The following is a 115,343-nucleotide window of genomic DNA, read 5'->3' as shown; positions in this document are numbered from 1 at the left end:
ATGTAATTTAAATTAAAAATGGAAATCGTTTTTGATTTTTATTAAATCCTGGATAGTCTTAAAAGTGTTGAATGAAAACTATGCAGCGATCGTCCGTTTACCCCAGGGGAACGATCGGAATACATAATGAGGATCAGCACAATGACACAACAGGCAACAACGGCGGATGAACTGGCATTTACCGAACCTTTTACCGGGCAGGAGCAGCAGATCTTAACGGCTGAAGCCGTTGAATTTCTCAGTGAACTGGTGACGCGCTTTACGCCGAAGCGCAATAAACTGCTGGCTGCGCGCATTCAGCAACAGCAGGATATCGATAACGGAAAGTTGCCTGATTTTATTTCGGAAACTGCTTCCATTCGTAATGGTGACTGGAAAATCCGCGGTATCCCGGAAGACTTACAGGATCGCCGCGTAGAGATCACCGGCCCGGTTGAACGCAAAATGGTGATTAACGCCCTGAACGCCAACGTAAAAGTCTTTATGGCTGATTTCGAAGATTCGCTGGCGCCGGACTGGAACAAAGTGATTGATGGGCAAATCAACCTGCGCGATGCCGTGAACGGCACCATCAGCTACACCAATGAAGCCGGGAAAATCTACCAGTTGAAACCCAATCCCGCGCTGCTGATTTGCCGCGTGCGCGGCCTGCATTTACCGGAGAAACACGTTACCTGGCGCGGTGAAGCCATTCCGGGCAGCTTGTTTGATTTCGCGCTCTACTTCTTCCACAACTACAAAGCGTTGCTGGAGAAAGGCAGCGGCCCTTACTTCTACCTGCCGAAAACCCAGGCCTGGCAGGAAGCGGCCTGGTGGAGTGAAGTCTTCAGCTATGCGGAAGATCGCTTTGACCTGCCGCGCGGTACCATCAAAGCCACTCTGTTGATTGAAACGCTGCCCGCCGTCTTCCAGATGGATGAAATCCTGCACGCGCTGCGCGATCACATTGTCGGCCTGAACTGTGGCCGCTGGGATTACATCTTCAGCTACATTAAAACCCTGAAAAACCACCCGGACCGCGTGTTGCCTGACCGCCAGGTGGTGACGATGGACAAACCGTTCCTCAGCGCATATTCACGCCTGCTGATTAAAAACTGCCACAAACGCGGCGCGTTCGCGATGGGCGGCATGGCGGCGTTTATCCCGAGCAAAGACGCCGAGCGAAATACGCAGGTGCTCAACAAAGTCAAAGCGGATAAATCGCTGGAAGCCAATAACGGCCACGACGGCACATGGGTGGCGCATCCGGGGCTGGCGGACACCGCGATGGCGGTCTTCAACGATGTGCTCGGCGAGCATAAAAATCAGTTATTCGTGACCCGCAGCGACGACGCGCCGATCACCGCCGAACAACTGCTGGCCCCCTGTGACGGTGAACGTACCGAAGAGGGCATGCGCGCCAATATTCGCGTCGCGGTGCAGTACATCGAAGCGTGGATCTCCGGCAACGGCTGCGTCCCTATCTACGGCCTGATGGAAGATGCGGCGACGGCGGAAATCTCGCGTACCTCCATCTGGCAGTGGATCCATCATGAGAAAACCCTGAGCAACGGCAAAGCCGTCACCAAAGCGCTGTTCCGCCAGATGCTGGCCGAAGAGTTGTTGGTGATTCAGGAAGAGCTGGGCGAGCACCGCTTCAGCAGCGGGCGCTTCGACGACGCCGCGCGTCTGATGGAGCAGATCACCACTTCCGACGACCTTATAGACTTCCTGACTCTGCCAGGCTACCGCCTGTTAGCGTAAATCACCACATAACAATATGGAGCATCTGCATATGAAAACCCGTACACAACAAATTGAAGAATTACAGAAAGAGTGGACTCAACCGCGCTGGGAAGGCATTCGTCGCCCCTACAGCGCCGAGGAAGTGGTGAAATTACGCGGCTCGGTTAACCCGGAGTGCACGCTGGCGCAACTGGGCGCGGCGAAAATGTGGCGACTGCTGCACGGCGAATCGAAGAAAGGCTACGTTAACAGCCTCGGCGCGTTGACCGGCGGCCAGGCGTTGCAGCAGGCGAAAGCGGGTATTGAAGCTATCTATCTTTCCGGCTGGCAGGTCGCGGCTGACGCCAACCTGGCATCAAGCATGTATCCGGATCAATCCCTCTATCCTGCGAACTCGGTGCCTGCGGTGGTCGATCGGATCAACAACACCTTCCGCCGCGCGGATCAGATCCAGTGGGCATCCGGTATCGAACCGAACGATCCGCGTTATACCGATTATTTCCTGCCGATCGTTGCCGATGCGGAAGCCGGTTTCGGTGGCGTGCTGAATGCCTATGAACTGATGAAATCGATGATTGAGGCCGGTGCAGCGGCCGTTCACTTCGAAGATCAGCTCGCGTCGGTGAAGAAGTGCGGTCATATGGGCGGAAAAGTGCTGGTTCCGACGCAGGAAGCCATTCAGAAACTGGTTGCAGCGCGCCTGGCGGCCGATGTGATGGGCGTGCCGACGCTGGTCATTGCGCGTACGGATGCGGATGCGGCGGATCTGATCACCTCTGATTGCGATGCTTACGATAGCGAATTCATCACCGGCGAGCGCACCAGTGAAGGCTTCTTCCGTACCCGGGCGGGTATCGAGCAGGCGATTAGCCGTGGCCTGGCATATGCGCCGTATGCAGACCTGGTGTGGTGTGAAACCTCAACGCCGGATCTCGACCTTGCGCGCCGTTTTGCCGAGGCGGTCCACGCTAAATATCCGGGCAAACTGCTGGCCTACAACTGCTCGCCGTCGTTCAACTGGCAGAAAAATCTGGACGATAAAACCATCGCCAGCTTCCAGCAACAACTGTCGGATATGGGCTACAAATACCAGTTCATCACCCTGGCGGGCATTCACAGCATGTGGTTCAACATGTTCGACCTGGCGCGCTCTTACGCGCAAGGTGAAGGCATGAAGCATTATGTTGAAAAAGTGCAGCAGCCTGAATTTGAAGCGGGGAAAGACGGTTACACCTTCGTTTCTCATCAGCAGGAAGTAGGGACGGGCTACTTCGATAAAGTGACGACCATTATTCAGGGCGGCGCTTCCTCGGTAACTGCGTTGACCGGCTCAACGGAAGAGTCACAGTTCTGATCCAGATGCCCGGTGGCGCGTCGCTTACCGGGCCTACACCGTTTCGTATGCCGGATAAGCGTCAGCGCCATCCGGCATACCGCGCTCCGGATGAGGTCGATTATGCCGCGTGGCCTGGAATTACTGATTGCCCAAACTATTTTGCAAGGCTTTGACGCCCAATACGGGCGTTTTCTGGAAGTGACCTCCGGCGCGCAGCAGCGCTTTGAACAGGCCGACTGGCACGCTGTGCAGAAGGCGATGAAAAGCCGTATTCACCTTTATGATCACCACGTCGGCCTGGTGGTGGAGCAGTTGCGCTGCATTACCGATGGTAAAGGCGCGGATGCTGAATTTTTATTGCGTGTAAAGGATCATTACACCGCGCTTCTCCCCGATTACCCTCGCTTCGAAATCGCGGAGAGCTTTTTTAACTCGGTCTACTGCCGGTTATTTGATCACCGCTCGCTCACACCGGAGCGGCTTTTTATTTTTAGCTCACAGCCGGAGCGCCGTTTCCGCACCATTCCACGCCCGCTGGCGAAGGATTTCTTTCCTGAACATGGCTGGGGGCTGCTGCTCAATCGCCTGCTGACTGACCTGCCGCTACGCCTGCCGTGGCAGAATAAACAGCGTGATATCAACTACATCATTGCGCATCTGAGTGAAAACTTCGGCCAGGCGATACTTCAACAATCGCACCTGCAGGTGGCGAACGAACTGTTTTATCGCAATAAAGCGGCATGGCTGGTGGGCAAGCTGGTGACGCCTGCCGCCACGTTGCCCTTTTTAGTACCCATTCACCGCACGGATGAAGGGGAACTGTTTGTTGATACCTGTCTGACCACCGCGACGGAAGCGAGCATTGTCTTTGGCTTCGCCCGCTCCTATTTCATGGTTTATGCGCCACTGCCTGCGGCGATGGTGGAGTGGTTGCGCGAGATTCTGCCCGGCAAATCCACTGCGGAACTGTATATGGCGATTGGTTGCCAGAAGCATGCAAAAACAGAGAGTTACCGCGAATATCTGCACTATATCGCCAGCACCGATGAGCAGTTTATTGAGGCGCCGGGCATTCGAGGCATGGTGATGCTGGTGTTTACGCTGCCAGGTTACGATCGCGTCTTCAAGGTCATCAAAGACAAATTTGCTCCGCAAAAAGAGATGAATGCCGCGCACGTTCGCGCCTGCTATCAACTGGTTAAAGAGCACGATCGCGTCGGGCGGATGGCCGACACCCAGGAGTTCGAAAACTTTGTGCTGGAGAAACGGCAAATCTCGCCTGCGCTGATGGCGCTATTGCAGCAGGAAGCGCCGGAGAAAATCACCGAACAGGGCGAGCACATTGTTATCCGACATCTCTACATCGAACGGCGCATGGTGCCGCTCAATATCTGGCTGGAGCAATCCGAGGGCCAGCAGTTGCGCGACGCGATTGAAGAGTACGGCAACGCCATTCGCCAGCTCGCCGCCGCCAATATTTTCCCCGGCGATATGCTGTTTAAAAACTTCGGCGTCACGCGTCATGGCCGCGTGGTGTTCTATGATTACGATGAAATTTGCTATATGACCGAAGTGAATTTCCGCGATATCCCGCCCCCGCGCTACCCGGAAGACGAGCTGGCCAGCGAACCCTGGTACAGCGTCTCGCCGGGCGATGTCTTCCCGGAGGAGTTTCGCCACTGGCTCTGCGCCGACCCGCGTATCGGCCCGCTGTTTGAAGAGATGCACGCCGACTTGTTCAGCGCCGGCTACTGGCGTGGCCTACAGACGCGCATTAAAAATGGTCATGTGGAGGATGTTTACGCCTACCGTCGTCGCCAGCGTTTCAGCGTGCGTTATGAAACCGATCGTAGGCTGGATAAGGCGCTTGCGCCGCCATCTGGCGTTGTGCCCCGATCAGCCTGATGGTGCTTTGCTTATCAGGCCTGTAAGGGTTCTACAATATATTGAATTAGCGAGATTTTGTAGGCCGGACAAGGCGTTTACGCCGCATCCGGCAAGAACAACGCGCACGTTGTCAGCCATCTGGAATACCCCATCAGCGATGGGGCATTTTTGTTATCGAATCCCACCATACGCCAGCGTCACTTCCTTCGCCGCCTTGATCACCATCGCACCAAACTCCGTTACCCGGTCGTCGGTAATGCGTGAAATCGGCCCGGAAATGGAGATTGCCGCAAACGGCTCGCGGTGCTCGTCATAAATGCAGGACGCCACGCAGCGCAGCCCCAGCGCGTGTTCTTCATCATCAAAGGAATAGCCGCGCTTGCGCGTTTGAGCAAGGTCTTCTTTTAAATGCACCGGCGATACCAGCGTCGCATGGGTATAGGCGTGCAGCCCTTTGCGGTGCAGTAATCCGGTAACTTGTTCTTCGCTCAGTTGCGATAAGAACGCCTTGCCCGCGCCGGAGGCGTGCATTGGCAGTTTGCCGCCAATGGGCGCAGACATGCGCATTAACTGCGTGCACTGAACCTGATCGATAATAATGGCCTGATGGTCGCTTTGATCCAGCACCGCCAGATTGACCGTCTCGCCGGAGTCTTCCATCAGTTTGCGCAGAATAGGGTGGACAATCGCCAGCAGGTTGCGGCTCTGTAAAAAGCTGCTGCCGACGATAAACGCATGCGCGCCCACCGCCCAGTGCCCCAGCTCGCCCACCTGGCGGACGAAACCCTGCTGCTGCATGGTGGTCAGTAAACGGTGAGTGGTGGAATTGGGCAGCCCGGCCTGCTGGGCGAGTTCGGTCAGCGCAACGCTACCGTTTGATTCGGCAATCCATTCCAGTAATTTCAGCCCGCGCGTTAAAGACTGAACCTGGCCACTCTGCACAGCGGTGGCTGCGGCGGGTTTTCTTCCGCGCTTTGCGGGAACGGTGGCAACCATGGCGAACTCCTGTTTCTGTATCGTGGAAATCATTTTCGTTTTATTTGATTATAATGCAATCACCAGACTTACTGATCCGATGAGTCATGGTGAACTTGTCTCATGTAGCGCGTTGTTCTCTTTTCCACCATCAGGGTTTATGCCAGTATGGTCTATTGCCGTTTTTTTCTCTGGGTTTGGTTGAGCGTGGTCGGGAGTGCGTGTGAGCAGCAAAGTTGAACAATTACGTCAGCAGTTAAATGATCGAATTCTGGTTCTGGACGGGGGCATGGGCACCATGATCCAGAGCTATCGCCTGAGCGAAGCGGATTTTCGCGGCGCGCGTTTTGCCGACTGGCCGTGCGACCTCAAAGGTAACAACGACCTGCTGGTGTTGAGCAAGCCGGAGGTGATCTCCGCCATTCATGATGCCTACTTCGACGCGGGCGCGGATATCATTGAAACCAACACCTTTAACTCCACGACCATCGCCATGGCGGATTACCAGATGGAATCCCTGTCGGCGGAAATCAACTTCGCTGCCGCCAAACTGGCGCGCGCCTGCGCCGATGAGTGGACCGCACGCACGCCGGAAAAACCGCGCTACGTGGCTGGCGTTCTTGGCCCCACCAACCGCACGGCGTCCATCTCACCGGACGTCAACGACCCGGCATTCCGCAATATCACCTTTGATGGGCTGGTGGCCGCATACCGGGAATCGACGAAAGCGCTGGTGGAAGGCGGCGCGGACCTGATCCTGATTGAAACCGTCTTCGACACTCTCAACGCCAAAGCGGCGATTTTTGCGGTAAAAGAAGAGTTTGAAGCGCTGGGCGTTGACCTGCCGATCATGATTTCCGGCACCATCACCGATGCTTCCGGGCGTACGCTCTCCGGGCAAACTACGGAAGCGTTTTATAACTCCCTGCGCCACGCTGAAGCGCTGACCTTTGGCCTGAACTGTGCACTGGGGCCGGATGAATTGCGCCAGTACGTACAGGAACTGTCGCGCATTGCGGAATGCTACGTCACCGCGCACCCCAACGCCGGGCTGCCAAACGCCTTTGGTGAATACGATCTCGATGCCGACACGATGGCAAAACAGATCCGTGAATGGGCGGAAGCGGGCTTTCTGAATATTGTCGGCGGTTGCTGTGGCACCACGCCGGAACACATTGCCGCGATGAGCCGCGCCGTTGCCGGGCTGCCGCCGCGCAAGCTGCCTGAACTGCCCGTCGCCTGCCGCCTGTCTGGCCTGGAGCCGCTGAACATTGGCGACGACAGCCTGTTTGTGAACGTGGGGGAACGCACCAACGTCACCGGTTCCGCTAAGTTCAAGCGCCTGATTAAAGAAGAGAAATACAGCGAAGCGCTGGATGTGGCGCGTCAGCAGGTGGAAAGCGGCGCACAGATTATCGATATCAACATGGATGAGGGGATGCTCGATGCCGAAGCGGCGATGGTGCGTTTCCTCAATCTGATTGCCGGCGAGCCGGATATCGCTCGCGTACCGATTATGATCGACTCCTCCAAATGGGAGGTCATCGAAAAAGGTCTGAAGTGCATTCAGGGCAAAGGCATTGTTAACTCCATCTCGATGAAAGAGGGCGTGGACACCTTCATTCACCATGCCAAACTGCTGCGTCGCTACGGTGCGGCGGTAGTGGTGATGGCCTTTGACGAACAGGGTCAGGCCGATACCCGCGCGCGTAAAATCGAGATTTGCTGTCGGGCGTACAAAATTCTCACCGAGGAAGTCGGCTTCCCGCCGGAAGATATCATCTTCGACCCGAACATCTTCGCGGTGGCGACCGGGATTGAAGAGCACAACAACTATGCGCAGGACTTTATCGGCGCCTGCGAAGACATCAAACGCGAACTGCCGCACGCGCTGATCTCCGGCGGCGTCTCCAACGTCTCGTTCTCGTTCCGTGGTAACGATCCGGTGCGTGAAGCTATTCACGCGGTGTTCCTCTACTACGCCATCCGTAACGGAATGGATATGGGGATTGTGAACGCCGGGCAACTGGCGATTTACGACGACCTGCCGACTGAACTGCGCGATGCGGTGGAGGATGTGATCCTCAATCGTCGCGACGATGGTACCGAGCGTTTGCTGGATCTTGCCGAGAAATATCGCGGCAGCAAAACCGACGACACCGCCAACGCCCAGCAGGCCGAGTGGCGTTCGTGGGAGGTGAAAAAACGCCTCGAATACTCGCTGGTGAAAGGTATCACTGAATTTATCGAGCTGGATACGGAAGAGGCGCGTCAACAGGCAACACGCCCGATTGAAGTGATTGAAGGCCCGCTGATGGACGGTATGAACGTGGTCGGCGACCTGTTCGGCGAGGGTAAAATGTTCTTGCCGCAGGTGGTGAAATCGGCGCGCGTTATGAAACAAGCGGTGGCGTATCTCGAACCGTACATTGAAGCCAGTAAAGAGAAGGGCTCGAGCAACGGTAAGATGGTGATCGCGACCGTAAAAGGCGATGTCCACGATATCGGTAAAAACATCGTCGGCGTGGTGTTGCAGTGCAACAACTACGAAATCATCGACCTTGGCGTGATGGTGCCCGCCGACAAAATCCTGAAAACCGCCAGGGAAGTGAACGCGGATCTGATTGGTCTCTCTGGCTTGATCACCCCGTCGCTGGACGAAATGGTTAACGTCGCGAAAGAGATGGAGCGTCAGGGCTTCACCATCCCGCTGCTGATTGGCGGTGCGACCACCTCCAAAGCGCACACGGCGGTGAAAATTGAGCAGAACTACAGCGGCCCGACGGTGTATGTGCAGAACGCCTCGCGCACCGTTGGCGTCGTTGCGGCGCTGCTTTCCGCTACCCAGCGAGACGACTTCGTCGCCCGCACGCGTAAAGAGTACGAGACCGTGCGTATCCAGCATGGCCGTAAGAAACCGCGCACCCCGCCAGTGACCTTGCAGGCCGCGCGCGAAAACGATCTGGCATTCGACTGGGCGAGTTATACGCCGCCGGTGGCCCACCGTCTCGGCGTGCAGGAAGTGGAAGCCAGTATCGAAACGCTGCGCAACTACATCGACTGGACGCCGTTCTTTATGACCTGGTCGCTGGCCGGGAAATATCCGCGAATTCTTGAAGATGAAGTTGTTGGCGAAGAAGCGCAGCGTCTGTTTAAAGATGCCAATGAGTTACTCGACAAACTGAGCGCCGGGAAAACGCTGAATCCGCGCGGCGTGGTCGGCCTGTTCCCGGCAAACCGCGTGGGCGACGACATTGAAATCTATCGTGACGAAACGCGCACGCACGTACTCACCGTCAGCCGTCATTTACGCCAACAGACCGAGAAAGTCGGCTTCGCAAACTACTGCCTTGCTGATTTTGTCGCGCCGAAGCTGAGCGGTAAAGAAGACTACATCGGCGCGTTCGCCGTCACCGGTGGGCTGGAAGAGGATGCGCTGGCGGATGCTTTCGAAGCGCAGCACGATGATTACAACAAAATCATGGTGAAAGCGATTGCCGACCGTTTAGCCGAAGCCTTTGCGGAGTATCTCCATGAGCGTGTGCGAAAAGTTTACTGGGGCTATGCGCCGAACGAGAATCTCAGCAACGAAGAACTGATCCGCGAAAACTACCAGGGCATTCGCCCGGCCCCCGGCTACCCGGCCTGCCCGGAACACACGGAAAAGGGCACCATCTGGGAACTGCTGGACGTCGAAAAACACACCGGCATGAAGCTGACGGAATCGTTCGCCATGTGGCCTGGCGCGTCGGTCTCCGGCTGGTATTTCAGCCACCCGGACAGCAAGTACTACGCGGTCGCGCAAATTCAGCGCGACCAGGTGGAAGATTACGCCCGCCGCAAAGGGATGAGCGTAGAGGAAGTTGAACGCTGGCTGGCCCCGAATCTGGGGTATGACGCGGACTAACGTCACTTTTTCTTACAACAAACAGGGCGCTCAATGAGCGCCTTGTCTCTTTCTTTTGAGTAAACCCTTATACTGGAAGAAGGCTTCGTCGGTTTTGCCCGGTGGCGCTGCGCTTACCGGGCCTACAGGGTTCGTCGCCGGATTCACGCCTTGCCTGTAGGCCGGATAAGCGAAGCGCCATCCGGCAGAACCGCGCAGATAGCCTCAGGAAAACAATAACGATAAGGAGAACCCCACTCTGTGTTAACGCTGTTACACCTGCTTTCCGCTGTCGCCCTGCTGGTCTGGGGCACTCACATTGTCCGCACGGGCGTGATGCGCGTCTTCGGCGCGCGCCTGCGCACCGTCCTCAGCCGCAGTGTTGAAAAGAAACCGCTCGCCTTCTGCGCGGGCATTGGCGTCACTGCGCTGGTGCAGAGCAGTAACGCCACGACCATGCTGGTGACGTCGTTCGTCGCCCAGGACCTGGTTGCCCTGACGCCCGCCCTGGTGATTGTGTTGGGGGCCGATGTGGGGACCGCGTTGATGGCGCGTATCCTCACCTTCGATTTATCCTGGCTGTCGCCGCTGCTGATTTTTATCGGCGTGATCTTCTTCCTCGGCCGCAAACAGTCGCGTGCCGGGCAACTGGGGCGTGTCGGGATTGGCCTTGGCCTGATTTTGCTGGCACTGGAGCTCATCGTCCAGGCGGTCACGCCGATCACCCAGGCCAACGGCGTACAGGTGATATTTGCCTCGCTCACCGGCGACATCATGCTGGATGCGCTGATTGGCGCGATGTTCGCCATCATCAGTTATTCGAGCCTGGCCGCCGTACTGCTGACCGCCACGCTAACCACCGCGGGAATTATCTCCTTCCCGGTGGCGCTGTGTCTGGTGATTGGCGCTAACCTCGGCTCCGGCCTGCTGGCGATGCTCAACAACAGCGCCGCCAACGCTGCTGCTCGGCGCGTGGCGCTGGGCAGTTTGCTGTTCAAGCTGGTGGGCAGTCTGGTCATTCTGCCATTCGTCCACGTACTGGCAGATACGCTGCACAAACTGCCGCTGCCGGAATCGGAACTGGTTATCTATTTCCACGTCTTCTACAACCTGATTCGTTGCGTGGTGATGATCCCGTTCGCCGAGCCGATGGCGCGTTTCTGCAAACGGATGATTCGTGATGAGCCGGAACTGGACGCACGCCTGAAGCCCAAGCATCTCGATACCACCGCGCTCGACACGCCAACGCTGGCGTTAGCCAATGCCGCGCGTGAAGCGTTGCGTATCGGCGATGCGATGGAATTGATGCTGGAAGGGTTGAAAAAGGTGATGCACGGCGAGCCGCGTGAAGAGAAAGAGCTGCGCAAGCTGGCGGACGACATTAACGTGCTCTACACCGCCATCAAGCTCTATCTGGCCCGTATGCCGAAAGATGAACTGGCTGAAGAGGAATCCCGGCGCTGGGCGGAAATCATCGAGATGTCGCTCAACCTGGAGCAGGCTTCAGATATCGTGGAGCGCATGGGCAGTGAGATCGCCGATAAATCGCTGGCGGCCCGCCGCGCGTTTTCGGTGGAAGGGCTGAAGGAGCTGGATGCGCTTTACGACCAACTGCTGAGCAACCTGCAACTGGCGATGTCGGTATTCTTCTCCGGCGACGTCACCAGCGCCCGCCGTCTGCGCCGTAGCAAGCATCGCTTCCGCATCCTGAATCGCCGTTACTCGCACGCTCACGTCGATCGTCTGCACCAGCAGAACGTGCAGAGTATTGAAACCAGCTCACTGCACCTTGGCCTGCTGGGGGATATGAAACGTCTTAATTCGCTATTTTGCTCAGTGGCTTACAGCGTGCTGGAGCAGCCGGACGAAGATGACGAGCGGGATGATTATTAGTGTATTTTGACACCGGATGCGCAGCGCTTATTTAGCCTACAATCGGCACAATCTGTAGGCCGGATAAGCGCAGCGCATCCGGCAAAATCTTTTACAAGCGGTGGCCTGCTTCCAGCGGCACCGCCTCTTCACCTGCTTTAAACAGATAGTTAGTATTTGGCCCGCCAAGCGTCGTAACTTCACCGCTCACCTGAATCCAGTTACCCTCCGGCAAACCAATCACCGTCAGTTCCGGCGCGGCAACCAGCAGTTCGCGGATGCGCTGCTCGCGCGTTTCGCCCTGATGCCCCTCCGGTAACGCATTGGTAAAGTGCGGGTTAATTTGCAGCGGGAATAACCCCAGCGCATCAAAACCTTGCGGATCGACAATCGGCATATCATTGGTAGTGCGAATGGTTGGACAGGCCAGATTCGAGCCCGCACTCCAGCCGATGTACAGCGCGCCGCGCTTCACCACATCAACAATCGGTGCCAGCAGCCCGCGCTCGCGGCTCTCTTTCAGCAACTGGAAGGTATTCCCCCCGCCGACAATCACGAGGTCCGCATTTTCAATAGCCGCAATCGGATCGGCAGCGTTATGAATACCGACGACCGATACGTCCATCGGCTCAAAGACCGCCGCCGTTTTTGCCGTGTAGGCATCCCACGTTTGCGTCACGCCCGCGAAGGGAATAAACACCGCCGAACGGCGACCGTTTAGTGCGCCACGAATCAGCGGCAGCGCATGTTCCAGCCAGGCTTTACCCGGCAACGCCGAGTTACTTAACAGCAGCAGTTCCATTCTTTCTCCAGACAATCAGGGAATTAAGGGGTTGATGACTATGCTATCACGCCGGGTGATAAGACTCGCTGACGAGGTTCACGGACCTGGAGAGATATTCTGGAAAGCGGCTCGCAGGTTGGAATTATCTTTCATACAGCGTGGATGACGTTGCTTTATTCTCCGGTTGTGGCGATGGATATTTATACCTATATGGATATAATCAGGAGGAGGAATGAGCAAACCTCTGTATTGGGTCGGGCAGTCAAGGAAGGATCTCCAGGCGATGCCGGAGCATATTCAGGATGTTTTTGGTTACGCTCTTTGGCTCGCGCAGCAGGGGCAGAAACATCCTCAGGCCAAACCGCTAAAAGGCTTTGGTTGTGCAGGCATTCTGGAGGTTGTGGAAGATTTCCACGGTAATACCTGGCGTGCGGTTTATACCGTCACCTTGCGTGATGCGGTGTATGTATTACACGTTTTTCAGAAGAAATCGTCTTCGGGGATCAGTACGCCGAAACTTGAAATCGATCTTATTTATCAGCGGCTAAAGGCCGCTCAACGCCATGCGCAGGGGGGATGATATGTCTCAAAATGTGGATGTCAGCTGTGGCAATGTTTATGAAGATCTCGGCATTCATAATGCTGAACAGATGCAACTGAAGGCGCACCTGGCGCTGGCGATTAGTGAAATCCTGCAACGTAAGGGATTAACCCAACAGCAGGCCGCGCATATTCTCGGTATGACACAACCTAAATTGTCTAATTTACTCAGGGGGCAGTTTCGCGGAATCAGTGAGGCAAAAATGCTTGAGTGCCTGGTAAAGCTGGGGCGAGATGTTGAGATTGTGGTTGGAAAACAGAGCGCGACAGGCGGCTCACTCAAAGTCATTTTTGCCGAGATGTAAAAGCGTTCTGGCGCGAATCCTTGCCAGAACGCTCCCGCTCATCCCTCGCGCGCAAACCTTGCCGCTTCAGCAATCAGCTGCGCATTAGGTCGCACGCTGGTATACATCGCGAATTGCTCGACGGCCTGGAGGGCAATCACCTCTGCGCCGCTGATCGTCTGCTTATCAAGCCGTTGCGCCAGGCGAATGAGCGGCGTGTCCGGCGGCAGGGCCACGACATCAAAAACGACGCTTGCCGCAGAGACCATCGCTTCGCTGAAGGCCAGCTCATGGCTCTCTTTACCACCGGTCATGCCGACAGGCGTCACGTTGACCAGAATATCGCAGGCGATGCCTTCCGGCTGCGGTTGCCACTGAAACCCATACTGCTTCGCCAGCGCCGGGCCGCTCTCGCGGTTGCGGGCGGCGATGATGACATCCGTAAATCCCGCGTCGCGAAAGGCGGCAATCACCGCTTTGCCCATGCCGCCGCTGCCGCGAATCATCACGCGCGCGGCGGTATTCAGCTGGTGGTGGGTGATCAGGCTTTTCACCGCGATATAGTCGGTGTTAAATCCGGTCAGCCTGCCGTTGTCATTCACGATGGTATTCACGGAATCAATGACCTTCGCCGACGGATCGATCGCGTCGAGAAAAGGCATACAGCTCTCTTTAAACGGCATCGACACGGCGCAGCCGCGAATACCCAACGCGCGAACCCCTTTCACCGCCGCGGCAATATCCTGGGTGGTGAACGCTTTATAGATAAAATTCAGCCCCAGCTTTTCATACAGATAATTGTGAAAACGCGTGCCGAAGTTACCGGGACGACCGGCCAGCGACATGCAGAGTTGAGTCTCGCGATTAATCATGGGAAATCGCCTCTGCATGGGCGAGCAGGTACTGCTCCGCCTCGCCGGACCAAATCCCCTGATGACGCGCCAGAATCACCGCCAGTTCTTCATCCTGAATTTGCGTGAGTGACGTCAGCGGCAGATATTTTCCGGTATACACCAGCTTTTTCCCGCCGCCGACAGCAGGCAATTCCAGCGTGGTTTCGCCCGCGGCATTCAGCCCAAGAATATGTGTTACCACTTTTGCGGCCTGAACTTTTTTCTCTTCGATCAGTTTGACCGCCGCGCGCATGTCGTCGGTATTGCCGCCTGACGTGCCCACGTAGTGGGTAAACGCATAATGCACATCGTAGAAATTAATCGGTGCGCTGAAGTGTTTATCCTGCGGCCCGGCGAAGAAGTTCATACAGCCGTCAGCCGCCAGCAGTGAAGAGGCGAGGGTAACCAGCCCTTCATTGGGCACGAAAACGAAAATATCGTCGAAACCGTGGCCGCCGCTCAGTGCCATTAACGTCTCGTACGAGGCGTCGGTTGCATTGAGATAATGAATCAGCGTTTGCGGCTCAGACGGATAGTGTTTCCGCGCGTAGCTCAGCTTGTCGTTATTGGTATCGGTGACGATTAACAGCGACGGATTAACCGGCCCATGCAGGGCGTAATCTATCGCCAGCAGCCCCATCGGGCCTGTGCCGCCGAGGATCAGCGTGCGCCCTTGTGGGCGAATCCCCATCTTGTGGTTATAAGTGCCTTCCTGCAAATGATAGTTGGCGTTGAACGCGCCAATCACGCAGGAGAGCGGTTCAACCAGCGAGCCTTCAAAGTAGGTTTCACCTTCATATGCCAGCAGGCAATCCTGCTCCATGACCTCGTTGGGGATAACCACATGCGTGGCTTCGCCGCCCACCCACGGGAAGGAGTAGCCGGGGCAGTCCGGGCGATCCGGCAGTTGCAGGTTGGCCTGAATCACATAGCGCTGGCCGGGCTGGAATTTGTGCTGCCACTTTTTACCGACGGCAAGAATATCGCCGCAAAATTCATGGCCGATGATGATGGGGTTGGTCGCCACATCGTCGGGCACTTTTTTATGGTTTTCCCCCAGATTGGCCTCTTTCCAGGAGGAGAGACACAGGCTGTCGGTAACCACCGTCGCCAGAATTTCATCCTCCTGCATTTCAGGAAGGTCAAAGGTTTCAAGGCGCAGGTCACGTGTACCGTAAAGACGCAGAGCTGTTGTTTTCATAAACCACCTCAGGTTGAGCGATGGCCCCGGCCGTTGCGCCGGGGCGAAGAATCAGGACAGGAAGCCCAGCGCATTGCCGATAATCCCTAAGCCAAACAGGGCGAAGATCAGCCATACCGGGTTAATTTTTTTGTTGAGCAGACGCACCATCAGCAGCGTCAAACCCAGCGCCAGCAGGCCGGGGCAGAGCTGGTCGAGAATGTTCTGCACGGTCATGGTGACGGTGGAACCGTCTGCGGCAGGTGTTTGCGAGACGACCAGCGGCACGTTGATTGACGTCCATTTGGTGACCAGCACGCCCATCACAAACAGGCCAAGAATCGACGCGCCCTCGGTCAGTTTTTGCAGCACATTCCCGCCCATATCGCTAACGATATTCACGCCTTTACGAAAGCCGAGCTGTAGGCCATACCACTTCATCGCCAGACGCACCGCGTTGAAAATAAAGAAGAACAGCAGCGGGCCGAGAATGTTGCCAGACAGCGCCAGCGATGCGCCGAGCGCGGCGGTAATCGGGCGCAGTGTTCCCCAGACCAGCGGGTCGCCAACGCCCGCCAGCGGGCCCATCAGGCCAACTTTGATGCCGTTGATGGCGCCGTCATCAATTTCGGCGCCGTTGGCGCGCGCTTCTTCCATCGCGGCGGTCACGCCGATAACCGGGCCACATACGGCTGGCGTGGTATTGAAGAACACCAGATGGCGCTTCAGCGCGGCGACCTGATCTTCTTTCAATGGATACAGGCGCTTGATGGCGGGGATCATGTCGTAGCAAAAACCCAGCCCGTGAATACGTTCAAAATTAAAGGACGCCTGTTGCAGGTTGGAGCGCAGAAACATGCTCACCAGATCGCTGCGTGTAATTTTTCTCTGTTCCATGATGGGCTCCGTTAGTCGTCAAGCTGGTCAAGGGCGGTGGAAGAGGTGGCCTGCGTTTGCGGCTCAGTTTTACGCCACTGCGGATTCAGCTGGATGTAGACCAGCGCGATAATCACGCCGACGCCGCCAAAGGCCAGCAGGCTGAGGTCGAGATAGCCGCCCGCGATAAAACCGAGGAAAAAGAAGGGCATCAGATACTTCACGCCCATCATGCGCAGCACCATGGCGTAGCCGACGACGACAATAAACCCGCCCGCAATTTGCAGACCGCGCGTCACGAACTCCGGTATCGCGCTCAGCATATTGCTGACCATATCGGCGCTGACGAACAGTGAGACAATCAGTGCCGGAATGGCGACGCGCAGCGCCTGCACGCCAAGCGCGGAGACATGCAGAATATCGATGGTGCGAAAACGCGCCTCCTCTGCGGCTTTATCTGCCGCGTGCTGGAACACCACGGTGATGGTGCGGGCGAAAACCGTCAGCACCTGGCCCGCCGCCGCCACGGGAAGGGCGATGGCGATGCCCGTAGCGATACTTTGCTGGCCGACGATAACCAGAATGGCGGAGATAATGCTGGCGAGCGCGGAATCCGGGGATTGGGCCGCACCGACGTTCATCCAGCCCAGTGCGATAAGCTCCAGCGTGCCGCCGAGCATAATCCCGGTTTTAATGTCGCCAAGTATTAAGCCAATCACCGTACAGGCGATAAGCGGGCGGTGAGTCTGAAATTCATCCAGCACGCTGCCCATTCCGGCAATACAGGAAAAAAGAAATATCGCTATGATTTGTAGGGTACTAATTTCCATTATTTGTCACCTTTTAAGTGTCGTCATCCCTGCCTGTTAAAGCATACGTACACAGGCGCTATTTTTAATTTGCGACTAACTGTTCTTTTATTTTGTCAATAATATTGATGGAGGGATCTGACGCCACGACGCGTAAATCCAGGGTGACGCCAAGATTATTCAATTCATTAAAGGCGTTAATATCATCGTCATCTAATGAAACGGCTTTGGTTAACTGTTTTTTACCGGGGCGCCAGGCCATGCCGCCAATATTCAGGGTGCCGATTTTTACACCCTGGCGAACCATCGCTAAGGCATCCTGGGGCCGGGTGAAAAGATAAAAAACGGTTTCGTCCTGATATTGCGGGTTGTGATAAACCGCGACGGCTTTTTCAATATTAACGACGTTAACCTTCATTCCCGGCGGGGCGGCCTGGCGCAATAAGGTCCGGCGAACTTCATCGTTATAGACCTCGTCATTGCAGATAATAATGCGCTGGGCATTAGCCACTTTCGACCAGACGGTGGTGACCTGGCCGTGGATCAGGCGGTCATCAATGCGGGCGAGCGTAATGTTCATCAGAAATCCTCCTCTGCCGTTTCAAGTTGTTTCCAGACGACGCAGGTTTGCTTTGCGATTTGCGTCAGGTGTTCACACAGTTCATCAACGTGCATGCTGCCCTGGTTATCGACCAGTTCGAGCGCCAGCGGCAGGGAAAGGCCGCTGATTACCCGCAGACGTGGATTGCGCATCGCAAGCGTTGCCGCCGCATTCCACGGGCTGCCGCACTGTAAATCCACGGCGATCAGCCACTCATCTTGATTGTGAATGCTCACTAACTTTTCCAGCTTGGCCACGATGTCTCCGGCGTTCTCGCCGGGCACAAATTCAACCGCCTCGACATTGGCGTCGCCGTACACCATCTGAACCGATTCCAGCATGGCGCAGGCTAATTTGCCGTGGGCGCAAAAAATGGCATTGACCATAAAGCCTCCTTACCCGCGCGTTTTGCCGCCCGCAATGTTAGTGGTTACTCCGGTGATATAGCTGGCGCGTTCAGACAGCAGATAACACACAAAATCAGCCACTTCCGCTAATCTTCCCGAGCGTCCAATAGGAATGGAATTTTTGGTGTAGCCTTCCCGCAACTGCTCGACGGTGATATTGCGCGTCCACGCCAGCGCTTCTTCATATTCCGGCGTACGCAGCCCGGTTTTTTCCAGAATCCCCGGCGCGATGCCGACCACGCGGATACCGTGCTTACCCAGCTCTTTCGACCAGGAGCGGGTGAAGCTATTGAGCGCAGCTTTGGTGGCGGCATAGCAGCTCTGACCCTCTGAGCCTTCCAGCCCGCTTTCCGAGGAGACGTTCACAATCACGCCATCGTGTTGTTTGACCATCTGCCGCGCCACGGCCTGCGACATCAGAAACACGCCTTTCTGATTGATATTGACCATTTTTTCGAATGCGGCTTCGTTGAGCTCATACTGTCCGGCAGGCGCTTTCTCATCGACCAGCAGACGCGGGAAATTGACCCCGGCGTTATTGACCAGACCGTCGATGCGACCAAAGCGCTGGATAATTTCCGCAACCGTATGATTCACCTCTTTGGCGCTGGAAATATCGGTTGGCCAGAACTGATAGCCTTTATGGCCTTCATATTGACCGTCACCGCCGTGAATATCGGCCATCTGCACATTCGCGCCTTGTGCTAATAATTCTTCGACAATCGCCAGGCCAATGCCGGATGCGCCGCCGGTGACAATAATGGTTTTATCCTGCAAATTTAACCACGTTTGCATAACAGACTCCTGATTTTAGGTAACAGAGGCCCGCCGTAATTTTCATTACGGTAAAAGTCGGGCAGATTTTTATTTCAGTAACAGTTCCGCTGTGTCGCTATTCGTAACCAGACAATTAATATATTTTCCGCGTAGTGCGCCAATAATTCCGCTGTATTTTTCTTCGCCCATGGCGATGCCAATAGAATATCGCGCCTGCTTTAATTTATTCATTTCGATAGAGAGCGTTTTCTCGCTCATATTGGTATCGACCGTTACGCCTTGAATATCATAAAAGCGCGAGCAAATATCACCGGCGACCTGGCGGGCATTCAGGTCATCACTCTCTTCGCCGCCATAAAATGCATGCCAGTTAGCGCCATCGCGAATGGCCGGGGAACCAATTCCCACCAGCGCAACATCCAGGTTGTCCCAGTAGGCCGAGATGGTTTTAAAGTGCTGAGACTGCATGATCCCATTACGAATTAATGGGTTATCCAATAGGGCAGGAAAATCTGCGAGATGCGATTCCCCTTTCAGCTTTGCCGCCGCACCGTAGGTTAATGTGTTCACGTGATAGCGGCTTTCGAGTTTCCCGGATGGCCCACCGATAATCGGCACGCAGATTAACTGTCGGGATTGCGCCGCCTGCGGTAGATTTTCGACCAGTGCACGTACCGCGCGGCCCCAGGAGAAACCGACAATATCACCAGGTTCCAGCAAACGATCCAGCAGCTGCGCGCCGTGTAACCCCATCACCGCCAGCTGCGCGTCTTCCTCTTCATCGTGCCCCGACACCACCACGGCCTCTTTCAGGGCAAACTTTTGCTTCAGTTGCTGCTCCAGCCAGAGGTTTTCGTTGTAGTCATAGTTGATGGCGATGGTGACAATGCCCTGCTCGCGGCCCCGTTTAAGCAAGCGGCTGATGGTGGTGCGATAAATCCCCAGCTCGCGCGCGATTTGCGCCTGCGTCATATCCTGCTCGTAATAGAGTTGGGCAATCTTCACAATCAAACGGATATCGTCACTGTTTTCCATTGCCGCCTCCTGATTCTGCACATTTGTGCAAATACGCTTTCTCATCGCTTGATCTGATATAACCCCATCATGAGGGCCTTTAAAAGCGATTTTTCACTCTTTACGCGCGTTGAAATGGCGCTTTCTCTTGCACATTTGTATCTGCTCGTAGCAGTCATCAGCACAGGTGTGCAGAGATGCGTAATATCTTGATTAGCTTGATTTTCACCACGCAAATTTGCATCAGACCTTCAGCGACACTTTTGTGATAAAAGGTGTGGCAGATCACATTTAATTTCGATGTTGCCGCAGAACCCTGTTTTTCCACGCTAACAGGTAAGGTATATTCCGCGTTTTAGAGGAGAATTTATGCTGCCCGACTCATCCATCCGTTTAAATAAATACATCAGCGAAAGCGGAATTTGCTCTCGTCGCGAAGCCGATCGCTATATCGAACAAGGTAACGTTTTCCTGAACGGTAAACGCGCCACTATTGGCGATCAGGTGCAACCTGGCGACGTTGTAAAAGTAAACGGTCAGTTGATTGAGCCGCGCGAGGCAGAAGATCTGGTGCTGATCGCGCTGAACAAGCCGGTGGGCATTGTCAGCACCACGGAAGATGGCGAGCGCGATAACATCGTCGATTTCGTTAACCACAGCAAACGTGTGTTCCCGATTGGCCGCCTGGATAAAGATTCTCAGGGGCTGATTTTCCTCACCAACCACGGCGATCTGGTCAATAAGATCCTGCGTGCCGGTAACGATCACGAAAAAGAGTATCTGGTGACGGTAGATAAACCGGTGACGGATGAGTTTGTGAGCGGCATGGCGGCGGGCGTACCGATTCTGGGCACGGTGACGAAAAAGTGCAAAGTGAAAAAAGAAGCGCCGTTTGTGTTTCGCATCACCCTGGTACAGGGCCTGAATCGTCAGATTCGTCGCATGTGCGAGTACTTTGGCTATGAAGTGAAAAAGCTGGAACGTACGCGCATCATGAACGTCAGCTTAAGCGGTATTCCGCTGGGCGAGTGGCGTGATTTAAGCGACGATGAGCTTATCGATCTGTTTAAACTTATCGAAGGCTCCTCTTCAGAAGCACAGCCAAAAGCGAAGGCAAAACCGAAAACGGCGGGCATTAAACGCCCGGTGGTGAAGATCGAAAAAACCGCTGAAAAAGGGGGCCGCCCGGCGTCTAACGGTAAGCGTTTTACCTCGCCTGGGCGTAAGAAAAAAGGGCGCTAATCAGCGTCTGCCGCGCGTCGGCGTATTCGCCGACCAGGAAAACGATGCTTCTGCATCCGGTTTATAAGCCTGCTTTTTCTTCAACTGGCGGGCTTTCTTCGCTTCAGCTTCACGCTCAACCATCAACTTATCGATGTACTCTTTCTTGATGCTGTTGGTTTCGGCATTGGTCAACACGCGGCCATGCGCGATACGGGCGCGGTCAAGCAACGTTTTCAGTTCACGCTGCTCGCGTTCGGTCATCTCTTTTTGGGTGATGCGGGGGAGTGCCATGATGGTGCCCTCAGTTAGCCAGAGAGTCCAGTGTACGGGAAATTGTGCGAAAGAAACTAATTCTGAAAGCGCATCGCAGATTATTTATTTTCCTGGTGACGAATAAAAGCCTCTGAATTAGCGTAATGCCTGTGTGGAACAGGGTGTGTGAAAATTACTAACAATGCATGTATAAAATTTTATACAAGGATGTGTTATGCTTTCAATCAGGCAAGCGTCGAGACCCATTGCCTGGGTCGGCCGGTCATTCGATGATTTATGCTGTTTTCCGAAAGAGGTGCGTAAAGACGCGGGTTATCAGCTACATCGTTTGCAAGCTGGTCTGGAAGCGGCCGACTGGAAACCGATGACAGACATTGGGCCGGGTGTTGAAGAGGTACGATTACGGCATGTATGCGGAATTTATCGGATTATCTATTTTGCCCGCATGGAGGACGCTGTGTATGTGTTGCACTGTTTCGGCAAAAAGACGCAGCGCACTTCTGAACAAGACAAACAAATTGCAAAAGCCCGTTATCAGGCAGTACAGCAAGAGCTAAGGAACCGAAAATGAGCTCCTCCATTGATGTCAAAATCCAGCACGTGACGCCTGCGGATGCCAACATATTTTCTGAGCTGGGTTTTAGTGGCGAAGAAGCTGAACAGCTTTTTCTGGACGCTGAACGGGAAGTTGAGCAACTCATTGCGCTCAAACAGCAACTGATGCAGGAAATCGCGGTTTGGATTGACGAGCACAAACTGAAACAAGCTGACGCCGCCCTGAAACTAAATATCTCCCGACCACGGGTTTCAGACGTTGTGAACCATAAAACCAATAAATTTACTCTGGACGCTTTGGTTATGATGTTAGTGAGACTGGGGAAACCCGTCACATTGCAGATAGGCTAAACCCGGCAAGTCCACCTTACCGGGCCGCGAATCATCCCTCTTTCACCGCATCCCGCGCCTTCTCATCAAGCGGCTTCCCGGACCAGTAACCCGCCAGCAGCGAGCCGGAAAGATTGTGCCACACCGAGAAAAGCGCGCCGGGCAGCGCCGCGAGGGGGCCGAAATAGATTTTACCCAGCGCAGCCGCAAGGCCAGAGTTTTGCATCCCCACTTCAATCGCCAGCGTGCGGCAGGTGGACTCATCAAAGCCAAACAGTTTCCCACCCCAGTAGCCGCCGAGCAGGCCAATCGTGTTGTGCAGAATGACGGCGATAATCACCACAAAACCGACCGAGGCGATGTGTGATGCGGAACCGGCAACCACAGCGCTGATAATCGCCAGAATGCACACCATCGAAAAGGCAGGAAGAAAAGGCTCCACGGCTTTCACTACGCGCGGGAAAAGGTGATGCACAATCAACCCAAGGCCGATGGGGATCACCACAATTTGCAGAATACTCAGCAGCATACCCATTACATCGACCTGAATATGTGCATCGACGTACAGACGGGTGAGCAACGGCGTGGCAATTACGCCAACCAGCGTTGAAACAGAGGAGATGGTGACCGACAGCGCGACGTCGCCTTTCGCCAGATAAATCATCACGTTGGATGCTGTACCGCTCGCCACGCTGCCAACCAGCACCATCCCGGCAGAAAGCTCCGGCGGCATCTTAAACAGCAGCGCCAGTAGCCAGGCGGCGAGCGGCATCACCAGATAGTGCAGGAAAATCCCCGCCGCCACCGGTGCCGGGCGTGAAAGCACGCGCTTAAAATCGTCAACTTTGAGATGCACGCCCATACCGAACATAATCAGCATCAGCAGGGTCGGCACCCACGGGCCGATGGCGGTAAACGTGGGTGGCGTGTAATAAGCGATAACGGAGAGCAGCAGCGCCCATAACGGGAACAGCCGAGTCAGAACAGCGAGCATGTTGTATTCCTTGCGATAGCGTTGTGTTTGCATTGTGTTTTTATAAAAATGGCCGGGTTCGAGCCCGGCCATAGGTATTGTTTATCGCGTGGAAGGGGATTATTCAAACAAATTCTGATGCAGCTTCTGCACTACCTGTTCAGCTTCGCTACCCGGCACCAGGAAGCACAGATTGTGGCTGGATGCGCCATAGCAAATCATGCGGATGTTGAACGGTTCCATCACCCCGAATACCTCTTTCCCCACGCCGCAGGCTTTAGAGAGGTCATTCCCAATCAACGCGACCAGGGCGAGATTCTCTTCCACTTCGACGCGGCACAGTTCGGAAAGCTCCATCAGCAGCGACTGCGTCAGTAAGGTATCGCCGGTTGAGGTTGAACCGGTGGTATCCAGGGTTAACGCCACGCTCACTTCCGAGGTAGTGATCAAATCCACCGAGATATTATGACGCGCCAGAATGCCGAAAACTTCCGCCAGGAAACCGCGCGAGTGCAGCATATTCAGGCTATGCAGGGTCACCAGCGTTTGTTTACGACGCAGGGCCAGCGCGCGGAACAGCGGTGGATTCTGCGTTTTGTTGCATACCAGCGTGCCGCCCGCTTTCGGGTCTTTGCTTGAGCCAACAAACACCGGAATATCGCTGCGCACAGCCGGCAGCAGCGTGGCCGGGTGCAGCACTTTCGCGCCGAAGGTCGCCATTTCGGCGGCTTCTTCAAAGGCGATTTCATCAATACGTTTTGCCGCCGGGACAACGCGCGGGTCGGTGGTATAGATACCCGGCACATCCGTCCAGATATCGACACGGGTGGCGTGCAGCGCTTCGCCCAGCAGGGCTGCGGTGTAGTCGCTGCCGCCACGGCCCAGCGTGGTGGTGCGGCCTTTGGCTTCGCTACCGATAAAGCCTTGGGTGATGACCATACCTTCTGCAAGACGCGGTGCGAGCTGCTGGGTAGCCAGTTCAGAAAGCGCGGCCACGTCCGGTTCGGCGCGGCCAAAGCGATCGCTGGTGCGCATCACTTTACGCACGTCAAACCACTGCGCCTGCACATCGCGCTGGCGCAGCACTTCAACAAATAGCAGGGTCGACATCAGCTCGCCGTGGCTGACCAGTTCATCGGTCAGTGCGGTTGAGGTGGCCAGAGACGCCGCTTCCGCAAGCGTGGTGATATTTTCCAGCAGGCGTTCCACTTCTTCGCGGATCACGTTCGGGTTCGCCAGGCGTTCCAGAATGGAGAACTGGATTTTGCGGATGGCATCAAGTTTGGCGAAGCGTTCGCTGGCTTCGAGCCCTTCGGCCAGCGCAACCAGCAGATTGGTCACGCCTGCGGAGGCGGAGAGCACCACTAAACGCACATTGGGGTCAGAGAGGACCACGTCCGCGCTGCGGTTCATGGCATCAAAATCGGCTACGCTGGTGCCGCCAAATTTGGCGACGACAAAATCTGTCATTGTGTACTGCCTCGTGTCAGGGGTTCCTTTTTTCAGCCTTGGCACAAGGGAAGAGCGGTATACAGGGGGACGCAGAAACTACGATTTCCCCAGAAGTGCTCCACCTTGCGAAACGCCGGACTGCCAACGTTTCTGGTGACAACCCAGGGGATTCAGCCCCTGTAGCCGATAGCGAACGTGACCAGGCGTTCAGCCACCTCGGCGTTGCTCCCCCTCACGTATCTTTCGCGGACTGGCTCCTGAAATACGATTACCTGGGCAACGCGCCTCTTCTGGCCTGCGCCATGCGCAGGTAGTGCCTTTATAAATAAAGGCTTAAGCCACCCCTGTCAACGCTGGGGTTATGCGGATTTTTCATGCAAAAAGGGGTGTCAGAAAAAACACTTATGACAGCTATACTTTTTGCGACTTTATGCCTTGTTTGTTGCCTGTAACACTAAAACGATCACAAATTTTTGTAACTGGCGCTACAATCGAGGGCAGTAACGATTCTCAAATCAGAAGGGTATTGCTAATGAAAAACATCAACCCAACGCAGACCGCTGCGTGGCAGGCACTACAGAAACACTTCGATGAAATGAAAGATGTCACTATCGCCGAGCTGTTTGCCAAAGATAGCGATCGTTTCAGCAAGTTTTCCGCCACGTTTGACGATCTGATGCTGGTGGATTTTTCCAAAAACCGTATTACGGAAGAGACGCTGAGCAAACTGCAGGATCTGGCGAAAGAGACCGATCTGAGCGGCGCAATTAAATCAATGTTCTCCGGTGAGAAGATCAACCGCACCGAAGACCGTGCCGTGCTGCACGTAGCGCTGCGTAACCGCAGCAATACCCCAATTATCGTTGACGGCAAAGATGTGATGCCGGAAGTTAACGCCGTGCTGGATAAAATGAAAGGTTTCTCTGAAGCCATCATTTCCGGTAGCTGGAAAGGCTATACCGGCAAAGCCATCACCGACGTTGTCAACATTGGTATCGGCGGTTCTGACCTCGGCCCGTTCATGGTGACCGAAGCGCTGCGTCCGTACAAAAATCACCTGAATATGCACTTTGTGTCTAACGTCGATGGTACCCACATCGCGGAAGTGCTGAAAACCGTTAACCCGGAAACCACGCTGTTCCTGGTGGCGTCTAAAACCTTCACCACGCAAGAAACCATGACCAACGCCCACAGCGCGCGCGACTGGTTCCTGGAAACGGCAGGCGATCAGAAACACGTGGCGAAACACTTCGCAGCGCTGTCTACCAACGCGAAAGCGGTGGGCGAGTTTGGTATTGATACCGCCAACATGTTCGAGTTCTGGGACTGGGTGGGTGGCCGTTATTCTCTGTGGTCTGCCATCGGCCTGTCTATTATTCTGTCTGTGGGCTTCGACAACTTTGTTGAGCTGCTCTCCGGCGCGCACGCGATGGATAAGCACTTCTCCACCACGCCTGCTGAGAAAAATCTGCCGGTTCTGCTGGCGCTGATCGGCATCTGGTACAACAACTTCTTTGGCGCGGAAACGGAAGCGATTCTGCCGTACGACCAGTATATGCACCGTTTCGCGGCGTACTTCCAGCAGGGCAACATGGAGTCCAACGGTAAGTATGTTGACCGCAACGGTAACAAAGTGGCGCACCAGACGGGCCCAATCATTTGGGGCGAGCCGGGCACTAACGGTCAGCACGCGTTTTATCAGTTGATTCACCAGGGCACCAAAATGGTTCCTTGTGACTTCATCGCACCGGCGATCACCCACAACCCGCTTTCCGATCATCATCAGAAGCTGCTGTCTAACTTCTTCGCCCAGACCGAAGCGCTGGCGTTCGGTAAATCTCGCGAAGTGGTTGAGCAGGAATATCGCGATCAGGGTAAAGATCCGGCAACGCTGGAACACGTGGTGCCGTTTAAAGTGTTTGAAGGCAACCGCCCAACCAACTCCATCCTGCTGCGCGAAATCACGCCGTTCAGCCTGGGCGCGTTGATTGCGCTGTATGAGCACAAAATCTTTACTCAGGGCGCTATCCTGAACATCTTCACCTTCGACCAGTGGGGCGTTGAGCTGGGTAAACAGCTGGCTAACCGTATTCTGCCGGAACTGAAAGATGGCAGCGAAATTAGCAGCCACGATAGCTCAACCAACGGCCTGATTAACCGTTATAAATCCTGGCGTGCGTAAGTCGTCTTAATCTGAAAATGCCGGCGTAATAGCCGGCATTTTTTTATCGGATAAATCCCCTTGTCCGTGATCTCCGCTGAAAATTACTGATGAGCATATTCCTAAAACATAAATAGACCTGAGTTAAATAAGGTCTTATTTTAGGATAATACGCAGGGTAATAAAAATAGATAACGCCATAACTTGCTGATTTACAGCTTGTTGTAATCAATAAATAATACTTATCTGTTTCTTTTTTCTCATTTTCTTAAAATCCCTTGCTCCCTTCCCCTAACGCTAATTCCCGGTATTGAGTTGTGTATACTCGATGACGCCTGAATATTTCAGGTATACCCGCTTATTTTCAGGTTGTATGTGCGTGAGCCACGCATGTATTTCATGCCGACTTTCACTCTGCAACCCGGAATTCCCAGGGTATGTACCTCCATTTATTCAATGAAGGGAAATTGTTATGAAGAAAATCCTCTATGGCATTTTTGCCATATCTGCGTTTGCGGCGGCATCCGCGTCAGCAGCGCCGGTGGAAACCGGTGATGCGGCGGGCTCTGCGGCGACGTCTGTCTCCGCGGGGAGTTCTACCGCGACCAGCGCCAGCACCGTCAGTTCTGCGGTGGGTGTCGCGCTGGCAGCGACAGGTGGCGGTGATGGCTCCAATACCGGAACCACGACCACCACGACAACCAGTACCCAGTAATACGGGTGCGTTTACCCATAACCACACTTCGGTGTGGTTATTTTGCCCCTTCGGAGAAACGTCGTGAAGCGACTTGCCATTATCACTCTTTGCCTGCTGCTTCAGGCGTGTTCATCCAGCACAAAAGGGCTGGGAAAATCGTTATGGGATAGCCTGTTCGGCACGCCCGGTGTGCATCTCACGGCGGACGATATCCAGAATATGCCCTACGCCAGTCAGTACATTCAGCTCAATAACGGCCCGCAGATTTTTGTGGCGCTGGCTTACTCGGAAAATGGTCAGCACAAGTGGGTGACCCAGGATCAGGCCACGCTGGTCACGCAGCACGGGCGCATCGTGAAGACACAGCTGGCGGGCGATAACCTGCTCGATGTTAATAATCTCGCCAACGACCCGTTAGCCAAACCGAATCAGGTGGTGGATGGCGCAAGCTGGACGCGCACGATGGGCTGGACCGAACACCGCCAGGTGCGCTACGCCACCGCGCATTCCTCCTTCCACTGGGGCGATCGCGAAACGCTGACCTTAGCCGGAAGCGAGACGCCGGTCCGCGTGCTGGAAGAAACGGTGACCACCGACCAGGCAAACTGGTGCAACCGTTACTGGGTGGATGACGAAGGCCAGATTCGACAATCAGAACAATACCTTGGGGCGGGCTATTTCCCGGTGAAAACGACCCTGATCAAGGCCGCAAAACAATGAAAAAAATCACGCTCATCGCAGGACTTTTCTGCGCCATCTCGGGTGGCGCATTCGCAGCAGGCACCGTGGATGTTCATCGTGAAGGCGAGGCAAAAACGCTCACGTTGACCAACGCCGAACATCTGGCAGATCTCGTCGCACAGCCGCGACTCGCCGGAAGCTGGTGGCGCGGCGCGGTGATCGCCGAACAGCAGGCGACCACGGTTGCCGAGCAACAGCATCAGGCATTGCTCGCCGCGTTAAGCCGCGCGGCGATGGAGGCGAGCGGAACCGATGCCGCCGCCATTAATGCCTTACGCCAGCAGCTTCAGGCCATCAAGGTCACGGGGCGACAGTTTGTCTCGCTGGACCCGGATGAAGTCCGCATCGGCGAAGGGAAAAATCCGCCGCTTCAGGGGAAATACAGCCTGTGGGTGGGCAATGAACCCTCGACGATTACGCTTTTCGGGTTGATCAATCGCCCCGGAAAAGTGGCGTTTACGCCCGGTCGGGATGTCGCCAGTTACCTCAAAGAGGTTGATCGACTGAGCGGCGGCGAGCGCAGCTACGCGTGGGTGATTTACCCCGATGGCCGCACGCTGAAGGCCCCCATCGCCTACTGGAACCGACGTCATATTGAGCCGATGCCCGGCAGCATCGTGTTTGTTGGCTTTGCCGATTCACTGTGGACGAAGAAATACGATGAGCTTAACGTCGCTATTCTTCGCTCCCTGTCGCAGCGGATACCTGATTAATGAAGAAAAAATACCTCTATAGCCTGCTGGCGCTGGGCGTCAGCGCCGCGTGCCATGCCGAAACGTATCCGGCGCCCGTGGGCCCTTCGCAGTCTGATTTCGGCGGCGTAGGCCTGCTGCAAACGCCGACCGCGCGAATGGCGCGGGAAGGGGAAATCAGCCTTAACTACCGCGATAACGATCAGTACCGCTACTACTCTGCCTCCGTACAACTGTTTCCGTGGCTGGAAACGACGCTGCGGTATACCGACGTGCGTACCAAACAATACAGTAGCGTCGACGCGTTCTCGGGCGATCAAACCTATAAAGATAAAGCCTTCGACCTGAAGCTGCGCCTGTGGGAAGAGAGTTACTGGATGCCGCAGGTCTCCGTCGGCGCGCGCGATATCGGCGGTACCGGGCTGTTTGACTCGGAATATATCGTCGCCAACAAAGCCTGGGGGCCGTTCGATTTCTCCCTCGGAATGGGCTGGGGCTACCTTGGCACCAGCGGCAACGCCACCAACCCGTTTTGTTCTTACAGCGACAAATATTGTCACCGCGACAACAGCTACCGCGAAGCGGGATCGATGGATAGCAGCCAGATGTTTCGTGGCCCGGCGGCGTTTTTTGGCGGGGTAGAATATCAAACGCCCTGGCAGCCATTGCGCCTGAAGCTGGAGTATGAAGGCAATAACTACCAGCAGGATTTTGCCGGAAAACTGGACCAGAAAAGCAAGTTTAACGTCGGCGCTATTTATCGCGTTGCGGATTGGGCCGACGTTAACCTAAGCTATGAGCGCGGGAATACCGTGATGTTTGGCTTCACCCTGCGCACGAATTTCAACGACCTGCGTCCGTCCTACAACGACAACGCGCGGCCAAAATATCGCCCGCAGCCGCAGGATGCGATTCTGCAACATTCGGTGGTGGCGAATCAGCTGACGTTGCTGAAATACAACGCCGGATTTGCCGACCCGAATATTCAGACCAAAGGCGATACGCTCTACGTCACCGGCGAGCAGGTGAAATATCGCGACTCGCGTGAAGGCATTGATCGGGCGAATCGCATCATCATGAACGATTTGCCGGAAGGCATTCGCACCATCCGCATTACCGAAAATCGCCTCAATATGCCGCAGGTGACCACGGAAACTAACGTCGCCAGCCTGCAACGACATCTGGAAGGCGAACCGCTCGGCCACGAAACGCCGCTGGAGCAGAAGCGCGTCACGCCGATCGTGCCGGAAACCACCGAGCAGGGCTGGTATATCGACAAATCGAGCTTCGATTTCCATATTGATCCAGTGCTGAGTCAGTCGGTCGGCGGGCCGGAAAGTTTCTACATGTACCAGTTGGGCGTGATGGGCACGGCGGACTGGTGGGTCACCGACCACCTGCTGACCAGCGGCAGCCTGTTTGCCAACATCGCCAACAACTATGACAAGTTTAATTACACCAACCCGCCGAGCGACTCGAAACTGCCGCGTGTGCGTACTCACGTGCGTGAATACGTTGAGAATAACGTTTATGTGAACAACCTCCAGGCCAACTATTTCCAGTATCTGGGGAATAATTTCTACGGCCAGGTTTACGGCGGCTATCTGGAAACTATGTTCGGCGGGGCGGGCGTCGAGGCGCTGTATCGCCCGGTAGACAGCAACTGGGCGGTGGGGATCGACGCCAACTACGTGAAACAGCGTGACTGGCGCAGCGCGCAGGACATGATGAAATTCACCGACTACAGCGTGAAGACCGGGCATCTCACGGCTTACTGGACGCCGCCGTTTGCCCAGGACGTGCTGGTGAAAGCCAGCGTTGGCCAGTATCTGGCGGGTGATAAGGGCGGCACGCTCGATATCTCTAAACACTTCGACAGCGGCGTGGTAGTCGGTGGCTACGCCACCATTACCAACGTTTCCGGCGATGAGTATGGGGAAGGGGAATTCACCAAAGGCGTGTATGTCTCTGTGCCGCTGGATCTCTTCTCCTCCGGCGCGACGCGCAGCCGTGCGGCGGTGAACTGGGTGCCGTTGACCCGCGATGGCGGCCAGAAGCTGGGGCGCAAGTTTGATTTGTATGGGATTACCAGTGATAAGAGTATGAATTTCCGGTAATTGTGCTGTCTGTGTGCCGGATGGCGGCGTAAACGCCTTATCCGGCCTACGGGGATTTGAAGGTGCGGTGCAACGTTTTGATGCGGTCTGTGTGCCGGATGGCGGCGTAAACGCCTTATCCGGCCTACGGGGATTTGAAGGTGCGGTGCAACATTTTGACGCGGTCTGTAGGCCGGATGGCGGCGCAAACGCCTTATCCGGCCTACGGGGATTTGAAGGTGCGGTGCAACGTTTTGATGCGGTCTGTGTGCCGGATAAGGCGTAGCCGCCATCCGGCACTGCTGATGTAAAAAATGTAGATCTGGATCACATTTCTGCGTTATACAAGAGGCTCAGCCTGCACAGGAGATGCCGCCATGACATCACTCCCCCGTCCACGCGTCGAGTTTATCTCGACGATCTTACAGACTGTCCTCAACCTTGGGCTACTCTGCCTTGGTATGATTCTGGTCATCTTTCTCGGCAAAGAGACATTGCACTTAGCTGACGTGCTTTTTGCGCCTGAGCGCACCAGCAAATATGCGCTGGTGGAAGGCCTGGTGGTTTATTTTCTCTATTTCGAATTTATCGCGCTGATTGTGAAGTACTTTCAGTCCGGTTTTCACTTCCCGCTACGCTACTTTATCTATATCGGGATCACCGCGATTGTGCGCTTGATCATCGTCGATCACACCTCGCCGCTCGACGTGTTGATCTACTCCGGGGCGATCCTGTTGCTGGTGATCACGCTCTGGCTGTGTAACTCCAAACGCCTGAAACGAGAATAAAAAAATGGCGCTCCGAAGAGCGCCAAACAACAGTCACAAGTTAAATCGAGGATTGCAGTGGCTTTTCCCGTTTCCGGGAGGGTAGAACGAGGGTATTAACCTTTCACACCGCCTGCCGTCAGGCCATTAACCAGCCAGCGCTGCGCCAGCAGGAACACGACGGTAATCGGAATAGCAGAGAGTACGGCTGCCGCGGCAAAGTCGCCCCACAGATAGTTTTGCGGGTTGAGGTATTGCTGCATCCCTACCGCAAGCGTGTAGCTGTCCACATCACGCAGCAGCAGTGACGCTACCGGCACTTCGGTGATAGCGGCGATAAACGACAGAATAAACACCACCGCCAGAATCGGTACGGAGAGCGGCAGCAGCACCAGGCGGAATGCCTGCCACGGGGTTGCGCCATCCAGTGCCGCCGCTTCTTCCAGCGAATTATCGATGGTTTCGAAGTAGCCTTTAATCGTCCAGACGTGCAGTGCGATACCGCCTAAGTAAGCGAAGATCACGCCGCCATGGGTGTTCAGGCCGATAAACGGAATGTACTGGCCGAGACGGTCAAACAACGCGTACAACGCCACCAGAGACAGCACCGCCGGGAACATCTGGAAAATCAGCATCCCTTTCAGCAGGGTCGCTTTACCCGGGAAACGCATACGGGCGAAGGCGTAAGCACAGGTTGTGGAAAGGGTGACGATGCCAATCGCGGTGATGCCCGCAATTTTTACCGAGTTCCACAACCACAGCAGAACCGGGAAGGGTGGCGGTGTGACGCGGCCATCAGCGTGTTCTACGCTGAAGCCCAGCGCCAGCCGCCAGTGCTCCCAGGAGATTTTTTCCGGGATCAGGCTCCCGGTGGCGAAGTTACCCTCGCGCAGTGAAATGGCGATAACCATCAGCAGCGGGAACATGATTGCCGCGATGAAGATCAGGAGTAACAGGTGCGTTGTAAACAAGCGCAGTTTCTGAGATTTCGGTTGTACCATAGCCATTGTCGTTATCTCCCTTAATCAAACTTCATACGCGTGGCTTTCAGGTTCACTATCGCCAGCGCACCCACCAACAGGAAGATAAGCGTGGCAATCGCTGCCGCGAGGCCGAAGTCCTGTCCACCGCCGCCTTCGAAGGCGATACGGTAGGTGTAGCTCACCAGCAGGTCGGTATAACCGGCAGGCGTTGTGGTGCCGAGTCGGTCCGGGCCGCCGTTGGTCAACAGCTGAATCAGAACGAAGTTGTTAAAGTTAAAGGCGAAGCTGGCAATCATCAGCGGCGTCAGCGGCTTAATCAGCAGCGGCAGCGTAATCTTGAAGAAGTTCTGGAACGGGCCTGCGCCATCCATTGCCGAGGCTTCATACAGGTCGTCCGGAATCGCTTTCAGCAGGCCCATGCACAGGATCATCATGTACGGGTAACCGAGCCAGGTGTTGACGATGATAATCATCGAACGCGCGGTGGTCGGGTCGCTGAACCAGGCTGGTTTGATACCGAACAGCGCGCTCAGCATCATGTTGATTTCACCAAAGCTCTGGTTGAACAGCCCTTTGAAAATCAGAATCGAGATAAACGACGGTACGGCGTAGGGCAGAATCAGCAGCACGCGATAAATCGCTTTGCCTTTCAGGGCTTCCCACTGCACCAGGCACGCCAGCACCATGCCGACGGCAACGGTCAGGATGACGGTCAGTACCGAGAAGACAATCGTCCAGATGAAAATCGCGAAGAACGGCTTTTGAATCCCTTCGTCGGTGAAGACGCGAGTGAAGTTATCCCAGCCGATGGTGACGGTGTAGCCTGGGCTCAGTTTCTCGCCGGTCAGGTTACCTGAGGCATCGACAGCCTGGTAGTAACCTGCGTCGTTGTTCGGCAGGTATTTTACGCCGGTTTGGTTGTTGGTCAGCTCGTCGTTAGCGCCAAGCGTGTAAAGCGCGCGTGTGCCGGAGAACTGACGTAAAGAACTCATCACCACTTTGCTTTCATCTGGCAGAACGGCGGTTAACTGGTTCAGGGCCTGACGATTTTGGGTGATCACGCGCAGCGCCGCACGCTCGCCTTCTGGCAGGGCGTCCGTCTCTTTCAGCGTAATTTTCTGCTCGCCGCCTAATTTAAAGGCGTCGGAGAGATAATTCTTGCCACTTTCACCGTCGGTCAGCGCCAGCTGCCAGTCGTCACCCGCCGGGATCAGCGTGAAATTATAGGATTTCCCCGCCTGATAAGAGCGGTCCATCAACACCTGCTGAGCACGTTCAAAGGTGAGCTGGTTAGTGCTGCTGTAGTTGGTGAAAGCGATGGCGATGGTGCAAATCAGCGGGAACAGGACAAACAGCCCCATCCCGGCCATGCCCGGATAAACATAGCGCCAGGCGTACGCTTTACGATTGGCGAAAATATAAAGGCCAGCAGAGCTTAAAATCAGCGTCATGATGGCGAACAGGTACTCCCCTTGTGCGTACATTAAAACTACAAGGTAACCCACCAGCAGGCCCAGCAGACCGATCGCTGACCACTTCAGCGCGTCGCTTTGCCACCAATGTTTCTTTTTAATGACATCCATGGGGATCTTCCTCTACAACGGTGAAACTTCCTGGCCGGAGATGTGCCGGATGGCGGCATAAATGCCTTATCCGGCCTACAATCCTCTGTAGGCCTGATAAGCGAAGCGCCATCAGGCACATCGACAGCATTACTTAGTGATACGGCCCTGCGCGTCTTTCAGTGCGGCATCGACAGTCTGACGACCGCTTGCGGCGTTAATGACTGCGGTGCGAACGGCATACCAGAAGGCGGACATCTGCGGGATGTTCGGCATGATTTCGCCTTTCTGGGCGTTATCCATGGTGGCCGCAATGCGCGGATCTTTCGCCAGCTGATCCTGGAAGGATTTCAGTGCAACGGCGCCCAGCGGTTTGTCCTTGTTCACTTCATCCAGACCCTGATCGGTCAGCAGGTAGTTTTCGAGGAACTCTTTCGCCAGCTCTTTGTTCGGGCTTGCGGCGTTGATACCAGCACTCAGCACACCGACGAACGGTTTAGACGGCTTGCCTTTAAAGGTCGGCAGCAGCGTCACGCCGTAGTTCACCTTGCTCTTATCGATGTTAGACCATGCCCACGGGCCGTTGATGGTCATCGCGGTATCGCCTTTGTTAAAGGCCGCTTCAGCGATGGAGTAATCGGTATCCGCGTTCATGTGTTTGTTTTTAATCAGGTCAACCAGGAAGGTCAGCCCCGCTTTCGCGCCAGCGTTGTCCACCCCAACGTCTTTCACGTCATATTTGCCGTTTTCAAACTTAAATGCATATCCACCGTCGGCGGCGATCAGCGGCCAGGTGAAGTACGGTTCTTGCAGGTTGAACATCAGCGCGCTCTTACCTTTCGCCTTCAGCTCTTTATCCAGCGCAGGAATTTCTTCCCAGGTTTTCGGCGGGTTCGGTACGAGGTCTTTGTTGTAAATCAGGGAGAGCGCTTCAACCGCAATCGGGTAAGCGATCAGTTTGCCGTTGTAGCGAACGGCGTCCCAGGTGAACGGATAGAGTTTGTCCTGGAAGGCTTTGTCCGGGCTGATTTCAGCCAGCAGGCCAGACTGCGCGTAGCCGCCGAAACGGTCATGCGCCCAGAAGATGATGTCCGGGCCGTCACCGGTGGCCGCCACCTGCGGGAATTTCTCTTCCAGCTTGTCCGGGTGTTCAACGGTGACTTTAATGCCGGTGTCTTTCTCGAATTTCTTACCTACCTCGGCGAGACCGTTATAGCCTTTATCGCCGTTGATCCAGATAACCAGTTTTCCTTCTTCGATTTTCGCGAGGGCTGAGGCGGAAAACATCATCGTGGTCAGAGCCGACAGCGCGAGGATGCGAGCGCCAGTTTTAATTTTCATATATCCCGTCCTTTTTGGTGATGTACTCGTGGATACACAGAGGTGGTTTTTACGTTGTTGAGTCTCCTTTTTTAGCAACCTCTTTCCATCCTCCCTTCCTCTACGCCCCGAGGGGTGTTTATGTGATCTCTGTTACATAAATCAGAGTTATGAGCCCTGGCGCACATAAAAAACGCCCCGTTTTTGCAGGCCAGCTCACGATTTTCCCTGTAGCCCCTAACCCCCGGTGGCAGAAGGCGTTTTCTCATCCTCCCGCCTCCTCCCCCATAAAAAACAGGGGGGGTGGAGGATTCGCGACAACAAGGGATACCCCATAGTTCAATCCATCTTGAATGTTTCTGTTAGTGACGGGTTGTAACAAGGGAGAAGGCGATGGCAAACGTACAACTGCGAAATGTAACGAAAGCCTGGGGCGACGTGGTGGTATCGAAAGATATCAACCTGGATATCCAGGAAGGGGAGTTCGTGGTGTTTGTTGGGCCGTCGGGCTGTGGCAAATCTACACTGCTTCGCATGATCGCTGGGCTTGAGACTATCACCAGCGGCGACCTCTATATCGGGGAAACCCGGATGAACGAAATCCCGCCTGCGGAACGCGGTGTGGGCATGGTGTTCCAGTCCTATGCGCTGTATCCGCATCTCTCCGTCGCCGAGAACATGTCCTTCGGCCTGAAACTGGCGGGCGCGAAAAAAGAAGTCATTAACCAGCGGGTGAATCAGGTCGCCGAAGTGTTGCAGCTGGCGCACCTGTTAGAGCGCAAACCAAAAGCGCTTTCCGGTGGTCAGCGTCAGCGTGTGGCGATTGGCCGTACGCTGGTGGCGGAACCGAATGTGTTCCTGCTCGATGAACCGCTCTCCAACCTGGATGCCGCACTGCGTGTACAGATGCGTATCGAAATTTCCCGCCTGCACAAACGCCTGGGCCGCACGATGATTTACGTCACCCACGATCAGGTTGAAGCGATGACGCTCGCCGACAAAATCGTGGTGCTGGATGCAGGCCGCGTCGCGCAGGTCGGCAAACCGCTTGAACTCTATCACTACCCGGCCGACCGCTTCGTTGCGGGCTTTATCGGCTCGCCGAAAATGAACTTCCTGCCGGTCAAAGTCACGGCAACGGCAATTGATCAGGTGCAGGTTGAGCTGCCAAACCGTCAACAGGTCTGGCTGCCGGTAGAAAGTAACAATGTGCAGGTCGGCGCCAATATGTCACTGGGTATTCGCCCTGAACATCTGCTGCCCAGCGACATCGCCGATGTCACCCTGGAAGGCGAAGTCCACGTTGTGGAACAGCTTGGTCACGAAACGCAAATTCATATCCAGATCCCCGCCATCCATCAGAACCTGGTCTATCGCCAGAATGATGTGGTGTTAGTAGAAGAGGGAGCCACATTCGCTATTGGCTTGCCACCAGAGCGCTGCCACCTGTTCCGTGAGGATGGCACCGCATGTCGTCGGTTGCACAAAGAGCCCGGCGTTTGATTCCCATAACAAAGGCACAAAACCCGGCTACAAGGGTTCGTGTTTCAAAGAAAAGCAATGATCTCAGGAGATAGAATGATGATTACTCTGCGCAAACTTCCCCTGGCAGTCGCCGTCGCGGCAGGCGTTATGTCTGCTCAGGCGCTGGCAGTCGATTTCCACGGCTACGCGCGTTCCGGTATTGGCTGGACAGGCAGCGGTGGTGAACAACAGTGCTTCCAGGCAACCGGCGCACAAAGTAAGTACCGTCTGGGTAACGAATGTGAAACCTATGCGGAACTGAAGCTGGGCCAGGAAGTGTGGAAAGAAGGTGATAAGAGTTTCTACTTTGATACCAACGTGGCGTACTCCGTTGCTCAACAGAATGACTGGGAAGCAACTGACCCGGCTTTCCGTGAAGCCAACGTGCAGGGTAAAAACCTGATTGAATGGCTGCCAGGTTCCACCATCTGGGCCGGTAAGCGCTTCTATCAGCGTCATGACGTTCACATGATCGACTTCTACTACTGGGATATTTCTGGTCCTGGTGCGGGTATCGAAAATATCGACCTGGGCTTCGGTAAACTGTCTATGGCAGCGACCCGTTCTCAGGAAGCTGGCGGTTCTTACGCGTTCAGCAGCCAGAATATTTACGATCGTACTAAAGACACGGCAAACGACGTATTCGACGTACGTTTAGCGGGTCTGGAAACTAACCCGGACGGCGTGCTGGAACTGGGTGTTGACTACGGTCGTGCAAACACCACCGATGGTTACAGCCTGGCTGACGACGCATCGAAAGATGGCTGGATGTTCACCGCTGAACATACTCAGAGCATGCTGAAAGGCTACAACAAATTTGTGGTTCAGTACGCGACAGATGCGATGACCACTCACGGTAAAGGTGTGAACCAGGGCTCCTACGGTTCTTCTACCTTCACCGTGACTAACCCGGATGGCACGACGACCAATTACGCAAATAACGTTATCAACAACAACGGTAACATGTGGCGTATCCTGGACCACGGCGCAATTTCTTTGGGCGACAAATGGGACCTGATGTACGTCGGTATGTTCCAGAAAACCGACCTGGATAGCGACCTCGGCACCGACTGGTGGACCGTGGGTGTTCGTCCAATGTACAAATGGACGCCGATCATGAGTACCCTGCTGGAAGTTGGCTATGACAACGTGAAATCTCAGCAGACTGGCGATCGCAACAACCAGTACAAAATCACCCTGGCGCAACAATGGCAGGCTGGCGACAGCATCTGGTCTCGTCCGGCAATCCGCGTATTCGCAACCTACGCGAAATGGGATGAGAAATGGGGTTACATCAAAGATGGTGACTCTGTAAGCCGCTTTGCAGCAGCTTCTAACTCTGGCATCAACACAACCAGCCGCGGCGACAGCGATGAGTGGTCCTTCGGCGCACAGATGGAAATCTGGTGGTAATACTCGTTTAACCCGATGTAATGCCTGAAAAGAGGGGCGCAAGCCCCTCTCTCTTTACGCGCAGCGCGCTATTGCCTGGCGAGCGCTGAGCTCTGTATCTGAGGTAATAACAATGAAAATGAAGAAAAGTCTCGTCGCCCTCGGCCTCTGCGCAGGTCTTATGGCAAGCGTACCGGCAGTCACCTTTGCCGATGTAAACTACGTGCCGCAGAACACCTCTGCCGCGCCAACCATTCCGACCGCTGCGTTACAGCAACTGACCTGGACGCCGGTGGATCAATCTAAAGTTCAGACCACAACGCTCTCCACGGCTGGCCAGAGCCTGAATGTGCCTGGTATCAGCGGCCCGGTTGCGGCCTACAGCGTGCCCGCCAACATTGGCGAGCTGACGCTCACGCTGAGCAGTGAAGTCAACAAACAAACCAGCGTATTTGCGCCGAACGTCCTGATTCTGGATCAGAACATGACGCCATCAGCGTTCTTCCCGTCAAGCTACTTCACCTATCAGGAACCGGGCGTCATGAGCGCTGACCGTCTTGAAGGCGAAATGCGTCTGACGCCTGCGCTGGGTCAGCAGAAACTGTATGTGCTGGTGTTTACCACCGAACAAGACCTGCAAAAAACCACCAAATTACTGGACCCGGCTAAGTCCTACGCTAAAGGTGTCGGTAACGCGATTCCGGATATCCCGGATCCGATTGCCCGTCATATCACCGACGGCACGCTGAAGCTGAAAGTGAAAACCAATAGCACCTCCAGCGTTCTGGTCGGCCCGCTGTTTGGCTCTTCCGGACCGGCCCCGGTGACCGTGGGTAACACCGCTGCACCGACTTACGCCGCGCCTGCCGCCGTAGCCGCTGCACCAGCGCCAGCACCGGCCAAGAAAAGCGAACCGATGCTGAATGACACCGAATCTTACTTCAACAACGCCATTAAACAGGCTGTTGCGCGTGGTGATGTAGATAAAGCGTTGAAACTGCTGGATGAAGCTGAGCGCCTCGGCTCCACCTCTGCGAGATCCACCTTTATCAGCTCTGTAAAAGGCAAGGGGTAATGACATCCCCACAGCGCTGATGTTTAGGCTATGCCTTTCGGTGCGCCCCTTGGGGCGCACTTTTTTTCTGTTGTGCGCCATGCTGTTGCATAACTGTTGCGCCAATGATCGTATTTAGCCATTACTGCACTCCCGCCCGCGCCAATCTGCGATACAATAGCCTCTCAATATGTACTGGAGAGTCAGGCATGACGCATCCCGCACTGACGCAACTGCGTGCGCTGAACTATTTTGACGCCATCCCCTCGCTCGACGCTGAACAACTCGACTGGCTGCTGCTGGAAGATTCCATGACCAAACGTTTCGAACAATATGGTGTGGTCAGCGTCACACTGATTGACGAAGGGTTTGTCACCCGCGATGCTATAGCACCTGAGCAGGCGCTGTTGCCAGACGAGCAACGTTACTGGCTGCGCGAAATATTACTCTGTGTGGACGGCGAGCCCTGGCTTGCCGGGCGCACTGTGGTACCCGAATCGACGCTGAGCGGCCCGGAACTGGCGCTGCAACAGCTTGGCAAGACGCCGCTGGGTCGTTACCTGTTTACGTCTTCCATGCTCACGCGTGATTTTATTGAGATAGGTTGCCATGCAGATCTCTGGGGGCGTCGTTCCCGCCTTCGGTTGAGTGGGAAACCGCTGCTTCTGACCGAGCTGTTTCTGCCTGCATCGCCGTTGTACTAAGAGGAAGAGAAAATGGAGTGGAGTCTGACGCAGAATAAGCTGTTGGCATTTCATCGCCTGATGCGCACCGACAAGCCGATTGGTGCCTTGCTGCTGCTGTGGCCGACCTTATGGGCGTTGTGGGTTGCCGCGCCCGGCGTACCACCGCTGTGGATCCTGGCGGTGTTTGTCGCGGGCGTCTGGCTGATGCGCGCCGCCGGTTGCGTGGTGAATGACTATGCTGACCGTAAATTTGATGGCCATGTAAAACGCACCGCCAATCGCCCGTTACCGAGCGGTGCGGTGACGGAAAAGGAAGCGCGAACCCTGTTTGCCGTGCTGGTGTTGCTGTCGTTCCTGCTGGTGCTGACGCTCAATACCATGACCATTCTGCTTTCGGTCGCGGGGCTGGCGCTGGCGTGGGTTTATCCGTTTATGAAGCGTTACACCCATCTGCCGCAGGTGGTGCTGGGCGCGGCGTTCGGCTGGTCGATTCCGATGGCGTTTGCCGCCGTCAGTGAATCGCTGCCGCTGAGCTGCTGGTTGATGCTGCTGGCGAATATCCTGTGGGCGGTGGCGTACGACACGCAGTATGCGATGGTTGACCGCGACGATGACGTCAAAATCGGTGTGAAATCGACGGCGATTCTGTTTGGTCAGTATGACCGCTTAATTATCGGCATTTTGCAGGTGGGTGTGCTGGCATTAATGGCGGCGATTGGCTATCTGAACGGGCTTAACTGGGAATTCTACTGGTCTATCCTGGTTGCAGGCGCGCTGTTTGCGTATCAGCAGAAGCTGATCCAACACCGTGAACGCGCAGCCTGTTTCCAGGCGTTTATGAACAATAACTACGTTGGACTGGTGCTGTTTATCGGTCTGGCGATGAGTTACTGGCACTTCTAAAAATGAAAAAGCCGGATTTTCATCCGGCTTTTTTATGGCGGGGGCGCTACGCTTGCCCGCCCTACAAGCTCCTGGCCCGTAGGCCTGATAAGCGAAGCGCCATCAGGCGTCTTTCGGCGCCGCTTCTTCGTCCTGCGTCACACTCTCAATCGTCAAACGCACGTCCGGGGTAATGAGGTTCGCCATCATCTGGTAAACCTTCATCGTCTCTTCCGGCTCGGCGTCGCCGCTGTCGCTGATATAGCCTTCATCACGCAGCGTCAGCACCAACGATGAGAACACTGCTTTATCAAAGAACTCCGGCGAGTTAATGCCGTGCAGCACCGACAGACGTTGCGCCACGGTGCGGCTCTCTTTCTCCAGCGTACTGCGGTTCATCGATGGGTTGGCGCTCAGCAGCCAGAACGTAATGGCATAACGTTGCAGCGTTTCGCGCGCGCCTGCGGCCAGCAGTTGCAGGGTGCGGGAATGAGACGGATTAATGTGCAACTCATCGCCCTGACGGGTGATCAGCGCCTGGCGTTCCATCTCGTCAACCAGCGTATCAATCACCGACGCCAGCTCTGCTTTTTCCCAGCGCAGGAACAGCTCGGCCTTCAGCATCGGGTAGAGCACTTCAACCATGTTCTGCACATCCGCGCGGGAGACATGGCGATGCTGGGTCATGATGGTCGCCAGCAGCGACGGCATGATCAGCATATGGGCGATGTTGTTACGGTAGTACGTCATCAGCACCGCCTGCTCGCGCGGCAGGATGATGATATCGCCAATGGTGTCTTTCTCGACTTCGAACTTGTTCATCTGCAACGCGTGATCGATAAGCTCGCTGGCCGTCACGTTTGGCGTGGTGGCATCCGGCGAATACGGCGCGTTGCGCAGCAGCGACAGGTAACAGTCTAACTGTTGAGTTAACTGCTCGCGGGTCAGAGAACGCTGACGAGACGCCAGCAGCGCGGTACAGCACAGGTTCATGGCGTTCGCCGCACCTGCGTTGTTGATGCGCACCATCAGTTCGGCGGCGATACCGTTCACCGTTGGCGTCAGCCAGGCCGGACGAATGGCTTCGATAGGATCGATAGACTCGCGCCACTCCGGTACGTGATGGTTCAGGTAGTTCATCAGCGGAATCGGCTCGCCGAAGTTCACATAGCCCTGGCCCAGGTTGCGCAGCTTGCTCAAGCCCTTGAGCATCTGCGGCAGGCTCTCTTTCTCTTTGGTCGCACCGCGCAGCTCTTTCGCGTACGTGCCCACTTCCATCACGTGCTCGTACCCGATGTAAATCGGCACCAGCGTGATAGGACGCGTACCGCCGCGCAGCATCGCCTGAATGGTCATCGACAGGGTGCCGGTTTTCGGGTCCAGCAAGCGGCCAGTACGGGAACGCCCGCCTTCCACAAAGTATTCAACGGAATAACCACGGCTGAACAGCTCGCCGAGATATTCACGGAACACGGTGGAGTAGAGTTTGTTGCCCTTAAAGGTACGGCGAATAAAGAACGCGCCCAGGCGACGGAAAATCGGGCCAGCTGGCCAGAAATTCAGGTTGATACCGGCAGCAATGTGCGGCGGCACCAGCCCCTGGTGATAGAGCACGTAGGAGAGCAGCAGGTAGTCCATATGGCTACGGTGGCACGGTACATACACAATCTCGTGGCCGTCGTGCGCCAGCTGGCGAACGCGCTCGGCGTTGTGCACGTTGATCCCCTGATAGAGACGGTTCCAGGTGAAGCCCAGAATGCGGTCCGTCAGGCGAATCATCTCATAGGAGAAGTTGGCGGCAATCTCTTCCATCAGCGCGATGGCGTTTTGCTGCGCTTTTTCATGAGAGATTTTTTTGCTGCGCGCTTCATCTTCAACCGCTTTGGCAATCGCGCGTGAGGCGAGCAGCTTGTTGAAGAGATCCTGACGCGCAGGCAGGCGCGGGCCTACCGCCGCCAGACGCTGGCGAGCGAAGTGCATACGCGCCACGCGCGCCAGTTTTTGCGCGATAATTTTATCGGTACCGTGTTCATCGGCCATGCGGCGCAGCGAGACGGACGGTGAGAAACGCACGAAGCTGTCGCGGCCAAGCCAGGAGACGGCGAAGAATTTCTGGATGCCGTTCAGCATGCGCAGCGGCGGGTTCACTTCGCCTTTCTCGCGCCCTGGACGACGACCAAACATCACCGACACCGGCACCATCTGCACGTCCAGATTCGGATTGCTGCGATGCAGATCGAGATAGTCGTGGAACAGCTTGATAGACTCTTCTTTCGGCGTGTAATAGGTGAACACGCGTGGGCCGCCATGGATAAACACATAGCGGGGCAGTAGGGTGCCGTCGATCTCCAGCGGCTCTAGCGGGTCTGGGAGATCGTGCGCCAGGCACTGGGCGCGCAAGGTCAGTAAGTCGGCCTTAGAGTTATAAGGCAGGACGTACATGATCGGGCGCGAGGTATCGAGCCCCAATTCCTGGGCAGGCTCTGCCGGAATAGACTTGCTTTTTACCAGTATGCTTAATGGTAAATTCAGTAATTTGTAGTAAATTCGTGGCCAACCGGACATAAACGATGTAAAGCCTCTGGTTAATCATGCAAATGCGCGGCAAGAATATCAGAAAGTCAGCAGGATTTCTGTTCTACCGCCGATAACAGCTACTGTCATTGATGCGTATAACGCTAAAAGGTTCTATTTGATGGCCAATAATACCACTGGACTCACCCGAATTATCAAAGCGGCTGGTTATTCCTGGAAAGGTTTTCGCGCGGCGTGGATAAACGAAGCCGCATTCCGCCAGGAAGGGGTCGCCTCGGTTGTGGCCATTATCATCGCTTGCTGGCTGGACGTTGACGCCATTACCCGCGTCTTGCTGATAAGCTCCGTCCTTCTGGTGATGATAGTGGAAATTCTCAATAGTGCGCTGGAAGCGGTGGTTGACCGCATTGGTTCTGAGTATCACGAACTCTCCGGGCGGGCGAAAGATATGGGTTCTGCGGCGGTATTGCTGGCGATTTTCGTCGCGGTGATGACCTGGGCCGTGCTGCTGTGGTCGCATTTCCACTGAGGCTCGCATAATCTGCGAAAACTCCTGTATTTTGTGTGTTTTGCGGTTCCAAAATAGCCGTTAACTGTATATACTCACAGCATAACTGTATATACACCCAGGGGGCGGAATGAAAGCGTTAACGACCAGGCAGCAAGAGGTGTTTGATCTCATTCGAGATCATATCGGCCAAACGGGCATGCCTCCGACACGTGCGGAAATTGCTCAGCGCCTGGGGTTCCGTTCCCCGAATGCGGCGGAAGAGCATCTGAAAGCGCTGGCGCGTAAAGGCGTTATTGAAATTGTTTCGGGTGCCTCGCGCGGCATTCGTCTGTTGGTAGAAGAAGAAACCGGCCTGCCGCTGATTGGCCGCGTCGCCGCCGGTGAGCCGCTGCTGGCGCAGCAGCACATTGAAGGCCACTATCAGGTCGATCCTTCACTGTTCAAACCAAACGCGGACTTCCTGCTGCGGGTGAGCGGTATGTCGATGAAAGATATCGGCATTATGGACGGCGACCTGCTCGCGGTGCACAAAACCCAGGACGTGCGTAACGGCCAGGTGGTTGTCGCGCGCATCGACGAAGAAGTAACGGTAAAACGCCTGAAAAAACAGGGCAACGTCGTCGAACTGTTGCCGGAAAACAGCGAGTTTTCCCCGATTATCGTCGATCTTCGCCTTCAGAACTTCTCCATTGAAGGGCTGGCCGTTGGCGTGATCCGCAACGGCGAATGGCTGTAATCCTCTCCCGATAACAACGGCGCATCATGCGCCGTTGTTTGTTCTCTTTTCTGTTCAGGTTCCTAACCATGTCGCTCTTCACGGCTGCCGACAAGGCATTATGGCGTCTCGCCCTCCCCATGATTTTCTCCAATATCACGGTTCCCCTGCTGGGGCTGGTGGATACGGCGGTGATTGGTCATCTGGATAGCCCTGTCTATCTCGGCGGCGTGGCGATTGGCGCAACGGCAACCAGCTTCCTGTTTATGCTGCTGCTCTTTTTACGTATGAGTACCACCGGCTTAACTGCGCAGGCCTTCGGCGCGAAAGATCCCCTCCGGCTTGCGCGCGCGCTGGTGCAACCGCTGCTGCTGGCGCTGGGGGCTGGGTTACTTATCGTACTTTTCAAAGGGCCGCTGATTAATCTGGCGCTCACCGTTGTCGGCGGCAGCGATGCAGTGCTGGAGCAGGCGCGGCGCTTCCTTGAAATTCGCTGGTTAAGCGCGCCCGCCTCGCTGGCGAACCTGGTGCTGCTGGGCTGGCTGCTCGGCGTTCAGTACGCGCGTGCGCCGGTAATTTTGCTGATCGTCGGCAACGTCCTGAACATTGTCCTCGACCTGTGGCTGGTGATGGGCCTGCATATGAACGTGCAGGGGGCGGCGCTGGCGACGGTGATTTCCGAATATGCCACGATGCTCATTGGCCTGCTGATGGCGCGTAAGGTGCTGGTGCTGCGCGGTATTACAACTGACATGCTGAAGACGGCCTGGCGCGGAAATATGCGCAGCCTGCTGGCACTCAATCGCGACATTATGCTGCGCTCGCTATTGCTTCAGCTCTGCTTTGGCGCATTAACCGTATTTGGCGCTCGGCTGGGCAGCGATGTGGTGGCGGTCAATGCGGTACTGATGACCATGCTCACCTTCACCGCCTACGCACTCGATGGCTTTGCCTATGCCGTAGAAGCGCACTCCGGGCAGGCTTACGGTGCGCGTGATGACAGCCAGTTGCAGCAGGTCTGGCGCGCGGCCTGTCGACAGGCAGGCATTGTGGCGCTGGCGTTTGCGCTGGTGTACGCGGTGGCTGGCGGTCATATTGTGGCGATGCTGACGTCGCTGCCATCGTTGCAGCAGCTTGCCGATCGCTATGTGCTCTGGCAGGCCGTATTGCCGGTGATTGGCGTCTGGTGTTATCTGCTGGATGGCATGTTTATTGGTGCGACGCGCGGGGCGGAAATGCGTAACAGCATGGCCATTGCAGCCGCTGGGTTCGCCTTAACGCTGCTGACGGTGCCGGTATTGGGCAACCACGGTTTATGGCTGGCGCTGGCGGTATTCCTTGCGCTGCGTGGCCTGTCGCTGGCGGTTATCTGGCGTCGTCACTGGCAAAAAGGCACCTGGTTTTCACCACAGACATAACGGCGTGGATGGTTAAAGATTCTGAATAGTGAATTGTCAGCGATATCCTCTTCTACACTTATTATCACGTTCAGCAGAAATGAACGCCGAAGGACGAAGTGATATCTCATCCATGATCGAATGATAAGGAGCTGATGATGAACAAAGACGAACTCAGCGGTAACTGGAAACAGTTCAAAGGTAAAGCGAAAGAGAAATGGGGCAAACTGACCGACGATGACATGACCGTTATCGAAGGTAAACGCGATCAGCTGGTCGGTAAAATCCAGGAACGTTATGGATATGCTAAAGACCAGGCAGAGAAAGAAGTTAGCGATTGGGAAACCCATAACGACTACCGTTGGTAGTCTCGCTAACAGCGTAACGCTTAACTCCCCTCAATAAGCGTATCCTGCCCGCTGGTACAAGGACGTGCCAACCCTCGAATTACCGTGCCTTTTTCTTGATCTGAATCGTGTGGTCGTGGTGGCAATGCTCGTGTGAACTGCATGCCTCTACTTCCACACATTCTGCGCATAAGCCGTGCGCTTCAATCACATTATGGCGTAACGCAAAGCCCATTCGTGCCGCGACCATATGCATAATATCTTCCACGCCTTCCGCACACTCTTCCTTCACCACGCCGCAGCGATCGCAGATAAACATCGCCGATGTATGCGTAGGTTGATCAAAAAGATGGCACAGCACATAGCTGTTGGTGGATTCCACCTTATGCACAAACCCCTGCTCAAGTAAGAATTCCAGCGCGCGATAAACGGTAGGCGGCTTGGCCTGCGGCTCTTTCACGCGTAATAAATCGAGAAGATCGTACGCGCTGATGGCACCTTGTTGCAGGCTCAACAGACGTAGCACTTCCAGACGCTGTGGAGTCAGGCGCACGCCGCGCTGCGCACAGAGCTTTTCAGCCTGCGCCAACATATCTTGCGAAGTGGTCTTATCCATTTTGCGTCCTCGCGCTACGGGGGAAATAGACCTCTACTTTACCATGTTATGGCAAAAACACCGAGTGCCTGAATAATCGCCTACCTGAGGTAAATCTTAAAGCGCACCCTTTAGCCTGATTGAAAGGCATAAATGCTGGGAAGCGCGGTGCCGCTCATCTATAAATAGGAAGTATAAAGCTAATAATAACGATAAGGCGAAAAGCCTGATATATCCTGTTTTTTCTCACTTAATACCAACTTTTCACAGCAATAGTTCACCCTTATGCGTTTTCTGCATGGGGCGTTTTCACCTGCAAACAAACGGTACAACTGTGAAAATAAACATTAAATATTCGCTTATTCCTTTGACGGCGTCTTTGTTTATGGCAAATCAGGCGCATGCCGCCAACACCTGGTCAGAAGCGCGAAATGATGCGATGGGGGGCACCGGCGTGGCGTCGGCAAATTACGGCAGCGGCGTGCTGATCAACCCGGCGTTGTTGGCGAAAGCCAAACCGGACGATGACATTACGGTGATTCTTCCTGCCGTGGGCGCGCAAATCACCGACAAAGACAATCTTCAGGATGAAATCGACGACATTAACGACAAAGTTAATAACTATCGCGGCGTCCTTAACGATTTAACCTTGCATGATATCTTGCTGGATCCACAGGGTACGTTGGGGCAGTTTCAGGGGGCTGCGGGCGATCTGGCGAGCGAGCTGGACTATCTGAAGGGCAAAACCGCGCGCGCCAGCGGAGGCGCAGGGATTGCCGTCAGTATTCCAAACGACGTGCTGTCGGTGGCGTTTGTCACCAAAGCCTATGCTCATGGGCGGGTGAGTTCTGCTATTGATCAGGGCGATATCGATTATCTGCGTGGCATCGAAGGCAGCCAGGCGACGGCGATCGCTGAGGCTGGAAAAGCCGTGGTGGGGGGCTCGGATGAAATCACCAAACACCTTAATTCAACAGCTTCAGGGCGCGTAGCAATTGTCTCTGACTACGGCGTCGCGGTGGCGCGGCAGTTTGAGCTGGGCGATGTGCCCGTTTCGGTCGGCATCACGCCAAAGCTGCAAAAAACCTGGCTCTATAACTACACCACCTCTATCTACAACTATGACAGCAGCGACTGGAACAGCAGCCGCTACCGCAACGATGACACTGGCTTTAACGTCGATGCCGGTATTGCGGCCGACTTTGGCGAGAACTGGACGGTGGGCGTGAGCGGACAAAACCTGATTTCCAGGGATATCGACACCAAAGATGTCTTTATCACCAATGGTGAAACGGGCGTGACCACTAACTATAAAGATACCTACCAGATCCGCCCGTTGGTAACCGCTGGAGTGGCGTGGCACAACGATTTGGTGACGCTGAGTGCCGATGGCGATTTGACCGAAACGAAAGGGTTTAAAAGCGAGGATAACTCGCAGTATGTTGGCGTCGGGGCGGAAGTTCGCCCGCTGGACTGGCTTGCCGTGCGCGCCGGTTATCGCGCGGATGTGAAGAATAACGACAGTAATGTCTTCACTGGTGGTGTCGGTTTCGCGCCGTTTAACCGCGTGCATGTCGATTTGATGGGGTTGGTGGGTGAAGATGAAACCTGGGGGGCTGGCGCGCAGTTAAGCGTCACGTTCTGAGCCTGTTGCCGGATGCGCTACGCTTATCCGGCCTACCAGCCAGATGCCACCGTAGGCCCGGCAAGCGCAGCGCTCCGGGCGATTCCCCGCACCCACCGCCGATACACCATCGCAACCTTGCCTCACCGCTTTTGCTTTGTGCTATAGTAGCGCCCCTTTTTCAGAATGCTTAATAAATCGCCATGCCAGAATCTTCGTCCACCGTTTTCCCTGCACACCGTTTTTCCATCGCGCCGATGCTCGACTGGACCGACAGACACTGCCGCTATTTCCTGCGCCAGTTGTCGCGCCACACGCTGCTGTACACGGAAATGGTCACCACCGGAGCGATTATTCACGGTAAGGGCGACTACCTGGCCTACAGCGAAGAAGAACATCCGGTCGCATTGCAGCTTGGCGGTAGCGATCCGGCGGCGCTGGCGCAATGTGCGAAACTGGCGGAAGAACGCGGCTATGACGAGATTAACCTCAACGTTGGCTGCCCGTCCGATCGTGTACAGAACGGGATGTTCGGTGCCTGTCTGATGGGCAATGCCCAACTGGTGGCGGACTGCGTAAAAGCGATGCGCGATGTGGTATCGATTCCCGTCACGGTGAAAACCCGTATCGGCATCGATGACCAGGATAGCTACGAGTTCCTCTGCGACTTTATCAATACGGTGGCCGGGCGCGGCGAGTGCGAGATGTTTATCATCCATGCGCGCAAAGCCTGGCTCTCTGGCCTCAGCCCAAAAGAGAACCGCGAAATTCCGCCGCTGGATTACCCGCGCGTGTATCAACTGAAGCGTGACTTCCCGCACCTGACGATGTCGATCAACGGCGGCATTAAATCGCTGGAAGAGGCGAAAACCCATCTGCAACATATGGATGGCGTCATGGTCGGGCGCGAGGCGTATCAGAACCCCGGTATTCTGGCGACGGTCGATCGCGAAATCTTTGGTGTCGAAGGCGCGGATACTGACCCGGTTGCGGTGGTGCGCGCAATGTACCCCTACATCGAACGTGAACTGAGTAACGGCACCTATCTGGGCCACGTGACGCGTCATATGCTGGGCTTGTTCCAGGGCATTCCGGGCGCACGTCAGTGGCGTCGCTACCTGAGCGAGAACGCCCACAAAGCCGGTGCGGATATCAACGTGCTGGAGCACGCGCTGAAGCTGGTTGCCGACAAGCGTTAAAATTTCACTAAAAACTGGTCAAATTCACCACGCCCGGCACGTAGTTGTCGGGCGTTTTTATTGAATATCAATAATTTAACTTTGGCATGATTCTTGTAATATCCAGAAGAGAATGACGATATCTTTGGGAGAGAGCCATGTTTGAGCTGCTGTTTGTGATTGGATTTTTTGTGATGCTGCTGGTTACGGGCGTTTCACTGCTGGGCATTATTGCCGCGCTTTTCGTCGCCACGGCGCTGATGTTTGTCGGCGGCTTGTTCGCACTGGTGTTTAAATTGCTGCCCTGGTTGCTGCTGGCGATTGCCGTGGTATGGGTGATTCGGGCGATTAAAACGCCAAAGATTCCCGAGTATCGGAGTAATAACCGTTGGCGTTACTAAGGTATTGAGGGGTTCGTCACACAATAGAAATTTTGCATAAAACGGCATAGGTTTCGCGTAATAAATCTGTCACTATTGCGCCGTTAACGAATTCATCGAGCTGTACCCTACATACAGCCGAACTAAAAAAAGTAAGGGCTTCCCATGTGGAAGCCCTAAGCTTTTCTAGGGGATTAACAGGCTCGAACCCTGTGTCGCCCGGCTCTCAAGCACCTCATGCGCATGCTTCGCATCGGTCAGCGCAAACTTCTGTTTCTCTGCCACATCCACTTTAATCACGCCGCTGGCAATCAACGAGAACAGCTCATTGCTTGCTTCCTGCAACTCTTCGCGCGTTGTCACGTAGCCATACAGGGAAGGGCGGGTCACGTATAGTGAACCTTTCTGGTTGAGAATACCCAGGTTTACGCCCGTGACTGGCCCGGAGGAATTGCCGAAGCTCACCATCAACCCGCGACGTTGCAGGCAATCCAGCGACGCTTCCCAGGTATCTTTCCCGACCGAGTCATACACCACGCGCACTTTCTTACCGCCGGTAATCTCTTTCACGCGCTCGACAATATTCTCATCGCGATAGTTAATCACCTGCCATGCACCGGCCTCCAGCGCACGTTTGCCTTTCTCCGCGCTGCCAACGGTACCAATAAGCTTCGCGCCCAGCGCTTTCGCCCACTGGCAGGCAATCAACCCTACGCCGCCCGCTGCGGCATGGAACAGGAACGGCTCGTCCGGTTGAATTTCATAGGTTTTGCGCAGCAGATAAAACACCGTCAGCCCTTTGAGGAACGATGCCGCCGCCTGCTCAAAGGAGATAGCATCTGGTAAAATCGCGACCTTATCTTCCGCCACGTTATGCACTGCGCTATAGGCACCCAGCGCAGACTGCGCGTAAACCACCCGATCGCCCACGCTGACATGTTTCACGTCTTTACCGATTTTCGTCACCACGCCCGCCGCTTCGGTACCCAGGCTGCTTGGCAGCGACGGCGGTGGATAAAGCCCGCTGCGGATGTAGGTGTCGATATAGTTAATACCGATAGCTTTGTTTTCGACCTGCACTTCGTGGCTCGCCGGATCGGCGGGAGTGAACTCTACGGCCTTGAGTACTTCGGGGCCGCCATGCTTGTCAAATTCGATGCGTGTTGCCATGCTTCCTCCTGAACAATGTGGTAATCTTTCGACCCAATCTTTATCTCGGTAACTCCATTCACTATGGCAGCAAATAAACCCTTCAACAAACAACAGACTGAAGCTCGTGAGCGTGATCCTCAGGTCGCCGGGCTGAAAGTGCCGCCGCACTCGATTGAAGCGGAACAGTCGGTGTTGGGCGGTTTGATGCTGGATAACGAACGCTGGGACGACGTTGCCGAGCGTGTCGTGTCTGATGATTTCTATACCCGTCCGCACCGCCATATCTTTACTGAAATGGGGCGCTTACAGGAAACCGGCAGCCCAATCGATCTGATTACGCTCGCGGAATCGCTGGAGCGTCAGGGGCAGCTTGATAGCGTTGGTGGCTTTGCTTATCTGGCTGAGTTGTCAAAAAATACGCCAAGTGCCGCGAATATCAGCGCTTATGCCGATATCGTCCGTGAACGTGCCGTTGTCCGTGAGATGATCTCGGTGGCGAATGAAATCGCCGAAGCCGGGTTTGATCCTCAGGGCCGCACCAGCGAAGACCTACTGGATCTCGCGGAATCCCGCGTCTTTAAAATCGCGGAAAGCCGCGCCAATAAAGATGAAGGCCCGAAAAATATTGCCGATGTGCTGGACGCCACCGTCGCGCGTATCGAGCAACTTTTCCAGCAGCCGCACGATGGTGTGACGGGTGTAAACACCGGCTATGACGATCTCAATAAAAAAACCGCGGGCCTGCAACCGTCGGATTTGATTATCGTCGCCGCGCGTCCGTCGATGGGTAAAACGACATTTGCGATGAACCTCGTCGAAAATGCGGCGATGTTGCAGGATAAACCGGTGCTGATCTTCTCGCTGGAGATGCCCTCGGAACAGATTATGATGCGTTCTCTGGCGTCGCTGTCGCGCGTCGATCAGACCAAAATCCGTACCGGTCAGCTGGATGATGAAGACTGGGCGCGAATTTCCGGCACCATGGGCATTCTGCTTGAGAAGCGTAACATCTACATCGATGACTCCTCCGGCCTGACGCCGACAGAAGTACGCTCCCGCGCGCGTCGTATTGCCCGCGAACATGATGGCATTGGCCTTATCATGATCGACTACCTTCAGCTGATGCGCGTGCCGTCGCTCTCCGACAACCGTACGCTGGAAATCGCGGAAATATCCCGCTCGCTCAAAGCGTTAGCGAAAGAACTGCATGTGCCGGTGGTGGCGCTGTCGCAGCTTAACCGCTCACTGGAACAACGTGCCGATAAGCGCCCGGTCAACTCCGACCTGCGTGAATCCGGCTCAATCGAACAGGATGCCGACTTAATCATGTTTATCTACCGTGATGAGGTTTATCACGAAAACAGTGACTTAAAAGGTATCGCCGAGATTATTATCGGTAAGCAGCGTAACGGCCCGATCGGTACCGTGCGTCTTACCTTTAACGGGCAATGGTCGCGTTTCGATAACTACGCAGGCCCACAGTACGACGACGAATAACAAGATTGATTCAGGTAACTCAAGCAAACACTTTTCAAGGAACACAAATGCAAGCGGCAACTGTAGTGATTAACCGCCGCGCTCTGCGACACAATCTGCAACGTCTGCGTGAACTGGCGCCTGCCAGCAAACTGGTTGCGGTGGTGAAAGCGAACGCCTACGGACACGGTCTTCTGGAGACCGCGCGAACGCTCCCCGATGCCGACGCCTTTGGCGTCGCCCGTCTGGAAGAGGCCCTGCGGTTGCGCGAGGGCGGCATTACGCAACCCATCTTACTGCTGGAAGGCTTCTTTAACGCCACCGATCTACCGGTTATCGCTGAACAGCAGCTTCATACCGCCGTGCATAATATGGAACAGCTGGAAGCGCTGGAGACCGCGCAGCTCAGCCGCCCGGTAACGGTGTGGATGAAGCTCGACACCGGTATGCATCGGCTGGGTATTCGTCCCGAAGAAGCGGAGGCGTTTTACCAGCGTCTGAGCCAGTGTAAAAATGTCAGCCAGCCGGTCAACATCGTCAGCCACTTTGCGCGTGCCGATGAACCCGAGTGCGGCGCGACGGAAAAACAGCTCGATATCTTCAACACTTTCTGTGAAGGCAAGCCGGGGAAACGCTCTATCGCAGCGTCTGGCGGCATTTTGCTGTGGCCGCAGTCGCATTTCGACTGGGCGCGTCCGGGCATCATTCTCTACGGCGTATCGCCGCTGGAACAAAAGCCCTGGGGGCCTGATTTCGGCTTCCAGCCGGTGATGTCGCTGACCTCCAGCCTGATTGCCGTGCGCGAGCATAAAGCCGGTGAGCCGGTCGGCTACGGCGGTACCTGGGTCAGCGAGCGTGATACCCGCCTGGGCGTGGTGGCGATGGGCTATGGCGATGGCTACCCGCGCGCTGCGCCATCCGGCACGCCGGTACTGGTTAATGGCCGTGAAGTGCCGATTGTCGGCCGCGTGGCGATGGATATGATCTGCGTTGACCTGGGGCCAGAAGCGCAGGATAAAGCGGGCGATCCGGTGGTGATGTGGGGCGAAGGGCTGCCCGTTGAACGCATCGCGGAAGTCACCAAAGTGAGTGCTTACGAACTTATCACGCGTCTGACGTCGCGCGTGGCGATGAAGTATATCGATTGATTGTGTGGTGCCGGGTGGCGGCTGCGCCTTACCCGGCCTACTATTTGATAACATCCGGCGACAACATCCTCTCGACCTTCTCCCGCTTCCGGTTTATTGTGTTATTACCTGCCTTCTGTAAACCTGGAGAACCACCTCGTGTTTCAAAAAGTTGACGCCTACGCTGGCGACCCTATTCTTTCGCTGATGGAGCGTTTCAAAGACGATCCGCGCAGCGATAAAGTGAACCTCAGTATCGGCCTGTACTATAACGAAGAGGGCATCATCCCCCAACTTCAGGCCGTCGCTGAGGCCGAAAAGCGCCTTGCCGCCGAGCCGCATAGCGCCTCGCTTTACCTGCCGATGGAAGGGCTGAACAGCTACCGTCAGGCCATTGCGCCGCTGCTGTTTGGTGCCGACCACCCGGTGCTGGCGCAGAAACGCGTCGCCACTATTCAGACGCTGGGCGGTTCCGGTGCGCTGAAAGTGGGGGCGGATTTCCTCAAACGCTACTTCCCGGATTCCGGCGTCTGGGTCAGCGATCCGACCTGGGAAAACCACGTCGCCATCTTTGAAGGCGCGGGCTTTACGGTCAAAACCTATCCGTGGTTCGACGGTGAGACCAATGGCGTGCGTTTTGACGCGCTGCTGGAAACCCTCAACACATTGCCTGCGCAAAGCATCGTGCTGCTGCATCCGTGCTGCCACAACCCAACCGGCGCGGACCTGACGAACAGCCAGTGGGATGCGGTGACGGAGGTGCTGAAGGCGCGCAACCTGATCCCGTTCCTTGATATCGCCTATCAGGGCTTTGGCGGCGGCATGGAGCAGGATGCCTATGCCATCCGCACGATTGCGTCGGCGGGCTTACCGGTGCTGGTGAGCAACTCATTTTCAAAAATTTTCTCGTTATACGGTGAGCGTATCGGCGGCTTGTCTGTGGTCTGCGAAGATGCTGATGCGGCAGGGCGCGTGCTGGGCCAGCTGAAAGCGACGGTACGTCGTAACTACTCCAGCCCGCCGACGACCGGCGCGCAGCTTGTGTCTACCGTGCTCAACGACGACGCGCTGAAGGCCTCGTGGCTGGCGGAAGTGGAAGCCATGCGCACGCGTATTCTGGACATGCGCCAGGCGCTGGTGAACGTACTGAAAGAAGCCATGCCGGACGGGAATTTCGATTACCTCCTCAAGCAACGCGGTATGTTCAGCTATACCGGCCTGAGCGCTGCGCAGGTTGATCGCCTGCGTGATGAGTTCGGCGTCTATCTGATTGCCAGCGGTCGTATGTGCGTTGCCGGGCTGAATTCCCGTAACGTGCACCGCGTCGCGCAGGCATTCGCGGCGGTAATGTAAGCAAGCACTCACTCTTCACGCGACATCGCTGCCGCGTGAAGTGTCCTGCAAGGCAAAAGTGTGATCCCTTATCCTTTTTCCAGGATAAATCCTGGAAAATCCTTCCCTTCACTCCCTGTAACCGTTAAGGTCTTTCTAATTTTTTGAAGTATCACTCACTTTAAAACAAAAACAAGACGACGATTTAGGGAAAACTATGCGCAAGATCACACAGGCGCTGAGCGCCGTTTGTTTGTTGTTCGCGTTAAATAACACGGTTACCGCTCATGCTTCATCACCATCTCCGCTCTATCCGGGTACGGATGTCGCTAAACTGGCCGAACAGGCACCCATCCACTGGGTATCAGTGGCGCAAATTGAAAACAGCCTGATGAATCATCCACCGATGGCGGTGGGTTTTGATATCGATGATACGGTGCTGTTTTCCAGCCCCGGCTTCTGGCGTGGGCAGAAAACCTGGTCTCCGGGCAGCGAAGAGTATCTGAAGAACCCTGCATTCTGGGAAAAAATGAACAACGGCTGGGATGAGTTCAGCATTCCGAAAGAAGTCGCCCGTTCATTGATTGCGATGCACGTGAAGCGCGGTGACAGCATCTATTTCGTTACCGGGCGTAGCGAAACCAAAACTGAAACGGTCTCCAAAACGTTGCAGGACTATTTCCTGATCCCGGCGACCAGCATGAATCCGGTCATTTTTGCCGGTGATAAACCGGGCCAGAATACCAAAACGCAGTGGCTGAAAGAGAAGGGCGTAAAGATCTTCTACGGCGATTCGGATAACGATATCTCGGCGGCGCGCGAAGCAGGTGCCCGTGGCATCCGCGTGCTGCGCGCCTCAAACTCCACGTATCGACCGCTGCCGCAGGCGGGCAAGTACAATGAAGAAGTGATTGTGAATTCCGAGTACTAAACGCCCCGCAGATAAATGATGCTTTTTTAGTCAAAAATCAGTCGCCGGAAGGTTTCACCTTTCGGCGACTTGTTGCACACTGAGGTGATGACGTTTGGCACACCGTGGCTCGTGAGACTAAGAGGTATAATATGACCAGTTCGGATCTTTTGGTGTACTGCATGGCGAAGAGTGGCGCAGAGCAAAGCGTACACAGCGACTGGAAAGCGACGCAGATTAAGGTCGCGGATGTGCTTTTCGCGATGGTTAAAGAGGTGGAAGAACGCCCGGCGGTGTCGTTGAAAACCAGCCCGGAGCTGGCAGAACTGCTGCGCCAGCAGCACAGCGATGTGCGTCCCAGCCGTCATCTTAATAAAGCGCACTGGAGCACGGTTTACCTCGACGGCACGTTGCCGGATTCGCAAATTTACTATCTGGTGGATGCCTCGTATCAGCAGGCAATCACGCTGCTGCCGGAACAAACCCGGCAGCAGCTAGTGAAGTGACTACTTCAGCATCGGTTTAAGGAAGCGCGCCGTATGTGAGGCTTCGCATTCGGCGACGGTTTCTGGCGTGCCGGAGACGAGAATCTCCCCGCCGCCGCTGCCGCCTTCCGGGCCAAGGTCAACAATCCAGTCGGCGGTTTTGATCACATCAAGGTTGTGCTCAATCACCACAATGGTGTTGCCCTGGTCGCGCAGCTGGTGCAGCACTTCCAGCAGTTGCTGAATATCCGCGAAGTGCAGGCCGGTGGTCGGCTCATCGAGAATGTACAGCGTCTGCCCGGTACCGCGTTTAGAGAGCTCACGCGCCAGCTTCACACGCTGGGCTTCACCACCCGATAGCGTCGTCGCCGCCTGGCCGAGACGAATGTAGGTCAGGCCCACGTCCATCAGGGTTTGCAGCTTGCGCGCCAGCGCCGGAACGGCATCGAAGAACTCACGTGCTTCTTCAATGGTCATATCCAGCACTTCGTGGATGGTTTTGCCTTTGTACTTAATCTCCAGCGTTTCGCGGTTATAGCGTTTGCCTTTGCACTGGTCGCACGGCACGTAGATATCCGGCAGGAAGTGCATCTCGACTTTGATCACGCCATCGCCCTGACACGCCTCGCAGCGCCCGCCACGGACGTTAAAGCTGAAGCGCCCCGGCGTATAGCCGCGCGCGCGTGATTCCGGCACGCCCGCGAACAGCTCACGCACAGGCGTAAAGACGCCGGTGTAGGTTGCCGGGTTAGAGCGCGGCGTACGGCCAATCGGGCTTTGGTCGATATCGATAACTTTGTCGAAGTGCTCAAGCCCCTGAACATCGCGATACGGCGCTGGTTCGGCGATAGTTGCGCCGTTAAGCTGGCGCTGTGCAATCGGGAACAGGGTGTCGTTAATCAGCGTAGATTTTCCGGAACCGGATACCCCGGTGATACAGGTAAACAGGCCTACGGGCAGCGTTAAGGTGACATCTTTCAGGTTGTTGCCGCGCGCGCCGCTCAGTTTCAGCACTTTTGCCGGGTCTGCGGGTACGCGATTTTTCGGCACTTCGATTTTACGTTTGCCGCTCATGAACTGGCCGGTTAACGACTCTGGCACCGCCATGATGTCATCCAGCGTCCCTTCCGCGACGACCTGACCACCGTGTACACCCGCGCCCGGCCCGATGTCGATAACGTGGTCAGCGGCGCGAATGGCGTCTTCATCGTGCTCGACCACGATCACCGTGTTACCGAGGTTACGCAGGTGAATCAATGTGCCGAGCAGACGTTCGTTGTCGCGCTGGTGCAGGCCGATGGAGGGTTCATCCAGCACGTACATCACGCCGACTAACCCTGCGCCAATCTGGCTTGCCAGACGGATACGCTGAGCTTCACCGCCGGAAAGGGTTTCTGCCGAACGGGAGAGCGTCAGGTAGTTCAGGCCAACGTTGACCAGGAACTTCAGGCGATCGCCAATCTCTTTCAGCACTTTTTCGGCGATTTTCGCGCGCTGGCCGGAAAGTTTCAGATTATTGAAGAAGTCCATCGCATGGCCGATGCTCATGTCTGAGATGGTCGGCAGCGGGGTATTTTCAACATACACGTGACGCGCTTCGCGACGCAGACGTGTACCTTCACAGCTGGCGCATGGACGGTTGCTGATGAATTTCGCCAGCTCTTCGCGCACCGCGCTGGATTCCGTCTCTTTATAACGGCGTTCCATGTTGTGCAGCACGCCTTCAAACGGATGACGACGCACGGAGGTATCGCCGCGATCGTTCATGTATTTGAATTCGATGGATTCTTTACCGGAACCGTACAGCACTACTTTCTGCACTGATGCGTTCAGGCTGCCCCACGGCGCTTCAACGTCGAAATCATAATGCTCTGCCAGCGAGCGCAGCATCTGGAAATAGTAGAAGTTACGGCGATCCCAACCGCGAATCGCGCCACCTGCCAGCGACAGCTCCGGGTTTTGGATGATGCGGTCCGGGTCGAAATATTGCTGCACGCCCAGGCCGTCACAGGTTGGGCACGCGCCCGCCGGGTTGTTGAACGAGAACAGACGCGGTTCCAGTTCGCTCATGCTGTAGCCGCAAATTGGGCAGGCGAAGTTGGCGGAGAAGAGCAGTTCGTCCGCTTTCGGATCGTCCATATCAGAGACGATTGCGGTGCCGCCGGAAAGCTCCAGCGCGGTTTCAAACGACTCGGCCAGACGCTGCGCCAGGTCTTCGCGCACCTTGAAGCGGTCGATAACCACTTCAATGGTGTGTTTCTTTTGCAGCTCCAGCGTCGGCGGATCGGAGAGGTCACACACTTCGCCATCAATACGCGCGCGGATATAGCCCTGGCTTGCCAGGTTTTCCAGCGTTTTGGTGTGCTCGCCTTTACGCTCTTTAATGATTGGCGCCAGCAGCATCAGGCGTTTGCCTTCCGGCTGCGTCAGCACGTTGTCGACCATCTGGCTCACGGTTTGCGCCGCCAGCGGCACGTCGTGATCCGGACAGCGCGGCTCGCCGACGCGTGCGTACAGCAGACGCAGGTAGTCGTGAATTTCGGTAATGGTCCCGACCGTGGAACGCGGGTTATGGGAGGTCGACTTCTGCTCAATAGAGATGGCAGGCGACAGCCCTTCGATATGATCGACATCCGGCTTCTCCATCAGCGACAGGAACTGGCGCGCATACGCAGAAAGCGATTCGACGTAGCGACGCTGCCCCTCGGCGTAAAGGGTGTCGAAAGCCAGTGAAGATTTGCCAGACCCCGACAGCCCGGTAACGACAATCAGTTTGTCGCGCGGGATGATGAGGTTGATATTTTTGAGATTGTGGGTGCGGGCGCCCCGAACTTCGATCTTATCCATTTACCTTTCCCGGTAGAGACTCGGCTTGCCAGATTTGCTTGAAGGACAAACGGCGGAAACGGCTAATTATGACACAACTCACCCTGAATGAATATACAGTAGTGGAATGTGCATTCCATTGTTGAGTGTAAGATATTCAACGTAAACGAGTTTAGTGGAATCACCGTCGCATGCTATCAAAACGCCTCTTTGAAATGCTACAATCGCGCGTTTACACTATTAAGAAACACATTCAGGAGAGACAATCATGGCCAGCAGAGGCGTAAACAAGGTGATTCTCGTCGGTAATCTGGGCCAGGACCCGGAAGTACGCTACATGCCGAATGGTGGCGCAGTTGCCAACATTACGCTGGCTACTTCCGAATCCTGGCGTGATAAAGCGACCGGTGAAATGAAAGAGCAGACTGAATGGCACCGTGTTGTGCTGTTCGGCAAACTCGCGGAAGTTGCGGGTGAATACCTGCGTAAAGGCTCTCAGGTTTATATTGAAGGCCAGCTGCGTACCCGTAAATGGACCGATCAGTCCGGCGTTGAAAAATACACCACCGAAGTGGTTGTGAACGTTGGCGGCACCATGCAGATGCTGGGTGGCCGTCAGGGCGGTGGCGCACCGGCAGGTGGTCAGGGTCAGCAGCAGGGCGGTTGGGGCCAGCCTCAGCAGCCGCAGGGCGGCAACCAGTTCAGCGGCGGCGCGCAGTCTCGTCCGCAGCAGCAACAGTCCGCACCGGCACCGTCTAACGAACCGCCGATGGACTTCGACGACGATATCCCGTTCTGATTTTCAGACATAAAAAAACCTGCGAAAGCAGGTTTTTTTATGGATAAGATTTTTATCAGGTCAACACCATCGGCCATTCTGGCGGTGTCTGGCTCATCACTTCCACCATCACCTCTTTGATGTTATTGCAGATAGTCGCAATATCCACCATCGTAATTCCCAGCAACCCCGTTGCGAACCAGCAGGCCGACGCCACACCCAGCGCGCTACAAATCACCGCGAGGCCCGCGTAATCAGCTTTGCGTAAGCGAATTTTCAGAGTACTGGCAAGGAACATCAGAATGGCGCTGAAAAGCGGCCAGCGTAACAGTACGACACCTGTAGAGATGGAAACCATGAGACCTTATCCTCAGAGATAAACGGTATGCCCTGACAGCGCGGCGTTCTCACGAAGGTGTAGTCCACTCTGGCTATCGACAGGCAATCACAAATGATATGAAACGCTGTTTTTGTTTCACTCTATACTGTGAACTATATCACAATTGCTGTTTTATTCACCAGAGGTAAACGCAGCAAAATGCGCCATTTATCGCTGACAATAGTTACATAAGGAAAGGGCTCTGTTTTACCTGCACGCCGGATAAGCGCAAGCGTCATCCGGCGCGATGCTTATGCTGACAGGCGATGGCGATAGTCGCTCGGCGTGCGGTCGAATTCGCGGCGGAATACGCGCGAGAAGGTCTGCTGGGAAACATAACCCAGGTCCATCGCAATATCGAAAATCGGGCGCTGGGTATTTCGCAGCTCTTGTGCGGCCAATAACAGACGGCGCTGGCGAATGTAGTCGCCCAGCGTTTGATGCATCTCGGTGCGGAACATCCGTTGCAGATACCATTTTGAGTATCCGGATTTTTTCGCCACGACATCAATGTTAAGTGGTTGATCGATATGTTCATCTATCCATTCGATAAGCGTTTGAATAATTTCCCGATGGGACATAAGGCTCTCCCCGTTGTCTATTTTTGCTTCAACTTTTGTCTTGCTGGCGAGTATAATTCCTCAAGTTAACTTGAGGTAAAGCAGAAAATGGAAAAAAAACCAACGCGCATTAAAACGCTGCTCACGCCGGGTGAAGTCGCCCGACGTACCGGGGTTGCCGTCTCCGCTTTGCACTTCTATGAGAGCAAAGGGCTCATCCGCAGCCAGCGTAACGCGGGCAATCAGCGGCGATACAAACGTGACGTGCTGCGCTATGTAGCAATCATTAAAATCGCGCAGCGGCTGGGCATCCCGCTCGCCACGATCGGCGAGTCGCTGGGCGTGGTGCCGGAAGGGCATACGCTGGGGCAAAAAGACTGGAAACGCCTGACCACCCAGTGGCGTCAGGAGCTGGATAAACGCATTCACTCGATGGAAGCGCTGCGCGATCAGCTTGATGGCTGCATTGGCTGCGGCTGTATGTCGCTGCGGGACTGCCCGCTGCGTAACCCTGGCGACAAACTGGGGGAAGAAGGAACGGGCGCGCGCCTGCTGGAAGACGAATAAAAAACGAAAGCGCCACAACTGGGCGCTTTCGTATGTTCCGGTCTTTGTCTTTCGCTCTATCCCACTGGTTCATGGGAGGGTTTCCCCCGACATCAGCATCCCTCGGTCGAGCTACGGGTTGGAGGTTCCGGTTTGTGCTGACACTTTAAGTCTACCTCTACTCCCCCTGTTCGCCAGTCGGATTAACGCTTTTTTCGCCGCAATTTTTACGGGGATTGCCGTCTGTTCCTATAGTTAATTTGAACAAACCTGCGGAGAAAACCATGTTAACCGTCCACCATCTGAATCAATCCCGCTCGCAGCGCGTACTCTGGGCGCTGGAAGAATTAAATCTGCCTTACCAGATTGTCCGCTATCAGCGCGGGGCCAATATGCTGGCACCTGAATCTTTGAAAAAAATTCATCCGCTGGGTAAATCGCCGATTGTCGAGAATGATGGCCACGTTATCGCTGAATCCGGGGCGATCCTCGAATATCTTCAGGAAATCGGCGATCCCGAAAGCCGCTTTAAACCGCAGGACATTGACGGCAAATTGCAGTATCGCTTCTGGCTGCACTATGCCGAAGGCTCGTTGATGTCGCTCATGATGATCAAGCTGGTTTTGCAGATGCTGGGCAAATCCCCGGTGCCGTTGGGGTTGCGCACGGTGGGGAAAGTGCTGGGAACGGGCGTCCAGAAAGCCTGGCTGAATAAGCAGATTGCCACACATGCCGGGTTTATCGAGTCGCATCTTGCGAAAACACCGTGGTTTGCGGGGGAAACGCTGAGCATGGCGGATATTCAGATGAGTTTTCCACTGTTTGCGCTGCTTTCTCGCGGCGGGATACCGTCTCTGCCCAATATTGCCGCATGGAAGGCGCGTGTGGAAGCGCGTCCGGCCTGGCAACAGGCGATTGAAAAGGGCGGTCCTTTTTCGCTGCCAGGCGAGTAGCGCCAAATTTGCAACGAAAATGTTGTTGGATTGCGCATGAACGATAACGTTTGCGCATAGGTTGGTGATTTCTTCATCGTCATAAGCGAAATTTAGCGAAATGACGTAAACATCAGTTGAAAATGGTGCCATAAAAACCAGATAATCGTTTGCCTTCAAATTCTGACGCCTTCTGCTGGCATTTTTGACGTTTTATGCTTAGTCAATTTGCCGGTGTCGTCCAGAAAATACCCATTCTGCATGTGCAGCGTGGAAGGTAACGCTCAACCGTTTTGTATGCGCGGAGTTAAACGTTTGCTTTTTTGCGGCTCCCCTTTGCCGCGAGCTTTAAGCACAAGGAGATGACGTTTAGCTGGCAGTGGATTGTCCACCACGCATACAGCGAATGATAAAAATTTTCAGGGGATGTTTTCTATGTCTACGCCTTCAGCGCGTACCGGCGGTTCACTCGACGCCTGGTTTAAAATTTCTGCTCGTGGTAGCTCCGTTCGTCAGGAGATTGTCGCCGGTCTTACCACCTTCCTGGCGATGGTCTATTCCGTCATCGTTGTGCCGGGGATGCTCGGCAAAGCGGGCTTCCCGCCTGCTGCGGTCTTCGTGGCCACCTGCCTGGTGGCGGGCGTCGGCTCCATCGTGATGGGCCTGTGGGCGAATCTGCCGCTGGCTATTGGCTGTGCTATCTCGCTGACCGCGTTCACCGCGTTCAGTCTGGTGCTGGGCCAGCACATCAGTATTCCGGTCGCGCTCGGCGCGGTCTTTCTGATGGGGGTTCTGTTCACCATTATTTCTGCGACCGGCATCCGTAGCTGGATCTTGCGCAATTTGCCGCAGGGCATCGCTCACGGCACCGGTATCGGTATCGGCCTGTTCCTGCTGCTGATTGCGGCGAACGGCGTCGGCCTGGTGATCAAGAACCCGCTGGATGGCTTGCCGGTTGCGCTGGGGCATTTTGCCAGCTTCCCGGTGATTATGTCGCTGATCGGTCTGGCGATGATCATCGGCCTCGAAAAACTGAAAGTGCCGGGCGGCATTCTGCTGACCATCATCGGTGTGTCGATTGTCGGCCTGATTTTTGACCCGAATGTGCACTTCTCTGGTTTCTTCGCTATGCCTTCTCTGAGCGATGACAACGGTAACTCTCTGATTGGCAGCCTGGATATTATGGGCGCGCTGAATCCGATCGTGCTGCCAAGCGTGTTGGCGCTGGTGATGACGGCGGTGTTCGATGCCACCGGCACCATTCGTGCCGTAGCCGGTCAGGCTAACCTGCTGGATAAAGACGGGCAGATCATCAACGGCGGCAAAGCGCTGACCACTGACTCCCTGAGCAGCGTGTTCTCCGCGTTTGTTGGCGCAGCGCCAGCGGCAGTGTATATCGAATCTGCGGCCGGTACGGCGGCGGGCGGCAAAACGGGCTTAACGGCGATCACCGTCGGCGTACTGTTCCTGTTGATCCTGTTCCTCTCTCCGCTCTCTTATCTGGTTCCGGCCTATGCCACCGCTCCGGCGCTGATGTACGTTGGCCTGCTGATGCTGAGCAACGTGGCGCGCATCGATTTCAACGACTTTGTTGATGCGATGTCTGGCCTGATTACCGCCGTTTTCATCGTACTGACCTGTAACATCGTGACCGGCATTATGATTGGTTTCGCGACGCTGGTGGTTGGCCGCGTGGTATCGGGTGAATGGCGTAAGCTGAACATTGGCACCATCGTGATTGCGGTGGCGCTGGTGGCGTTTTATGCGGGCGGCTGGGCAATTTAAATCGTGTTAATGCGGGCTTTATTGGCCTGATAAGCGCAGCGCCTTCAGGCTATTTACAGCGTGCTCCCTACAGTTCCTCTAAAGCGGCCTCACGGCCGCTTTTTTATCCCTGAATTACAGCAGTTCCCTTGCCGCCGCGATGATATCATCACGCGTCAACCCATACTCCTGCTCCAGAAATTCCTGTGTGCCTACCTGACCATAGCGTTCTTTCACGCCCACGCGACGCATCGGCACCGGGCAGGTTTCCACCAGGACTTCCGCCACTGCTGAACCCAGCCCGTTATGAATGCTGTGGTTTTCGCAGGTGACAATTCTCCCGGTTTTCTCGGCATAGTTCTTCACCAGCATGCGGTCAATTGGCTTGAGCGTAAACATATCGATAACGGCGGCGCTCACCCCTTCAGCAGAAAGCTTTTCTGCCGCTTCCAGCGCTTTCGCCACCATAATGCCGTTGGCAATTAACGTGATGTCATTACCGTCGCGCAGAACATTGCCTTTACCGATGGTGAATGTTGAACCCGCCTGATAAACCGTTGGCGCCTGTTTGCGGATGGTACGTACCCAATAGAAACCCTCCAGCGTGGCGAGCTGGCGCAGAATATCTTTAAACATCACCGCGTCGGTGACTTCCAGAACCACGGAGTGCGCCAGCCCGCGCACGATGCCCATATCCTCAAACGACATATGCGTGCCGCCGTTGTGGCAAGCGGTGACGCCCGCGTCAGAGGCGATGACTTTGACGTTATTGCGCTGATAATCCAGCGACATAAACAACTGGTCGAAACAGCGACGGCTGGCGAACGCGGTAAACGTGTGGACGAACGGCTTTCGCCCGGTGAGCGCCAGGCCTGCCGCAGTGCCAATCACGTTGGCTTCCATGATCCCGCAGTTAATAACGTGGCGGGGGAATTCACGCTGTACGCTATCCATCGCCATCGAGCTCATCAGGTCAGCTTCCAGCGCGATAATCTCGCTACCTGAGTTGACCTGTTCAGCGATAAACCCGGCGTAGACCTTACGCATTTCAACGGTGTCTTTCTCTCCCGCAGGTGCAACCTTAATCATACGCGGCCTCCAGTTGGCGAATAGATTCATTCAGCGCCTCTCGCATCTCATCATTCAGGCGCAGATGGTGGGTGTTGCTCAAACTTTCCAGATAAGGCACGCCTTGTCCTTTCACGCTATCAAGAATCACGATGCGGGGACGCTCATCACCGCTCCGTACCGGGCGGGTGACGGCCTGAATCGCTGCAATATCGTCGCCTTTCACCGTTTGTACATCGAAGCCGAAAGCATGGAATTTTTCTGCAAGATCGAAAGGCGCGATGATGTCGTTAAGTTCGCCGTCCAGTTGCTGCTTGTTCCAGTCGATATACACCAGCAGGTTGTTCAGCTTGTGATGGGCAATAAACTGGAATGCTTCCCAGCACTGTCCCTCGTTCAGCTCGCCGTCGCCGACGATGCAGAAAACGCGGTTCGGGCGGCTGGCGAGTTTATGCGACAGCGCCATCCCAGCCGCGATGGATATCCCCTGGCCGAGCGAGCCGGTGGTGGCATCCACGCCGCGCGTTTTGAGCCGGTCCGGGTGGCTTGGCAGGCGTGTGCCATTCTGGTTAAGCGTCGCCAGTTCTTCCATGGGGAAATAGCCCTTGATTGCCAGCGTGCTATACAGCGCCGGGCCAGCATGCCCTTTCGACAGGACAAAATAGTCGCGCTGCGGCCAGTCCGGGTCGGCCGGGTCGATACGCATCACATCGCCATACAGCACCGCCAGCGTCTCAACCACCGACATGCTGCCGCCATAGTGGCCAAAACCGAGCTGGGTTAAGGATTTCAGCGTGGCAACGCGAATATCGCGCGCCAGTCTTTTCAGTTCATCACACATTATGATTTTGCTCCTGTGTCCTGCTGCTGCGCGTTAGGTTTACTTTTCACGATGTTGTAGACCACCAGTAGCGCGAACAGCGCCACCACCAGGCCGGTAATTGCCATCGGCGAGAGGTAGCGCGCCAGGTTACCCATGATGATGCCAACGACGCCGAAATCCGCGTCGGAGAAGGTGGTATTCGCGAAGCCAATCGCGCCAAGCACTGGCAACAGCAATACCGGGAGGAAGGTGATCAGCAGGCCATTGGCAAACGCGCCGATCATCGCGCCGCGACGCCCGCCTGTGGCGTTACCAAATACGCCAGCGGTTGCGCCGGTGAAGAAGTGCGGCACGACGCCGGGGAGAATCAGTACCAGCTTGAACTGACCGAGCAGGAACAAACCGACCAGCCCGCCGAGGAAGCTGAACAGGAAACCAATTAAAACCGCGTTAGGCGCATACGGGTACACCACCGGGCAATCCAGCGCCGGTCGGGCGTTAGGCACCAGTTTTTCCGAGAAGCCGGTAAAGGCCGGGACGATTTCCGCGAGGATTAACCGCACACCCTGTAGGATGATGAACACGCCCGCCGCAAAGGTGATGGCCTGAATGATGGAATAGACCAGATAGTTTTGCCCGCCGCTGAGCTGGGTTTCGACATATTCACGTCCGGCACTGACGGCCAGAATCATGTAAATAATGATCATGGTGAGCGAGATAGAGATGGAGCTGTCGCGCAGGAAGCTCAGATTTTTCGGCAGGTTCATCTCTTCGGTAGAGCGTGAACCTTTCCCGCACACGCTGCCAATCCAGCCAGAAAGCACATAACCCAGCGTGCCGAAGTGACCAAACGCGATATCGTCAGTGCCGGTAATACGCTTCATGTAACGCTGCGCCAGCGCCGGGAAGAAGGCCATCACCAGCCCGAGAATCAGCGAACCGGTAAAGACCAGACCAATGCCGTCAAAGCCTGCCACCGTCAAAATCACACCGATCATGCACGCCATATAAAACGTATGGTGCCCGGTCAGGAAGATGTACTTCAGGCGCGTGAAGCGGGCGACGATGATATTGGCCACCATGCCGAAGGCCATGATGAGCGCCGTCGATGCGCCATATTTTTCCAGCGCGATAGAGACGATCGCTTCGTTGTTAGGAATGATGCCCTGAATGTTGAACGCGTGCTCGAACATCCCGCCGAGTGGATTCAGTGAACCCACCAGCACGGATGCGCCGCCGCCCAGCACAATGAAACCGAGAATGGTTTTGATGGTGCCTTTCACCACATCAGAAAAGGATTTTTTCTGTGCCACGAGGCCAATTAAGGCAATTAACCCGACCAGAACGGAAGGGACTTTAAGAATATCGACAACAAAATTTAGCGTTTCAAGGATAAACATATCCGCCTCGCTTTAATCAGGATTATTGTGCCGAGAAATAAGCGCTGAGCTTAGTTTCTAATTCATTTATATCGATAATATTGTTTATGACGACGAGCTGACTTTCCGGCACGCTGGCGCTACTGGCAATATCTTTTGCCATCACAAAAAGATCGGCAGCGCCGGGTGTTGCCGAAGATAAATCTGAGTGCTCGACTTCCGCCTCAATATTTAATTTCTTCAGCACCTTTTTGATATTCATTTCCACCATAAAACTACTGCCCAAACCGGAGCCACAAATTGCCATTATTTTCATGGTTGTTACCTTTTTTTGAGTAGAGTACGAGCGCACGATGTCACTGGAGATCGTGAGCGTTTAAACCGGAGAAAAATAAAATCAGAAACGGGAAATAATGGTTTTAATCTCCTCTAATGTTTTTGCCTCATGAAGCAATGCGAGATCGTCTTCGCTGGAAAAAAGCTCGGCAAGCGCAGAAATCATTTCAATATGGCTATGCTTATCGGGGGCCGCGAGCATGATAATCACATCGACGGGATCAAATTCATCCGCGCCAAATGCCACCCCGTGTTGTAATTTCAGTAATGACAATCCCATCCCATGAGCGCCTTCTTCCGGGCGGGCGTGCGGCATTGCCAGGCCAGGCGCCAGGACGTAATAGGGGCCTAATTTTTGATGCTGCTGGATTATCGCCGTGATGTAACCGGGTTCGATTACGCCCGACTCAAGCAGCGGCTGAGCGCAAATCTCCAGCGCCTGAGGCCAGCTATCGACCTCATTTTTTAGTGCAATGGTGGTGTCATTCAGCCATTGGTTCAGCACATGGATTCTCCTGCAACGGGGTGTGTGGAATGAGCAAACTTTATTCAACGGCGAAGTTGGTAACCGTGATGATTATCACAAAGATAGCGCTATCAAAATGTATCATTGGAAATTGTGATAGCGCTATCAAATCGGGGCGCATCAATTCACAGCAAAATTGTGGATTTCCGGCGTATACTGCCCAACATGTGAAGAAAAAATGATCGCTAACTCTCTAATAACATAGCGTTTACTCAGGAATTCAAATGTCGATAACCCGAAAACGACGCAGTACGGGAAAGGTTACTCTGGCCGATGTCGCCCAACTGGCGGGGGTCGGAACGATGACCGTATCCCGGGCTCTGCGAACGCCCGAGGCGGTATCGGATAAGTTACGCGAGAAAATTGAAGCAGCCGTTCAGGAGCTTGGCTATGTGCCGAATCTGGCGGCCAGCGCGTTGGCTTCCGCCTCATCGTGGACGATCGCGATGGTCGTACCGCATCTTGGCGAATTTGGCTGCTCAGAGATGTTTGCGGGTCTACAGCAAGTGCTACAACCTGCGGGCTATCAAATCATGCTGGCGGAATCTCAGCATCAGCCGGAGCAGGAAGAAAAACTGCTTGAAACTCTGCTGGCGTCTAACATCGCGGCGGCGGTGCTACTGAGCGTTGAACACAGCGAAAATGTACGTAACTGGCTGCAAAATGCGTCTATTCCGGTGATGGAGATTGGCGCGGTGCGTGCCGATCCTATTGATATGAATATCGGCATTGACCATGCCGCTGCGATGTTTGAACTGACCGAAATGCTGATCACACGCGGCTATCAAAACATAGGCTTACTCTGCGCCAATCAGGAAAAATGGGTGTTCCAACAACATCTACAGGGGTGGTACAAGGCGATGCTGCGCCATCACCGCTCTGTGGACCGCGTCATTAATGCGGCATCGCCGCCCACGTTTTCCACCGGTGCGGCGCAGCTTCCGGAATTTTTGCTGGCCTGGCCGGAACTGGACGCGCTGGTGTGTGAATCCGATGAACTGGCCTGTGGCGTGTTGTACGAGTGCCAGCGGCGGCGTATCAAAGTTCCGGACGATTTGGCAGTGGTGGGGTTTGGTAATAGCGATGTCAGCCGGGTGTGTCAGCCGCCTCTCACGACGATGTCTGTGCCGCATCGAAAAATTGGCGCGGATGCCGGAAAAGCGTTATTGGCGCGACTGAGCGACAACGACTGGACCCCGAAAGCGACGATTGCCTCACGGCTGTGCCAGCGAGACAGTTGTTAACGATTTTTCGCATTTTTTTACCGGTCGATTTTTCATTTTAAGGATCCTCTCGTTTCCTTTTGCGTTACTCTGGTATGCGTATGATACAGAGGCATGACGCTTCATATTTTACGGTTTACATAATAAGACAACGCTGCAAACAGGGATCGCATGGAAATATTCTTCACCATACTCATCATGACCCTCGTGGTCTCGCTCTCCGGGGTTGTAACCCGTGTCTTGCCATTTCAGGTGCCGCTGCCGCTGATGCAGATTGCCATCGGTGCGCTGCTGGCGTGGCCGACCTTCGGCCTTCACGTAGAGTTCGACCCGGAGCTGTTCCTCGTTCTGTTTATTCCGCCGCTGCTGTTCGCCGATGGCTGGAAAACGCCGACCCGCGAATTCCTGGAGCACGGTCGCGAAATCCTTGGCCTCGCCCTTGCGCTGGTGCTGGTGACGGTGGTTGGCATCGGTTTCCTGATTTACTGGCTGGTGCCGGGTATCCCACTGATTCCCGCATTTGCCCTGGCGGCGGTACTGTCGCCAACCGATGCGGTGGCGCTCTCCGGGATTGTCGGTGAAGGGCGCATTCCGAAGAAAATCATGGGCATTTTGCAGGGCGAAGCGTTGATGAACGATGCTTCGGGCCTGGTCTCGCTGAAGTTTGCCGTGGCGGTTGCCATGGGCACAATGGTCTTTACCGTTGGCGGCGCGACGCTTGAATTTTTGAAAGTGGCGATTGGCGGCATCCTGGCCGGTTTTGTGGTCAGCTGGCTGTATGGCCGCTCGCTGCGCTTCCTCAGCCGTTGGGGCGGCGATGAACCGGCAACGCAAATCGTGCTGCTGTTCCTGCTGCCGTTCGCGTCCTATCTGATTGCGGAACACGTCGGCGTTTCCGGCATCCTGGCGGCGGTTGCGGCGGGGATGACCATCACCCGTTCCGGCGTGATGCGTACCGCGCCGCTGGCGATGCGCCTGCGCGCCAACAGCACCTGGGCGATGCTGGAGTTTGTGTTTAACGGCATGGTGTTCCTGCTGTTGGGCCTGCAATTACCCGGCATTCTCGAGACGTCGCTGGTGGCCGCAGAAGCGGACCCGAACGTTGAAATCTGGATGCTGTTTACCGACATTCTGCTGATTTACGCGGCGCTGATGCTGGTGCGCTTTGGCTGGCTGTGGACGATGCAGCGCTTCAGCCAACGCTTCCTGAAGAAAAAACCGATGGAGTTCGGGAGCTGGTCAACGCGCGAGCTGGCCATTGCCTCCTTCGCCGGGGTGCGCGGGGCGATTACTCTCGCCGGTGTGCTCTCCATCCCGCTGCTGCTGCCGGATGGCAACGTCTTCCCGGCGCGTTATGAGCTGGTGTTCCTGTCGGCGGGCGTCATTCTCTTCTCACTGTTTGTCGGGGTGATTATGCTGCCGATTCTGCTGCGCCACGTTGAAGTTCGTGACCTGCCGCAGCAGCAAAAAGAGGAGCGTCTGGCCCGGTCCGCAACGGCGGAAGTGGCGATTGTCGCGATTCAGAAAATGGAAGAACGACTGGCGGCGGATACCCAGGAGAACATTGATAATCAGCTGCTGACGGAAGTCAGTTCCCGCGTTATTGGTAACCTGCGTCGCCGTGCCGATGGGCGTAACGACGTGGAAACCTCAATGCTGGAAGAACAGCTGGAACGTCGTTTCCGCCTGGCGGCGCTGCGTTCAGAGCGCGGGGAGCTGTATCACCTGCGTGCAACGCGGCAGATCAGTAACGAGACGTTGCAGAAACTTCTGCATGACCTTGATTTGCTGGAAGCGCTGTTGATAGAAGGTGAGTAATCCACGCCGGATGGCGGCTGCGCCTTATCCGGCCTACAGGTTAGTTGTAGGCCCGGTAAGCGCAGCACGACGATTACATCCCATTCCCAGAACCTGTAGGCCCGGTAAGCGTAGCGCCACCGGGCATAACATGCGCTCTACGCTTTCGGCAACCAAAACCCCTCGCAGCACTTCAGCCACGCCTGGGCGCTGTGCGACAAATACACTCCTTCCCGCCAAATCATGCCCAGTTGCCAGTGGAGTTCGCTCTCGAGCGGCAGCCAGCGCAGCGTTTTCGCATCCAGCCTTTCGCAAATCGGCTCCGGTAAAATCGCCACGCCGACGCCCGCCTGGACCATCGCCGCGAGGAAATCCCATTGCCCGCTGCGTACCGCGATACGCGGCTTCACGTTATGTTGATTAAACAGCTGCATCAACTGACGACTCAACGCGAAATCTTCGTTATAGATAAGCAACGGATGTGCCGCGAGCTGCTCGGGGGAAACCGAAGTTTGTTCCAGCCACTCGCCGGAACGGGGAACCAGCACGCAAAGCGGGTGGCTAAATAGCGGCAACGTCGCAAGGCCGCTCTCTTCTTCTACCGGCAGCGCGGTCATGGCTAAATCAAGCTCGCCGTTCATCACCGCCTGCTGCACCGTTAGCCCGCCGAATTCGGACACTTTAAGCTCCACACCGGGATAACGCTGGCGAAACAGGCTGATAGGGCCGGCCATCATCATGCCAACCATTGGCGGGATGCCGAGGCGCAACTGGCCTTTGTTGAGATGGTTGATATCGGTCAGTTCGGCTTCCAGTTGGCGAAATTCATCGAGGATCACCAGCCCGCGTTCAAACACCACCTGCCCGGTATCGGTGAGCAGCAATTTGCGCCCGTCGCGGATGAGCAGGGTGCTGTTGAGTTCATCTTCCAGGTTTTTCAGCATCTTGCTGATAGTTGGCTGCGTGACGAAGAGTTTCTCCGCCGCGCGGGTAAAGCTCTGCTGACGTACCACTTCAACGAAATAGCGCAGCGTTCTGATGTCCATGATTATGCCTCGAAACTATACCTGCGATGAGTTTAATTCATTTCTGCCATCCTCGTGCGCTCACTATACTGTGCATCTCTGATTTTTTCCGGACACTCCTTTCATGGCTGAGGCCTTAGGGCGCGTGATGCCCTCCGTTTTGCAACGTCTTCAGGTGCCGGTGCAGGTCATTCTGTACGCCGGGTTGTTTGTTTTTGCTGAATATCTGGTGAACTGGCTGAATCTGCCGCTCCCCGCCAACCTGGTGGGTATGGTGCTGATGCTGGTGATTGTCTGCCATATTGTGCCGCTGAAGTGGGTACGCGCGGGCTCGCGCTGGCTGCTGGCGGAAATGCTGCTCTTCTTCGTGCCAGCCGTGGTGGCGGTGGTGAATTACGCGCAACTGCTGATGGTCGATGGCTGGCGTATTTTTCTGGTGATTGCGCTCAGCACCATGATGGTGCTCGGCGCGACGGCGTGGGTGGTGGATAAAGTCTATCGCTACGAACTGAAGCGGATGCGCCATGAGTAACTTTCAACTGAGCGTGCTGTGCCTTGCCATTACGCTGGTGCTCTATTTCGCCAATAAACGACTCTATCGCCGCTTTCGCAAACTGCCGCTGATGCCGCTGGTATTAACCCCGGTTCTGCTGGTGCTAATGCTGGTATTCGGCCATATCTCCTATCAAAACTATATGGGGGAAGCGCACTGGCTGCTGTGGCTACTGGGCCCGGCGACCATCGCGTTTGCCGTGCCGGTGTATGACAATCTGGCGATCATCAAGCGCCACTGGATGTCGCTGTCTGCCGGGGTGATTACCGCAACCGTGGTGGCGGTGACCAGTTCCGTATGGCTGGCGCGTTTATTTACGCTGCCCGATGAAATTCAGCGCAGCCTGGCGGTGCGCTCGGTGACCACGCCGTTTGCGCTGGCGGCGGCTAAACCGCTCGGCGGGCAGCCGGATCTGGTCGCGTTGTTTGTGGTGGTGACCGGCGTCTTTGGCATGGCGATTGGCGATGTGCTGTTTTTACGCCTCTCCATTCGTGAGGGCATGGCGAAGGGCGCAGGATTTGGCGCCGCGTCGCACGGCGCCGGAACCGCGCGCTCCTACGAGCTGGGTCCGCAGGAGGGCGTGGTGGCAAGCCTGGTGATGATGCTGTCAGGCGTAGTGATGGTGCTGGTTGCGCCGCTAGTGGGCTGGGTGATGTTTTAAAAATTAACGGTTCAACCGCCGGACAATACGCTCAACCTGTTGGCGGAACGTGGCAGCAACCTGCGCAGGCGTCTGGCCGCCATGATCCATTTTCTCGCGCGCCGCAGTGAACTGATCCACCACCTGCAAATCCTCAATGTAAGGTGTCGCCACGGCGGTGGTGGGCAACGATTGTGCCTGGCGCAGCCCGGCAACGACCGGGTCGTTCGGATCAATCGTGCCGTTGTCGGTCAATATTTTCTCTGCGGTTTTACTCAGCGGAATCCCGCGCTCGAGCCCTAATGCTTCCACCGCCTGCGGGTCATTCAGCAGGAAGTTGATAAGCGTTGCGGCTTCTTGCGGATGGCGGGTCGATTTCGATACGGAGAACATCTGCGCGGTTTTAAAATAGACGCCAGAATCGCTCGCTCCCGGCTGCATAACATAATCGCCTAATACCAGTTTGGCGGGCGGTGTCATGTTATTGATATACATGCGGATAGAGATATTCCAGGTAAACGTGCCGCCCCATTCGCCAGTGATCCACGGCTTCATCTCATAGAGATTGCCTTTGCCATAAGAGGACATTGTTTTTGGCCCCGGAATAACGTGATCGTCGCTGAGACGTTTCACAAAAGAAAAGGCCTCTTGCCACTGCGCGTCATTCCAGGTGAATTTACCACTAGAGTCAAACATCGGTTTACTGTATTTCTGCATCATCCACGCGTTGAGCAGTAAAATAACATCCTGATCAACCATCGCATACGGATAATAGTTTTCCCCTAACGTGCTGCGAAAGGTTTTCCCCGCCGCAAAAAGTTCATCCCAGTTCTTTGGATACGCCAGCCCCGCTTTTTTCCAGGTGACATCGTTGTAATAAAACACCGGGGCATTCACCGAAATCGGCAGACCATTAAGTTTACCTCTCACGGTGGTGGAATTGAGATCGCCCGGTGCGTACTGCGCCAAATCCAGCACCTCTTTCAGCTTATTTAAATCGTAATAGCCTTCGCCATTTTTAGAGAAAATAATCAGCCACGGCCAGTTAGTTTGCATGACATCGGGCTCGGTACCGCTCGCCATTTGCGTGGTTAAACGAGAAAGATGGCCATCCCAGCCGGTATATTCCGCCTTTACTTTGATATCGGGGTATTTTTGTTCAAACGCGGCGATAGCCTTTAACGTTGACTGATGACGGCTGTTGCCGCCCCACCAGGACATGCGTAATTCCACGGGCTGCGCCCAGGCGGTGGTGCAGGACATTAAAAGGGTTGCGATAACACCTGTAGCTATTTTATTCATTATCGACTCCGAAACAGAGAAGCAGGTGAGTAACAGCAAAATACTAACCAGAGGTCTCGGCGCGGCAGGTCGCCGCGCCGTGGTGATTAACATTTGGTCAGGCGGGAAACGAGTTCAAACTCTTTAAAATTGACCGGGCGCTGCTGCTGCATCGAAATATTCCCGGCAATTCCGGTGAGAATGGACATCGCCCCGGCCCGGTGGTCGGCGGCGCGTTGTAGCGGGTCGTTGCCCGGCACGCCGAACAGATCCGCCAGCATGGCGTTATCGCCACCGCCGTGGCCGCCTTCGCCAAGGGTGAAATCCGCTTTCCACGGCTCGGCAAACATCGGGAAGACGGTGATATCACACAGCTCCAGGCTGCCTTCGTTCTCGCGTTTGCCGCCCGCGTTAACGTAGGATTTCTCGATGATTTTCATCTCCAGACGCCCTTCGGTACCGTTGAACACCACGTTCAGCCCTTCCCATGGTAAATAGGCGTTCAGGGAGTAGGTGAGCTGCACCTGATTCTGGTACTTCACCAGCACCGACATGGTGTCTTCGATGGTAATACCGTCGCTGAAGACGCTCTGGTCGCGGAAATAGTTATCTTCATGTTCGGCGTCCAGATAGAGCGCTTTAAGCTGTGCGTTTTCCGCCATTTCCAGCGCAAACGGATCGTTCTTCGCTTCCGCGTAGCCGTGGGTGCGCGGGTAAAACTGCGTCACGCCGCGTTTTTCGGCGTTTTCTTTGCCGTAGAATTGCAGGCTGCCCTCGGCGTAAACACGTTCCGGGTAGCTTGCCAGCCAGAAGTTCATCAGGTCGAAGTGGTGGGTAGATTTATGCACCAGCAGGCCACCGCTGTTGCGTTTTTCGCGGTGCCAGCGACGGAAATAGTCTGCCCCGTGTTCGGTGTTGAGTAGCCACTCGAAGTGCACTGATGTGACCTGACCAATCACTCCCTGCATCAGCAGTTCGCGCACCTTGCTGTGGTGCGGTGCATAGCGATAGTTGAACGCTACGCGCACGGTGTGCCCGGTTTCTTCAATGGCGTCCAGAATGCGCAGGGCGCGCTTTTCATCGATGGTCATCGGTTTTTCGGTGATCACATCGCAGCCCGCGTGCAGCGCCCGAACGATATAGTCATCATGCGTGCGGTCCATGGTGGTGACGATAATAATATCCGGACGGGTTTCGCGGATCATCTCTTCAAACTGCGCGGCTTTCCAGGTGGAAACGGGCTCGGCGCCTTCCTTTTGCAGCAGCGTATTGGCGTAATTCATGCGCGTCTGATTGGTATCGCAAAAGGCCACCAGTTTGGCATTTTCGCGCCATTGACCGCCGATAGCTGAAATATATAAACCTGCACGTCCTCCCGTGCCGACCAGCGCATATTTTTTCATTGTGTCCTCGATTATGATAAACGACCAAATAATGGCAGGATGTCGCGATGAAACGTATTCCCCACCAGTTGATGGAACTGAATAGCACCTTTATCTGGCACTGGCCCTGGTTTGTTCAGGGCGTGCAGAGTGCGAAACAGCATGGTTTCACCGGGATAATCCTGCACCAACAGGAACTGCTTTCTATTCTGGCTACGCCCTCGCCATTGAGTCAGAAACTGAATGTCGAGAACCTTATTCATCAGCAAAATTACGCGTTGCTGTATTTAAAACGCGTTGACCGTTATCTGGCCGACAATAATTTATCCTTCTGGCTTCAGGGTGAAGCCGCGCCGACGGATGACATTATTAAGCGCAAATTTCCCGAGATGGCTTTCGATGAAAAAAGCGCGCCCGATTTCTGGCCGCAGTTTTATGCGGCAATCATGCATCCGTTATTGCAGGCGTTGCCGCATCTGAGCGGTTTAATTCTCAGCCTGACCACGCCCGCGTTTCAGACCTCCGGCTGGCAGCGCAGCCTGCATTCCGTCTGGAGCCTGCTGCGCGGGCAGGGCAAGAAGCTGGTACTGCGCGACTTTATCGATGACAGCTGGCCGCGCCAGCAGCTCTCGAGCATTCTCGCGACGCTGCCGGGCGATGTGCGCGCCTCCATCAAAGCCACCGAACTGGACTACCATCCCGGCTTCGCTAACCATCCCAATATCGCCACGCTGCCCGGCCACAATAAGTGGATCGAGTTTGACCTCTTCGGCACCGGCTACGGCTGGACGGCGCTACCGTGCTATCTCGCAGATGAAATCAGCGGTCGCCTGAGCTGGGCGCTGAGCGTGGCGGAAAACGAAGTTGAAGCCATCACTTCCCGCGTCAGCTGGCAGTGGTTACCCGACAGCCGGGTGATGGACTCCGTCAACGCCATCAATCTGCTCGGCCTGTCGGCGGCGAATCAACTTCAGGAGGGCGCGCCCTCCACCTTCGAACGCTGGGCGGAGCAGCATCAGCTCCGTTTCCGTTCCGCGCAGGATAAACAACGTCTCGCCACATTGCTGCACACCAGCTATGACTGGTTGTGCAAAACGCCCAACCTGCTGGGGAGGCGTATGCACTATCAAAGCCAAATCCCCGAAAGCCTCGCTCAGGCTCAACAGCTGCTGCACATGGATACCCGCAGCGCCAACTGGATGCAGGCGTACCAGCCGCTGATGCCCACCGATGACCCGGCGCTTGGCAATGAGCAGCGCGAGCTGATCGCTCTTGAAAAAGAGACCGCCAGCTTCCTCGCCGCCAACGCCGTGCAGAGCCTGCGGGAGCTGATGCCGCGCATCACCTGCCCGAACGATTCACTGGAGCAACTGCTCGCCGCCTGGCGTAGCGCCGAGGTTTACAGCCAGATGTTTTCCCGCGTCGCCGCCAGTGTGACGCTGCTCACCTGGCACGATCACTACGGTAGTGAGCCCTCTACCAGTACGCTTGCAGAACAGCAAAATGCGCTGCTGCGCTATGCCGATACGCTCGACCGTTGGCTGGAAACGCCGCCAGCGGGCAGTCCGCTGTTTTTGTCTATGTTGTTGAATCCTGAACGTCTGAGCCGTTTCGCTGACAGTTTGTCGATGGGGTAAGAATAGGGAGCGGCCCGCGAAAAGTCGCCTGCGGGCAGAGGGAAGAACAGGGATGTGGGACGGAAGGGATAAAAAGTGTGATAAGTGTGGCAGCTTACGAAAAATCAATGTGATGCAGATCGTTTTTCAACGATCACAAAGCGTGATTTCAGTCACCCGACGCGGGCAGAAATGTGATCTGACGGTAGAGCACGTCCGGCAATAATAATTATCTCTACGAATAGATATAAAATAATAATAATCCAGCGAATAGATACTGATTTCAGATAATACGTTTTGTGACCGCTGGCGAATTAATTATCAAAACGGAACTCTACGCTGGTGGCGTTTTTCTGCTGTTAATGAAAACGGAAGCTTTTCTCAGGCATCGTGTCATGGAGACGGCGTAGCATGTTAACGTTCAATCAAAAATTAGTTCGGGATATTGATTTCCACATCAGGAAAATAAAAGACAACATTTATACTCCGCTTGCTGAATTAACTGTTTACGGTTTTATCACGCCGGAACCAGTGCCGTTTTCACAGCGACAGCAGGGTAAATCTTTCGAATTCCGCATTGGGGAAAAATGGGGCGATTTATGGGACTGTGCGTGGGTTAACGTGCGCGGTACGTTGCCATCTGCCACGTATGAAAAAAATATCACTCTCTGTTTTGACTGCGGCGGTGAGGCGCTGATTGTTGATGGCAGCGGCGTACCGTTGCGGGGGTTGACCAATGTGGATTCGACGTTCGAGCGTAGCCTCGGCATGCCGGGAAAAACGGTCTGGCGACTTCCGGCAGAGTATTACCGCTCTGGCGAAGTGAATATCTGGATCGAGCTTGCCTGTAACGATCTCTTTGGTGCATCGACCGGCGGCGTGATGCGTCAGGCGCATCTTGCCCATTGCCGCGACGATCTGCGCGATCTCTATTATGACGCCTGGGTATTGTTCGATTTGCTGAGCTGCCTGGATGCGAAATCACCACGGTATAAAGCGGTACTGGCGTGCCTGAACGATGCATTGAATGGGCTGGGCGATTTCAGTGAAGCGAACGTTGCGAAATGTCGGCAGGCGCTGGCAAAAGAGTTGAATAAGCAGGGCGGCGATCCTTCTCTCACCGTCACCGGCGTGGGCCACGCGCATATCGATCTCGCCTGGTTGTGGCCGATTCGGGAAACCAAACGCAAGGGCGCACGCACCTTTGCCACCGCGCTAGACCTGATGTCGCACTACGCCGACTATATTTTTGGCGCCAGTCAGCCGCAACTTTTTCAGTGGATCAAAGACGATCATCCCGAGCTTTATCAGCGGGTGAAACAGCATGTTCAGCAGGGACGTTTTGAAATTCAGGGTGATATGTGGGTGGAAGCAGACACCAACGTTCCGTCTGGCGAATCGCTGGTGCGGCAATTTCTCTATGGCCGCCAGTTCTTCCGCGAAGAGTTCTCGCAAACCACGCGTATGCTCTGGCTGCCGGATGTGTTTGGCTATAACGCCAACCTGCCACAAATTATGCGCAAAAGCGGCGTCGATTACTTTATGACGCAAAAGCTCTCCTGGAACGAACACAATAAATTTCCGCATCATACCTTTACCTGGCAGGGTATCGATGGCAGTAGCGTACTGACGCACATGTTGCCGGAAGAGACTTACAACGGGCCCGCCGCGCCGCGCAGCATCCGCCGCATTGAAGAGGAGTATCGCGAGGCAGGCGTGTGCGATAGCGCGCTGATGCTGTTTGGCATCGGCGACGGTGGTGGCGGGCCGGGGCCGGAACATCTGGAACGTTTGCAGCGTATACGGAATCTCAGCGGTATTTCGCCGGTGAAGCAGGGCAAAGCGGTCGATTTTTTCCGCCATATCGAAAAAACGCAGCCGCGTTATCCACGATATAAAGGCGAGCTTTATCTGGAGAAACATCAGGGCACGCTGACCTCGCAGGCCAACAATAAGCGCTTTAACCGAAAAATGGAGAACGCGCTGCGCGAACTGGAGTTTGTCGCCAGCCGCCAGTGGCTCTGTTGTCAGTCGGTCTATCCGACCGACGCGCTGCGCGCCCTGTGGCAGGAGACGCTGCTTTATCAGTTCCACGATATTTTACCGGGTTCCTCCATTAAGCGGGTTTATGATGAGTCCTGCGCGCGCTATCAGGCGATGCTTACGCAGGCACAAACTCTGACACAGCGCTATCTCGATGAATTCACTACCACTTTGGCCATTCCGCCAGGAAAAACGGTGGTGCAGAATACCGTGGGATTTACCCGTGAAGCCTGGCTGGCGCAGCCGGACGGTTACCATCATGTGACGCTACCCGCATTCGGTTACGCGGTGCTGGGAGATGCGCAGGTCATACCGCCCATTTTGGCTACGCCGGATCATCTGGAGAACGCGTTGATCAGCGTGGATTTTAACGATCAGGGGCACATTGTGGCCTTTTTCGATAAACAGGCTCAGCGTCCGGTACTGCAACCCGGCAGCATCGGCAACCGGCTGGCGGTTTACGATGATATTTGCGCCGACTGCTGGGATATCAACATCACCTACCGCGACCGCCAGCCACAGGCGTTTACGCTGGTATCAAGCGCGGCGTATCAGGATGGGCCGCACGCGGTGGTCGAGCAGCATTATCGCTACGGTCAGTCGCAGCTGTGCCAGAAAATCAGCCTGCTGCCGGGAAGCAAGCGCCTCACTTTTGAAACGCACATAGCGTGGCATGAAGATCTGAAAATGCTCCGCACGTCATTTGTGACCGCGACGCCGAGCGATGACGTGAGCTGTGATATTCAGTTCGGTAAAATTCGCCGCCGGGCGTTGACCAATAACGTCTACGATGCCGCTCAGTTTGAGATTTGCGCCCACAAGTGGATCGACTATTCACAGCGGGATTACGGCGTGGCGCTGCTTAACGACGGCAAATACGGTCATTACGCCAAAGACGGTGTGCTGGACCTCAATTTGCTGCGTTCGCAAAATCATCCTGGCGTGGGGGCAGATCGCGGAGAACATACATTCTCCTACGCGCTGTTCCCGCACACTGGCGATGAAATTGAGGGGCTGGTGAATCGCGAGGCCATGCTGTTCAACAACCCGGTGCGAGTCAGCGTGAGCGAAGGGCGAACAGCGGAAAAAACCGTGGCGTTGCCTGACAGCTTTATTTACTGCGACTCGCCGCATATTTGCATCGAAACGGTGAAAAAAACCGAGCAGGGCGATCGGCTGGCCGTGCGTTTGTATGAGTTTGACGGCGTTCACGCTGCCACAACCATCACGCTGAATGCGCATATGGGCCACTGCTGCCTGAGCAATCTGATGGAAGAGGATGAAGAACCGCTAACGGTGAGCGACGGCTGCGTGAGCCTGACCTTTACGCCTTTTGAAATCAAAACGTTGCTGATTGACGTAGCATAATAATAAAGCCCGGTCAGCATGCTGGCCGGGCTGGCTGTCAGCGACGCATCGCCGCTTTTTTCAGAATACGTTCTGCGCGCATTAAGAACTCATCGGCGGCCTCATTGGCCGTTTTTTTACCGTAGTCCATATTTTGCCGTCCTGAACTCCACAGCGCCTGAATTTGCTCGTCTTCCATCCACGAGGTGGCGACCGACTCGGACTGCAATTTCTTCGCCATCGCCATACCCGCCACGGAAGGATTATCGTTCGTTAAGGTGCCGTTATCCGTCAGCGTTTTTACTGCGGCCTGGCTGATCGGAATACCATTTTCCAGCTTAATGAACTCAACCGCCTGCGGATCGTTAAGCAGGAAATTCAGCAACATTGCCGCTTCTTTCGGATGCTGGGTATTTTTACCGATCGCATAGGTGAGCGAGACTTTAAAATAGGCGCTGGCGTTGGTGGCGCCCGGCGCCATGATCCAATTGCCCGGCTCCAGTTTGGCAGGCGGCGCGACTTTATGCGTGTAATACTGAATGACTACGTTCCAGGTATAGGCACCGGCCCATTGCCCCTGCTGCCAGTAGCGGGTGTCGGTGAAATCCTGCTTGCCATAGGAGGCGAGCATTTTGGGCCCCGGAATAACGTGATCGGCAACCAACCGCTGGGCGAAACGGAAGGCTTCGCGCCACTGTTCCTGATTCCAGGAGAAGCTTTTGCCGTCGGCGGTAAACATCGGCAGATTATATTTCTGCGACATATAGCAGTTGGTCATCAGGAAAATATCCTGATCGTTGGCAATTAACGGATAATAATCATCTCCCAGTTTCTCTTTAAACGTTTTCCCGGCGGCAAACAGTTCGTCCCAGTTTGTGGGATATGCCAGTCCGGCTTTTTTCCAGGTTTCATTATTGAAATAAAAACCCGGCACATTAAGGGAAATGGGCAGCGCGGTGAGCTTGCCTTTTACGGTCGTCGACTGCAAATCGCGGGCGGGGAACTGGCTTAAATCCAGCGTATCGCCCACCTTGTTAAGGTCGTAAAAGCCTTCGCCGGTACGCGAGAAAATCGGCAGCCACGGCCAGTTTATCTGCATCACGTCCGGCTCTTTGTTGCCTGAAATTTGCGTCGTCATACGCGCCAGATAGCCATCCCATCCGGTGTACTCGGCGTTAACGTCAATCCACGGGTAGCGCTTTTCAAAGGCATCGATGGCCCTGAGCATCACATCATGGCGCGTTTTTCCTCCCCACCATGACATGCGTAATTTCACTTCTTGTTGTTGGGCAAAACTGTGTGTTGCCGGAATTAAACAGCAACTACAGATCAGACTGGCCAGTAATATTTTCTTCATCATAGGCGTTCCTGTAATAACAGGGCTAATGAGATATTATTTGACCTCAGCTAATTAATTGCTCAAATATTATCTGCGTCCTGAATGGTTGATAAATACAATGTCAGGACAGGATAAAAATAAAGGATGTCGGGGTGGTTCTCTTTAAATGCTATTTCTGCATAATAAACAAAATGGTCAAATATTTACGGATAAGATCACATATTCCCTGCCTTGTTTAGATCTCTTTATGCAAAAGGTCCTGATAAATCTCACTCAAAATACCGCCCGGGGCGAACTCTTTTTTAATCCACAGCGTTACCTGCCCGGTGGCGGAGTGGCGCGTTGCCAGCAGCATACGGGAATCCTGGCGCGGGTTGTGGATTTTCCGGGTCACCAGTAGCGATTGTTCTGCCGCTTTACGCACCATATAGTCAGGCAAAAAACCGATCCCCGCACCGAGGATCTGACACTGGCATTTGGTATTAAAATCAGGCACCAGCACCGATTCCTGACCATGCAGCAGCCAGCCTACCTTCTTATTGATGGTATGCGCGGTATCTTCCACCATGATATTGGGATAAAGACGCAGCTGGCTTTCGGCGATGGGCTCCGGCATAAAGGCCAGCGGGTGATCGGGGGCGATAGCGAAGACCCAGCGAATTGCGCCAATTTCGGTGTAATCGATGCCGCCGCCGTCGAGCAGGGTATCCGGCGCGCCGATGGCAATGCTGGCCTGGTTATTGATCATCGCATCCCAGACGCCGTTATACACTTCAGTGGTGACGGTTATCTGGCAGGTTGGAAATTGTTTTTTCAGCACCTGCAGCAGGCGGGCGGTATGTTCCGGCGTATACAACAACTGGTTGATACAAATACGAATTCTTGTCTCTATTCCCTGCGCGATAGTATCTATGCTGCGGCGAATGGCGTGAAAATCGTTGAGCAGATCGCTGGCTTTACGCAGAAAATAGCGCCCGGATTCCGTTAGCTCAATGCTGCGCGTATTGCGGGTAAACAGCACCACATCAAGGCCGGTTTCCATTCTGCGGATGGTATAGCTGATAGCGGAGGTCGTCAGCCCCAGTTCCTCCGCCGCCTTACTAAAGCTGCCGTAACGCGCGGCGGTGGTAAACGCCAGCAGGTTTTCTTCCGTAAAAATTGAGTTCATTTTCCTGCCCCGTTACCGCGATATGCGCCTGTTTCACTGTAGTGATTCTCAGGGCAAAGAGACAACCACTTTTGAATAACTTTTAAAACTCATTACGCCTTCTCTTTTGAGGTGACCTCACTCAACCTGCGCCCGGTGTACTCCGAGATGATCCCGATGCCGTTCCCGACGATAAACCCCGATAGCGCAACGGCCCAGTTAAGCCCGGTGGCAAAAAACAGCGTCATGCCAAGAAAGCCGCCGGGAATAAACGACGTCAGCCAGAAGCGCCCCTGCCAGACGATAACCGCCGAAAAGGGAACGGTCATTATCACGCCAGCCAGCCACGGCGAAAGCCCGGACGCGGTGGCTAACCAGCCCGTCGCCAGCGCTGCCAGAAAAGCCCAAACCGCCCCGGAGACATTAACGAACAGGCTTTTCGTAAACCCGGCTTTTCCGCCGCCTGCCGCATAGAAACTACAGAATGAGACAAAGCCGGTGGTGCCCAATAACTCCCAGCCTGGCGTCATTCCGGCCTTAGAGGCCACCATTTGCCAGAGCCCTGCGCAAATCCCCACAGTGATACCTGTTGCGGTGAGTCCGTTCATGGTGCCCCCAATGTGATGTTGTCTGAATATGTTGGTTTCGTTTCGGAACTATATCCAAATAAAACCCGGTTGAGTTAAGGGGTATAGCGCGAAAAGAACAAACAGTGCCTTAACGCACACTCTGCTTTCATTGTTGAATGATATTCAATAATAAAGCGTATTCCGGCGAATTAAATTTAACCGCCTTCTTTTCCTTAAATTTGATTGCTATTCTCGATTCATGGATCAAACAGCCACACCATCATCAGGGGGAATGTTTATGACCACGAATAATTTGGCTAGTGAGTTTTTACAGGCCGCTCAACGCGGAAATGTCGATACACTCAGAAACTGCCTGCAACAGGGCGTTGATGTTAATACGCGTAATCGTACCCAGCAAACGGCTATTATTTTGGCAAGCCTGAATAAACATTATGACTGCGTACAAATATTAATAGAAGCAGGTGCCGATATTAATATGCAGGATAATGTCTGTGCAAACCCTTTCCTGCTAAGTTGTCTGACGAATGACTTAACGCTTTTGAACTTAATTCTGCCCGCCAATCCCGATCTCAATCGTTTAACGCGTTTTGGTGGCGTAGGGCTGACACCCGCCTGCGAAAAAGGGCATATCAATATTGTGCGGGAATTATTAACGCGTACCGATATTAACGTTAATCAGACCAACTATGTTGGCTGGACGCCGCTGCTGGAAGCCATTGTGCTCAATGATGGCGGTGAAACGCAGCAGGCAATTGTGCGTCTCTTACTGGAACACGGCGCCAGCCCGCATATGACCGATAAATATGGCAAAACGCCGTTAGAACTGGCGCGCGAAAAGGGTTTTTCCGAAATCGCTGAACTGCTGATTGCGGCGGGTGCATAACGAAGGAGAATCGCCATTAACACACCTCAACGACGGTGTGTGCAGGCGCTAACGGCTGATGCAAGTTTTCTGGCTGAACGAGGTTCAGGGCAGATTGCACAGGTCTTTAACCGGGCTGTTAATCTCTGGCTTCCAGCCCGGCAGCGGTGGCTAACGCTGCTCAGTGAAAGCTGCGACAACGCCCCAAACAGCTGTAGGTTAGCGCTCACTCACTTTGACGACTCATTTCAGCCGGGCCAGTTGATTCAGTTGCATCCTCACGGAATCAGGGTTGCTGATACGCTGAACATTAATACGGTTTCATGCCGTTGCTGGCAACCGCCGAAATTAATGCTGAGCGCCGAACGTTTTCACCAGATACCGTGGCTCAAATGGCGCGATACGATTACTCAGCAGCTAAACACGCATGAAACGCTTTTTCTGGGCGGTGGGGATAACCCTTTTTATCAGGCGATCTCTGAGCAATTGCAGTGCAACCGAAAAATACTGTTTAAGGCGCTGCTTAATAATTTAAATATCACGTTCGCCGTTACGCAAATGATAGGTTTAGGTATCGGGCTCACACCGTCTTCCGATGATTATCTGGTGGGGATGAGTGCGATTCTTTTTATTCCTGGTCACCCGGCGGCGCATCTGCGTGATGAATTTATATCGGCACTGGCATCAGCCAGAAAAAATACAACAAGCCTGAGCGCAACGACGCTCGAGGCGGCATTTGATTATCGTTATCGTGAAAATATCTTTGCATTTATTGCCAGCCTGATTAATGAACCCTGGCAGTTATCGGAAAAGAACATTGCTGGTATTAAAAATATTGGCTCCAGTTCCGGCTGCGACATGCTGTATGGCATGGCCGATGGTTGTGCGCTGAGCCGAACCTACGGAGGGAATTATGTCAGTTAAAATAGTCATTAAACCGAATACCTATTTTGATTCTGTCTCGCTGATGTCTATCTCCACGCGTGCAAATAAACTCGACGGCGTCGAGCAGGCATTTGTGGCGATGGCGACCGAAATGAACAAAGGTGTGCTGAAAAATTTAGGACTGCTGACGCCGGAGCTGGAACAGGCGAAAAACGGCGACCTGATGATTGTCATCAATGGTAAATCGGGTGCGGACAACGAGCAGTTGCTGGTGGAGATTGAAGAACTGTTCAACACCAAAGCGCAAAGCGGCTCGCACGAGGCGCGTTACGCCACTATTGCCAGCGCCAAAAAGCATATCCCGGAAAGTAACCTGGCAGTGATTTCGGTCAATGGTCTGTTTGCCGCTCGCGAAGCGCGTCAGGCGCTGCAAAACGATCTCAACGTGATGCTGTTTTCCGATAACGTCTCAGTTGAAGATGAACTGGCGCTCAAGCAACTGGCCCACGAAAAAGGGCTGCTGATGATGGGGCCAGACTGCGGCACAGCGATTATCAACGGCGCGGCGCTCTGCTTTGGTAACGCCGTGCGTCGCGGCAACATCGGTATTGTTGGCGCATCTGGTACCGGCAGCCAGGAGCTGAGCGTCCGCATTCATGAATTTGGCGGCGGCGTTTCGCAACTGATTGGCACTGGCGGGCGCGACCTGAGCGAGAAAATCGGCGGCCTGATGATGCTCGACGCCATCGGGATGCTGGAAAACGATCCGCAAACTGAAATCATTGCGCTGATCTCCAAACCGCCCGCGCCTGCGGTGGCCCGTAAAGTGCTGGAACGCGCGCGCGCCTGCCGCAAGCCGGTGGTGGTCTGTTTCCTCGGTCGTGGCGAAACGCCAGTGGATGAGCAGGGGCTACAGTTTGCCCGCGGCACCAAAGAGGCGGCGCTAAAAGCGGTGATGCTCTCCGGCGTGAAACAGGAAAATCTCGACCTGCATACGCTTAACCAGCCGTTGATTGCGGATGTGCGTGCGCGTCTGCAACCGCAGCAGAAATACATTCGTGGCCTGTTCTGCGGCGGCACGTTGTGCGACGAAACCATGTTCGCGGTGATGGAAAAACACGGCGATGTCTACAGCAACATTCAGCCCGATCCTGAATTCCGCCTGCAAGATATCAACCGCAGCATTAAACACACCTTCCTCGACTTTGGCGATGACGACTTCACCAACGGCAAGCCGCACCCGATGATTGACCCCACCAACCGCATCAGCCGCTTGATCGAAGAAGCGCGCGATCCAGAAGTGGCGGTGATCGTGATGGATTTTGTGCTCGGATTTGGATCGCATGAAGATCCGGTTGGCTCCACCATCGAGGCGATCAAAGAAGCGAAAGCGATCGCCGCTGCCGAAGGCCGTGAGTTGATCATTCTCGCCTATGTGCTGGGCACCGATCTCGATACGCCATCATTAGAACAACAAAGCCAGATGCTGCTTGATGCCGGAGTGATTCTGGCGAGCAGCAGCACCAATACCGGATTGCTGGCGCGTGAATTTATCTGCAAAGGGGAGGAAGCCTGATGAGCCAGTCACTATTTAGCCAACCGTTGAACGTTATTAACGTCGGCATCGCCATGTTTAGCGATGACCTGAAAAAGCAGCATGTCGAAGTGACCCAACTCGACTGGACGCCGCCGGGGCAGGGCAATATGCAGGTGGTGCAGGCGCTGGATAACATTGCCGATTCGCCGCTGGCAGACAAAATCGCCGCCGCTAACCAGCAGGCGCTGGAACGCATTATCCAGTCGCATCCGGTGCTGATTGGTTTTGATCAGGCGATTAACGTGGTGCCGGGCATGACGGCGAAAACCATTCTTCACGCCGGGCCGCCGATCACCTGGGAAAAAATGTGCGGCGCAATGAAAGGCGCGGTCACCGGAGCGCTGGTGTTCGAAGGACTGGCGAAAGATCTCGATGAGGCGGCTGAACTGGCGGCCTCCGGGGAGATCACCTTCTCGCCGTGTCACGAGCACGACTGCGTGGGATCGATGGCGGGTGTTACCTCGGCCTCGATGTTTATGCACATTGTGAAAAACAAAACCTACGGCAACATCGCTTATACCAATATGAGCGAGCAGATGGCGAAGATTTTGCGTATGGGCGCTAACGACCAGAGCGTGATTGACCGCCTGAACTGGATGCGTGATGTGCAGGGGCCAATGCTGCGCGACGCGATGAAAATTATCGGCGAGATCGATCTGCGCTTAATGCTGGCGCAGGCGCTGCATATGGGCGATGAATGCCATAACCGCAATAACGCCGGGACGACGCTGCTGATTCAGGCGCTGACGCCGGGGATTATTCAGGCAGGTTATTCCGTCGAACAACAGCGCGAAGTGTTTGAGTTTGTCGCCAGCAGCGACTACTTCTCCGGCCCGACGTGGATGGCGATGTGTAAAGCGGCGATGGATGCGGCGCACGGCATCGAATACAGCACCGTGGTGACCACCATGGCACGTAACGGCGTCGAGTTTGGCCTGCGAGTCAGCGGCCTGCCGGGGCAATGGTTTACCGGCCCGGCGCAGCAGGTCATCGGCCCGATGTTTGCCGGTTATAAGCCGGAAGATTCGGGGCTGGATATCGGCGACAGCGCCATCACCGAAACCTACGGTATTGGCGGATTTGCTATGGCGACCGCGCCTGCAATCGTTGCGCTGGTGGGCGGTACGGTGGAAGAGGCTATCGATTTCTCCCGCCAGATGCGCGAAATCACCCTCGGTGAAAACCCCAACGTCACCATTCCGCTGCTCGGTTTTATGGGCGTGCCGTCGGCAATCGACATCACCCGCGTGGGCAGCAGCGGCATTCTGCCGGTAATCAACACCGCCATTGCCCATAAAGATGCGGGCGTCGGCATGATTGGCGCGGGCATTGTGCATCCACCATTCGCCTGCTTCGAGAAAGCCATTCTCGGCTGGTGCGAACGTTACGGCGTCTGACTTACATGTTTATGCCGGATGCGGCGTGAACGCCTTATCCGGCCTACGAGTGGCGCAAGAATCTGTAGGCCTGATAAGCGTAGCGCATCAGGCAGTCTGGCGTTGGTCATAACCTCATCACCCTCTGTAGCGGACATAACAACATGAAAGAGCTTGTGGTCGTTGCCATTGGTGGCAACAGCATTATCAAAGATAACGCCAGCCAGTCGATTGAGCATCAGGCGGAGGCGGTGAAAGCCGTCGCCGATACGGTGCTGGAAATGCTGGCTTCCGATTACGACATTGTGCTGACCCACGGCAACGGGCCGCAGGTCGGGCTGGATTTACGCCGTGCGGAGATTGCCCACGAGCGCGAAGGGCTCCCCTTAACGCCGCTGGCGAACTGTGTGGCGGATACGCAAGGTGGCATTGGCTATCTGATCCAGCAGGCGCTGAACAACCGACTGGCGCGTCACGGCGAGAAAAAAGCCGTCACCGTGGTGACTCAGGTGGAAGTGGATAAAAACGATCCGGGATTTGCCCATCCCACCAAACCCATCGGCGCATTCTTTAGTGAAAGCCAGCGTGACGAACTACAAAAGGCAAACCCTGACTGGCGTTTTGTTGAAGATGCCGGACGGGGCTATCGCCGCGTGGTCGCCTCGCCGGAACCGAAACGTATTGTCGAAGCACCTGCCATTAAGGCGCTGATCCATCAAGGTTTTGTGGTAATTGGCGCGGGCGGCGGCGGAATTCCGGTGGTGCGTACTGACGCGGGGGATTACCAAAGCGTGGACGCGGTTATCGACAAAGATCTCTCTACCGCGCTGCTGGCCCGTGAAATTCACGCCGACATTCTGGTGATCACCACCGGCGTCGAAAAAGTGTGTATTCACTTTGGCAAGCCGCAGCAGCAGGCGCTGGATCGGGTAGATATTGCCACCATGACCCGCTATATGCAGGAAGGGCATTTCCCGCCCGGCAGCATGTTGCCAAAAATCATCGCCAGCCTGACGTTCCTGGAGCAGGGCGGCAAAGAAGTGATTATCACCACGCCGGAATGCCTGCCCGCGGCGCTGCGTGGCGAAACGGGCACTCATATTATTAAAACGTAAGGACGTAAGATGAAAGAAAATAATAGCCGCCGTGAGTTTCTGAGCCAGAGCGGTAAGATGGTCACCGCTGCCGCGCTGTTTGGTACCTCTGTGCCGCTCGCCCATGCGGCAGTCTCTGGCACAACCCACTGCGACGCGAATAACACCATGAAAATCACTGACCCGCATTACTATCTCGACAACGTGCTGCTGGAAACCGGATTTGATTACGAGAACGGTGTGGCGGTACAGACCCGCACGGCGCGCCAGACCGTGGAGATTCAGAACGGTAAAATTGTTGCCCTGCGCGAGAACAAGCAGCATCCGGACGCCACGCTGCCGCACTATGATGCTGGCGGTAAGTTGATGCTGCCCACCACTCGCGACATGCATATTCATCTCGACAAAACCTTCTACGGCGGGCCGTGGCGCTCGCTCAATCGTCCGGCAGGCACCACCATCCAGGACATGATCAAACTCGAGCAGAAAATGCTGCCGGAGTTACAACCTTACACGCAGGAGCGGGCGGAAAAGCTGATCGATCTATTGCAGTCGAAAGGCACCACCATTGCCCGCAGTCACTGCAATATCGAACCGGTTTCCGGCCTGAAAAATCTGCAAAATTTGCAGGCGGTGCTGGCGCGGCGTCAGGCGGGCTTCGAGTGTGAAATCGTCGCCTTCCCGCAGCACGGTTTGCTGCTGTCGAAATCGGAACCCTTAATGCGTGAAGCAATGCAGGCGGGTGCGCATTACGTCGGCGGGCTGGACCCGACCAGTGTCGATGGCGCGATGGAAAAATCCCTCGACACCATGTTCCAGATTGCGCTGGACTACGACAAAGGCGTCGATATTCACCTGCACGAAACCACTCCGGCAGGCGTGGCAGCCATCAATTATATGGTTGAAACGGTAGAGAAAACGCCGCAGCTGAAGGGCAAGCTGACCATCAGTCACGCCTTTGCGCTGGCAACGCTCAACGAACAACAGGTCGATGCGCTGGCGAATCGGATGGCGGCGCAGCAAATTTCTATCGCCTCGACGGTGCCGATTGGCACGCTGCATATGCCGCTCAAACAGTTGCACGACAAAGGCGTAAAAGTCATGACCGGCACCGACAGCGTTATCGACCACTGGTCTCCCTACGGCCTGGGCGACATGCTGGAAAAAGCCAATCTCTACGCGCAGCTCTATATTCGTCCTAACGAACAGAACCTCTCCCGTTCGCTGTTTTTAGCTACTGGCGATGTATTGCCGCTGAATGAAAAAGGCGAGCGCGTCTGGCCTAAAGCGCAGGATGATGCCAGCTTTGTGCTGGTGGACGCCTCCTGTTCCGCCGAGGCGGTGGCGCGTATCTCGCCGAGAACGGCGACGTTCCATAAAGGACAACTGGTGTGGGGGAGTGTGGTGTAAGATGCGGGCTTCCCCGGCCTTTCGACCGGGGAATCTAACATTAATGCGCACGCCCCTGCTCGACGCCGAGGCCGGTTTGTGAACGGATAAACTGGGCGCGGAACTGCTCGCGCTCAAGGTTACCCTCAGCAGAGTTGTCGGTTGCCGAGAAGAACCAAATTCCCAGGAATGCCACGGTGATGGAGAACAGCGCCGGGTATTCATACGGGAAGATGGCTTTTTCGTGGCCGAGGATCTGCACCCAAATGGTTGGGCCGAGAATCATCAGCACCACCGCTGTCAGCAGGCCTAACCAGCCGCCCAGCATCGCGCCACGGGTGGTCAGTTTTGACCAGTACATAGAGAGCAGGATGATGGGGAAGTTGCAGCTGGCGGCAATGGCAAACGCCAGGCCAACCATGAAGGCGATGTTCTGGTTTTCAAACAGCACGCCCAGCACGATAGCAATCACACCCAGAATCAGTACGGTGATTTTCGAGACACGCAGCTCTTCACGCTCGGTGGCGCCTTTACGGAAGACGTTAGCGTAAAGGTCATGTGAGACCGCCGAAGCGCCTGCCAGCGTCAGCCCGGCAACCACCGCCAGAATGGTGGCGAAGGCCACAGCGGAGATAAAGCCGAGGAACAGGTTACCGCCGACCGCATTGGCCAGGTGAACCGCCGCCATGTTGTTACCACCAATCAGCGCGCCAGCCGCATCTTTATAGACCGGGTTCGCCCCCACCAGCATGATTGCGCCAAAGCCGATGATAAAGGTCAGGATGTAGAAGTAACCCATAAAGCCGGTGGCGTAGAACACGCTTTTACGCGCTTCGCGAGCATCGCTGACCGTGAAGAAACGCATCAGAATATGGGGCAGCCCCGCCGTACCGAACATTAGGCCAAGGCCTAACGATAGCGCGGAAATCGGATCTTTCACCAGCCCGCCAGGGCTCATAATGGCTTCACCTTTCGGGTGAACCGCCATGGCTTCAGTGAACAGGTTATTGAAGCTGAAGCCCACGTGTTTCATCACCATAAAGGCCATGAAACTTGCGCCAAACAGCAGCAGCACGGCTTTGATAATCTGTACCCATGTGGTGGCGAGCATGCCGCCAAACAGCACGTACATCATCATTAGCACGCCAACCAGCACCACCGCGATGTGGTAGTTCAGGCCGAACAGCAGCTCAATCAGTTTACCCGCGCCGACCATCTGGGCGATGAGGTACAGCGCGACGACGACCAGCGAGCCACAGGCGGAGAGAATACGAATTGGCCCCTGCTTCAGGCGGTAGGACGCCACGTCGGCAAAGGTATAGCGGCCCAGGTTACGCAGGCGCTCGGCAATCAGGAACAGAATGATGGGCCAGCCTACCAGGAAGCCCAGCGAGTAGATAAGCCCGTCGTAGCCAGAGGTGAAGACCAGCGCGGAAATACCCAGGAATGAGGCGGCAGACATATAATCGCCCGCAATCGCCAGCCCGTTCTGGAAACCGGTAATGTTGCCGCCGGCGGTGTAGTAGTCATTACGCGAACGTACGCGTTTAGAAGCCCAGTAGGTAATCCCGAGCGTAAACACGACGAAAATTAAAAACATAATAATCGCCTGCCAGTTAGTTGGCTGGCGTTGTACGGCACCGCTGATAGCATCGGCTGCGTTAGCGGCGAAGGGTAGTGTGGCGGCAAGCGCCGTCAGGACTCGCTTCATGATGCTTTTACCTCGTGCAGTACCGCTTTGTTAAGACGATCGAACTCGCCGTTTGCGCGCCAGATATAAATACCGGTCAGGACGAAGGAGATAAGAATCACGCCCACGCCAATGGGAATACCCCGGGTAACGCTGGTTCCCGCATGCAGCGGAGTACCCAGCCAGCCAGGCGCGAAAGCAATCAGAAGGATAAAGCTGATGTAAACCGCCAGCATGATAATCGACAGAATGGTGGCAAACCGTTGCCGTTTTTCGACTAACTCCCTGAAACGCGCACTGTCTTCTATCCGCTGATAAATGGTGTCATTCATCACAGAATCTCCAGAGGTAAAAGTGGGGTTTGTTATGGGGCAAGCAGTTGCCGGATGGCGCTTCGCTTATCCGGCCTACCGTAGGCCCGGTAAGCGAAGCGCCACCGGGCAAGGTATGGTTATGAAGGCATGGTAATCGCCTGCTTCTCTTCGAGCAGTTTATCGACCACGCCCGGATCGGCGAGCGTCGAGGTATCGCCGAGGTTGCTGGTATCGCCCGCGGCAATTTTGCGCAGAATGCGGCGCATGATTTTGCCCGAACGCGTTTTGGGTAATGAATCTGTCCAGTGCAGCACGTCCGGCGTCGCCAGCGGGCCAATCTCTTTACGCACCCAGTTACGCACTTCGGTGTACAGGGCCGGCGTTGGCTCTTCACCATGATTCAGCGTCACGTAGGCATAAATCGCCTGGCCTTTGATATTGTGCGGAATGCCGACCACCGCCGCTTCCGCCACTTTCGGATGCGATACCAGCGCCGACTCGATTTCCGCCGTACCCAGACGGTGACCGGAGACGTTCAGCACGTCATCGACGCGCCCCGTTATCCAGTAATAGCCATCTTCGTCGCGACGTGCGCCGTCACCGCTGAAATATCTATTTTTGAAGGTGGAGAAGTAGGTCTGCTCAAAGCGCTCGTGATCGCCGAAAAGCGTGCGCGCCTGGCCTGGCCAGGAGTCGGTGATCACCAGGTTGCCTTCGGTCGCGCCTTCCTGCGGATTCCCTTCGTTATCCACCAGGGCAGGCTGTACGCCGAAGAACGGACGGCTGGCGGAACCGGCTTTCAGTTCAGTCGCGCCCGGCAGCGGGGTGATCATGAAGCCACCGGTCTCGGTCTGCCACCAGGTGTCGATCACCGGGCATTTCTCTTTGCCGATTTTCTTCCAGTACCACTCCCACGCTTCCGGGTTAATCGGCTCGCCGACGGAACCGAGAATGCGCAGGGAAGAGCGGTCGGTACCTTCAATCGCCTTATCGCCTTCCGCCATCAGGGCGCGGATCGCCGTTGGCGCGGTGTAGAGAATGTTAACTTTGTGTTTATCGACAACCTGGCACATACGTGCCGGAGTCGGGGAGTTTGGCACGCCTTCAAACATCAGCGTGGTCGCGCCGCAGGCCAGCGGGCCGTAAAGCAGATAGCTGTGGCCGGTGACCCAGCCGACATCCGCGGTGCACCAGTAGATGTCGCCCGGATGATAATCAAATGCATATTTGAAGGTCGTTGCCGCGTAGACCAGATAGCCGCCAGTGGTGTGCAGTACGCCTTTCGGTTTCCCGGTTGAGCCGGAGGTGTAGAGGATAAACAGCGGATCTTCCGCATTCATCTCTTCCGGCTGATGGCGATCGTCAGCTTTTTCAATCAGGTCGCTCCACCACAGGTCGCGGCCTTCATGCCAGTCGATATTACCGCCAGTACGCTTCAGCACCACCACGTTCTCGATGGTCTTGACGTTCGGGTTTTTCAGCGCATCATCGACGTTTTTCTTCAGCGGGATCCCACGCCCGGCGCGCACGCCTTCGTCAGCGGTGATAACCAGACGTGAACTGGAGTCGATAATACGCCCGGCCACCGCTTCCGGTGAGAAGCCGCCGAAGATAACCGAGTGCACCGCACCAATGCGCGCGCAGGCCAGCATAGCGACTGCGGCTTCCGGCACCATTGGCATGTAAATCGCGACCACATCGCCTTTCTTAATGCCCAGTGAGAGCAGGACGTTAGCGAAGCGGCAGACGTCGCGATGCAGTTCTTTATAGGTAATATTTTTGCTCTGGCTGGCGTCATCGCCTTCCCAGATAATGGCGGTCTGGTCGCCGCGCTCTTGCAGGTGTCTATCCAGGCAGTTCGCCGCCAGGTTCAGGGTGCCATCTTCATACCATTTAATGGAGATGTTGCCCGGCGCAAACGAGGTGTTCTTGACCTTTGTGTAAGGTTTGATCCAATCGAGAATTTTACCTTCTTCTCCCCAGAATGCGTCAGGGTCGGAGATAGAGAGCTGATATCTCTGCTGATACTGCTCCGGGTTGATCAGGCAACGGTCTGCAATGTTCGCAGGAATCGAGTGTTTGTGTATTTGGCTCATGCTTTTTTTCTCCTTGTAAGATGTTAATAATATGTCGCCAAAAAGTTAATTGTAGGGGTATTGCGACCTTTGTTTACTATTTGGGCGACAGATCACGCATTATTAGAATTGTTCAAATAATGTGCATTTGATTCTTTGAAGGAAAATAATTGCCAGGAGTTATTTATGAAAATTGTGACAAAAAAATATTATTTATAACAAAAACTTATAATAGTTTATTGGTAGAAATTAATGAGAATATGCGTGAAGGGAGTGAAAAGCCCTGTTCTTAAAGGGTTGCGCAACATACCGTCCAGATGATACTGATACTGCGCGTTAAAAAACCCCATAAACAAACGCAACACAAATCATCCCTTTCAAGTAGATGTCATTCCTTTTTGGAATGGTAGCTTTCATTGAGGAAGTCTGTTGTTATGAAAAAAACGAGAATCAGCCTCGCCTGGCAGATTTTGATTGCCCTTATTCTGGGCATCCTGCTGGGTAGTTACCTGCATTATCAAAGTGATAGCCGTGAATGGCTGATTGCTAACCTCTTATCACCGGCGGGTGATATCTTTATCCATCTGATTAAAATGATCGTCGTACCGATTGTGATTTCCACCCTTATCGTGGGGATTGCGGGCGTGGGCGATGCCAAACAGCTTGGCCGAATCGGCGCAAAAACCATTATCTATTTCGAAGTGATCACCACGGTGGCGATTATCCTCGGGATCACGCTTGCCAACGTCTTCCAGCCGGGCGCGGGCATTGATATGTCGCAACTGGCGACGGTGGATATTTCGAAATACCAAAGCACCACGGCGGATGTCCAAAGTCATGCGCACGGTCTGATGGGCACGATTCTTTCGCTGGTGCCGACCAATATCATCGCGTCGATGGCGAAGGGCGACATGTTGCCGATCATCTTCTTCTCGGTGCTGTTTGGTCTTGGCCTTTCCTCTCTTCCTGCAACACATCGTGAACCGCTGGTTACCGTGTTCCGCTCCATCTCCGAAACCATGTTTAAAGTGACCCACATGGTGATGCGTTATGCGCCGGTCGGTGTCTTCGCGCTGATCTCGGTGACGGTCGCCAACTTTGGGTTTGCATCACTGTGGCCGCTGGCGAAGCTGGTGATTCTGGTTTATGCCGCGATTCTGTTCTTCGCGCTGGTGGTGCTGGGCGCGGTCGCGCGCATCTGCAAACTGAGCATCTGGACGCTGATTCTTATCCTGAAAGATGAACTGATTCTGGCGTACTCCACCGCCAGTTCCGAGAGCGTCCTGCCGCGTATTATCGAGAAGATGGAAGCCTACGGTGCGCCACCGGCAATCACCAGCTTCGTGGTCCCGACCGGTTACTCCTTCAACCTCGATGGTTCCACGCTGTATCAGAGTATTGCGGCGATCTTTATCGCGCAGCTTTACGGCATTGAGCTTTCCATCTGGCAGGAAATCATTCTGGTGCTGACGCTGATGGTGACCTCGAAAGGGATTGCTGGCGTACCGGGCGTTTCGTTCGTGGTACTGCTGGCAACATTGGGCAGCGTGGGTATTCCGCTGGAAGGCCTGGCGTTTATTGCCGGTGTTGACCGTATCCTCGACATGGCGCGTACCGCGCTGAACGTGGTGGGTAATGCCCTGGCGGTGCTGGTTATCGCCAAGTGGGAACACAAATTTGACCGCAAAAAAGCACTGGCGTATGAACGCGATGTGCTGGGTAAATTTGATAAGAAAGCGAATATGTAAAAAAACGCCGGATGGCGCTGGCGCTTATCCGGCCTACGATACGATCCGTAGGCCTGGTAAGGCGTAGCCGCCACCCGGCGTTTTATTATTAACCCAACGCGCTTTCGCGCAGACGGGCTTTCAGCTTGTCATATTCCTGAATCACATACTGCTCTGCCGCATGTTGGTCCGCAATTGGCTCAACGTTGACCGCGCAGTACTTGTACTCCGGCGTCTTGGTAATCGGGCTTAAGTTTTCACTCACCAGCTCGTTACACGCGCCAATCCACCACTGGTAGGTCATGTACACCGCACCTTTGTTCGGGCGATCGCTCACCTGAGCACGGGTAATGATTTTCCCTTTGCGTGAATTGACCCACACCAGCGCTTCATCTTCAATGCCGAGACGTGCTGCATCAGCCGTGTTGATTTGCGCGTAGCCCGGTTCATCCGCCAGCGCGGCCAGTGCTGCACAGTTACCGGTCATTGAACGGCAGGAGTAGTGCCCCACTTCACGCACTGTGGAGAGCACCATCGGATACTCATCGGTCAGTTTGTCGATAGGCGCAACCCAGTCGCAGGTGAAGAACTGCGCCAGACCGTTCGGCGTGTCGAACTTCTCTTTAAAGAGATACGACGTCCCCTGGTCGGCGTCAGATTCATCGCGGCACGGCCACATGACATATCCCAGCTCGCCCATTTTTTCATAGGTCGCACCGAGGAAGTCCGGGCAAAGATGACGCAACTCATCCCAGATTTCCTGGGTGTTGTTGTAGTGCATCGGATAGCCCATACGGGTGGCGATTTCACTGATGATCTGCCAGTCGGTTTTCAGGTCCCATTTCGGCTCAACGGCCTTGAAGAAACGCTGGAAGCCACGGTCAGCCGCAGTGTAAACCCCTTCGTGCTCACCCCAGGAGGTGGACGGCAGAATGACGTCAGCCGCTGAGGCGGTTTTGGTCATAAAGATGTCCTGCACAATCACCAGTTCCAGTTCGTCGAACGCTTTACGCACGGCAGAGAGTTCGGCGTCAGTCTGGAGTGGATCTTCACCCATAATGTACGCAGCACGCACTTCACCATGCGCCACGCGGTGCGGCAGCTCGCTGATACGATAACCGGTGTGTTCCGGCAGGCTGTCAACGCCCCAGGCTTTGGCGAATTTCTCACGGTTTTCCGGGAATTTGACGTACTGATAACCCGGATAGGTATCCGGCAGTGCGCCCATATCGCACGCGCCCTGTACGTTGTTCTGACCACGAACCGGGTTTACGCCGACGCTTGGTTTCCCAAGGTTGCCGGTCAGCATCGCCAGGCTGGTCAGAGAACGCACGGTTTCCACGCCCTGATAGAACTGAGTCACGCCCATGCCCCACAGGATCGCCGCGCTTTTCGCTGAAGCATACATACGGGCGCACTGGCGAATTTCCTGCGCGCTCACGCCGGTGATTTCCTCGACGGACTCCGGTGTATAGCCTTCAACAATTTTACGGTACTCTTCGAAGCCTTCGGTACGGCCCGCGACGAACGCCTGGTCATACAGATTTTCTTCGATAATGACATGCCCGATGGCATTGAGCAGCGCGATGTTCGAGCCGTTTTTCAATGCGATGTGCATATCAGCAATGCGCGCGGTTTCAATTTTGCGCGGATCGCAGACGATAATTTTTGCCCCATTGCGTTTGGCGTTAATCACGTGATTCGCCACAATCGGGTGTGAATCTGCCGGGTTATACCCGAAGATGAACACGAGATCCGTGTTATCAATTTCTGTGATGGCATTACTCATTGCGCCATTACCGACCGACTGGTGCAGACCTGCAACCGATGGGCCGTGTCAGACACGTGCGCAGCAATCGACGTTATTGGTACCAATAACGGCGCGCGCAAATTTTTGCATCACATAGTTGGTTTCATTACCGGTACCACGAGAGGAGCCGGTCGTTTGAATGGCGTCAGGGCCATATTTTGCTTTGATCGCGCTCAGGCGGTCAGCAACGTAATTCAGGGCTTCGTCCCAGGAGACGGCTTCCAGCTTGCCGCCGCGCTGGCGACGGATCATTGGGCTTTTCAGGCGCGGAGTCAGGATCTGGGTATCATTGATAAAATCCCAGCCGTAATAACCCTTCAGGCACAGCGTGCCCTGGTTAGTTTTCCCCATCGCCGCTTCAGCCTTAACGACTTTCCCGTTATCGACCACCAGGTTGATTTTGCAACCTGAGGCGCAGTACGGGCAAACCGTGACGACTTTTTTCATCGGTCTTGCTCCAGTTTCAATCAGCGCGGACGCGCATAACGACCTTATTATGCAGGTTCTATGCCATGTTTTTATTGTGGGTATCCACGGATATTACGGGGATTTTTTAGACAAAACCCTGACGAAAAACAGTCTGTCGTCAGTTTTGACGTGTCGAAGGGAAGCCGCGTGACGGGCACGCGGCGAGAGGGTTACTTTTGATTGACGGCCTGATAGCCGCCGCCCAGCGATTTAATCAGTTGGATGTTTTCGATAACCCGACGGGTGTCGAGCATCATCAGCGACATTTGCTCTGCCAGCACCGGAAGCTGCGCTTCGGTTGCCTGCAAGCGGCTGCCGAGGCCTTGCTTGTAGGCGGCCTGCGCGGCGGCCTGGGTATAACGCGCGGCGTCGATGCGTTCGGTCTGCATCACGCGCTGGTCGTTGAGCGTTTGCAGGCGCGAGCCGTTAATCGCCACATCGCGAACCGCATTGAGCACCGACTGGTTGTAGCGCTCTATCAGCATGTTGCTGCTGGCGCGCGTGCTTGCCAGATTGGCGTTCAGACGCCCGCCGTCAAACAGCGGTAAGCGCAGGCCGGGGATGAAGTTGATCTGCTTGCTTGGGCTTTTGAACATATCCTCAAGGTGAATAGCGTCGAAACCGAAGAAGGCTTTGATATCAAAGCTCGGATAGAAGAGCGCGCGTGCGGCATCGACCTGGCTTAACGATGCCTGAACATACCAGCGCATGGCCTGAAGATCCGGGCGGCGCGCGAGCAATTCATACGAGAGCGACGACGGCAGCCCGGTATCAACCTGCGGCAGCGCTACCGGTTTGAGGTCCGGCATTTCGGTTGCGCCGATGATGGCGCGCAGCGACTCCCGCGTCTCTTTGATTTGCCCCTTCACGGCGGCAATTTGCTTTTCTACCGCCAGCAATTGCGAACGTGCGCCGTGCCACGGTACCTTCGCCTCCAGCCCCTGATTGACTTTACTCTGGTGCGCTTTCACCGCGTAATCAATGACATCACGCGTCTGCTCCTGCAAATCAAGCATCTGGTAATTCGCCTGCTGGCTGTAATAAAGCTGGGCGACGCCCGTGGTCAACGACAGTTCGACGGCGGCAGTTTCCGCCAACGCTGCGTTTTTCGCGCCAATGGCGGCCTCGACGGCGGAACGATGTGCGCCCCACAAATCGAGGTCAAACCCGGCGACCACGCCGACGGTCGCTTCCGTGTAATACGGCCCGTCCATGCCTAAACGCGGCGCATCCATCGCATAAGGGCTGAGGAAGCCGCTGGCCGAAACGCGCTGGCGGTTCAACATACCGATCGCCGCCATTTGCAACCGTGAACCGGCCTCCAGCAGTTCTGCCTGCGACTGCGCTTTCTCTTCATGCTGCTTTGCTTCGGCGAGCGTGTGCGACCCGGCGAGGGTTTTAGCAATCAGCGCATCCAGTTGCGGATCGTGAAACTGCTTCCACCATTGCGCCTGTGGCCAGCCCCGGCTTGCCAGATGGATGTCGTCGGCGAGTTTGATCTGTTCGGGCGCGATCTGCGCGTTTGGCGTGCCGTCTTTGCGGATCAACGCGCAGCCGGAGAGCAGCGTGGTGGTGCCGAGCAGGCTGCAAATCAGCAGGCGGGAAAAGTGTCGGGTCATTGTGGCATGGCTCCTTGCGCCCGCGCGGCCTCTGGGGGCGGCGGGTTGCTCCAGTCGGGTAAAAGAGTGATGTGCTGCGCGGCGGAGATTGTGCGCGCAGCCGGGCTCAATGTCGGTGTGGCGCTGGTGTTCAACGGCAGCCCGCTGGCGTAGGCGTCCAGCGCGTCGGCAAGCGCAGCGGCGCTTTGCGCATCGGGATGCTTATCCCACGCGTTGAGGATTTCTCGCCCCTGGCGGATCACCGCCTGGCTGTGGCTCACCAGCCGTTCACGTTCATCAGCGGGAAGATGGCGCTCCAGCGCGACGCGCTCGCACATCTCTTCACTGGCGTTAAATGCCGCGTGGCAGCCGATGCGCAGTTGCAGATAGCCGCTGAGGGCCGCGCCGCCCTGGGTATGCGGCAGGCGCATTGCTTTGGCGATCATTGCCAGCGCACCCGCCAGCTTTTGTGGCAGCGCGCGGACTTCGCTTTCGGGCCAAATGAAGGTGTAAATCACCGCCGATACTGCGGTGCCAATCAGAATACCGATCGCGCGGTCGCGGATTTCTACCAGGTCATAGGTTGGGCCGAACACGTTTTCGAGCGTTGCCAGTGCAAAGGTGACCACCATTTGTGTGCCGATGTAAGACGAGCGTTCTGAACTGGTCGCCATCCATGCACCGATGAGGAAAATCGGCGCCAGCACGCACAGCAGCTCGACGATGTTATCCAGCCACGGCATCACCAGCAGAGTAAACAGCAGGGCAAAAATCGCGCCGAAGAACGCGCCGCCGAAGCGCAGGCCCATTTTCTGATAAGAGGAACCGATGCTGGGGTTTGCGACAATCACGCAGGTGAGCATACAGGTATGAATGCCTTCCCACTCGACGCCGGAGTAAAAGATGTAGCAAACCATGCACGCCAGCAGCGTTTTCAGGGCATAGCGGATGTAGGCCGGGTTAGTCCAGGCATCGGCGGCCATCGACGGCTGTTTTGCCGCAGGCGCAGGCGGAGTATCCGGGTCCATTTTGCCAAGCTGAATCAGCGCCTGACACACACCCGCCAGGCCGCAACGCTGCGCGGTGGCAAGCTGTTGTTCGTCTGGTTGCCAGTCTCCGCGCCACGCATCACCGACGCGAATGGCCGCGCACAGCGCATTTATTTCTGTGGCAAGTGTCGCCAGCAACGCCTGTACCGCCGGGTCATTCGCCCAGGCGGCGGCATCAAAACGGTTCAGCGTGGTGCGCAGATAGGTGACGGTCGCCACGCAGGTTTGCCACCAGGCGCAATGGCCTTTCCAGTCGGCGTCATCCGCCAGACAGAAAACGTTCAGTTTTTGCAGCGCCAGTGCATCGCGCTCAAGCTGTTTGTCACTGACCGGTGAATCAGGCTGTGTTAATCGTGCTGCGGCTTCCTGCAATTGTGCGCAAAGCCCGCTGCGCATCTGGCCAATCGCCCGCGCCGGAAACCACAGCACACCCATCAGCACCATCAGTAGCGTTGGGTATAGCCCGACCACGATGCACCACAACGTCAGGCGCACCACGATTTCCGGGTAATCGAGCATCCCCGGAAAGGTTTGCCCGTAAATCGCCACAATCGCCACGGCGAAGAACACCAGCCCCAGCTTGTGGGTACGCATCAGGAACATGCAGCCAATGAGAATCAGGCTGGCAATCGCCATGCGTACCAACGGATAGCCGTAAGACCATTTATAGATAAGGAACAGGCTGCCGATTTCCAGCACCGTGGCGACCACAAAAAGGATCGCCACGAATTTGGTGTAAAAGGCATTGGACTGGATGCCGTAGAACAGCACGGCCAGCGAGATCGCCACAAAGGGGATCTCGAAGGTCATGGAGATGAGCACCACCAGCAGGCAGCCCGCCCAGAGCTGCATTGTCTGCGGGAGGCGGCCCGGTCGCTGTTCGCTGAGCTCTTCGTGGAAGAAGCTCAGCAGTTTAACCAGCGGAAGCGGCAGATAATCAAGCGCCTTCATCATTGCGGCTCAAGGTTAGCAACCGCCGATGCGCCGATGCGGAACATCTCTTCGTCCGGATTTTCGACCACAATTTTTACCGGGAAACGTTGGGCGACGCGTACCCAGTTAATGGAACGGGACACGCGCGGCAGGCCGCCGAGCACCATGCCGCCGTCGTCTGGCATCACGCCGTAGCCGATGGAGTCGACTTTGCCGGTAAACGTTTTGCCGGAGTCACTCATCAGACGCAACGTTGCAGGCGTGCCGCTATGGATATTTTTCAGCTCGGTTTCGCGGAAGTTGGCGATAACGTACCAGTGGTTGGTATCAATCAGGGTAAAGACCGGTTTCATCGCCGAGGCGAACTGACCGACGGTGGTTTTCAGCGCCACCACGCGGCCATCAAACGGCGCGCGAACGGTCGCCATTTCCAGATGCAGTTCGGTAAGTGCGATATCTGCTTGTACTACATCGCGCTGGGCTTGCAGCGCATCGACACCGCTGACGGCGCTGGCAGCCTGTTTCGCCTGTTCCAGAATGGCATTGAGGTCAGCTTCTGCGGCGCGCTGCGCCGTGCGGGCGCGGTCAACATCTTCGGCAGAAACAAAGCCTTGCGCCAGCAGCGGCTCCGTGCGTTGCAGCGTTTTGGTCGCCTGTGCGGCGGCGGCGCGCGCTTTCGCGACGGCAGCTTCTACGGAATCGGCACCGTGCTGTTGCGCGTCAACGCTGCGCTGCATCAGCATGATTTGTTTGTCGAGCGCCTCAAGTGAGGCTTTGGCTTTCGCCAGGTTTGCTTCGTAAGTTCGTGGATCGATGCGCATCAGCACATCACCCTGCTTGACCAGCTGATTATCGTGTACCGCCATATCGACAATGCGACCGCTGACTTCCGGCACGACATCAATGGTATCGGCATAAACATAGGCATCATTAGTGGATGGCGCGCTATCCAGGCGCCAGATGACATAAACCATAACGACGATAGCCACCAGAACCAGGATCAGGGCAGGAGCCTTTTTATTGGTCGGTTTTTTGGGCGTACTTTCCATGAGCGCGTCTCGATAAAATTAAAAGAAGGCCAGCCATAACAGCATGGAGAAAAGGGCGAATAGCGCGGTGTAGGCCAGCCCTGGGTAGCCCAGATGCGGCGTGCTGTTCGTGCGAATAAGGATGCGGCGGACGATAAGCGTCAGAATGACGCCGCCAATAATACAAAAAAGCCAGCCGGGGTAATAAGCGCCAATCAACGGTATTGCCGGTGAAAAGGTGCATCCTGACAGCAGAAACAGGGGAAGCAGGATCAACTTGCCTGAAAAAGAAAAAAACCTGTCCATGTTTTATTTTCCTGAAGAATAAATGGAGCTATTAATATTCCTGTTAATGTTGAATAAAACCGTCACCCGGTTTGAACCGAAAAGTATAATCAGTACGGTAGCGGGAAAATTGATTTAACTTGCGGAATTGACTATCCGACGTGTGAATAATAAACGTGCCCCGGCCTGTGCAGGGGCACGTTTATCACTTTTTATTAAGGATTAATTCGGCGTGACAATATTTGTCCACAGTTCAAATTTATCCATGTAAGAAATAATTTCATTTAATTTATTAGCGTTGCCAATAATTTTCACTTTCTTCGCTTTCACCAGATCGGCCATTTTCGCCTGACCGACCAGCACGTCGTGCAGATCGCTGCGGCTCATGTAGAAGGAGGCGTCGGCTTTCGGTTGCAGCGTTTTACGGTAGTTCAACACGCTGTTTTCCAGCGATAAATTCATATTATCGTTATTGGAGAAATTAAAGTTCAGGCTGATGTTCTTGCCTGCGGCTTTCTCGCTGTCCAGTCGTACCGCCAGGTAATCCAGCAGCATCTCGACGGTCATGCCCTTGATGGTGTCGGAAGAGGCGGTGCTCGCGTGGGAGAACTTGTGCACGCCTTCACGCAGCTCTTTCGCGCCGGTCAGATAGAAGCCGCGCCAGGTGGCAGATTCCGCCTGATAACCCAGTTGTTCGAAGGTGTCGGCCTGCAGGTTTTTCGCCACCTGGTCGCCCGGATCGGCAGCAATTACCTGTTTCAGCAGCTCAGAAGCCCAACGATAGTCGCCCTGGTTGTAGGCTTCACGTGCGAGGTTGATAGCATGTGCGGAGCCGCCCAGCGCTTTGACATAGCGTTTACCCATATCCACCTGACCATACGGATTCAGGTTCGCCGGGTTACCGTCGTAATAGCCGAGATAGAAGTTATACACCGCGCGGGCGTTATGGCTGACGGAGCCATAGTAGCCACGGCTGGCCCAGTTTTTATCCAGCGTTTCCGGCAGATGGATCATGTTGCCGATTTCATTCATGGTGTAACCCTGGTTCGCTAAATGCAGCGTTTGGTCATGAATGTACTTGATAGTGTCGCGATATTTGCCGATGTAATCATTAATGTGCTGATTACCCCATACCGGCCAGGTGTGCGGCATAAACAGCACTTCGGCCTGGGAACCCCATTTATCCAGGGTTTCGTTCAGATAATCGGTCCACTTCGCGGTATCACGGGTTTTCGCGCCGCGCAGGGTGTAGAAGTTATGCAGGGTGTGAGTGCTGTTTTCCGCCGTACACAGGGCTTTCAACGCCGGAATGTAGAGGTGCATTTCTGACGGCGCTTCGCTGCCTGGTGCCATCAGGAATTCGAAATCGAGGCCATCGATATTGAGTTTTTCACCGGTTTTAGTAATGGAATGCGTCGGTGCAATAATGCTCGGGTCGCCGGTAGCCAGCGTCACGCCAAGGCCGTTACCGATGTTGCCCTGGGCATTATGCGGCAGCAGCAGCCCATAAGAGTACAGCGCGCGGCGGCTCATGATATTCCCCGCCAGCACGTTTTCGCTGATCGCCTCTTCCATAAACCCTTCCGGGGCGATGATCTGCACTTTGCCGGCTTTCACATCGGCTTCCGATACCAGACCTTTCACGCCGCCATAGTGGTCAGTGTGGCTATGGGTATAGATGACGGCCACAATCGGTTTCTGTGGGCGATGTTTAAAGTAGAGGTCGAGACTGGCTTTTGCAGCATTTGGCGTCACCAGCGGGTCGATGACGATGATGCCTGTATCGCCTTCAATGAAGGTGATGTTGGAGATATCCTGGCTGCGCACCTGGTACATGCGGTCGGTGACTTTAAACAGACCAGAGATACCGTTTACCTGCGACTGACGCCACAGGCTGGGGTTGACAGTACTCGGGGCTGGCGCATTGATATCAAATTGATAATCCAGCGCGCGATAATAGACTTTGCCATCCGGTGTCGTTAATTTCCCTTCATTTAACAACGGAGCGATAAAACCACGCTGCGCGTCGTCAAAATCCTGACGATTGTTAAAAGGAAGGGATTGTTGATATTGCTGATTGACGGATTTGGTAAATGAACTGGCATCTTTAGCGCTTTCCGCCGCACCTACCGATTGGCTCATTAATGCCATAATGGCGGTCAGCGCCAGGCAGGTTTTCGTTAATTTAAATGTTCCATTCATAAAATATCTAATCTCCATTTAATTATTTGCGAAATAAATAATAAGACAGGCAAAATAGAGACCATTATAATAATAACGTCGGGATGTGGATATTTAGGCTGTGATCGAATTAACTATTATTGTTAGGTTATTGTGCTATCCACATTTGAGAATACTCCGCTGTTTTACTTTCTAACGTTTCATTAACGTCATCTCACTCTGGTTGTATGAGACTTTCCTGATGAAACGTTACCTTACCGTCTTGTTGTTTGTGCTGATGAGCCCGCTTGCGCATGCCGATGTGATTGATGATGCGATAGGCAACATTCAGCAGGCAATTAACGATGCCTACAATCCCTCCAGCAATCGTGCCAGCGATGATGATGACCGCGACTATGACGACGGGCGCTATCAGAATGATAACAGCCGCCAGCAATATGACGACCGTCGCCGCCAACTGGAGGACCGACGCAGGCAGCTTGATGACCGCCAGCGCCAGCTTGATCAGGAACATCGGCAGCTAGAGGATGAGCGGCAGAGGCTGGAAGATGAGTATGAGCGGTGAGGGGGCAGCGCGCCCATGACCAACCCTATCACGCTACCCTAATCTCCATCCCATCAAACCCGGCCTCAAACCCTGACGGCAGCGCGTTCTCCATCAGCCACGCATCAAACTGGTGGCTGATGTGCGTCAGAATCACCCGTGGCGAGCGGATAACCTCATTCTGCGCCAGTACGGTGTTTAAATCACAGTGATTACGCGGTGCATCCTCGCGCGGCGGGTGGCTGCAATCAATTACCATTACCTGCGGCTGATTATTGCGTAAAAATTTCAGCGTTTTCTCTGGCAGGCCAGCGGTGTCAGATAGCCACGCCACCCGGCTGTGCGCCGTTTCCAGTAAATAGCCGAAAGTGAGTTTAGAATGGTTAAGCGGCAGCGGCGTGACCTGCAATCCCTGCAAATCAAACACCACAAACGGTTCCACTGTGTGGCTGAAATCAAGCAGGCCCGGATGTTTAAACAGATCGTCGCAGCCCTGTTCATCCGGCGGGCCGTAGACCGGGATCGGATCGCCCACGCCCCAGCGCAGCGGAAACAGCCCCTGGACGTGATCCATATGGTAGTGCGTCAGCAAAAACTGCTGGAACGATCCGGGCGACCAGCGATCGGCGAGATCGTGCCGCCCGGCGTCGATCAGGGTGATCGCCTCGTTAAACTTCACTACGCCGCTGCATGGCTGGCGGCGATACTGCGGTGAGCGCCGCGCTCTGGCGCAGGCCGCGCACTCGCAGCCCCATGCCGGAACGCCCTGTGCGCCGCCGGTGCCGGTGAGCGTGAGGGTCAGGCTCATGTTACAGCGCCTTGGTGAAGCGGAAGTGGCTCTGCTCGTAGCCTTCGCGCAGGTAAAATCGGTGCGCGTCGTGGCGCTTCACGTTGGTGGAAAGTTCGGTCATTTCGGCCCCGGCCTGGCGGGCTTCTTCTTCTGCCCATGCCAGTAATTTACTGCCGACGTTCAGACCGCGCGCCTGCGGCATCACCACCAGTTCCTGAATTTCGCCGATCCAGTTGACATGATGCAGATGAAACTGCAAATGCAGGCCGATCATGCCGACAACTTCGCCATCAAGCAGCGCCAGATGGTAGCGCATGTTTGGGTCGCGCAGATTGGCGTTAAAGCCCACGCGAAACGCGTGGTGGTCAAACTCCGCCTGTTTTAGCTCACAAATCAGCGCGTAAACCGCGTCGGTATCGTACTGCGTGGCCGGGCGAAGCTCACAAGCAGGCATGGTGTTTCTCCTTCTGATGAATCAGCGTCAGCAGCGTGTCGACCGACTGGCGCAGGCTGCCGTCATTGTTGAGCGTATGGCAATCCTGTGGAGTATAGCGGGCGGCGCGCGCCAGGCGGGCGTTAATTTCACTGGCGTTTTCACGGCCACGGTTTTCCAGGCGCTGGCGCAGGATCTCCGGCGAAACCTGTAAACAGATGGGCAGCAGCGCCGATTGATAGCGCGCCCGTGCCTGCGGCAAATGCGCGCGTGAACCGTTGACCACCACGTCAAACCCGGCGTGCAGCCAGAGATCAATCTCGACGCCGACGCCATAATACAGACCGTTAGCGTGCCAGCTTAAGACCAGCAGATTTTGCCCCGCGCGGGTAAAAAACTCCCGCTCACTTAGGGCGATATGGTTTTCACTTCCGGCGCTGGCGTCGCGCGTGATGTAGCGATGCGCCACCAGTAACTGCGTTTGTTCCCGCAGGCGGAGTTCCGCCAGCAGGCTGTCTTTCCCGGAGCCGGACGGCCCCATCAACCAAATCAATTTTCCCATCATCAGAACACCCTTTTACCCTGACGCCAGACGTGGTCGATATGAATGTGATTGCCCTTGCGATGCGCCAGCACCAGGTCGGCGCGTTTGCCCTCGCCAATCACCCCGCGATCCTGAAGATTCAGCGCCTGCGCCGGATTTTTGGTCACCAGCTTCACCGCCTGCGGCAGCGTAAAGCGGTTGCTCTGGTCGTCGGCGACGCGGAATGCCGCATCCAGCAGGCTGGCGGGGTAGTAGTCGGAAGAGAGGATATCCAGCAGGCCAAGCTGCGCCAGTTCACTGGCCGCCACGTTGCCGGAGTGCGAACCGCCGCGCACGATATTCGGCGCGCCCATCAGCACGTTCATACCATGCCTGCGCGAAGCTTCCGCCGCTTCGAAGGTGGTGGGAAATTCGGCGATCACGCTGCCAAGCTGGTGGGATTCGGCAACGTGGGCGTGCGTGGCGTCATCGTGGCTGGCGAGGGCAATTTGTCGTGCGCGGCACAGGGCGGCGATGGATTCGCGATTCGGCTGCGACCAGCGTGCGGCAAGCGCCAGTTGCTCTTCTTCGTACTGCTGCATCTGCGCATCGGTGAGCGAGTATTTGCCCTGATAATATTCGCGATACTTCTCGCGGTTGGCGAACTGGCGCTGGCCCGGCGAGTGATCCATCAGCGACACCAGCGTCACCGGCTCGCGCTGCACCAGTTTTTCAAACAGCGGCAGCGTGGTGTGATGCGGCAGTTCGCAGCGCAGGTGCAGGCGGTGCTCGGCGCGGTTGACGCCGCGTTTCTGCGTCTCTTCGATGGCGTTGATCATCTTCTCCAGATTCTCCAGCCGATCGCCGCCGTCGCGCACGTCGCCAATCGCCACCGCGTCCAGCACGGTGGTGATGCCGCTCGCCACCATCAGCGCATCGTGGCTGCTCATCGCCGAGTGGGCGGGCCAGTCGACCTTCGGGCGCGGGGTGAAGAATTTATCCAGATTATCGGTATGCAGCTCAATCAGCCCCGGCAGCAGCCAGCCGCCTTCGCCGTCCATCGCCTCCGGCAGGCGGCTCTGGCTTTCGGCAAAGGCGCGGATTTCACCGTTCTGCACCTCCAGCGAACCGCTTACCACCTCGTTTTCCAGCACCAGCTTAACGTTATTGATAATCATGCAGAGGCTCCCATTGGGTGCAGGCGGTCGGCGACGTCATTACGTACAGCTTCGTCATGGAAGATGCCGACGATGGCTGCGCCACGGGTTTTGGCTTCGCGAATCAGTTCCACCACCGCGGCGCTGTTTTTGGCGTCCAGCGAGGCGGTAGGTTCGTCAAGCAGCAGAATGGGGTAGTCGACGATAAAGCCGCGGGCGATGTTGACGCGCTGCTGTTCGCCGCCGGAGAAGGTCGATGGTGCCAGGTGCCACAGGCGTTCAGGCACGTTCAGGCGGGTAAGCAGACGCGCGGCTTTAGCGGCGCAGGCTTCACGCGGAACGCCGGTATCGAGCAGCGGCTGCATTACCACTTCCAGCGCCGAAATGCGCGGGATGACGCGCAGAAACTGGCTCACCCAGCCGACGGTGGTTTTGCGGATTTCCACCACTTTGCGCGCTGGCGCGGTAACCAGGTCTACCCATTCGTCACCGTGTTTGATCTGGATTTGCCCTTCGTCGGGCAGATAGTTGGCGTACAGCGAGCGTAGCAGAGTTGATTTGCCGCTGCCGGAGTGGCCGTGGAGCACCACGCATTCGCCTGCGTTGACGGTGAGCGAGGCGCGTTGTAAGACGGGCAGGCGCACGCCGTTTTGCTGGTGCAGGATGAAGGTTTTACTGACGTTTTCGACGCGGATCATTTTGGCCTCTTCGTTGTTTTTGCCGGATGGCGGCTGCGCCTTATCCGGCCTACAAATGAATTAATATCAACGTATTACGATGGTTTTGTTGGCCTGATATGCCGGGTGGCGGCTGCGCCTTATCCGGCCTACAAATGAATTAATATCAACGTATTACGATGGTTTTGTTGGCCTGAAATGCCGGATGGCGGCTACGCCTTATCCGGCCTACATGTACCGTAGGTCGGGTAAGCGCAGCGCCACCCGACACAGCAAGGCTCAATTCTGCAAAACCGATGACACCAGCAGCTGGGTATACGGATGATGCGGGTCGTCGAGCACGCGGTCGGTTAACCCACTCTCCACCACTTGCCCCTGCTTCATCACCAGCAAACGGTCCGCCAGCAGGCGGGCGACGCCTAAATCGTGGGTGACAATCACCACCGCGAGGTTCAGCTCCACCACCAGGCCGCGCAGCAGGTCGAGCAGGCGGGCCTGCACCGACACATCCAGCCCGCCGGTCGGTTCATCCATAAACACCAGCTTCGGATGCGTCACCAGGTTGCGGGCAATCTGCAAACGCTGCTGCATGCCGCCGGAAAAGGTGGTCGGCAGGTCGTCGATCCGGTTGGCGGGAATTTCCACCTCTTCCAGCCACTTCTGCGCGGTAGCGCGAATATCGCCGTAATGACGTGCCCCGGTCGCCATCAGCCGCTCGCCGATATTGCCGCCTGCCGACACCTGGCGGCGCAGGCCGTCGAGTGGATGCTGATGCACCACGCCCCATTCGGTGCGCAGCAGGCGACGGCGGTCTGCCTCGCTCATGCCATAGAGGAAACGGTTTTCATAGTGAATCTCCCCCTGTTGCGGCGTCAGACGCGCGGAAATTGATTTCAGCAGCGTGGTCTTCCCGGAGCCGGATTCCCCGACAATGCCCAGCACTTCCCCCGGCCATAAATCAAAAGAGACATCGCTAAAGCCTTTGCCCGGCGCGTAAAGGTGGGTCAGGTTATTGACCGAAAGTAACGGTTGATTCATTGGCTTTTCGCCTCGCTCTGTTGGCGGCAATAATCGGTATCGGAGCAGACAAACATGCGGTTTCCGGCGTCATCCAGCACCACTTCGTCGAGATAGCTGTGGGTCGATCCGCAGATGGCGCATGGCTCATCCCACTGCTGAACGGTGAACGGGTGATCGTCGAAATCGAGACTTTCCACGCGGGTAAACGGCGGCACCGCATAGATGCGCTTCTCACGCCCTGCGCCGAACAGTTGCAGGGCGGGCATCATGTCCATTTTCGGGTTATCGAATTTCGGGATCGGCGACGGGTCCATCACGTAGCGCCCGTTCACCTTCACCGGATAGGCGTAGGTGGTGGCGATATGACCGAAGCGGGCAATATCTTCATACAGCTTCACCTGCATCACGCCGTACTCCTCCAGCGCGTGCATGGTGCGGGTTTCCGTTTCGCGCGGCTCGATAAAGCGCAGCGGTTCGGGGATCGGCACCTGGAAAATAATGATCTGATCTTCGGTCAGCGGCGTTTCGGGGATGCGGTGGCGCGTCTGGATAAGCGTCGCATCGTCCGTACGTTCAGTGGTGTTCACCCCGGTCACGCGCTTAAAGAAGTTACGGATCGACACGGCGTTGGTGGTGTCGTCTGCGCCCTGGTCAATCACCTTCAGCACGTCGCTTTCGCCAATCACGCTGGCGGTAAGCTGAATACCGCCGGTTCCCCAACCGTAGGGCATCGGCATCTCGCGTCCGCCAAACGGCACCTGATAGCCGGGGATCGCCACCGCTTTTAAGATAGCGCGGCGGATCATGCGTTTGGTCTGCTCGTCGAGGTACGCAAAGTTGTAGCCGCTCAGATTAGCCATGGTTCTGCTCCTGTTGCAGACGTTTGAGTAGCTCCAGTTCGGCCTGGAAATCGACGTAGTGCGGGAGTTTGAGGTGCGAGACAAAGCCTGCGGCTTCGACGTTGTCGGCATGCGCCAGCACGAACTCTTCATCCTGCGCCGGGCCTGTCGCGTGCTCGCCGTAGTCCGGGGCTTGCAGAGCGCGGTCGACCAGCGCCATCGCCATCGCTTTGCGCTCGCTCATGCCGAACACCAGCCCGTAGCCGCGCGTGAAGTGCGGCGGCTCATCCGGCGGGTCGATAAAACCGTTGACCATTTCACACTCGGTCATCAGCAGTTCGCCGACGTTTACCGCAAATCCCAGCTCTTCCGGCACAATCGACACGTCGATGTAACCACTGCGGATTTCGCCCGCGAACGGGTGGTTGCGCCCGTAACCGCGCTGGGTGGAGTAAGCCAGCGCCAGCAAATAGCCTTCGTCGCCGCGCATTAACTGCTGCAAACGGGAAGAACGTGAACAGGGGTAAACCGGCGGCGTGCGGGTGATGTCATCCGGCTGTGCGCCGCTCTCTTCTTCAAACTTCGCCAGCCCCTGACGCGCCAGCAGGCTGAAAACGTGCGGCGACGGGGATTGTTCGCTGTCGGCGGTGGTCAGCGTCGGCGCTTCACCATTTGCCAGCAGGGTGAAATCGAGCAGGCGATGGGTGTAGTCGTAGGTCGGGCCAAGCAGCTGGCCGCCGGGAATATCTTTATAAACAGCGGAGATACGCCGTTCGAGACGCATCCCGGTGGTGTCGAGCGGCTCGCTCACCGCCAGCTTCGCCAGCGTGGTGCGGTAGGCGCGCAGCAGGAAAATCGCTTCAACGTTATCGCCGCTGGCCTGTTTCAGCGCCAGCGCCGCCAGTTCGCGGTCGGCAATGCCGCCTTCGGTCATCACGCGATCTACCGCGAGGTTAAGCTGCTGTTCAATCTGGGCGACGCTCAGTTCAGGCAAATCGGTATCGCCCCGGCGTCGGCTCTCTTGCAGGGCGTGGGCGGCGTCGATCGCCTTCTCGCCCCCTTTCACGGCAACGTACATCAGCACACCTCCACATGAGTGGTTCGCGGAATAGCCAGCAGGCGCTCGCCGCAGGTCAGGATAAGGTCGATGCCGAGCGGGAACGGGTGCGGGCGCTCGGTGAGTTCGTGCAGAATGCACTCCGGTAGCTGCGGGGCGATCATTCGTTCTTCGGCAATACCCGCACCGGTGAGGCGCAACATGCGCCCGCCGCTCAGGCTGGCGACCTGTAAAATCAGCGTCGCACCCGCTTCCGGCGCAACGGCGGTGCCGGTGGAAAGGGCGTTGAGCTGTTCGCTGGAAATCGCCTCATCCGTTACCGCGAAGGTCGCCTGTTCCGGTTGATTGACCAGCGGCGCGTTGGTATGAAAACGCAGGCTCTGGCTGACGATATCGTTACTTAATGGCGCGGCAAGCCACACCGGCGTGTCGTTATCGGCCAGCGTGAGCAGCACGCTGGTGGTGGCGATATTCAGCGGCTGCCAGCCGCGCTTGAGCTGATGCAGGGCGACAATCACGCCCGGCTCGCTCATGGCCTTTAACAGGCGACGAAAACTGTGCTGGGCATCCTGCACGGGAAGCATAAAAGCGGTTTCCAGGGTCATGCGTTGTCTCCGCGAACCATCGTAAAGAAGTCGACCCGGCTGGCGTTCACTTCGGCCTGGCGTGCGGCAATGCGTGCCATACGGTCAGCGTCCAGCGGGGCAATAAGGGTTTCTGATAAGTTTTGAAAATGGCGAGATTGCTGCATCAACGCGTCAATCAGCGCGCAGCGTTCGGCGTGCTGTTTGTCGCGCCCCAGCACCCAGCTGTAGCCGAGGGTGCCGTCAGTCAGGCGTACGGCGGCGCGGGTGAGCGTGGCGTCGCCGGCAAAAAAGCGTTCGCCGGTGCCGCCCATTCGCGCCTGAATCTGCACCAGGCCAGTTTCGGCAGTGCGGATCACTTCATAGTCGGCGGTGATGTTCAGCGCGTTCAGGCGGGCTGCCAGTTCAGCCGGTTGGCTGTGCG

104 protein-coding genes and 1 riboswitch (1 of these 105 running past the window's edge) are annotated in these 115,343 nt (G+C 55.4%); of the genes, 52 read left to right on the top strand and 52 right to left on the bottom strand.

All coding sequences use genetic code 11. The annotated features are described in order from the left end of the window. Positions 1-141 precede the first annotated feature (141 nt). The 3 genes from aceB (at position 142) to aceK (ending at position 4,966) form a co-directional block, all read left to right on the top strand. Positions 142-1,743 carry a malate synthase A gene (gene aceB, locus G163CM_RS16550; RefSeq protein ID WP_231825673.1) on the top strand — a complete coding sequence of 534 codons (1,602 nt, stop codon included), beginning with the start codon at positions 142-144 and terminating at the stop codon, positions 1,741-1,743. A 31-nt stretch (positions 1,744-1,774) separates the two neighbouring features. Continuing rightward, positions 1,775-3,079 carry an isocitrate lyase gene (aceA, locus tag G163CM_RS16545; RefSeq protein ID WP_231825672.1) on the top strand — a complete coding sequence of 435 codons (1,305 nt, stop codon included), beginning with the start codon at positions 1,775-1,777 and terminating at the stop codon, positions 3,077-3,079. A gap of 102 nt (positions 3,080-3,181) precedes the next feature. Beyond that, positions 3,182-4,966: a bifunctional isocitrate dehydrogenase kinase/phosphatase gene (gene aceK / locus G163CM_RS16540; RefSeq protein ID WP_231825671.1), complete on the top strand. Its 1,785-nt coding sequence runs from the start codon at positions 3,182-3,184 to the stop codon at positions 4,964-4,966. A gap of 153 nt (positions 4,967-5,119) precedes the next feature. On the opposite strand, the gene iclR is transcribed toward aceK, so the two are convergent. After that, positions 5,120-5,944: a glyoxylate bypass operon transcriptional repressor IclR gene (gene iclR / locus G163CM_RS16535; RefSeq protein WP_015966364.1), complete on the bottom strand. Its 825-nt coding sequence runs from the start codon at positions 5,942-5,944 to the stop codon at positions 5,120-5,122. Positions 5,945-6,146: 202 nt separating this feature from the next. Here iclR and metH point away from each other — a divergent pair, with 202 nt between their 5' ends. Then, positions 6,147-9,830, top strand: coding sequence for a methionine synthase (gene metH / locus G163CM_RS16530; protein WP_231825670.1), 3,684 nt, complete (start codon positions 6,147-6,149; stop codon positions 9,828-9,830). 240 nt (positions 9,831-10,070) lie between these two features. Further along, on the top strand, positions 10,071-11,702 hold the full coding sequence (locus tag G163CM_RS16525) for a Na/Pi cotransporter family protein (protein WP_015966362.1): 1,632 nt from the start codon (positions 10,071-10,073) through the stop codon (positions 11,700-11,702). A 91-nt stretch (positions 11,703-11,793) separates the two neighbouring features. On the opposite strand, the gene pepE is transcribed toward G163CM_RS16525, so the two are convergent. After that, a complete protein-coding gene (pepE, locus tag G163CM_RS16520) occupies positions 11,794-12,483 on the bottom strand; it encodes a dipeptidase PepE (protein WP_231825669.1) in 690 nt (229 codons plus the stop codon). Between the two features lie 214 nt (positions 12,484-12,697). Here pepE and G163CM_RS16515 point away from each other — a divergent pair, with 214 nt between their 5' ends. Together G163CM_RS16515 and G163CM_RS16510 are read left to right on the top strand one after the other, a co-directional pair. Then, the gene (locus G163CM_RS16515) at positions 12,698-13,045 is read left to right on the top strand and encodes a type II toxin-antitoxin system RelE/ParE family toxin (protein ID WP_231825668.1); all 348 of its coding nucleotides are present in this window, start codon (positions 12,698-12,700) and stop codon (positions 13,043-13,045) included. Position 13,046: 1 nt separating this feature from the next. Then, complete coding sequence (locus tag G163CM_RS16510; RefSeq protein WP_231825667.1) at positions 13,047-13,370, top strand: helix-turn-helix domain-containing protein; 324 nt, start codon at positions 13,047-13,049, stop codon at positions 13,368-13,370. 38 nt (positions 13,371-13,408) lie between these two features. Here the strand turns inward: G163CM_RS16510 and G163CM_RS16505 are convergent, their stop codons facing one another. From G163CM_RS16505 to G163CM_RS16470, 8 genes are all read right to left on the bottom strand, one after another. After that, a complete protein-coding gene (locus G163CM_RS16505) occupies positions 13,409-14,221 on the bottom strand; it encodes a shikimate 5-dehydrogenase (protein WP_231825666.1) in 813 nt (270 codons plus the stop codon). After that, complete coding sequence (gene sorE / locus G163CM_RS16500; RefSeq protein ID WP_231825665.1) at positions 14,214-15,443, bottom strand: L-sorbose 1-phosphate reductase; 1,230 nt, start codon at positions 15,441-15,443, stop codon at positions 14,214-14,216. Before sorE ends, G163CM_RS16505 begins: the two co-directional genes overlap by 8 nt. Before the next feature lie 51 nt (positions 15,444-15,494). Continuing rightward, positions 15,495-16,319 (bottom strand): PTS system mannose/fructose/sorbose family transporter subunit IID, encoded by an 825-nt coding sequence (locus tag G163CM_RS16495; RefSeq protein WP_015966358.1) that lies wholly within the window; start codon positions 16,317-16,319, stop codon positions 15,495-15,497. A gap of 11 nt (positions 16,320-16,330) precedes the next feature. Then, the gene (locus G163CM_RS16490; RefSeq protein ID WP_015966357.1) at positions 16,331-17,128 is read right to left on the bottom strand and encodes a PTS mannose/fructose/sorbose transporter subunit IIC; all 798 of its coding nucleotides are present in this window, start codon (positions 17,126-17,128) and stop codon (positions 16,331-16,333) included. 64 nt (positions 17,129-17,192) lie between these two features. Next, entirely contained in the window at positions 17,193-17,687 is a 495-nt protein-coding gene (locus G163CM_RS16485) for a PTS sugar transporter subunit IIB (protein WP_231825664.1), read from the bottom strand. Beyond that, positions 17,687-18,094, bottom strand: a complete 408-nt coding sequence (locus G163CM_RS16480) for a mannose/fructose/sorbose PTS transporter subunit IIA (RefSeq protein ID WP_015966355.1) — start codon at positions 18,092-18,094, stop codon at positions 17,687-17,689. The genes G163CM_RS16485 and G163CM_RS16480 overlap by 1 nt, the downstream gene beginning before the upstream one ends. Before the next feature lie 9 nt (positions 18,095-18,103). Further along, entirely contained in the window at positions 18,104-18,910 is an 807-nt protein-coding gene (locus G163CM_RS16475) for an SDR family oxidoreductase (protein ID WP_015966354.1), read from the bottom strand. A 69-nt stretch (positions 18,911-18,979) separates the two neighbouring features. Beyond that, positions 18,980-19,927 carry a sugar-binding transcriptional regulator gene (locus G163CM_RS16470; RefSeq protein WP_231825663.1) on the bottom strand — a complete coding sequence of 316 codons (948 nt, stop codon included), beginning with the start codon at positions 19,925-19,927 and terminating at the stop codon, positions 18,980-18,982. A 348-nt stretch (positions 19,928-20,275) separates the two neighbouring features. On the opposite strand from G163CM_RS16470, the gene rluF reads away from it, so the two are divergent. After that, positions 20,276-21,148 (top strand): 23S rRNA pseudouridine(2604) synthase RluF, encoded by an 873-nt coding sequence (gene rluF, locus G163CM_RS16465; protein ID WP_231825662.1) that lies wholly within the window; start codon positions 20,276-20,278, stop codon positions 21,146-21,148. On the opposite strand, the gene G163CM_RS16460 is transcribed toward rluF, so the two are convergent. Continuing rightward, positions 21,149-21,421: a YjbD family protein gene (locus tag G163CM_RS16460; RefSeq protein WP_015966351.1), complete on the bottom strand. Its 273-nt coding sequence runs from the start codon at positions 21,419-21,421 to the stop codon at positions 21,149-21,151. Positions 21,422-21,617: 196 nt separating this feature from the next. On the opposite strand from G163CM_RS16460, the gene G163CM_RS16455 reads away from it, so the two are divergent. After that, entirely contained in the window at positions 21,618-21,974 is a 357-nt protein-coding gene (locus G163CM_RS16455) for a type II toxin-antitoxin system RelE/ParE family toxin (RefSeq protein WP_231825661.1), read from the top strand. Further along, positions 21,971-22,309 carry a helix-turn-helix domain-containing protein gene (locus tag G163CM_RS16450; RefSeq protein ID WP_231825660.1) on the top strand — a complete coding sequence of 113 codons (339 nt, stop codon included), beginning with the start codon at positions 21,971-21,973 and terminating at the stop codon, positions 22,307-22,309. Before G163CM_RS16455 ends, G163CM_RS16450 begins: the two co-directional genes overlap by 4 nt. Positions 22,310-22,340: 31 nt before the next feature. On the opposite strand, the gene panS is transcribed toward G163CM_RS16450, so the two are convergent. Beyond that, complete coding sequence (gene panS, locus G163CM_RS16445; RefSeq protein ID WP_108475993.1) at positions 22,341-23,282, bottom strand: ketopantoate/pantoate/pantothenate transporter PanS; 942 nt, start codon at positions 23,280-23,282, stop codon at positions 22,341-22,343. A 99-nt stretch (positions 23,283-23,381) separates the two neighbouring features. Then, positions 23,382-24,731 carry a lysine-sensitive aspartokinase 3 gene (gene lysC, locus G163CM_RS16440; protein ID WP_015966347.1) on the bottom strand — a complete coding sequence of 450 codons (1,350 nt, stop codon included), beginning with the start codon at positions 24,729-24,731 and terminating at the stop codon, positions 23,382-23,384. An 85-nt stretch (positions 24,732-24,816) separates the two neighbouring features. Continuing rightward, positions 24,817-25,011: riboswitch (Lysine riboswitch) on the bottom strand. A gap of 234 nt (positions 25,012-25,245) precedes the next feature. Between lysC and pgi the strand changes: the two genes are divergently transcribed. The 7 genes from pgi (at position 25,246) to psiE (ending at position 31,888) form a co-directional block, all read left to right on the top strand. Next, on the top strand, positions 25,246-26,895 hold the full coding sequence (gene pgi, locus G163CM_RS16435; RefSeq protein ID WP_015966346.1) for a glucose-6-phosphate isomerase: 1,650 nt from the start codon (positions 25,246-25,248) through the stop codon (positions 26,893-26,895). Positions 26,896-27,346: 451 nt separating this feature from the next. Then, entirely contained in the window at positions 27,347-27,589 is a 243-nt protein-coding gene (gene yjbE, locus G163CM_RS16430; RefSeq protein ID WP_015966345.1) for an exopolysaccharide production protein YjbE, read from the top strand. A 63-nt stretch (positions 27,590-27,652) separates the two neighbouring features. Further along, the gene (locus G163CM_RS16425) at positions 27,653-28,291 is read left to right on the top strand and encodes a YjbF family lipoprotein (protein WP_231825659.1); all 639 of its coding nucleotides are present in this window, start codon (positions 27,653-27,655) and stop codon (positions 28,289-28,291) included. After that, positions 28,288-29,025, top strand: coding sequence for a capsule biosynthesis GfcC family protein (locus G163CM_RS16420; protein ID WP_231825658.1), 738 nt, complete (start codon positions 28,288-28,290; stop codon positions 29,023-29,025). Before G163CM_RS16425 ends, G163CM_RS16420 begins: the two co-directional genes overlap by 4 nt. Continuing rightward, positions 29,025-31,121, top strand: coding sequence for a YjbH domain-containing protein (locus G163CM_RS16415; RefSeq protein WP_231825657.1), 2,097 nt, complete (start codon positions 29,025-29,027; stop codon positions 31,119-31,121). The genes G163CM_RS16420 and G163CM_RS16415 overlap by 1 nt, the downstream gene beginning before the upstream one ends. A 67-nt stretch (positions 31,122-31,188) precedes the next feature. Further along, positions 31,189-31,386 carry a hypothetical protein gene (locus G163CM_RS16410; protein ID WP_231825656.1) on the top strand — a complete coding sequence of 66 codons (198 nt, stop codon included), beginning with the start codon at positions 31,189-31,191 and terminating at the stop codon, positions 31,384-31,386. Between the two features lie 91 nt (positions 31,387-31,477). Further along, positions 31,478-31,888: a phosphate-starvation-inducible protein PsiE gene (gene psiE / locus G163CM_RS16405; RefSeq protein ID WP_231825655.1), complete on the top strand. Its 411-nt coding sequence runs from the start codon at positions 31,478-31,480 to the stop codon at positions 31,886-31,888. A 95-nt stretch (positions 31,889-31,983) separates the two neighbouring features. Here the strand turns inward: psiE and malG are convergent, their stop codons facing one another. The 3 genes from malG to malE form a co-directional block, all read right to left on the bottom strand. Next, positions 31,984-32,874 carry a maltose ABC transporter permease MalG gene (gene malG, locus G163CM_RS16400; RefSeq protein WP_015966340.1) on the bottom strand — a complete coding sequence of 297 codons (891 nt, stop codon included), beginning with the start codon at positions 32,872-32,874 and terminating at the stop codon, positions 31,984-31,986. Between the two features lie 14 nt (positions 32,875-32,888). After that, entirely contained in the window at positions 32,889-34,433 is a 1,545-nt protein-coding gene (malF, locus tag G163CM_RS16395; protein ID WP_231825654.1) for a maltose ABC transporter permease MalF, read from the bottom strand. A 129-nt stretch (positions 34,434-34,562) separates the two neighbouring features. Beyond that, positions 34,563-35,753, bottom strand: a complete 1,191-nt coding sequence (gene malE, locus G163CM_RS16390; protein WP_231825653.1) for a maltose/maltodextrin ABC transporter substrate-binding protein MalE — start codon at positions 35,751-35,753, stop codon at positions 34,563-34,565. 372 nt (positions 35,754-36,125) lie between these two features. Between malE and malK the strand changes: the two genes are divergently transcribed. From malK to ubiA, 5 genes are all read left to right on the top strand, one after another. Beyond that, positions 36,126-37,235: a maltose/maltodextrin ABC transporter ATP-binding protein MalK gene (malK, locus tag G163CM_RS16385; protein WP_015966337.1), complete on the top strand. Its 1,110-nt coding sequence runs from the start codon at positions 36,126-36,128 to the stop codon at positions 37,233-37,235. A 75-nt stretch (positions 37,236-37,310) separates the two neighbouring features. Then, the gene (locus G163CM_RS16380) at positions 37,311-38,669 is read left to right on the top strand and encodes a maltoporin (protein WP_015966336.1); all 1,359 of its coding nucleotides are present in this window, start codon (positions 37,311-37,313) and stop codon (positions 38,667-38,669) included. 112 nt (positions 38,670-38,781) lie between these two features. Then, entirely contained in the window at positions 38,782-39,723 is a 942-nt protein-coding gene (malM, locus tag G163CM_RS16375) for a maltose operon protein MalM (protein ID WP_231825652.1), read from the top strand. Positions 39,724-39,911: 188 nt separating this feature from the next. Further along, positions 39,912-40,406: a chorismate lyase gene (ubiC, locus tag G163CM_RS16370; protein WP_015966334.1), complete on the top strand. Its 495-nt coding sequence runs from the start codon at positions 39,912-39,914 to the stop codon at positions 40,404-40,406. A 12-nt stretch (positions 40,407-40,418) separates the two neighbouring features. Further along, complete coding sequence (gene ubiA, locus G163CM_RS16365; RefSeq protein ID WP_015966333.1) at positions 40,419-41,291, top strand: 4-hydroxybenzoate octaprenyltransferase; 873 nt, start codon at positions 40,419-40,421, stop codon at positions 41,289-41,291. Positions 41,292-41,393: 102 nt separating this feature from the next. Here the strand turns inward: ubiA and plsB are convergent, their stop codons facing one another. Then, positions 41,394-43,835 carry a glycerol-3-phosphate 1-O-acyltransferase PlsB gene (gene plsB / locus G163CM_RS16360; RefSeq protein ID WP_015966332.1) on the bottom strand — a complete coding sequence of 814 codons (2,442 nt, stop codon included), beginning with the start codon at positions 43,833-43,835 and terminating at the stop codon, positions 41,394-41,396. 130 nt (positions 43,836-43,965) lie between these two features. Here plsB and G163CM_RS16355 point away from each other — a divergent pair, with 130 nt between their 5' ends. The 4 genes from G163CM_RS16355 (at position 43,966) to G163CM_RS16340 (ending at position 46,796) form a co-directional block, all read left to right on the top strand. Next, positions 43,966-44,334 carry a diacylglycerol kinase gene (locus G163CM_RS16355; RefSeq protein WP_113859023.1) on the top strand — a complete coding sequence of 123 codons (369 nt, stop codon included), beginning with the start codon at positions 43,966-43,968 and terminating at the stop codon, positions 44,332-44,334. 109 nt (positions 44,335-44,443) lie between these two features. Continuing rightward, positions 44,444-45,052, top strand: a complete 609-nt coding sequence (gene lexA, locus G163CM_RS16350; RefSeq protein WP_231825651.1) for a transcriptional repressor LexA — start codon at positions 44,444-44,446, stop codon at positions 45,050-45,052. Positions 45,053-45,120: 68 nt separating this feature from the next. Next, complete coding sequence (dinF, locus tag G163CM_RS16345) at positions 45,121-46,449, top strand: MATE family efflux transporter DinF (RefSeq protein ID WP_231825650.1); 1,329 nt, start codon at positions 45,121-45,123, stop codon at positions 46,447-46,449. Positions 46,450-46,586: 137 nt separating this feature from the next. Further along, positions 46,587-46,796 (top strand): CsbD family protein, encoded by a 210-nt coding sequence (locus G163CM_RS16340; protein WP_015966328.1) that lies wholly within the window; start codon positions 46,587-46,589, stop codon positions 46,794-46,796. Between the two features lie 79 nt (positions 46,797-46,875). On the opposite strand, the gene zur is transcribed toward G163CM_RS16340, so the two are convergent. Next, positions 46,876-47,391, bottom strand: a complete 516-nt coding sequence (zur, locus tag G163CM_RS16335; RefSeq protein WP_231825649.1) for a zinc uptake transcriptional repressor Zur — start codon at positions 47,389-47,391, stop codon at positions 46,876-46,878. A 277-nt stretch (positions 47,392-47,668) separates the two neighbouring features. Here zur and G163CM_RS16330 point away from each other — a divergent pair, with 277 nt between their 5' ends. The 3 genes from G163CM_RS16330 (at position 47,669) to pspG (ending at position 50,573) form a co-directional block, all read left to right on the top strand. Beyond that, on the top strand, positions 47,669-49,015 hold the full coding sequence (locus G163CM_RS16330) for a conjugal transfer protein TraF (protein ID WP_420851103.1): 1,347 nt from the start codon (positions 47,669-47,671) through the stop codon (positions 49,013-49,015). Positions 49,016-49,197: 182 nt separating this feature from the next. Then, the gene (dusA, locus tag G163CM_RS16325) at positions 49,198-50,193 is read left to right on the top strand and encodes a tRNA dihydrouridine(20/20a) synthase DusA (protein ID WP_231825647.1); all 996 of its coding nucleotides are present in this window, start codon (positions 49,198-49,200) and stop codon (positions 50,191-50,193) included. 137 nt (positions 50,194-50,330) lie between these two features. Continuing rightward, entirely contained in the window at positions 50,331-50,573 is a 243-nt protein-coding gene (gene pspG / locus G163CM_RS16320) for an envelope stress response protein PspG (RefSeq protein ID WP_231825646.1), read from the top strand. 165 nt (positions 50,574-50,738) lie between these two features. Here the strand turns inward: pspG and G163CM_RS16315 are convergent, their stop codons facing one another. Further along, positions 50,739-51,722 (bottom strand): quinone oxidoreductase, encoded by a 984-nt coding sequence (locus G163CM_RS16315; protein ID WP_231825645.1) that lies wholly within the window; start codon positions 51,720-51,722, stop codon positions 50,739-50,741. Positions 51,723-51,785: 63 nt separating this feature from the next. Between G163CM_RS16315 and dnaB the strand changes: the two genes are divergently transcribed. The 5 genes from dnaB to G163CM_RS16290 all read left to right on the top strand — a co-directional run bounded on the left by dnaB (position 51,786) and on the right by G163CM_RS16290 (position 57,055). Continuing rightward, entirely contained in the window at positions 51,786-53,201 is a 1,416-nt protein-coding gene (gene dnaB, locus G163CM_RS16310) for a replicative DNA helicase (protein WP_041686336.1), read from the top strand. A 47-nt stretch (positions 53,202-53,248) separates the two neighbouring features. Then, on the top strand, positions 53,249-54,328 hold the full coding sequence (gene alr, locus G163CM_RS16305) for an alanine racemase (protein ID WP_231825644.1): 1,080 nt from the start codon (positions 53,249-53,251) through the stop codon (positions 54,326-54,328). A gap of 138 nt (positions 54,329-54,466) precedes the next feature. Beyond that, a complete protein-coding gene (gene tyrB / locus G163CM_RS16300; RefSeq protein WP_231825643.1) occupies positions 54,467-55,660 on the top strand; it encodes an aromatic amino acid transaminase in 1,194 nt (397 codons plus the stop codon). A 196-nt stretch (positions 55,661-55,856) separates the two neighbouring features. Then, positions 55,857-56,570, top strand: coding sequence for an acid phosphatase AphA (aphA, locus tag G163CM_RS16295; RefSeq protein WP_015966318.1), 714 nt, complete (start codon positions 55,857-55,859; stop codon positions 56,568-56,570). Positions 56,571-56,701: 131 nt separating this feature from the next. After that, positions 56,702-57,055, top strand: coding sequence for an MmcQ/YjbR family DNA-binding protein (locus G163CM_RS16290; RefSeq protein WP_015966317.1), 354 nt, complete (start codon positions 56,702-56,704; stop codon positions 57,053-57,055). Here the strand turns inward: G163CM_RS16290 and uvrA are convergent, their stop codons facing one another. Further along, positions 57,056-59,881 carry an excinuclease ABC subunit UvrA gene (gene uvrA / locus G163CM_RS16285; protein ID WP_015966316.1) on the bottom strand — a complete coding sequence of 942 codons (2,826 nt, stop codon included), beginning with the start codon at positions 59,879-59,881 and terminating at the stop codon, positions 57,056-57,058. Positions 59,882-60,128: 247 nt separating this feature from the next. Between uvrA and ssb1 the strand changes: the two genes are divergently transcribed. Then, the gene (gene ssb1 / locus G163CM_RS16280) at positions 60,129-60,659 is read left to right on the top strand and encodes a single-stranded DNA-binding protein SSB1 (protein WP_015966315.1); all 531 of its coding nucleotides are present in this window, start codon (positions 60,129-60,131) and stop codon (positions 60,657-60,659) included. Between the two features lie 55 nt (positions 60,660-60,714). On the opposite strand, the gene G163CM_RS16275 is transcribed toward ssb1, so the two are convergent. Then, complete coding sequence (locus G163CM_RS16275; RefSeq protein WP_015966314.1) at positions 60,715-60,996, bottom strand: YjcB family protein; 282 nt, start codon at positions 60,994-60,996, stop codon at positions 60,715-60,717. A gap of 272 nt (positions 60,997-61,268) precedes the next feature. Continuing rightward, the gene (gene soxS / locus G163CM_RS16270) at positions 61,269-61,598 is read right to left on the bottom strand and encodes a superoxide response transcriptional regulator SoxS (RefSeq protein WP_015966313.1); all 330 of its coding nucleotides are present in this window, start codon (positions 61,596-61,598) and stop codon (positions 61,269-61,271) included. Positions 61,599-61,685: 87 nt separating this feature from the next. Between soxS and soxR the strand changes: the two genes are divergently transcribed. From soxR to G163CM_RS16255, 3 genes are all read left to right on the top strand, one after another. After that, positions 61,686-62,144 carry a redox-sensitive transcriptional activator SoxR gene (soxR, locus tag G163CM_RS16265; RefSeq protein WP_015966312.1) on the top strand — a complete coding sequence of 153 codons (459 nt, stop codon included), beginning with the start codon at positions 61,686-61,688 and terminating at the stop codon, positions 62,142-62,144. 263 nt (positions 62,145-62,407) lie between these two features. Continuing rightward, on the top strand, positions 62,408-63,076 hold the full coding sequence (locus G163CM_RS16260; RefSeq protein ID WP_015966311.1) for a glutathione S-transferase family protein: 669 nt from the start codon (positions 62,408-62,410) through the stop codon (positions 63,074-63,076). Positions 63,077-63,490: 414 nt separating this feature from the next. Beyond that, positions 63,491-64,840: an NCS2 family permease gene (locus tag G163CM_RS16255; RefSeq protein ID WP_015966310.1), complete on the top strand. Its 1,350-nt coding sequence runs from the start codon at positions 63,491-63,493 to the stop codon at positions 64,838-64,840. Between the two features lie 114 nt (positions 64,841-64,954). On the opposite strand, the gene G163CM_RS16250 is transcribed toward G163CM_RS16255, so the two are convergent. From G163CM_RS16250 to G163CM_RS16230, 5 genes are all read right to left on the bottom strand, one after another. Further along, on the bottom strand, positions 64,955-65,908 hold the full coding sequence (locus G163CM_RS16250) for a transketolase family protein (RefSeq protein WP_231825642.1): 954 nt from the start codon (positions 65,906-65,908) through the stop codon (positions 64,955-64,957). Then, the gene (locus G163CM_RS16245; RefSeq protein ID WP_015966308.1) at positions 65,901-66,728 is read right to left on the bottom strand and encodes a transketolase; all 828 of its coding nucleotides are present in this window, start codon (positions 66,726-66,728) and stop codon (positions 65,901-65,903) included. Before G163CM_RS16245 ends, G163CM_RS16250 begins: the two co-directional genes overlap by 8 nt. Beyond that, positions 66,728-68,110: a PTS ascorbate transporter subunit IIC gene (locus tag G163CM_RS16240; protein ID WP_015966307.1), complete on the bottom strand. Its 1,383-nt coding sequence runs from the start codon at positions 68,108-68,110 to the stop codon at positions 66,728-66,730. The genes G163CM_RS16245 and G163CM_RS16240 overlap by 1 nt, the downstream gene beginning before the upstream one ends. Before the next feature lie 22 nt (positions 68,111-68,132). Further along, entirely contained in the window at positions 68,133-68,405 is a 273-nt protein-coding gene (locus G163CM_RS16235) for a PTS sugar transporter subunit IIB (RefSeq protein ID WP_015966306.1), read from the bottom strand. A gap of 81 nt (positions 68,406-68,486) precedes the next feature. After that, positions 68,487-68,930 carry a PTS sugar transporter subunit IIA gene (locus G163CM_RS16230; protein ID WP_231825641.1) on the bottom strand — a complete coding sequence of 148 codons (444 nt, stop codon included), beginning with the start codon at positions 68,928-68,930 and terminating at the stop codon, positions 68,487-68,489. 245 nt (positions 68,931-69,175) lie between these two features. On the opposite strand from G163CM_RS16230, the gene G163CM_RS16225 reads away from it, so the two are divergent. Both G163CM_RS16225 and G163CM_RS16220 read left to right on the top strand, forming a co-directional pair. After that, entirely contained in the window at positions 69,176-70,195 is a 1,020-nt protein-coding gene (locus G163CM_RS16225) for a LacI family DNA-binding transcriptional regulator (RefSeq protein WP_231825640.1), read from the top strand. Positions 70,196-70,345: 150 nt separating this feature from the next. Continuing rightward, positions 70,346-71,992, top strand: a complete 1,647-nt coding sequence (locus G163CM_RS16220; RefSeq protein ID WP_015966303.1) for a Na+/H+ antiporter — start codon at positions 70,346-70,348, stop codon at positions 71,990-71,992. A 137-nt stretch (positions 71,993-72,129) separates the two neighbouring features. Here G163CM_RS16220 and G163CM_RS16215 read toward each other — a convergent pair whose 3' ends face one another. Then, a complete protein-coding gene (locus tag G163CM_RS16215) occupies positions 72,130-73,017 on the bottom strand; it encodes a LysR family transcriptional regulator (RefSeq protein WP_231825639.1) in 888 nt (295 codons plus the stop codon). Between the two features lie 103 nt (positions 73,018-73,120). On the opposite strand from G163CM_RS16215, the gene G163CM_RS16210 reads away from it, so the two are divergent. After that, positions 73,121-73,528, top strand: coding sequence for a CidA/LrgA family protein (locus G163CM_RS16210; RefSeq protein WP_231825638.1), 408 nt, complete (start codon positions 73,121-73,123; stop codon positions 73,526-73,528). After that, positions 73,521-74,210, top strand: coding sequence for an LrgB family protein (locus G163CM_RS16205; RefSeq protein ID WP_015966300.1), 690 nt, complete (start codon positions 73,521-73,523; stop codon positions 74,208-74,210). The genes G163CM_RS16210 and G163CM_RS16205 overlap by 8 nt, the downstream gene beginning before the upstream one ends. 3 nt (positions 74,211-74,213) lie before the next feature. Here the strand turns inward: G163CM_RS16205 and G163CM_RS16200 are convergent, their stop codons facing one another. Beyond that, positions 74,214-75,491 (bottom strand): ABC transporter substrate-binding protein, encoded by a 1,278-nt coding sequence (locus tag G163CM_RS16200; RefSeq protein WP_231825637.1) that lies wholly within the window; start codon positions 75,489-75,491, stop codon positions 74,214-74,216. An 86-nt stretch (positions 75,492-75,577) separates the two neighbouring features. Then, positions 75,578-76,873: a Gfo/Idh/MocA family protein gene (locus tag G163CM_RS16195; protein WP_231825636.1), complete on the bottom strand. Its 1,296-nt coding sequence runs from the start codon at positions 76,871-76,873 to the stop codon at positions 75,578-75,580. 47 nt (positions 76,874-76,920) lie between these two features. On the opposite strand from G163CM_RS16195, the gene G163CM_RS16190 reads away from it, so the two are divergent. Continuing rightward, positions 76,921-78,489 carry a hypothetical protein gene (locus tag G163CM_RS16190; RefSeq protein WP_231825635.1) on the top strand — a complete coding sequence of 523 codons (1,569 nt, stop codon included), beginning with the start codon at positions 76,921-76,923 and terminating at the stop codon, positions 78,487-78,489. Positions 78,490-78,879: 390 nt separating this feature from the next. Next, positions 78,880-81,879 (top strand): alpha-mannosidase, encoded by a 3,000-nt coding sequence (locus G163CM_RS16185; RefSeq protein WP_231825634.1) that lies wholly within the window; start codon positions 78,880-78,882, stop codon positions 81,877-81,879. Between the two features lie 37 nt (positions 81,880-81,916). Here the strand turns inward: G163CM_RS16185 and G163CM_RS16180 are convergent, their stop codons facing one another. From G163CM_RS16180 to G163CM_RS16170, 3 genes are all read right to left on the bottom strand, one after another. Continuing rightward, entirely contained in the window at positions 81,917-83,215 is a 1,299-nt protein-coding gene (locus G163CM_RS16180; protein WP_338050293.1) for an ABC transporter substrate-binding protein, read from the bottom strand. Positions 83,216-83,432: 217 nt separating this feature from the next. Then, positions 83,433-84,365 carry a LysR substrate-binding domain-containing protein gene (locus tag G163CM_RS16175; RefSeq protein WP_231825632.1) on the bottom strand — a complete coding sequence of 311 codons (933 nt, stop codon included), beginning with the start codon at positions 84,363-84,365 and terminating at the stop codon, positions 83,433-83,435. A 92-nt stretch (positions 84,366-84,457) separates the two neighbouring features. Continuing rightward, the gene (locus G163CM_RS16170; protein WP_231825631.1) at positions 84,458-84,952 is read right to left on the bottom strand and encodes a DUF1097 domain-containing protein; all 495 of its coding nucleotides are present in this window, start codon (positions 84,950-84,952) and stop codon (positions 84,458-84,460) included. 259 nt (positions 84,953-85,211) lie between these two features. Between G163CM_RS16170 and G163CM_RS16165 the strand changes: the two genes are divergently transcribed. The 6 genes from G163CM_RS16165 (at position 85,212) to G163CM_RS16140 (ending at position 92,158) form a co-directional block, all read left to right on the top strand. After that, positions 85,212-85,817, top strand: coding sequence for an ankyrin repeat domain-containing protein (locus G163CM_RS16165; RefSeq protein ID WP_231825630.1), 606 nt, complete (start codon positions 85,212-85,214; stop codon positions 85,815-85,817). A gap of 39 nt (positions 85,818-85,856) precedes the next feature. Continuing rightward, positions 85,857-86,720: an oxamate carbamoyltransferase subunit AllH family protein gene (locus tag G163CM_RS16160; protein ID WP_231825629.1), complete on the top strand. Its 864-nt coding sequence runs from the start codon at positions 85,857-85,859 to the stop codon at positions 86,718-86,720. Next, complete coding sequence (gene fdrA / locus G163CM_RS16155; protein WP_231825628.1) at positions 86,710-88,257, top strand: acyl-CoA synthetase FdrA; 1,548 nt, start codon at positions 86,710-86,712, stop codon at positions 88,255-88,257. Before G163CM_RS16160 ends, fdrA begins: the two co-directional genes overlap by 11 nt. Next, positions 88,257-89,675 carry a YlbE family protein gene (locus G163CM_RS16150; RefSeq protein ID WP_001543528.1) on the top strand — a complete coding sequence of 473 codons (1,419 nt, stop codon included), beginning with the start codon at positions 88,257-88,259 and terminating at the stop codon, positions 89,673-89,675. The genes fdrA and G163CM_RS16150 overlap by 1 nt, the downstream gene beginning before the upstream one ends. A 143-nt stretch (positions 89,676-89,818) precedes the next feature. Next, positions 89,819-90,769: a carbamate kinase family protein gene (locus tag G163CM_RS16145; RefSeq protein WP_231825627.1), complete on the top strand. Its 951-nt coding sequence runs from the start codon at positions 89,819-89,821 to the stop codon at positions 90,767-90,769. Positions 90,770-90,778: 9 nt separating this feature from the next. Beyond that, the gene (locus G163CM_RS16140) at positions 90,779-92,158 is read left to right on the top strand and encodes an amidohydrolase family protein (RefSeq protein ID WP_231825626.1); all 1,380 of its coding nucleotides are present in this window, start codon (positions 90,779-90,781) and stop codon (positions 92,156-92,158) included. Between the two features lie 40 nt (positions 92,159-92,198). Here the strand turns inward: G163CM_RS16140 and actP are convergent, their stop codons facing one another. From actP to acs, 3 genes are all read right to left on the bottom strand, one after another. Then, on the bottom strand, positions 92,199-93,848 hold the full coding sequence (gene actP, locus G163CM_RS16135) for a cation/acetate symporter ActP (RefSeq protein WP_015966296.1): 1,650 nt from the start codon (positions 93,846-93,848) through the stop codon (positions 92,199-92,201). Further along, positions 93,845-94,159, bottom strand: coding sequence for a DUF485 domain-containing protein (locus G163CM_RS16130; RefSeq protein ID WP_015966295.1), 315 nt, complete (start codon positions 94,157-94,159; stop codon positions 93,845-93,847). Before G163CM_RS16130 ends, actP begins: the two co-directional genes overlap by 4 nt. Before the next feature lie 119 nt (positions 94,160-94,278). Next, positions 94,279-96,237 carry an acetate--CoA ligase gene (gene acs / locus G163CM_RS16125; protein WP_231825625.1) on the bottom strand — a complete coding sequence of 653 codons (1,959 nt, stop codon included), beginning with the start codon at positions 96,235-96,237 and terminating at the stop codon, positions 94,279-94,281. A gap of 413 nt (positions 96,238-96,650) precedes the next feature. Between acs and gltP the strand changes: the two genes are divergently transcribed. Next, complete coding sequence (gene gltP, locus G163CM_RS16120; protein ID WP_015966293.1) at positions 96,651-97,964, top strand: glutamate/aspartate:proton symporter GltP; 1,314 nt, start codon at positions 96,651-96,653, stop codon at positions 97,962-97,964. An 88-nt stretch (positions 97,965-98,052) separates the two neighbouring features. Here gltP and fdhF read toward each other — a convergent pair whose 3' ends face one another. From fdhF to G163CM_RS16090, 6 genes are all read right to left on the bottom strand, one after another. After that, on the bottom strand, positions 98,053-100,200 hold the full coding sequence (fdhF, locus tag G163CM_RS16115) for a formate dehydrogenase subunit alpha (protein WP_083867141.1): 2,148 nt from the start codon (positions 100,198-100,200) through the stop codon (positions 98,053-98,055). A gap of 191 nt (positions 100,201-100,391) precedes the next feature. Continuing rightward, positions 100,392-101,840 (bottom strand): MdtP family multidrug efflux transporter outer membrane subunit, encoded by a 1,449-nt coding sequence (locus G163CM_RS16110; protein ID WP_231825624.1) that lies wholly within the window; start codon positions 101,838-101,840, stop codon positions 100,392-100,394. Next, positions 101,837-103,819 (bottom strand): multidrug efflux transporter permease subunit MdtO, encoded by a 1,983-nt coding sequence (mdtO, locus tag G163CM_RS16105; RefSeq protein WP_231828388.1) that lies wholly within the window; start codon positions 103,817-103,819, stop codon positions 101,837-101,839. The genes G163CM_RS16110 and mdtO overlap by 4 nt, the downstream gene beginning before the upstream one ends. Further along, on the bottom strand, positions 103,819-104,850 hold the full coding sequence (mdtN, locus tag G163CM_RS16100; RefSeq protein WP_231825623.1) for a multidrug transporter subunit MdtN: 1,032 nt from the start codon (positions 104,848-104,850) through the stop codon (positions 103,819-103,821). Before mdtN ends, mdtO begins: the two co-directional genes overlap by 1 nt. An 18-nt stretch (positions 104,851-104,868) precedes the next feature. Continuing rightward, positions 104,869-105,135, bottom strand: coding sequence for a YtcA family lipoprotein (locus G163CM_RS16095; protein WP_015966287.1), 267 nt, complete (start codon positions 105,133-105,135; stop codon positions 104,869-104,871). A 201-nt stretch (positions 105,136-105,336) separates the two neighbouring features. Beyond that, on the bottom strand, positions 105,337-107,316 hold the full coding sequence (locus tag G163CM_RS16090; RefSeq protein WP_231825622.1) for an alkyl/aryl-sulfatase: 1,980 nt from the start codon (positions 107,314-107,316) through the stop codon (positions 105,337-105,339). 220 nt (positions 107,317-107,536) lie between these two features. Between G163CM_RS16090 and yjdP the strand changes: the two genes are divergently transcribed. Beyond that, positions 107,537-107,860, top strand: a complete 324-nt coding sequence (gene yjdP, locus G163CM_RS16085) for a DDRRRQL repeat protein YjdP (RefSeq protein WP_231825621.1) — start codon at positions 107,537-107,539, stop codon at positions 107,858-107,860. A gap of 28 nt (positions 107,861-107,888) precedes the next feature. Here yjdP and phnP read toward each other — a convergent pair whose 3' ends face one another. From phnP to phnG, 10 genes are all read right to left on the bottom strand, one after another. Beyond that, positions 107,889-108,647 (bottom strand): phosphonate metabolism protein PhnP, encoded by a 759-nt coding sequence (gene phnP / locus G163CM_RS16080; RefSeq protein ID WP_231825620.1) that lies wholly within the window; start codon positions 108,645-108,647, stop codon positions 107,889-107,891. A gap of 1 nt (position 108,648) precedes the next feature. Continuing rightward, a complete protein-coding gene (gene phnO / locus G163CM_RS16075) occupies positions 108,649-109,083 on the bottom strand; it encodes an aminoalkylphosphonate N-acetyltransferase (RefSeq protein ID WP_001110490.1) in 435 nt (144 codons plus the stop codon). Continuing rightward, entirely contained in the window at positions 109,070-109,627 is a 558-nt protein-coding gene (gene phnN, locus G163CM_RS16070; RefSeq protein ID WP_231825619.1) for a ribose 1,5-bisphosphokinase, read from the bottom strand. The genes phnO and phnN overlap by 14 nt, the downstream gene beginning before the upstream one ends. Beyond that, a complete protein-coding gene (gene phnM, locus G163CM_RS16065) occupies positions 109,627-110,763 on the bottom strand; it encodes an alpha-D-ribose 1-methylphosphonate 5-triphosphate diphosphatase (protein ID WP_231825618.1) in 1,137 nt (378 codons plus the stop codon). The genes phnN and phnM overlap by 1 nt, the downstream gene beginning before the upstream one ends. Then, the gene (gene phnL / locus G163CM_RS16060; protein WP_105288251.1) at positions 110,760-111,440 is read right to left on the bottom strand and encodes a phosphonate C-P lyase system protein PhnL; all 681 of its coding nucleotides are present in this window, start codon (positions 111,438-111,440) and stop codon (positions 110,760-110,762) included. The genes phnM and phnL overlap by 4 nt, the downstream gene beginning before the upstream one ends. Before the next feature lie 258 nt (positions 111,441-111,698). After that, positions 111,699-112,457 carry a phosphonate C-P lyase system protein PhnK gene (gene phnK / locus G163CM_RS16055; protein WP_231825617.1) on the bottom strand — a complete coding sequence of 253 codons (759 nt, stop codon included), beginning with the start codon at positions 112,455-112,457 and terminating at the stop codon, positions 111,699-111,701. Further along, on the bottom strand, positions 112,454-113,299 hold the full coding sequence (gene phnJ, locus G163CM_RS16050; protein WP_000002284.1) for an alpha-D-ribose 1-methylphosphonate 5-phosphate C-P-lyase PhnJ: 846 nt from the start codon (positions 113,297-113,299) through the stop codon (positions 112,454-112,456). Before phnJ ends, phnK begins: the two co-directional genes overlap by 4 nt. Next, positions 113,292-114,356: an alpha-D-ribose 1-methylphosphonate 5-triphosphate synthase subunit PhnI gene (phnI, locus tag G163CM_RS16045; RefSeq protein ID WP_231825616.1), complete on the bottom strand. Its 1,065-nt coding sequence runs from the start codon at positions 114,354-114,356 to the stop codon at positions 113,292-113,294. Before phnI ends, phnJ begins: the two co-directional genes overlap by 8 nt. Beyond that, complete coding sequence (gene phnH, locus G163CM_RS16040; RefSeq protein ID WP_231825615.1) at positions 114,356-114,940, bottom strand: phosphonate C-P lyase system protein PhnH; 585 nt, start codon at positions 114,938-114,940, stop codon at positions 114,356-114,358. The genes phnI and phnH overlap by 1 nt, the downstream gene beginning before the upstream one ends. After that, positions 114,937-115,343 carry the 3' portion of a phosphonate C-P lyase system protein PhnG gene (gene phnG / locus G163CM_RS16035; protein WP_000542796.1) on the bottom strand. It continues 46 nt past the right edge of the window, so only the last 407 of its 453 coding nucleotides appear in the window; its start codon lies off the right edge, out of view — the gene reads right to left on this strand; its stop codon occupies positions 114,937-114,939. Before phnG ends, phnH begins: the two co-directional genes overlap by 4 nt.

Origin of the sequence: Pseudocitrobacter corydidari (assembly GCF_021172065.1) — a bacterium.
Taxonomy (GTDB): domain Bacteria; phylum Pseudomonadota; class Gammaproteobacteria; order Enterobacterales; family Enterobacteriaceae; genus Pseudocitrobacter; species Pseudocitrobacter corydidari.
Note: the sequence above shows the minus strand (reverse complement) of the source record. Positions and strands in the feature narration are given on the sequence as shown.

Bases quoted from the DNA above. Each gene is read 5' to 3' on its own strand.
- aceB (WP_231825673.1), top strand. From the start codon at position 142: ATGACACAACAGGCAACAACGGCGGATGAACTGGCATTTACCGAACCT.
- aceA (WP_231825672.1), top strand. From the start codon at position 1,775: ATGAAAACCCGTACACAACAAATTGAAGAATTACAGAAAGAGTGGACT.
- aceK (WP_231825671.1), top strand. From the start codon at position 3,182: ATGCCGCGTGGCCTGGAATTACTGATTGCCCAAACTATTTTGCAAGGC.
- iclR (WP_015966364.1), bottom strand. From the start codon at position 5,944: ATGGTTGCCACCGTTCCCGCAAAGCGCGGAAGAAAACCCGCCGCAGCC.
- pepE (WP_231825669.1), bottom strand. From the start codon at position 12,483: ATGGAACTGCTGCTGTTAAGTAACTCGGCGTTGCCGGGTAAAGCCTGG.
- G163CM_RS16515 (WP_231825668.1), top strand. From the start codon at position 12,698: ATGAGCAAACCTCTGTATTGGGTCGGGCAGTCAAGGAAGGATCTCCAG.
- G163CM_RS16510 (WP_231825667.1), top strand. From the start codon at position 13,047: ATGTCTCAAAATGTGGATGTCAGCTGTGGCAATGTTTATGAAGATCTC.
- G163CM_RS16505 (WP_231825666.1), bottom strand. From the start codon at position 14,221: ATGATTAATCGCGAGACTCAACTCTGCATGTCGCTGGCCGGTCGTCCC.
- sorE (WP_231825665.1), bottom strand. From the start codon at position 15,443: ATGAAAACAACAGCTCTGCGTCTTTACGGTACACGTGACCTGCGCCTT.
- G163CM_RS16495 (WP_015966358.1), bottom strand. From the start codon at position 16,319: ATGGAACAGAGAAAAATTACACGCAGCGATCTGGTGAGCATGTTTCTG.
- G163CM_RS16490 (WP_015966357.1), bottom strand. From the start codon at position 17,128: ATGGAAATTAGTACCCTACAAATCATAGCGATATTTCTTTTTTCCTGT.
- G163CM_RS16485 (WP_231825664.1), bottom strand. From the start codon at position 17,687: ATGAACATTACGCTCGCCCGCATTGATGACCGCCTGATCCACGGCCAG.
- G163CM_RS16480 (WP_015966355.1), bottom strand. From the start codon at position 18,094: ATGGTCAATGCCATTTTTTGCGCCCACGGCAAATTAGCCTGCGCCATG.
- G163CM_RS16475 (WP_015966354.1), bottom strand. From the start codon at position 18,910: ATGCAAACGTGGTTAAATTTGCAGGATAAAACCATTATTGTCACCGGC.
- G163CM_RS16470 (WP_231825663.1), bottom strand. From the start codon at position 19,927: ATGGAAAACAGTGACGATATCCGTTTGATTGTGAAGATTGCCCAACTC.
- rluF (WP_231825662.1), top strand. From the start codon at position 20,276: ATGCTGCCCGACTCATCCATCCGTTTAAATAAATACATCAGCGAAAGC.
- G163CM_RS16460 (WP_015966351.1), bottom strand. From the start codon at position 21,421: ATGGCACTCCCCCGCATCACCCAAAAAGAGATGACCGAACGCGAGCAG.
- G163CM_RS16455 (WP_231825661.1), top strand. From the start codon at position 21,618: ATGCTTTCAATCAGGCAAGCGTCGAGACCCATTGCCTGGGTCGGCCGG.
- G163CM_RS16450 (WP_231825660.1), top strand. From the start codon at position 21,971: ATGAGCTCCTCCATTGATGTCAAAATCCAGCACGTGACGCCTGCGGAT.
- panS (WP_108475993.1), bottom strand. From the start codon at position 23,282: ATGCTCGCTGTTCTGACTCGGCTGTTCCCGTTATGGGCGCTGCTGCTC.
- lysC (WP_015966347.1), bottom strand. From the start codon at position 24,731: ATGACAGATTTTGTCGTCGCCAAATTTGGCGGCACCAGCGTAGCCGAT.
- pgi (WP_015966346.1), top strand. From the start codon at position 25,246: ATGAAAAACATCAACCCAACGCAGACCGCTGCGTGGCAGGCACTACAG.
- yjbE (WP_015966345.1), top strand. From the start codon at position 27,347: ATGAAGAAAATCCTCTATGGCATTTTTGCCATATCTGCGTTTGCGGCG.
- G163CM_RS16420 (WP_231825658.1), top strand. From the start codon at position 28,288: ATGAAAAAAATCACGCTCATCGCAGGACTTTTCTGCGCCATCTCGGGT.
- G163CM_RS16415 (WP_231825657.1), top strand. From the start codon at position 29,025: ATGAAGAAAAAATACCTCTATAGCCTGCTGGCGCTGGGCGTCAGCGCC.
- psiE (WP_231825655.1), top strand. From the start codon at position 31,478: ATGACATCACTCCCCCGTCCACGCGTCGAGTTTATCTCGACGATCTTA.
- malG (WP_015966340.1), bottom strand. From the start codon at position 32,874: ATGGCTATGGTACAACCGAAATCTCAGAAACTGCGCTTGTTTACAACG.
- malF (WP_231825654.1), bottom strand. From the start codon at position 34,433: ATGGATGTCATTAAAAAGAAACATTGGTGGCAAAGCGACGCGCTGAAG.
- malE (WP_231825653.1), bottom strand. From the start codon at position 35,753: ATGAAAATTAAAACTGGCGCTCGCATCCTCGCGCTGTCGGCTCTGACC.
- malK (WP_015966337.1), top strand. From the start codon at position 36,126: ATGGCAAACGTACAACTGCGAAATGTAACGAAAGCCTGGGGCGACGTG.
- G163CM_RS16380 (WP_015966336.1), top strand. From the start codon at position 37,311: ATGATGATTACTCTGCGCAAACTTCCCCTGGCAGTCGCCGTCGCGGCA.
- malM (WP_231825652.1), top strand. From the start codon at position 38,782: ATGAAAATGAAGAAAAGTCTCGTCGCCCTCGGCCTCTGCGCAGGTCTT.
- ubiC (WP_015966334.1), top strand. From the start codon at position 39,912: ATGACGCATCCCGCACTGACGCAACTGCGTGCGCTGAACTATTTTGAC.
- ubiA (WP_015966333.1), top strand. From the start codon at position 40,419: ATGGAGTGGAGTCTGACGCAGAATAAGCTGTTGGCATTTCATCGCCTG.
- plsB (WP_015966332.1), bottom strand. From the start codon at position 43,835: ATGTCCGGTTGGCCACGAATTTACTACAAATTACTGAATTTACCATTA.
- G163CM_RS16355 (WP_113859023.1), top strand. From the start codon at position 43,966: ATGGCCAATAATACCACTGGACTCACCCGAATTATCAAAGCGGCTGGT.
- lexA (WP_231825651.1), top strand. From the start codon at position 44,444: ATGAAAGCGTTAACGACCAGGCAGCAAGAGGTGTTTGATCTCATTCGA.
- dinF (WP_231825650.1), top strand. From the start codon at position 45,121: ATGTCGCTCTTCACGGCTGCCGACAAGGCATTATGGCGTCTCGCCCTC.
- G163CM_RS16340 (WP_015966328.1), top strand. From the start codon at position 46,587: ATGAACAAAGACGAACTCAGCGGTAACTGGAAACAGTTCAAAGGTAAA.
- zur (WP_231825649.1), bottom strand. From the start codon at position 47,391: ATGGATAAGACCACTTCGCAAGATATGTTGGCGCAGGCTGAAAAGCTC.
- G163CM_RS16330 (WP_420851103.1), top strand. From the start codon at position 47,669: ATGGGGCGTTTTCACCTGCAAACAAACGGTACAACTGTGAAAATAAAC.
- dusA (WP_231825647.1), top strand. From the start codon at position 49,198: ATGCCAGAATCTTCGTCCACCGTTTTCCCTGCACACCGTTTTTCCATC.
- pspG (WP_231825646.1), top strand. From the start codon at position 50,331: ATGTTTGAGCTGCTGTTTGTGATTGGATTTTTTGTGATGCTGCTGGTT.
- G163CM_RS16315 (WP_231825645.1), bottom strand. From the start codon at position 51,722: ATGGCAACACGCATCGAATTTGACAAGCATGGCGGCCCCGAAGTACTC.
- dnaB (WP_041686336.1), top strand. From the start codon at position 51,786: ATGGCAGCAAATAAACCCTTCAACAAACAACAGACTGAAGCTCGTGAG.
- alr (WP_231825644.1), top strand. From the start codon at position 53,249: ATGCAAGCGGCAACTGTAGTGATTAACCGCCGCGCTCTGCGACACAAT.
- aphA (WP_015966318.1), top strand. From the start codon at position 55,857: ATGCGCAAGATCACACAGGCGCTGAGCGCCGTTTGTTTGTTGTTCGCG.
- G163CM_RS16290 (WP_015966317.1), top strand. From the start codon at position 56,702: ATGACCAGTTCGGATCTTTTGGTGTACTGCATGGCGAAGAGTGGCGCA.
- uvrA (WP_015966316.1), bottom strand. From the start codon at position 59,881: ATGGATAAGATCGAAGTTCGGGGCGCCCGCACCCACAATCTCAAAAAT.
- ssb1 (WP_015966315.1), top strand. From the start codon at position 60,129: ATGGCCAGCAGAGGCGTAAACAAGGTGATTCTCGTCGGTAATCTGGGC.
- G163CM_RS16275 (WP_015966314.1), bottom strand. From the start codon at position 60,996: ATGGTTTCCATCTCTACAGGTGTCGTACTGTTACGCTGGCCGCTTTTC.
- soxS (WP_015966313.1), bottom strand. From the start codon at position 61,598: ATGTCCCATCGGGAAATTATTCAAACGCTTATCGAATGGATAGATGAA.
- soxR (WP_015966312.1), top strand. From the start codon at position 61,686: ATGGAAAAAAAACCAACGCGCATTAAAACGCTGCTCACGCCGGGTGAA.
- G163CM_RS16260 (WP_015966311.1), top strand. From the start codon at position 62,408: ATGTTAACCGTCCACCATCTGAATCAATCCCGCTCGCAGCGCGTACTC.
- G163CM_RS16255 (WP_015966310.1), top strand. From the start codon at position 63,491: ATGTCTACGCCTTCAGCGCGTACCGGCGGTTCACTCGACGCCTGGTTT.
- G163CM_RS16250 (WP_231825642.1), bottom strand. From the start codon at position 65,908: ATGATTAAGGTTGCACCTGCGGGAGAGAAAGACACCGTTGAAATGCGT.
- G163CM_RS16245 (WP_015966308.1), bottom strand. From the start codon at position 66,728: ATGTGTGATGAACTGAAAAGACTGGCGCGCGATATTCGCGTTGCCACG.
- G163CM_RS16240 (WP_015966307.1), bottom strand. From the start codon at position 68,110: ATGTTTATCCTTGAAACGCTAAATTTTGTTGTCGATATTCTTAAAGTC.
- G163CM_RS16235 (WP_015966306.1), bottom strand. From the start codon at position 68,405: ATGAAAATAATGGCAATTTGTGGCTCCGGTTTGGGCAGTAGTTTTATG.
- G163CM_RS16225 (WP_231825640.1), top strand. From the start codon at position 69,176: ATGTCGATAACCCGAAAACGACGCAGTACGGGAAAGGTTACTCTGGCC.
- G163CM_RS16220 (WP_015966303.1), top strand. From the start codon at position 70,346: ATGGAAATATTCTTCACCATACTCATCATGACCCTCGTGGTCTCGCTC.
- G163CM_RS16215 (WP_231825639.1), bottom strand. From the start codon at position 73,017: ATGGACATCAGAACGCTGCGCTATTTCGTTGAAGTGGTACGTCAGCAG.
- G163CM_RS16210 (WP_231825638.1), top strand. From the start codon at position 73,121: ATGGCTGAGGCCTTAGGGCGCGTGATGCCCTCCGTTTTGCAACGTCTT.
- G163CM_RS16205 (WP_015966300.1), top strand. From the start codon at position 73,521: ATGAGTAACTTTCAACTGAGCGTGCTGTGCCTTGCCATTACGCTGGTG.
- G163CM_RS16200 (WP_231825637.1), bottom strand. From the start codon at position 75,491: ATGAATAAAATAGCTACAGGTGTTATCGCAACCCTTTTAATGTCCTGC.
- G163CM_RS16195 (WP_231825636.1), bottom strand. From the start codon at position 76,873: ATGAAAAAATATGCGCTGGTCGGCACGGGAGGACGTGCAGGTTTATAT.
- G163CM_RS16190 (WP_231825635.1), top strand. From the start codon at position 76,921: ATGAAACGTATTCCCCACCAGTTGATGGAACTGAATAGCACCTTTATC.
- G163CM_RS16185 (WP_231825634.1), top strand. From the start codon at position 78,880: ATGTTAACGTTCAATCAAAAATTAGTTCGGGATATTGATTTCCACATC.
- G163CM_RS16180 (WP_338050293.1), bottom strand. From the start codon at position 83,215: ATGAAGAAAATATTACTGGCCAGTCTGATCTGTAGTTGCTGTTTAATT.
- G163CM_RS16175 (WP_231825632.1), bottom strand. From the start codon at position 84,365: ATGAACTCAATTTTTACGGAAGAAAACCTGCTGGCGTTTACCACCGCC.
- G163CM_RS16170 (WP_231825631.1), bottom strand. From the start codon at position 84,952: ATGAACGGACTCACCGCAACAGGTATCACTGTGGGGATTTGCGCAGGG.
- G163CM_RS16165 (WP_231825630.1), top strand. From the start codon at position 85,212: ATGACCACGAATAATTTGGCTAGTGAGTTTTTACAGGCCGCTCAACGC.
- fdrA (WP_231825628.1), top strand. From the start codon at position 86,710: ATGTCAGTTAAAATAGTCATTAAACCGAATACCTATTTTGATTCTGTC.
- G163CM_RS16150 (WP_001543528.1), top strand. From the start codon at position 88,257: ATGAGCCAGTCACTATTTAGCCAACCGTTGAACGTTATTAACGTCGGC.
- G163CM_RS16145 (WP_231825627.1), top strand. From the start codon at position 89,819: ATGAAAGAGCTTGTGGTCGTTGCCATTGGTGGCAACAGCATTATCAAA.
- G163CM_RS16140 (WP_231825626.1), top strand. From the start codon at position 90,779: ATGAAAGAAAATAATAGCCGCCGTGAGTTTCTGAGCCAGAGCGGTAAG.
- actP (WP_015966296.1), bottom strand. From the start codon at position 93,848: ATGAAGCGAGTCCTGACGGCGCTTGCCGCCACACTACCCTTCGCCGCT.
- G163CM_RS16130 (WP_015966295.1), bottom strand. From the start codon at position 94,159: ATGAATGACACCATTTATCAGCGGATAGAAGACAGTGCGCGTTTCAGG.
- acs (WP_231825625.1), bottom strand. From the start codon at position 96,237: ATGAGCCAAATACACAAACACTCGATTCCTGCGAACATTGCAGACCGT.
- gltP (WP_015966293.1), top strand. From the start codon at position 96,651: ATGAAAAAAACGAGAATCAGCCTCGCCTGGCAGATTTTGATTGCCCTT.
- G163CM_RS16110 (WP_231825624.1), bottom strand. From the start codon at position 101,840: ATGACCCGACACTTTTCCCGCCTGCTGATTTGCAGCCTGCTCGGCACC.
- mdtO (WP_231828388.1), bottom strand. From the start codon at position 103,819: ATGAAGGCGCTTGATTATCTGCCGCTTCCGCTGGTTAAACTGCTGAGC.
- mdtN (WP_231825623.1), bottom strand. From the start codon at position 104,850: ATGGAAAGTACGCCCAAAAAACCGACCAATAAAAAGGCTCCTGCCCTG.
- G163CM_RS16095 (WP_015966287.1), bottom strand. From the start codon at position 105,135: ATGGACAGGTTTTTTTCTTTTTCAGGCAAGTTGATCCTGCTTCCCCTG.
- G163CM_RS16090 (WP_231825622.1), bottom strand. From the start codon at position 107,316: ATGAATGGAACATTTAAATTAACGAAAACCTGCCTGGCGCTGACCGCC.
- yjdP (WP_231825621.1), top strand. From the start codon at position 107,537: ATGAAACGTTACCTTACCGTCTTGTTGTTTGTGCTGATGAGCCCGCTT.
- phnP (WP_231825620.1), bottom strand. From the start codon at position 108,647: ATGAGCCTGACCCTCACGCTCACCGGCACCGGCGGCGCACAGGGCGTT.
- phnO (WP_001110490.1), bottom strand. From the start codon at position 109,083: ATGCCTGCTTGTGAGCTTCGCCCGGCCACGCAGTACGATACCGACGCG.
- phnN (WP_231825619.1), bottom strand. From the start codon at position 109,627: ATGATGGGAAAATTGATTTGGTTGATGGGGCCGTCCGGCTCCGGGAAA.
- phnM (WP_231825618.1), bottom strand. From the start codon at position 110,763: ATGATTATCAATAACGTTAAGCTGGTGCTGGAAAACGAGGTGGTAAGC.
- phnL (WP_105288251.1), bottom strand. From the start codon at position 111,440: ATGATCCGCGTCGAAAACGTCAGTAAAACCTTCATCCTGCACCAGCAA.
- phnK (WP_231825617.1), bottom strand. From the start codon at position 112,457: ATGAATCAACCGTTACTTTCGGTCAATAACCTGACCCACCTTTACGCG.
- phnJ (WP_000002284.1), bottom strand. From the start codon at position 113,299: ATGGCTAATCTGAGCGGCTACAACTTTGCGTACCTCGACGAGCAGACC.
- phnI (WP_231825616.1), bottom strand. From the start codon at position 114,356: ATGTACGTTGCCGTGAAAGGGGGCGAGAAGGCGATCGACGCCGCCCAC.
- phnH (WP_231825615.1), bottom strand. From the start codon at position 114,940: ATGACCCTGGAAACCGCTTTTATGCTTCCCGTGCAGGATGCCCAGCAC.